This window comes from Capnocytophaga cynodegmi, from assembly GCF_002302475.1.
Classification (GTDB): Bacteria; Bacteroidota; Bacteroidia; order Flavobacteriales; family Flavobacteriaceae; genus Capnocytophaga; species Capnocytophaga cynodegmi.
Window position 1 is genome coordinate 2,483,700 of record NZ_CP022378.1, and the last position, 115,343, is coordinate 2,599,042.

At 33.4% G+C, this 115,343-nt stretch carries 103 protein-coding genes, 3 tRNA genes, 2 pseudogenes and 1 CRISPR repeat array (2 of these 109 cut by a window edge); of the genes and pseudogenes, 72 read left to right on the forward strand and 36 right to left on the reverse strand.

The annotated features are described in order from the left end of the window. Positions 1–691: direct repeats of the CRISPR family, unit length 47 nt; unit sequence GTTGTAACTAATCACAAAGTTACGGAAAATTGAAAGCAATTTACAAC (it extends 1,205 nt beyond the left edge of the window). A 28-nt stretch (positions 692–719) separates the two neighbouring features. After that, positions 720–1,001: a hypothetical protein gene (locus tag CGC48_RS10955; protein ID WP_098029597.1), complete on the reverse strand. Its 282-nt coding sequence runs from the start codon at positions 999–1,001 to the stop codon at positions 720–722. 107 nt (positions 1,002–1,108) lie between these two features. On the opposite strand from CGC48_RS10955, the gene recO reads away from it, so the two are divergent. From recO to CGC48_RS11000, 9 genes are all read left to right on the forward strand, one after another. Beyond that, on the forward strand, positions 1,109–1,912 hold the full coding sequence (recO, locus tag CGC48_RS10960; RefSeq protein ID WP_232780506.1) for a DNA repair protein RecO: 804 nt from the start codon (positions 1,109–1,111) through the stop codon (positions 1,910–1,912). A gap of 202 nt (positions 1,913–2,114) precedes the next feature. Then, a complete protein-coding gene (locus CGC48_RS10965; RefSeq protein ID WP_098029598.1) occupies positions 2,115–3,365 on the forward strand; it encodes a dihydroorotase in 1,251 nt (416 codons plus the stop codon). 65 nt (positions 3,366–3,430) lie between these two features. Continuing rightward, positions 3,431–4,090, forward strand: a complete 660-nt coding sequence (locus tag CGC48_RS10970; protein WP_098029599.1) for an alpha/beta hydrolase — start codon at positions 3,431–3,433, stop codon at positions 4,088–4,090. Positions 4,091–4,131: 41 nt separating this feature from the next. Beyond that, positions 4,132–5,025: an ion transporter gene (locus tag CGC48_RS10975; protein WP_098029600.1), complete on the forward strand. Its 894-nt coding sequence runs from the start codon at positions 4,132–4,134 to the stop codon at positions 5,023–5,025. Further along, positions 5,009–5,929, forward strand: coding sequence for a tRNA (adenosine(37)-N6)-dimethylallyltransferase MiaA (miaA, locus tag CGC48_RS10980; protein ID WP_098029601.1), 921 nt, complete (start codon positions 5,009–5,011; stop codon positions 5,927–5,929). Before CGC48_RS10975 ends, miaA begins: the two co-directional genes overlap by 17 nt. A 145-nt stretch (positions 5,930–6,074) precedes the next feature. Continuing rightward, positions 6,075–6,449 carry a large conductance mechanosensitive channel protein MscL gene (mscL, locus tag CGC48_RS10985; RefSeq protein ID WP_018278567.1) on the forward strand — a complete coding sequence of 125 codons (375 nt, stop codon included), beginning with the start codon at positions 6,075–6,077 and terminating at the stop codon, positions 6,447–6,449. A 120-nt stretch (positions 6,450–6,569) separates the two neighbouring features. Beyond that, positions 6,570–7,454 carry a DnaJ C-terminal domain-containing protein gene (locus tag CGC48_RS10990; protein WP_098029602.1) on the forward strand — a complete coding sequence of 295 codons (885 nt, stop codon included), beginning with the start codon at positions 6,570–6,572 and terminating at the stop codon, positions 7,452–7,454. Positions 7,455–7,457: 3 nt separating this feature from the next. Further along, positions 7,458–7,727 carry a chaperone modulator CbpM gene (locus tag CGC48_RS10995; protein WP_018278569.1) on the forward strand — a complete coding sequence of 90 codons (270 nt, stop codon included), beginning with the start codon at positions 7,458–7,460 and terminating at the stop codon, positions 7,725–7,727. A 35-nt stretch (positions 7,728–7,762) separates the two neighbouring features. Next, on the forward strand, positions 7,763–8,365 hold the full coding sequence (locus CGC48_RS11000) for a thioredoxin family protein (protein ID WP_041992540.1): 603 nt from the start codon (positions 7,763–7,765) through the stop codon (positions 8,363–8,365). An 18-nt stretch (positions 8,366–8,383) separates the two neighbouring features. Here the strand turns inward: CGC48_RS11000 and lpxB are convergent, their stop codons facing one another. From lpxB to CGC48_RS11030, 6 genes are all read right to left on the reverse strand, one after another. Further along, positions 8,384–9,502, reverse strand: coding sequence for a lipid-A-disaccharide synthase (lpxB, locus tag CGC48_RS11005; RefSeq protein ID WP_041992543.1), 1,119 nt, complete (start codon positions 9,500–9,502; stop codon positions 8,384–8,386). 17 nt (positions 9,503–9,519) lie between these two features. Next, complete coding sequence (locus CGC48_RS11010; protein WP_098029603.1) at positions 9,520–10,959, reverse strand: LptF/LptG family permease; 1,440 nt, start codon at positions 10,957–10,959, stop codon at positions 9,520–9,522. A gap of 90 nt (positions 10,960–11,049) precedes the next feature. After that, on the reverse strand, positions 11,050–11,694 hold the full coding sequence (locus tag CGC48_RS11015; protein WP_098029604.1) for a LolA family protein: 645 nt from the start codon (positions 11,692–11,694) through the stop codon (positions 11,050–11,052). A gap of 83 nt (positions 11,695–11,777) precedes the next feature. Beyond that, a complete protein-coding gene (locus tag CGC48_RS11020; protein WP_098029605.1) occupies positions 11,778–14,171 on the reverse strand; it encodes an FtsK/SpoIIIE family DNA translocase in 2,394 nt (797 codons plus the stop codon). A gap of 82 nt (positions 14,172–14,253) precedes the next feature. After that, positions 14,254–14,751 (reverse strand): thiol peroxidase, encoded by a 498-nt coding sequence (gene tpx, locus CGC48_RS11025; protein ID WP_098029606.1) that lies wholly within the window; start codon positions 14,749–14,751, stop codon positions 14,254–14,256. A gap of 140 nt (positions 14,752–14,891) precedes the next feature. After that, a complete protein-coding gene (locus CGC48_RS11030) occupies positions 14,892–15,797 on the reverse strand; it encodes a YitT family protein (RefSeq protein WP_026193758.1) in 906 nt (301 codons plus the stop codon). A gap of 198 nt (positions 15,798–15,995) precedes the next feature. Here CGC48_RS11030 and nusB point away from each other — a divergent pair, with 198 nt between their 5' ends. From nusB to CGC48_RS11110, 16 genes are all read left to right on the forward strand, one after another. Further along, a complete protein-coding gene (gene nusB / locus CGC48_RS11035; protein WP_098029841.1) occupies positions 15,996–16,940 on the forward strand; it encodes a transcription antitermination factor NusB in 945 nt (314 codons plus the stop codon). Between the two features lie 49 nt (positions 16,941–16,989). Continuing rightward, positions 16,990–17,277 carry a preprotein translocase subunit YajC gene (gene yajC, locus CGC48_RS11040; RefSeq protein ID WP_098029607.1) on the forward strand — a complete coding sequence of 96 codons (288 nt, stop codon included), beginning with the start codon at positions 16,990–16,992 and terminating at the stop codon, positions 17,275–17,277. Between the two features lie 114 nt (positions 17,278–17,391). Then, positions 17,392–17,751, forward strand: a complete 360-nt coding sequence (locus CGC48_RS11045) for a YraN family protein (protein WP_098029608.1) — start codon at positions 17,392–17,394, stop codon at positions 17,749–17,751. 93 nt (positions 17,752–17,844) lie between these two features. Continuing rightward, positions 17,845–18,507 carry an aspartate kinase gene (locus CGC48_RS11050; RefSeq protein WP_098029609.1) on the forward strand — a complete coding sequence of 221 codons (663 nt, stop codon included), beginning with the start codon at positions 17,845–17,847 and terminating at the stop codon, positions 18,505–18,507. Positions 18,508–18,555: 48 nt separating this feature from the next. After that, positions 18,556–20,058, forward strand: coding sequence for a glutamate--tRNA ligase (gltX, locus tag CGC48_RS11055; RefSeq protein WP_098029610.1), 1,503 nt, complete (start codon positions 18,556–18,558; stop codon positions 20,056–20,058). Positions 20,059–20,075: 17 nt separating this feature from the next. Continuing rightward, on the forward strand, positions 20,076–21,008 hold the full coding sequence (lgt, locus tag CGC48_RS11060) for a prolipoprotein diacylglyceryl transferase (RefSeq protein ID WP_098029611.1): 933 nt from the start codon (positions 20,076–20,078) through the stop codon (positions 21,006–21,008). Between the two features lie 5 nt (positions 21,009–21,013). Beyond that, on the forward strand, positions 21,014–21,538 hold the full coding sequence (locus CGC48_RS11065; RefSeq protein ID WP_098029612.1) for a DUF192 domain-containing protein: 525 nt from the start codon (positions 21,014–21,016) through the stop codon (positions 21,536–21,538). A 20-nt stretch (positions 21,539–21,558) separates the two neighbouring features. Then, positions 21,559–22,092: an isopentenyl-diphosphate Delta-isomerase gene (gene idi, locus CGC48_RS11070; RefSeq protein ID WP_098029613.1), complete on the forward strand. Its 534-nt coding sequence runs from the start codon at positions 21,559–21,561 to the stop codon at positions 22,090–22,092. Between the two features lie 80 nt (positions 22,093–22,172). After that, the gene (dnaX, locus tag CGC48_RS11075; RefSeq protein WP_098029614.1) at positions 22,173–23,264 is read left to right on the forward strand and encodes a DNA polymerase III subunit gamma/tau; all 1,092 of its coding nucleotides are present in this window, start codon (positions 22,173–22,175) and stop codon (positions 23,262–23,264) included. Positions 23,265–23,296: 32 nt separating this feature from the next. Beyond that, positions 23,297–23,875 carry a DNA polymerase III subunit gamma/tau gene (locus CGC48_RS11875; RefSeq protein ID WP_232780507.1) on the forward strand — a complete coding sequence of 193 codons (579 nt, stop codon included), beginning with the start codon at positions 23,297–23,299 and terminating at the stop codon, positions 23,873–23,875. Positions 23,876–23,975: 100 nt separating this feature from the next. Further along, complete coding sequence (lepB, locus tag CGC48_RS11085) at positions 23,976–25,535, forward strand: signal peptidase I (RefSeq protein ID WP_098029615.1); 1,560 nt, start codon at positions 23,976–23,978, stop codon at positions 25,533–25,535. A gap of 42 nt (positions 25,536–25,577) precedes the next feature. Continuing rightward, a complete protein-coding gene (locus CGC48_RS11090; RefSeq protein WP_098029616.1) occupies positions 25,578–26,213 on the forward strand; it encodes a WbqC family protein in 636 nt (211 codons plus the stop codon). A 43-nt stretch (positions 26,214–26,256) separates the two neighbouring features. After that, positions 26,257–27,168 carry a UDP-3-O-(3-hydroxymyristoyl)glucosamine N-acyltransferase gene (locus CGC48_RS11095; protein ID WP_098029617.1) on the forward strand — a complete coding sequence of 304 codons (912 nt, stop codon included), beginning with the start codon at positions 26,257–26,259 and terminating at the stop codon, positions 27,166–27,168. Positions 27,169–27,217: 49 nt separating this feature from the next. Beyond that, complete coding sequence (locus CGC48_RS11100) at positions 27,218–27,907, forward strand: cell division ATP-binding protein FtsE (RefSeq protein WP_018278590.1); 690 nt, start codon at positions 27,218–27,220, stop codon at positions 27,905–27,907. A 226-nt stretch (positions 27,908–28,133) separates the two neighbouring features. After that, positions 28,134–29,810, forward strand: coding sequence for a M23 family metallopeptidase (locus CGC48_RS11105; protein WP_232780509.1), 1,677 nt, complete (start codon positions 28,134–28,136; stop codon positions 29,808–29,810). Between the two features lie 48 nt (positions 29,811–29,858). Continuing rightward, positions 29,859–30,236 carry a RidA family protein gene (locus CGC48_RS11110; RefSeq protein WP_018278593.1) on the forward strand — a complete coding sequence of 126 codons (378 nt, stop codon included), beginning with the start codon at positions 29,859–29,861 and terminating at the stop codon, positions 30,234–30,236. A 65-nt stretch (positions 30,237–30,301) separates the two neighbouring features. Here CGC48_RS11110 and hemW read toward each other — a convergent pair whose 3' ends face one another. From hemW to CGC48_RS11125, 3 genes are read right to left on the reverse strand one after another with little or no spacing between them, the layout of a single operon-like run. Then, a complete protein-coding gene (gene hemW / locus CGC48_RS11115; protein WP_098029619.1) occupies positions 30,302–31,447 on the reverse strand; it encodes a radical SAM family heme chaperone HemW in 1,146 nt (381 codons plus the stop codon). A gap of 12 nt (positions 31,448–31,459) precedes the next feature. Beyond that, positions 31,460–32,005 carry a crossover junction endodeoxyribonuclease RuvC gene (ruvC, locus tag CGC48_RS11120; RefSeq protein WP_018278595.1) on the reverse strand — a complete coding sequence of 182 codons (546 nt, stop codon included), beginning with the start codon at positions 32,003–32,005 and terminating at the stop codon, positions 31,460–31,462. A gap of 2 nt (positions 32,006–32,007) precedes the next feature. Further along, complete coding sequence (locus CGC48_RS11125) at positions 32,008–32,541, reverse strand: hypothetical protein (protein ID WP_098029620.1); 534 nt, start codon at positions 32,539–32,541, stop codon at positions 32,008–32,010. Between the two features lie 222 nt (positions 32,542–32,763). On the opposite strand from CGC48_RS11125, the gene pyrH reads away from it, so the two are divergent. The 3 genes from pyrH to nhaA all read left to right on the forward strand — a co-directional run bounded on the left by pyrH (position 32,764) and on the right by nhaA (position 35,637). Further along, on the forward strand, positions 32,764–33,471 hold the full coding sequence (gene pyrH / locus CGC48_RS11130; protein WP_098029621.1) for a UMP kinase: 708 nt from the start codon (positions 32,764–32,766) through the stop codon (positions 33,469–33,471). A 44-nt stretch (positions 33,472–33,515) separates the two neighbouring features. Then, a complete protein-coding gene (gene frr / locus CGC48_RS11135) occupies positions 33,516–34,070 on the forward strand; it encodes a ribosome recycling factor (protein WP_098029622.1) in 555 nt (184 codons plus the stop codon). A gap of 208 nt (positions 34,071–34,278) precedes the next feature. Further along, complete coding sequence (nhaA, locus tag CGC48_RS11140) at positions 34,279–35,637, forward strand: Na+/H+ antiporter NhaA (RefSeq protein ID WP_018278599.1); 1,359 nt, start codon at positions 34,279–34,281, stop codon at positions 35,635–35,637. 135 nt (positions 35,638–35,772) lie between these two features. Here the strand turns inward: nhaA and CGC48_RS11145 are convergent, their stop codons facing one another. After that, positions 35,773–37,092 carry an alginate export family protein gene (locus tag CGC48_RS11145; RefSeq protein WP_098029623.1) on the reverse strand — a complete coding sequence of 440 codons (1,320 nt, stop codon included), beginning with the start codon at positions 37,090–37,092 and terminating at the stop codon, positions 35,773–35,775. A 191-nt stretch (positions 37,093–37,283) separates the two neighbouring features. Between CGC48_RS11145 and nrfH the strand changes: the two genes are divergently transcribed. From nrfH to CGC48_RS11175, 6 genes are all read left to right on the forward strand, one after another. Continuing rightward, positions 37,284–37,889: a cytochrome c nitrite reductase small subunit gene (gene nrfH / locus CGC48_RS11150; RefSeq protein WP_098029624.1), complete on the forward strand. Its 606-nt coding sequence runs from the start codon at positions 37,284–37,286 to the stop codon at positions 37,887–37,889. 51 nt (positions 37,890–37,940) lie between these two features. Beyond that, on the forward strand, positions 37,941–39,407 hold the full coding sequence (gene nrfA, locus CGC48_RS11155; RefSeq protein WP_098029625.1) for an ammonia-forming cytochrome c nitrite reductase: 1,467 nt from the start codon (positions 37,941–37,943) through the stop codon (positions 39,405–39,407). A gap of 98 nt (positions 39,408–39,505) precedes the next feature. Beyond that, complete coding sequence (locus CGC48_RS11160; RefSeq protein WP_098029626.1) at positions 39,506–40,732, forward strand: cytochrome c biogenesis protein ResB; 1,227 nt, start codon at positions 39,506–39,508, stop codon at positions 40,730–40,732. 2 nt (positions 40,733–40,734) lie between these two features. Further along, the gene (ccsA, locus tag CGC48_RS11165) at positions 40,735–41,529 is read left to right on the forward strand and encodes a cytochrome c biogenesis protein CcsA (RefSeq protein WP_098029627.1); all 795 of its coding nucleotides are present in this window, start codon (positions 40,735–40,737) and stop codon (positions 41,527–41,529) included. A gap of 134 nt (positions 41,530–41,663) precedes the next feature. Next, positions 41,664–42,530 (forward strand): helix-hairpin-helix domain-containing protein, encoded by an 867-nt coding sequence (locus CGC48_RS11170; RefSeq protein ID WP_098029628.1) that lies wholly within the window; start codon positions 41,664–41,666, stop codon positions 42,528–42,530. A gap of 86 nt (positions 42,531–42,616) precedes the next feature. Then, entirely contained in the window at positions 42,617–43,759 is a 1,143-nt protein-coding gene (locus CGC48_RS11175) for an acyl-CoA dehydrogenase family protein (RefSeq protein WP_098029629.1), read from the forward strand. Between the two features lie 80 nt (positions 43,760–43,839). Here CGC48_RS11175 and purE read toward each other — a convergent pair whose 3' ends face one another. Together purE and CGC48_RS11185 are read right to left on the reverse strand one after the other, a co-directional pair. Next, complete coding sequence (gene purE / locus CGC48_RS11180) at positions 43,840–44,319, reverse strand: 5-(carboxyamino)imidazole ribonucleotide mutase (RefSeq protein WP_098029630.1); 480 nt, start codon at positions 44,317–44,319, stop codon at positions 43,840–43,842. A gap of 37 nt (positions 44,320–44,356) precedes the next feature. Next, positions 44,357–46,540: a beta-N-acetylglucosaminidase gene (locus CGC48_RS11185; protein ID WP_098029631.1), complete on the reverse strand. Its 2,184-nt coding sequence runs from the start codon at positions 46,538–46,540 to the stop codon at positions 44,357–44,359. Positions 46,541–46,815: 275 nt separating this feature from the next. On the opposite strand from CGC48_RS11185, the gene CGC48_RS11190 reads away from it, so the two are divergent. The 3 genes from CGC48_RS11190 to CGC48_RS11200 all read left to right on the forward strand — a co-directional run bounded on the left by CGC48_RS11190 (position 46,816) and on the right by CGC48_RS11200 (position 50,041). Next, positions 46,816–48,756: a DUF349 domain-containing protein gene (locus CGC48_RS11190; protein ID WP_232780510.1), complete on the forward strand. Its 1,941-nt coding sequence runs from the start codon at positions 46,816–46,818 to the stop codon at positions 48,754–48,756. An 86-nt stretch (positions 48,757–48,842) separates the two neighbouring features. After that, positions 48,843–49,421, forward strand: a complete 579-nt coding sequence (locus CGC48_RS11195) for a non-canonical purine NTP diphosphatase (protein WP_098029632.1) — start codon at positions 48,843–48,845, stop codon at positions 49,419–49,421. Between the two features lie 5 nt (positions 49,422–49,426). Continuing rightward, positions 49,427–50,041, forward strand: coding sequence for a 3'-5' exonuclease (locus tag CGC48_RS11200; RefSeq protein ID WP_098029633.1), 615 nt, complete (start codon positions 49,427–49,429; stop codon positions 50,039–50,041). 8 nt (positions 50,042–50,049) lie between these two features. On the opposite strand, the gene CGC48_RS11205 is transcribed toward CGC48_RS11200, so the two are convergent. The 6 genes from CGC48_RS11205 to tgt all read right to left on the reverse strand — a co-directional run bounded on the left by CGC48_RS11205 (position 50,050) and on the right by tgt (position 56,720). After that, a complete protein-coding gene (locus CGC48_RS11205; protein ID WP_098029634.1) occupies positions 50,050–52,383 on the reverse strand; it encodes an ATP-dependent helicase in 2,334 nt (777 codons plus the stop codon). 143 nt (positions 52,384–52,526) lie between these two features. After that, positions 52,527–53,213 (reverse strand): PAS domain-containing protein, encoded by a 687-nt coding sequence (locus CGC48_RS11210; RefSeq protein WP_098029635.1) that lies wholly within the window; start codon positions 53,211–53,213, stop codon positions 52,527–52,529. Between the two features lie 252 nt (positions 53,214–53,465). Then, the gene (locus CGC48_RS11215) at positions 53,466–53,945 is read right to left on the reverse strand and encodes a Dps family protein (protein ID WP_018278614.1); all 480 of its coding nucleotides are present in this window, start codon (positions 53,943–53,945) and stop codon (positions 53,466–53,468) included. Between the two features lie 124 nt (positions 53,946–54,069). Further along, positions 54,070–55,149, reverse strand: a complete 1,080-nt coding sequence (locus tag CGC48_RS11220) for an LptF/LptG family permease (RefSeq protein ID WP_098029636.1) — start codon at positions 55,147–55,149, stop codon at positions 54,070–54,072. Then, positions 55,146–55,565, reverse strand: coding sequence for a DUF6678 family protein (locus CGC48_RS11225; protein ID WP_098029637.1), 420 nt, complete (start codon positions 55,563–55,565; stop codon positions 55,146–55,148). The genes CGC48_RS11220 and CGC48_RS11225 overlap by 4 nt, the downstream gene beginning before the upstream one ends. Before the next feature lie 24 nt (positions 55,566–55,589). Further along, positions 55,590–56,720 carry a tRNA guanosine(34) transglycosylase Tgt gene (gene tgt, locus CGC48_RS11230; RefSeq protein WP_098029638.1) on the reverse strand — a complete coding sequence of 377 codons (1,131 nt, stop codon included), beginning with the start codon at positions 56,718–56,720 and terminating at the stop codon, positions 55,590–55,592. 202 nt (positions 56,721–56,922) lie between these two features. On the opposite strand from tgt, the gene CGC48_RS11235 reads away from it, so the two are divergent. The 8 genes from CGC48_RS11235 to CGC48_RS11755 all read left to right on the forward strand — a co-directional run bounded on the left by CGC48_RS11235 (position 56,923) and on the right by CGC48_RS11755 (position 64,883). Next, on the forward strand, positions 56,923–58,329 hold the full coding sequence (locus tag CGC48_RS11235) for an SPOR domain-containing protein (protein WP_098029639.1): 1,407 nt from the start codon (positions 56,923–56,925) through the stop codon (positions 58,327–58,329). 39 nt (positions 58,330–58,368) lie between these two features. Next, the gene (locus CGC48_RS11240; RefSeq protein ID WP_098029640.1) at positions 58,369–59,001 is read left to right on the forward strand and encodes a 7-carboxy-7-deazaguanine synthase QueE; all 633 of its coding nucleotides are present in this window, start codon (positions 58,369–58,371) and stop codon (positions 58,999–59,001) included. 154 nt (positions 59,002–59,155) lie between these two features. Further along, a complete protein-coding gene (locus CGC48_RS11245) occupies positions 59,156–61,921 on the forward strand; it encodes a sodium-translocating pyrophosphatase (protein WP_098029641.1) in 2,766 nt (921 codons plus the stop codon). A gap of 306 nt (positions 61,922–62,227) precedes the next feature. Continuing rightward, positions 62,228–62,311 (forward strand) — tRNA-Ser (locus CGC48_RS11250). 19 nt (positions 62,312–62,330) lie between these two features. Next, positions 62,331–62,405: transfer RNA gene (locus tag CGC48_RS11255), tRNA-Pro, on the forward strand. A 70-nt stretch (positions 62,406–62,475) separates the two neighbouring features. Continuing rightward, positions 62,476–62,549: transfer RNA gene (locus CGC48_RS11260), tRNA-Arg, on the forward strand. 129 nt (positions 62,550–62,678) lie between these two features. Further along, a complete protein-coding gene (locus tag CGC48_RS11265; protein WP_098029642.1) occupies positions 62,679–64,505 on the forward strand; it encodes an alpha-1,3-galactosidase-related protein in 1,827 nt (608 codons plus the stop codon). Positions 64,506–64,721: 216 nt separating this feature from the next. Beyond that, the gene (locus CGC48_RS11755; protein ID WP_157909906.1) at positions 64,722–64,883 is read left to right on the forward strand and encodes a hypothetical protein; all 162 of its coding nucleotides are present in this window, start codon (positions 64,722–64,724) and stop codon (positions 64,881–64,883) included. Between the two features lie 240 nt (positions 64,884–65,123). On the opposite strand, the gene CGC48_RS11270 is transcribed toward CGC48_RS11755, so the two are convergent. Both CGC48_RS11270 and CGC48_RS11275 read right to left on the reverse strand, forming a co-directional pair. Beyond that, positions 65,124–66,167 carry an isochorismate synthase gene (locus tag CGC48_RS11270; protein ID WP_098029643.1) on the reverse strand — a complete coding sequence of 348 codons (1,044 nt, stop codon included), beginning with the start codon at positions 66,165–66,167 and terminating at the stop codon, positions 65,124–65,126. 48 nt (positions 66,168–66,215) lie between these two features. Then, entirely contained in the window at positions 66,216–66,641 is a 426-nt protein-coding gene (locus CGC48_RS11275; protein ID WP_018278623.1) for a PaaI family thioesterase, read from the reverse strand. Positions 66,642–66,735: 94 nt separating this feature from the next. Between CGC48_RS11275 and porD the strand changes: the two genes are divergently transcribed. Then, positions 66,736–67,617, forward strand: a complete 882-nt coding sequence (gene porD / locus CGC48_RS11280) for a type IX secretion system protein PorD (protein WP_098029644.1) — start codon at positions 66,736–66,738, stop codon at positions 67,615–67,617. A 66-nt stretch (positions 67,618–67,683) separates the two neighbouring features. Further along, positions 67,684–69,342, forward strand: a complete 1,659-nt coding sequence (recN, locus tag CGC48_RS11285) for a DNA repair protein RecN (RefSeq protein WP_098029645.1) — start codon at positions 67,684–67,686, stop codon at positions 69,340–69,342. Between the two features lie 55 nt (positions 69,343–69,397). Here the strand turns inward: recN and CGC48_RS11290 are convergent, their stop codons facing one another. From CGC48_RS11290 to CGC48_RS11300, 3 genes are all read right to left on the reverse strand, one after another. Beyond that, positions 69,398–69,832 (reverse strand): PepSY-like domain-containing protein, encoded by a 435-nt coding sequence (locus CGC48_RS11290; protein ID WP_018278626.1) that lies wholly within the window; start codon positions 69,830–69,832, stop codon positions 69,398–69,400. Between the two features lie 73 nt (positions 69,833–69,905). Then, entirely contained in the window at positions 69,906–71,189 is a 1,284-nt protein-coding gene (locus tag CGC48_RS11295; RefSeq protein WP_098029646.1) for a sensor histidine kinase, read from the reverse strand. Continuing rightward, complete coding sequence (locus tag CGC48_RS11300; RefSeq protein WP_041993513.1) at positions 71,186–71,857, reverse strand: response regulator transcription factor; 672 nt, start codon at positions 71,855–71,857, stop codon at positions 71,186–71,188. The genes CGC48_RS11295 and CGC48_RS11300 overlap by 4 nt, the downstream gene beginning before the upstream one ends. Positions 71,858–72,036: 179 nt before the next feature. Between CGC48_RS11300 and CGC48_RS11305 the strand changes: the two genes are divergently transcribed. Continuing rightward, positions 72,037–73,587, forward strand: coding sequence for a sulfatase family protein (locus tag CGC48_RS11305; protein WP_098029647.1), 1,551 nt, complete (start codon positions 72,037–72,039; stop codon positions 73,585–73,587). Positions 73,588–73,650: 63 nt separating this feature from the next. Here CGC48_RS11305 and CGC48_RS11310 read toward each other — a convergent pair whose 3' ends face one another. Further along, complete coding sequence (locus tag CGC48_RS11310) at positions 73,651–74,064, reverse strand: DUF4293 domain-containing protein (protein WP_098029648.1); 414 nt, start codon at positions 74,062–74,064, stop codon at positions 73,651–73,653. 167 nt (positions 74,065–74,231) lie between these two features. Between CGC48_RS11310 and CGC48_RS11315 the strand changes: the two genes are divergently transcribed. Beyond that, positions 74,232–75,404 (forward strand): AIR synthase related protein, encoded by a 1,173-nt coding sequence (locus CGC48_RS11315; RefSeq protein ID WP_373871259.1) that lies wholly within the window; start codon positions 74,232–74,234, stop codon positions 75,402–75,404. Positions 75,405–75,498: 94 nt separating this feature from the next. Here CGC48_RS11315 and CGC48_RS11320 read toward each other — a convergent pair whose 3' ends face one another. After that, positions 75,499–76,209, reverse strand: coding sequence for a DUF6261 family protein (locus CGC48_RS11320; RefSeq protein WP_018278633.1), 711 nt, complete (start codon positions 76,207–76,209; stop codon positions 75,499–75,501). Positions 76,210–76,967: 758 nt separating this feature from the next. Between CGC48_RS11320 and CGC48_RS11330 the strand changes: the two genes are divergently transcribed. Both CGC48_RS11330 and CGC48_RS11335 read left to right on the forward strand, forming a co-directional pair. After that, entirely contained in the window at positions 76,968–78,155 is a 1,188-nt protein-coding gene (locus tag CGC48_RS11330) for a hypothetical protein (RefSeq protein WP_098029650.1), read from the forward strand. Between the two features lie 56 nt (positions 78,156–78,211). After that, positions 78,212–79,471, forward strand: a complete 1,260-nt coding sequence (locus CGC48_RS11335) for a porin (protein ID WP_098029651.1) — start codon at positions 78,212–78,214, stop codon at positions 79,469–79,471. 4 nt (positions 79,472–79,475) lie between these two features. Here CGC48_RS11335 and bcp read toward each other — a convergent pair whose 3' ends face one another. After that, positions 79,476–79,943, reverse strand: a complete 468-nt coding sequence (gene bcp, locus CGC48_RS11340) for a thioredoxin-dependent thiol peroxidase (protein WP_098029652.1) — start codon at positions 79,941–79,943, stop codon at positions 79,476–79,478. 33 nt (positions 79,944–79,976) lie between these two features. Next, positions 79,977–81,833, reverse strand: a complete 1,857-nt coding sequence (locus CGC48_RS11345) for an SLC13 family permease (RefSeq protein WP_018278638.1) — start codon at positions 81,831–81,833, stop codon at positions 79,977–79,979. Positions 81,834–82,006: 173 nt separating this feature from the next. Here CGC48_RS11345 and CGC48_RS11350 point away from each other — a divergent pair, with 173 nt between their 5' ends. The 8 genes from CGC48_RS11350 (at position 82,007) to ribB (ending at position 90,165) form a co-directional block, all read left to right on the forward strand. Next, positions 82,007–82,498 (forward strand): phosphoribosyltransferase family protein, encoded by a 492-nt coding sequence (locus tag CGC48_RS11350; RefSeq protein ID WP_198537138.1) that lies wholly within the window; start codon positions 82,007–82,009, stop codon positions 82,496–82,498. Positions 82,499–82,610: 112 nt separating this feature from the next. Further along, positions 82,611–83,159: a nucleotide exchange factor GrpE gene (locus CGC48_RS11355; protein WP_098029654.1), complete on the forward strand. Its 549-nt coding sequence runs from the start codon at positions 82,611–82,613 to the stop codon at positions 83,157–83,159. A gap of 14 nt (positions 83,160–83,173) precedes the next feature. Then, positions 83,174–84,289 carry a molecular chaperone DnaJ gene (gene dnaJ / locus CGC48_RS11360; RefSeq protein WP_098029655.1) on the forward strand — a complete coding sequence of 372 codons (1,116 nt, stop codon included), beginning with the start codon at positions 83,174–83,176 and terminating at the stop codon, positions 84,287–84,289. Positions 84,290–84,421: 132 nt separating this feature from the next. After that, positions 84,422–85,225: a M48 family metallopeptidase gene (locus tag CGC48_RS11365; RefSeq protein WP_098029656.1), complete on the forward strand. Its 804-nt coding sequence runs from the start codon at positions 84,422–84,424 to the stop codon at positions 85,223–85,225. A gap of 125 nt (positions 85,226–85,350) precedes the next feature. Then, positions 85,351–85,992 carry an endonuclease III domain-containing protein gene (locus CGC48_RS11370; RefSeq protein WP_098029657.1) on the forward strand — a complete coding sequence of 214 codons (642 nt, stop codon included), beginning with the start codon at positions 85,351–85,353 and terminating at the stop codon, positions 85,990–85,992. A gap of 471 nt (positions 85,993–86,463) precedes the next feature. Beyond that, positions 86,464–87,747, forward strand: a complete 1,284-nt coding sequence (gene bioA, locus CGC48_RS11375; protein WP_098029658.1) for an adenosylmethionine--8-amino-7-oxononanoate transaminase — start codon at positions 86,464–86,466, stop codon at positions 87,745–87,747. Between the two features lie 7 nt (positions 87,748–87,754). After that, on the forward strand, positions 87,755–88,966 hold the full coding sequence (locus tag CGC48_RS11380; protein WP_098029659.1) for a Gfo/Idh/MocA family protein: 1,212 nt from the start codon (positions 87,755–87,757) through the stop codon (positions 88,964–88,966). A 77-nt stretch (positions 88,967–89,043) separates the two neighbouring features. After that, positions 89,044–90,165 carry a 3,4-dihydroxy-2-butanone-4-phosphate synthase gene (ribB, locus tag CGC48_RS11385; protein WP_098029660.1) on the forward strand — a complete coding sequence of 374 codons (1,122 nt, stop codon included), beginning with the start codon at positions 89,044–89,046 and terminating at the stop codon, positions 90,163–90,165. A 58-nt stretch (positions 90,166–90,223) separates the two neighbouring features. On the opposite strand, the gene CGC48_RS11390 is transcribed toward ribB, so the two are convergent. Beyond that, the gene (locus tag CGC48_RS11390) at positions 90,224–91,261 is read right to left on the reverse strand and encodes a hypothetical protein (RefSeq protein ID WP_098029661.1); all 1,038 of its coding nucleotides are present in this window, start codon (positions 91,259–91,261) and stop codon (positions 90,224–90,226) included. 144 nt (positions 91,262–91,405) lie between these two features. Between CGC48_RS11390 and CGC48_RS11395 the strand changes: the two genes are divergently transcribed. Further along, positions 91,406–91,792 carry a helix-turn-helix transcriptional regulator gene (locus CGC48_RS11395; protein ID WP_098029662.1) on the forward strand — a complete coding sequence of 129 codons (387 nt, stop codon included), beginning with the start codon at positions 91,406–91,408 and terminating at the stop codon, positions 91,790–91,792. Between the two features lie 68 nt (positions 91,793–91,860). Here the strand turns inward: CGC48_RS11395 and CGC48_RS11400 are convergent, their stop codons facing one another. The 5 genes from CGC48_RS11400 to CGC48_RS11420 all read right to left on the reverse strand — a co-directional run bounded on the left by CGC48_RS11400 (position 91,861) and on the right by CGC48_RS11420 (position 97,911). Then, positions 91,861–93,135, reverse strand: a complete 1,275-nt coding sequence (locus CGC48_RS11400; RefSeq protein ID WP_098029663.1) for an NAD(P)/FAD-dependent oxidoreductase — start codon at positions 93,133–93,135, stop codon at positions 91,861–91,863. A gap of 82 nt (positions 93,136–93,217) precedes the next feature. After that, positions 93,218–94,456 carry a DUF445 domain-containing protein gene (locus CGC48_RS11405; RefSeq protein ID WP_098029664.1) on the reverse strand — a complete coding sequence of 413 codons (1,239 nt, stop codon included), beginning with the start codon at positions 94,454–94,456 and terminating at the stop codon, positions 93,218–93,220. A 78-nt stretch (positions 94,457–94,534) separates the two neighbouring features. Further along, the gene (gene glmS, locus CGC48_RS11410; protein WP_098029665.1) at positions 94,535–96,376 is read right to left on the reverse strand and encodes a glutamine--fructose-6-phosphate transaminase (isomerizing); all 1,842 of its coding nucleotides are present in this window, start codon (positions 96,374–96,376) and stop codon (positions 94,535–94,537) included. Positions 96,377–96,469: 93 nt separating this feature from the next. Then, entirely contained in the window at positions 96,470–96,928 is a 459-nt protein-coding gene (gene coaD / locus CGC48_RS11415) for a pantetheine-phosphate adenylyltransferase (protein ID WP_098029666.1), read from the reverse strand. A gap of 2 nt (positions 96,929–96,930) precedes the next feature. Further along, entirely contained in the window at positions 96,931–97,911 is a 981-nt protein-coding gene (locus CGC48_RS11420; protein WP_098029667.1) for a D-alanine--D-alanine ligase, read from the reverse strand. A 194-nt stretch (positions 97,912–98,105) separates the two neighbouring features. Between CGC48_RS11420 and aroC the strand changes: the two genes are divergently transcribed. The 3 genes from aroC (at position 98,106) to CGC48_RS11435 (ending at position 102,405) form a co-directional block, all read left to right on the forward strand. Further along, positions 98,106–99,170: a chorismate synthase gene (gene aroC, locus CGC48_RS11425; protein ID WP_098029668.1), complete on the forward strand. Its 1,065-nt coding sequence runs from the start codon at positions 98,106–98,108 to the stop codon at positions 99,168–99,170. Between the two features lie 11 nt (positions 99,171–99,181). Next, on the forward strand, positions 99,182–101,113 hold the full coding sequence (locus CGC48_RS11430; RefSeq protein WP_098029669.1) for an LTA synthase family protein: 1,932 nt from the start codon (positions 99,182–99,184) through the stop codon (positions 101,111–101,113). Between the two features lie 671 nt (positions 101,114–101,784). Then, positions 101,785–102,405, forward strand: a complete 621-nt coding sequence (locus CGC48_RS11435) for an L-threonylcarbamoyladenylate synthase (protein ID WP_098029670.1) — start codon at positions 101,785–101,787, stop codon at positions 102,403–102,405. Positions 102,406–102,517: 112 nt separating this feature from the next. Here the strand turns inward: CGC48_RS11435 and pepE are convergent, their stop codons facing one another. Continuing rightward, positions 102,518–103,210 (reverse strand): dipeptidase PepE, encoded by a 693-nt coding sequence (gene pepE, locus CGC48_RS11440; protein WP_098029671.1) that lies wholly within the window; start codon positions 103,208–103,210, stop codon positions 102,518–102,520. A 47-nt stretch (positions 103,211–103,257) separates the two neighbouring features. After that, a complete protein-coding gene (locus CGC48_RS11445) occupies positions 103,258–105,525 on the reverse strand; it encodes a M1 family metallopeptidase (protein ID WP_098029672.1) in 2,268 nt (755 codons plus the stop codon). 183 nt (positions 105,526–105,708) lie between these two features. Here CGC48_RS11445 and CGC48_RS11450 point away from each other — a divergent pair, with 183 nt between their 5' ends. The 9 genes and pseudogenes from CGC48_RS11450 to CGC48_RS11495 form a co-directional block, all read left to right on the forward strand. Next, positions 105,709–107,298: a peptide chain release factor 3 gene (locus CGC48_RS11450; protein ID WP_013997101.1), complete on the forward strand. Its 1,590-nt coding sequence runs from the start codon at positions 105,709–105,711 to the stop codon at positions 107,296–107,298. A 70-nt stretch (positions 107,299–107,368) separates the two neighbouring features. Further along, on the forward strand, positions 107,369–108,136 hold the full coding sequence (locus CGC48_RS11455) for a DeoR/GlpR family DNA-binding transcription regulator (RefSeq protein ID WP_018279774.1): 768 nt from the start codon (positions 107,369–107,371) through the stop codon (positions 108,134–108,136). 639 nt (positions 108,137–108,775) lie between these two features. After that, entirely contained in the window at positions 108,776–110,170 is a 1,395-nt protein-coding gene (mnmE, locus tag CGC48_RS11460) for a tRNA uridine-5-carboxymethylaminomethyl(34) synthesis GTPase MnmE (protein ID WP_098029673.1), read from the forward strand. Between the two features lie 443 nt (positions 110,171–110,613). After that, positions 110,614–111,801: pseudogene (locus CGC48_RS11885) on the forward strand (phage integrase SAM-like domain-containing protein); the annotation flags it as partial. Positions 111,802–111,902: 101 nt separating this feature from the next. Then, positions 111,903–112,202, forward strand: coding sequence for a helix-turn-helix transcriptional regulator (locus CGC48_RS11470; protein ID WP_098029674.1), 300 nt, complete (start codon positions 111,903–111,905; stop codon positions 112,200–112,202). Next, positions 112,192–113,421 (forward strand): annotated as a pseudogene (locus CGC48_RS11475) (primase-helicase family protein). The gene CGC48_RS11470 and the pseudogene CGC48_RS11475 overlap by 11 nt, the downstream one beginning before the upstream one ends. Positions 113,422–113,905: 484 nt before the next feature. Beyond that, entirely contained in the window at positions 113,906–114,355 is a 450-nt protein-coding gene (locus tag CGC48_RS11485; protein ID WP_098029676.1) for a plasmid mobilization protein, read from the forward strand. Further along, entirely contained in the window at positions 114,348–115,160 is an 813-nt protein-coding gene (locus tag CGC48_RS11490) for a relaxase/mobilization nuclease domain-containing protein (RefSeq protein WP_098029677.1), read from the forward strand. Before CGC48_RS11485 ends, CGC48_RS11490 begins: the two co-directional genes overlap by 8 nt. A gap of 2 nt (positions 115,161–115,162) precedes the next feature. After that, positions 115,163–115,343 carry the beginning of a hypothetical protein gene (locus tag CGC48_RS11495; RefSeq protein WP_098029678.1) on the forward strand. Its footprint extends 476 nt past the window's final position, so the window shows 181 of its 657 coding nt (coding positions 1–181); the start codon lies at positions 115,163–115,165; the stop codon falls past the right edge of the window.

Below are 115,343 nucleotides of genomic sequence, written 5' to 3' on the forward strand. Positions count from 1 at the left end.
TACAAAGTTAGAGATGTAGCAACAACAAGTTGTAACTAATCACAAAGTTACGGAAAATTGAAAGCAATTTACAACGAGGGTGCTGAGGGTAACACTGGAGCGTACGTTGTAACTAATCACAAAGTTACGGAAAATTGAAAGCAATTTACAACCAGTTGTTAGGACTATGAAGCCTCGACCTTGTTGTAACTAATCACAAAGTTACGGAAAATTGAAAGCAATTTACAACATACTTTAATTATGTGTTTGAGAAAAAATTGTTGTAACTAATCACAAAGTTACGGAAAATTGAAAGCAATTTACAACCTTCAAACTACCGCAGGAAATAGAATTACAGTTGTAACTAATCACAAAGTTACGGAAAATTGAAAGCAATTTACAACCAGTTGTTAGGACTATGAAGCCTCGACCTTGTTGTAACTAATCACAAAGTTACGGAAAATTGAAAGCAATTTACAACCTAATTTCTTACCAGTTGGCATTGCTCCGTGTTGTAACTAATCACAAAGTTACGGAAAATTGAAAGCAATTTACAACATACTTTAATTATGTGTTTGAGAAAAAATTGTTGTAACTAATCACAAAGTTACGGAAAATTGAAAGCAATTTACAACATAATATTGCCCAATACCAAAATGCATTATGTTGTAACTAATCACAAAGTTACGGAAAATCGAAAGCAATTTACAACCTGAACGTATTTTGTATCTGCTGACCATTTATAATAAGTACTCCTTTTGTGGTAATGGTATTTTGTGAAAGGACAGAAAAAACGAGTTAATGAATATCCTTTTTTTGTCAAGAAGTTTTTGACGTTCTTTATTGAATTTTCTGTGGTTACGAACTTCAAATTTTATAATTATGTAAGTAATCCACAACACAACAGCCCCTACGATAATGTACCAATATTGAAATAGATACCATACAATACCTGTGAGCAGGGCAACAAAAACAACAATTACGCCCCAAACAAAACTTCCTAAACTATTAGAATTTTTCATAACTCAACTTTTTACATTATAAACTTACTATCTTTTTTATATAGAACCCAACGATAACCTTAGGAAATCAGTTTTTCAGTTGTAACCAGCCACAAAGTTACCAAAATTTGAAAGCTTATCACAACTATTTTTGTGAAATTATAAATACTTCATATCTTCGCATTGCTTTCGATGAAAATAATAATAGGATAAGAATGTACTCAGCAACTAAGGCAATTGTAATTTCAGTTTTGAAGTATGGAGATAATAGTTTGATAGTTAAATGTTTTACTGAGCAATTTGGTGTTCGCTTTTATCTATTGCAAGGAGTTTTATCTTCAAAAAAAACTACCTTGAAACCAGCTCTTTTTCAGTCTTTTATGCAGTTGGAGTTGGTAGTAAGTAACAGAAATACAGGTACTTTGGAACGTATTAAGGAAGCCAAAGTTGCTAAAATATATCAGTCCGCACATACAGATATTTATAAAAGTTCTGTCGTAATGTTTTTATCCGAAATTTGTTCCTTTGTTTGTGTGAATGAATATGCCGAACCCGAGTTATACCAGTTTTTGGAAGAAAAGCTTTCTTTTTTAGATGAAAATGAATTTTTTCCAAATTTTCATTTGAAATTTTTAATTGATTTAACTCGATTTTTAGGATTTTATCCAGATATTTCCAATGAAGATAATTCATTCTTCAGTTTAGAGGAAGGAATTTTTAGTAATTCTGATGAAACAAAACATTCGATTTCAGGCAAGGAACTTATCTTTTTTAAAGATATTATTTCTTCAGAATATTCTGATTTGCATAAAGTTAAATCTTCAAAGAATGAAAGAAATATTCTTCTAAGCCATATTTTAAAATATTATCAGTGGCATTTTCCAGGCTTCAGAAAACCGAAATCTTTAGAGGTTTTACAAGTTTTATTCTGACTTCAATTTTTTGAAAGGTTCTTCCTTTTTGTGGATAAATTTAAAAGTTCCATTATTAAAAATAGCTTAAAATTTTATATAGTTCATTTTTTAATCTTAACTTTGCCAATTGAGAGGTGAAATTTTAAAATATTGATTTCTCAATAACTTTTAATGGTTTTATAATTTTCCTTTTTACAGATCTTTAGACACAAACTTAATTATGAATATATTAATCAAATCTGCGCAAATTTTAGATAAACGAAGTACTTTTCATAAAACTACTAAAGATATTTTAATTTCTAATGGAATTATTGTAAAAATTTCAGAAGCTATATCAACCGAAAATGTGGATAAAGTAATTGAAAATGTGTACGTTTCACAAGGTTGGGCGGATAGTAGTGTTTGTTTTGGAGAGCCAGGATTTGAAGAAAGAGAAACTCTGGAAAATGGAATGAAAACAGCTGAGAAAAGTGGTTTTACACACGTGCTAGTCAATCCATTAACCAATCCAGTGACAGACACAAAAGCTTCTGTTTTGTACATCAAAAATCAAACGAAAGGCTTTGTGGCAACAACACACCCTATTGGAGCTTTAACAGAACAGAGCAAAGGGGAGGCTTTAGCTGAATTATTTGATATGAAAAGTGGGGGAGCAGTGGCTTTTGGTGATTACAAAAAAGCTATAGCAAACAATAATTTACTAAAAATAGCATTGCAATATGTTCAAAATTTTGGAGGAATAGTGATTTCTTTTCCAAATGATTCAAAAATAATGGGAAAAGGTGTTGTTAATGAACATATTTCTGCAACTAAATTAGGATTAAAAGGAATTCCTGCGTTGGCTGAAGAACTTTGTGTGACTCGTGATTTGGCGGTACTGGAATACACAGGTGGAAAGCTACACATTCCTACTATCTCAACGGCGAAGTCTGTGGAGCTGATTCGCGAGGCTAAGAATAAAGGACTTGATGTAACTTGCAGTGTAGCAATTCATAATATTCATTTTACAGATGAAGTTTTAGAAGGATTTGACACCAACTTTAAGGTATTACCGCCATTGCGTGATAAAGAAAATGTTGAAGCTTTGCGTGAAGCTTTAAAAGATGGAACTATTGATTTTGTAACATCTGACCATAATCCGTTAGATATTGAGTTGAAATTCAAGGAATTTGATTATGCATCGTTTGGTATAATTGGTTTAGAAAGTGCTTTTGGAATTGTAAATCAGTATGTTGATTTGGAAACGGCGGTGGAATTGCTTACTTCGGCTCGTTATCGATTTGGAATAAAAACAGAACCTATATCTGAAAATATTGAAGCAGATTTGACATTATTCACTCCAGAAGGAAGCTACATTTTTGAAAAAGAAAATATTCTATCAACTTCAAAAAATTCAGCTTTTTTGGGAGAGACGTTGAAAGGAAAAGTTATAGGCGTTATAGCTAATAACCAATTTGTTATAAATGATTAATTTTTAGAATACAGAAAATTAATGATTTGTAAATCAAGAAAATAATTAAAATAGAAAACTAAAATATGGAAACAAACAATTCTTTACCCTTAAAGTATATTATGCGTGAGCCTTTAGTAAAAATCAAGCGTCCCCCTGTTATTTTTATGCTTCACGGTTATGGAAGTAACGAAGAGGATTTATTTTCTTTTGCAGAAGAATTGCCAAAAGAATATACAATTATTTCATTAAGAGCTCCTTACAGGCTTCCTGAATTTGGATATGCTTGGTATTCAATAAATTTTGATGAAGAGCAAGGAAAGTGGAGCAATAATGAACAGGCTGTAAAGTCACGTGATTTAGTGGTCAATTTTATTGATGAAGCTTGTAAATTATTTAATTTAGATACAAAGAATATCACTTTGTTAGGGTTTAGCCAAGGAAGCATTCTCAGTATGGCTCTTGCTATTTCGTATCCTCGTAAAATTCGCAATGTGATAGCTTTAAGTGGATATTTGAATTTGGAAATTTTAAAAGAAGGTTATGCCAATGAAAATCATTCTGCTTTACACTTTTATGTTTCACACGGCACCAGCGATCAGGTAATTCCAATTGAGTGGGCAAGAAAAACACCTGAGTTTTTAGAAAACTTAGGAATTGAGTATGTGTATGAGGAATTCCCTGTAGGACACGGAGTTGCTCCACAAAATTTTTATTCTTTTAGAAATTGGCTTTCAGGTGATTAACTAAAAATTTGATGAAGTATTCAGTGTAAAATCCTTAAATTATGCGAGGTGTAATAAAATCAAAATACGATATTTTAAAACAACAGGCGTACGTTATTATTTATGGTACCAATACGCCTTTGGGTAAGCTTTTTGATATTGTTTTGTTGATACTTATCTTCCTCAGTGTGATTATGGTAATGTTAGAAACTGTGAAGGATATTGATCATCAAGCTCACGGAACTTTAGTGTTTTTGGAATGGTTTATCACGGTTTTTTTTACACTTGAATACATCTTGCGAATTATTTCCAATAGAAAACCTTTGCAGTACATATTCAGTTTTTATGGAATAATTGATTTGATTTCTATTTTGCCTATGTACTTATCATTTTTTATCCCTGGTTCGAAAGCCCTTTCTGTGGTTCGAGCCTTACGTTTGTTGCGTGTTTTCCGTATTTTGGAACTTGCAAATTTTATGAATCAGGGAGAAGAACTGAAAATGGCATTGCGAACCAGTCGAACCAAAATAATGGTTTTTATTTATTTTGTTTTAGTAATATGTATTCTTTTGGGTTCATTGATGTATGTTATAGAAAGTGAGGAAAGTGGATTTACCAGTATTCCTCGTAGTATTTATTGGTGTATAGTAACTTTAACCACAGTAGGTTACGGAGATATTGCTCCAGCAACAACACTCGGGCAAATGGTAGCTTCCTTTGTAATGGTTTTGGGATATGGCATAATTGCCGTTCCAACAGGAATTGTTACAGCGGAATATTCACGAGTAAAAACAAAAAAAATTGGTATAAAAGAAGACGAGGAATACCAAAAAGAGCAAGATATAGATGCGATTATATGTCCGAATTGTAGCAACAAAAATCATCAACAAGGAGCTAAATTTTGTTGCAAATGTGGGGTATTGCTAGGAAGAGAAAAAGATGATGAAAGAATGTGATAATTTGTTGATAACCATTGTCGGACCCACTGCTATTGGTAAAACATCTTTAGCAATAGAATTAGCAAAACAATTTGATACAGAGATTATTTCGTGTGATTCTCGTCAGTTTTTTAAAGAAATGAAAATTGGTACAGCTGTTCCAGAATTGACTGAATTGGACGCTGTAAAACATCATTTCATTCAACATAAAAGTATTTTCGAGCCTTATTCTGTAGGAGATTTTGAGCGTGATGCTATCAGACTTCTTGATGAACTCTTTGAAAATAAGAGAGTTGTGATAATGGTGGGAGGAAGTGGGCTTTATGCCGATGCAGTTATAAAAGGACTTGATGAATTTCCTGAGGTTCCAGAGGAAGTCCGAGAGGAATTAAAACAGAAATATCTTCAAAATGGAATAGAATTTTTGCAACAAAAATTAAAAAAATTAGATTTTGAGCAATATTCCCGAATGGACACACAAAATCCGCAACGATTAATTCGGGCTTTGGAAGTCTGTTTGGTAAGTGGGAAACCATACTCTTCTTTTCTGAATAAAAAACAAGTAATAAGAAATTTTTCAAATATAGAAATTGGGCTTACTGCTGATAGGAATATTGTTTATCAGCGAATTAATATGCGAGTTGAACAAATGTTGGAGAAAGGCTTACTCCGTGAAGTTCAACAACTAATTCCTTATAAAAATTTAAATGCTTTACAAACAGTTGGTTATAAAGAGCTATTCGATTTTTTTGAAGGAAAATATTCGTTGGATTTTGCAATAGAGGAAATCAAGAAAAATACTCGGCGTTTTGCCAAACGACAATATACTTGGTTTGGTAAAAATCAAAATATTAAATGGTTTGATTATCAGTGTGATGTGTTGGACGTTTTAAAGGAAATAAACTTTTACAAAGGAAATTAGATTTAATATTATTTATCTATTCATACTTCAAAATTATTAAAGTTTTATTAAAAATTGCAATTTTGTTTTTTTTATATTTGTTTTCTAATTACATTTGTCCCGAAGATTAAATTAAAATAATTTTAAAACAAAAAATCAAGTAGTTATGGGATTTTTAAAAGAATTTAAAGAATTTGCAGTAAGAGGAAATGTTATTGACTTGGCTGTCGGTGTTATCATCGGAGGAGCTTTTGGTGCAATCGTTAATTCATTGGTATCAGATGTGATTACACCATTGTTACTAACTCCAGCTTTGGAAGCCGCAGGAGCAAATAAATTAGAAGAACTCGTTTGGAATGGAGTATCTTATGGTAAGTTTTTAGCAGCTGTTATTAACTTTATTTTCATTGCTTTCATATTGTTTGTGATGATTAAAGGAATTAATAAAATGAAGAAAAAAGAGGAAGCAGCTCCGGCAGCTCCAGCAGGACCTACACAAGAGGAATTACTTGCAGAAATCAGAGATTTATTGAAAAAATAATAGAGTTTGGCATATACCGCAACTTTTGTTTAAGGCTATCTTTTTTTAAGATAGCCTTAATTTTTTGTCTTTCTGTTTTTATTGTTTTATATTTGTGGCGACACTGCTAATTTTTTTTATATGGTATATGTAGACTACTATAAAGTTTTGGGAGTTGAAAGAACAGCAACTTCTGAAGAAATAAAAAAGGCGTATAGAAAACTAGCCAGAAAATTTCACCCAGATATGAATCCTGGTGATAAAGTTTCAGAACAAAAATTTAAAGAAATTAACGAAGCTAACGAGGTTCTCAGCAATCCAGAAAGTCGGGCAAAGTACGACAAATATGGGGAGAATTGGAAACACGGAGAAGAGTACGAAAGTGCGAAACGTCATTATTCAAGAACTGGTTTTGACGAATCGGATTATGAAAATGCATCTGATTATTCCGACTTCTTCAGAGATATGTTTGGAGGGGCAGGTTTCGGAGAAAGTTCCTATAGCCGTGCTTCGGGTAAATTTAAAGGGCAAGATGTTTATGCTGAAATGTCGCTTTCTTTCAGGGAGGCAGCGAAAAAACAACAAAAGATGTTTTCTGTCAACGGGAGAAATATTCGTATAACCATACCAGCTGGGGTTTACGATGGTCAGCAAATAAAGTTGAAAGGTTATGGTAGTAAGGGATTCAATGGAGGACCTAGTGGAGATTTGTACATAACATTTAATATTCAGCCTGATACTCAATTTGAACGTGTAAATAATGATTTGAAAACCAAAGTTTTGATAGATTTGTATACCGCAATATTAGGCGGAGAAATTGAGGTGGAAACTTTGGAAGGAAAAGTAAAACTAAAAGTACAACCCGAAACTCAGAATGGAGCAACTGTGCGTTTGAAAGGAAAAGGTTATCCTATTTATAAGAAAGAAGGAGAGTTTGGAGATTTGTTTATCACATATGAAGTTCAGCTACCTAAAAACTTGACAGATAAGCAAAAAGATTTATTTGAACAACTTAAAAATTCGTAAATTATGGAAGGGAGAATTTCAAGAGAAGAAATTATTAGGATATACAACATTGAAGTTACTTTTTTCGATGAATTGGAAGCTTGTGGATTAATTCAAACTGAAATGATTGATGAGGTTATTTATCTAAACTATGAACAATTGCCTAATTTTGAACGATTTACTAATTGGTATTACGATTTGGAAGTGAATATGCCAGGTCTGGAAATTATAAACAGATTATTAAATCAAATTCAGTCATTACAACAAGAAAATAGAAAATTATTAAATAGATAGAATATTTCTTACCTTTGCTAAAAAATTAATTTCATATGGAGAAAAAGCAAATTATTCAAAAAAGTTTGTTGAATAGCATATCTTACACCACTTATCGGAATATGATTGATAAGATGGTAGAAGAGGGCAAAACCAGTGGTCCAGAACAAACGCAAGCACTCATCGACTACACAGCACTTAATGAGAAACGCTATAAAAGATTGGATAAAACTATAAAAATATCAGAAGAAAAGGCTGATTTTTTTAAGAATTATTCAAAAAGTGTTACTTTTCTTATAATTACAGAAACTTGGTGTGGAGATGCCGCTCAGATAGTTCCTGTTATTAACAAAATAGCAGAATTGAATCCTAAAATTACGGTAAAATTAGTTTTCAGAGATGAAAATGAGGAACTTATGAATTTATTTCTCACTAATGGAGGAAAAGCAATTCCAATTGTTGTAATTTTAGATTTGGAGGATAATGTGTTAGCTTCGTGGGGTTCCCGTCCGTCAATTGCTACTAAAATGGTAGAAGATTACAAAGCTGAACACGGAAAATTATCTACAGAATTTAAAGAAGAATTACAAAAATGGTACAACCAAGATAAAGGAAACAATATAATTGATGATTTTATTAAAATATTGAGTGAGAAATAATTAATTTTTTCGAAAAAGTTATTTGTAACTAACAGAATTAATAATTAACTCGGCGGTACGGTCACTAGCACCTGAACCTCCGAGTTTTTTTCGTAATTCACTATAATCTTTCAGCATTCTCTCTCTGTTATTTTTATCCAAAATTTTATTCAATTCAATTTTTAAATTAGCTTTATTGAATTCATTTTGAATTAGTTCTGTAACAACTGGCTTATCCATTATTAGATTTACTAATGATATGTATTTCAGATTAATAATGCGTTTAGCGATTTGATAAGATAGCCAATTTCCTTTGTAACAAACCACTTCAGGAACGTTAAAAAGAGCAGTTTCCAACGTTGCCGTGCCACTGGTTACTATTGCGGCGGTTGATATAGATAGTAATTCATAGGTTTTTCCACTTACAAAACGGACATTTTCCTTATCAAGGAATTGTTTGTAAATTGATAATTCCTGAGAAGGTGCTCCAGCTATTACAAACTGATATTTATTATAACTTTCTGTAATAGAAGTCATAATGGAAAGCATTTTTGAAATTTCTTGTTTTCGACTACCTGGTAAAAGAGCGATGACAGGGCGACTGTCTAATCCATTTTCTTGCTTGAAAGTGATTTCATCTACCTTTTCATATTGTGTGATAGCATCGAGCAAGGGGTGCCCCACAAAATGCACAGGAAACTGATGTTTCTTTTCGTAAAAATCCTTTTCAAAAGGTAAAATAACGTACATATTATCAATATCATGTTTTATTGCTTTGATGCGATTTTCTTTCCAAGCCCAAATTTGTGGTGAAATATAGTAGTCTGTTTGGATTTTCTGCTGTTTAGCCCACTTTGCAATTCGCATATTAAAACCAGGATAATCAATGAAAATTAATACATCTGGTTGATAGTCAGTAATGTCTTTTTTGCAGAAATGAATATTGTTCAAAATGGTTTTTAGATTGGTAACAACTTCCCAAAACCCCATAAAGGCCAAATCACGATAGTGTTTAACAATCTTTCCGCCGACTTGTTGCATTTTGTCACCACCCCAGAAACGAAACTCTGCTTTTGGGTCTTTTTTTATGATGGATTTCATCAAACTGGCTCCGTGTAAATCACCAGAAGCTTCACCTGCAATAATGTAATATTTCATTTGTTTTTGGGAAAAGTTTATTTTTTCTTTTTCAATTTGTTAAATAAACGACTAATTCGTTCAAATTGGAAAATAGGCTTATCTGTTGCCACGCGTGAAGTTAGGTAAAATCCTAAAGGTAACATAGCCAAAGTAGAAATCCACGGGGCAAGTACAGGGCTTATGGTATTGTTTTCTGCAATATTCTTGATGAACATACCGATAAAATGATATGACAGAAAGAGAAACATTGCCACAACCAAAGGCAAACCAATTCCTCCTTTACGAATCAAAGCACCCAAAGGAGCTGCCACAAAAAATAGTACAAAACAAGCTACAGTAAGAGCAAATTTATCATTAAGAATAATAATGTGCAGATTCATAAGCTTGTAACGATATTCCACTTCGCTTTGTCGAAATTCGAGGTTATCAAACTGACTTTTATTGTTACTAATAGCAACATCCCATACTTGAATTTTTTTGTAATCATCAAGGAGATTAGTTAAATCATCAATTGATTTTACATCAAGTTTTTCTTTGTTTTCAGAGTTTTTGTTTTCTGCTGTTGTACTCAGATTTAAAATTCCAGTACGGCGGAACATACTATTTCCTTGATCAGTTAAATTTTGTTTGAAGTCTGTTTTTAAAGAATCAATCGCATAGTTTAACTGACCTACATTCATCATTTTATAGGTTGTTATATCTGATTTTTCGTTAAAATCTACATTATTCAGATGAGAAAGGTCAAGGTTGATAATATATTTTTTGAAGTGAACTTTAGCAAACGGAAATCTTTCTTGTTGTGCATAATTTCTTGCTTTGATATCCTCATAATAGGTACCATCTTCAAGAATTAATTGAAGAAAATCATTATTGTTTCCGCTTTTTAATTCTCCTTTTTCTGCATTGATAACCACTCTGTTAACTTTATCTGGAGTCTTTTTATGTATGATAACTTTTTCAAGGAATTCGTCATTCTCGCCGTGTTTATTGTTAACTTTTATGCTTATATCATCACCAATATTTGAGAAAATTCCTTCGGGAATAGCCATAGCAGGTTTTACTTTGGCAATGTTTCTTCGTAATGTGTACGCTTCTCGATAAGCCACAGGAATAACGTTATTTACCAAGAAAAAAGTAATCCCACTTAAAATTACCATCAGAATGATTAAAGGACGCATTATCCTCATCAATGAAATTCCAGAGGCCTTCATTGCTGCAAACTCGTAATGCTCAGCAAAAGCACCGAAGGTCATTATCGAGGAAACAACAACGGCCAACGGCAAAATAATGGGAATCAATTGTGGAATGAAAAGCAGTAAGAACTTACCAATCACCCATAATTCCAAACCACGCCCGGCAAGTTCATCAATGTAGGTCCAGATAGTTTGGAAAATAAAAATAAGAATTAAAATGGAAAGAGTTCCCAAAAAATTTTTTAGGAACTGCATCAATATATATCTATCTAAAATTTTCAAAGTTTGCGTTTTACAATTCTCAAATTCGATATTTATTCAATGTTTTACTGAAAAGCACTTTCAATTTGAATTTTCAGAAAGCCAAGAATTCTACAATTCTGAAATATAATACCCTTCCTTTTTATATTTTTCTTTGTCAAATTTGAAAAGATTAGCAGGAACAGGCTGATTGGTTTTAAAACTTGTTACGGTAATGGTTGTTTTTGTTCCATTTTTTCCAATTTCAATCAGGTTATAGATGTGTTTTGTTTGTACATCAATTCCTAATAAGATTTGTTTTATTTCAGAATTTGTTTTTTGAGGTTTTAACTCAATGTATTGAATTTTTCTTCCACGTACATTTTGCTCAATATCCCATTTGTAATTATATCCTTTTTTATAAAAAGTCAGCATTTTTGAAGGCGTGATAGCAGCATCATCTTCATTAGATGTTGTTTCTATAACAACTTCTTCATTTTCAGGAACTATTGTGTACGTTTTGTTTCCGTCATATATTCTTGTGGAGCCCAAATAGTTTAAAACATATTTGTTTTTGGCCAAAGTGACATTTCCCTTTGTTTCTTGACTAATGTTTTCAGCCATATTGTCCAAATTATACTTAAAATCAATGTAAATATTTTCGTAACTTGTGATTTTGCTATAAACTTCGTCTAACATTTTTTTGGCTCTATCGCTATTTTGTCCGTTTGCAAAAAATCCACATAATGCGATAAATACTAAAAATATTTTTTTCATTTCAATTTATTTTTTTGATGTTGTATTTGTTATATCAATAATTGTTCCAAAAAACTTAATTTATTAATTTACAATTAAAAAGACTACATTCCTTCCAAAAGTCTGTCTAAGGATGTGATATCTTGTATTAAAACTTGTCTTGCTTTACTTCCTTCAAACGGACCTACAATTCCTGCGTGTTCTAATTGGTCAATGAGTCGTCCTGCACGATTGTATCCCAGTTTTAATTTACGTTGCAGAAGTGAAGCAGAACCTTGTTGTGCATTGATGATGATCTCGGCTGCTTCCCTAAAGAGTGGGTCTCTGTCTGATGGATCAAAATCTAAATCAGAAACTTCGCTCTCGCCTCCAACATATTCAGGCAATAAATAAGCATCTGCATACGCTTTCTGAGCTCCAATATATTCCGTTATATGATTTATTTCAGGAGTATCAACAAAGGCACATTGAATACGAATAGGCTCGTTACCTTGTGTGTAAAGCATATCACCTCTACCTATAAGTTGTTCTGCACCAGAACCATCTAAAATAGTTTTAGAATCAATTTTTGAGGTTACACGAAAAGCAATCCTTGCGGGGAAGTTTGCCTTGATAATACCCGTAATAACGTTTACGGACGGACGTTGAGTAGCTATAATTAAGTGAATACCAATGGCTCGGGCTAATTGGGCTAAACGGGCAATGGGTAGTTCAACTTCTTTTCCAGCAGTCATAATAAGGTCAGCAAATTCATCGACAACCAGTACAATGTATGGCAAGAAACGATGCCCTTCATTCGGGTTTAATTGTCGAGCTTTGAATTTGGCATTGTATTCTTTGATATTACGAACCATTGCATTTTTCAGAAGTTCATATCGGTTATCCATTTCGATACAAAGAGAATTCAACGTATTGACTACTTTTTTATTGTCAGTAATTATAGCATCTTCACTATCGGGTAATTTTGCTAAAAAATGACGTTCGATTTTGTTGAAAAGTGTAAGTTCTACTTTTTTAGGGTCAACAAGTACAAACTTTACTTCGGCTGGGTGTTTTTTATAGAGTAATGATGTAAGTACCACGTTCAAACCAACTGATTTTCCTTGTCCAGTAGCACCAGCCATCAAAAGGTGTGGCATTTTGGTTAAATCGGCAACAAAAGTTTCATTACTGATTGTTTTTCCGAAAGCCACAGGAAGCTCCATCTCAGCGTGTTGAAACTTTGGAGAAGTAATCATCGAACGCATAAAAACCGTCGTAGGTTTTTTGTTAGGAACTTCAATACCAATAGTTCCCTTTCCTGGAATGGGAGCAATGATACGAATTCCTAATGCAGCTAATGAAAGAGCGATATCATCTTCCAAATTTTTGATTTTTGAAATACGGATACCTGCAGCGGGAACAATTTCATAAAGCGTAACGGTAGGACCAATGGTAGCTTTTATTTGTGAAATTTCAATTTTATAATCCTTAAGTGTTTGAACGATAGTGTTTTTATTCTCCTCTAATTCTTCTTGATTGATGATGATTCCGTTATCTTTTGGCTCAATTAATAATTCAATTGAAGGGAATTTATATTCACTTAAGTCCAAACGAGGGTCATATTCTCCATAATTTTCTACTAATTTTTGAGCTAACAATTCTGGATCAATTTCCTCTGTTTTTGGTTTTTCTACCTCAAAATCAGGTTCTTTTATATTTGTGATGAAGAAATCATTTTCAATTTCAAGCTCTTGTGGTTTTTCATTTTCGATATTATCAAGAAAAGGAATTTCCTTTTTATGAGTGAAAACATCTAATTTTTCAGCTTCTTTTTCTTTTGTGAGAATACTATTTTTATTGATTTCGTTATCTTCTTTATTATCAGTATTTTTGATTGAATTTTCTACATCGTGTGTTATTTTATCTCTTTTAAATTTTGAAAATATATCAGAAAAAATAGCACTAACTTTTTCTGGTGTAAGGTTAGCTTTGAAAACAATGTATAAAGTTAAAAATAATAGTAGAAGTAATATCGTGCCAAAACGTCCCAAATAATCTTGAAGAAAATGATTGATTTCAAATCCTGAAACACCTCCAAGAATACTTGCTTTTCCTGAAAAGAAACCTAAAAACGTAGCGATAAAAATAGTCCATAGAGCTCCCCAAAACCATCGGTTCAGCATAGGGATTTTTAAGTTGAAAGTGATTTTTAGTCCTGAAAGAAACAGTAAACTTATAGGAATAAGCGTAGCCAGACCAAAACCTTTATAGATGAAAATATACCCTAAATAAGCACCTATTTTGCTGGTAAGATTGTTTGCTTTCTCCTGCCGATTGCCAACTTCAGACCAAATACTCTGGTCGGTTTGCCAAGTAAAAAAATAGGACACAAATGTGATGATTAAGAAAAGGGAAATACCGATCAGAACAATTCCAAAAATTAATTTTCGTTGTTTTGATTTATCAGACTGATTTTTAGGTTTTTTATCCGTTTGCTTTTGCTTTTTTTGTCCCATTTATATGAAATTGAAAATAGAAATGAAAAAATTGAGAATGAATTTTCTTTCACCCTCAATTTATTGATTTTAAAATATTGTATTATTTCAGTTTTGCTAATGCAGCCTCATAGTCAGGTTCGTTAGCTGTTTCACTTACTTGTTCAGTATAAGTAACATTTCCTTCTTCATCTAAAACGATTATGGAGCGAGAAAGTAGGCCTTTTAAAGGTCCGTCAATAATTGTAACACCATAATTATTTCCAAAATCTCCTCTGAAATCAGAAAGCATTACTAAGTTATCAATACCTTCTGCACCACAAAAGCGGTTTAATGCAAAAGGCAAATCCTTTGAAATACAAAGTATTTTTACATTTTTTAGGTTACTTAGTTCTTTGTGGAATCTGCGAACAGAGGCAGCACAAACTCCCGTGTCGATGCTTGGAAAAATATTCAAAACAACTCTTTCTCCTTTAAAATTGTTTAAAGAGACTTCTGCTAATTCTGTTGAAACAGCTGTAAAATTAGGTGATACATTACCTACCTTTGGTAGCTCTCCTTCCGTATGGATAGTGTCACCTTTTAATGTGATTGTTGCCATAAAATTTTGAGTTCTAAAAATTAATGAATACGGGCAAAGGTAATATAAAAAAATGGAAAAGCGAAGAGCAAAAATAAAAAAGTCCGTAGCTTAGAATATTTGTAAAAAACTACGGACAAAAAACACTGTTTATATTTCAATTAATTAAGCTTGTCAAATCCTTTTCCGTAAACGCCCATCACAGTCGCTTTGGTTACAAAAGCTTCAGGGTCAATGCTTCCTACTAATCGAAAAATGGAAGTAGCTTCGGTTCGTCGTGCAATTACAATTACCACTTTCTGAGGCGTTTGAGAATACCAACCAAGACCATCAATTACTGTGCAACCACGTTTTATTTCCGTGTTAATGTGGGTGGCAATTTCGTCATAATGTTTTGAGAAAATGAATAACTGAACCGATTGACGAGCTCCATTTATAACAATTTCAACCATTTGCCACATCAAAGGCAAGAGAATTAATCCATAAATAGTTCTTTCTAAAGTTTCTTTATCACCATCTAAAATGAAATATGATGATACAACTATCAGAACATCAACGATTAATAAAATACGAGCAAGACTAATGCGATAATACTTTGTTACTAAAGCACCTATGATGTCGGTTCCTCCCGTACTTCCATTTACCGAGAAGACCAATCCCAGACCTGTACCGCAAAAAAGTCCTCCTACAATTGCAGAAAGAAATCCATCTCTAACTGGTGGGTTTTCAGAGAAATATGGTTGTAAGTAAGATTCCCCGAAACTCAGCATCAGTGATAATAAACCTATTCCCAATAGTGTTCGAATAACGTATTGGCGGTTCACAGCACGGAAAGCGATTGCTAATAAAACGATATTTACCACCAAACTTGTTTTCCATATTTCAATGTCAGTTACATATTTAACAATAATGGAAACTCCTGAAAGTCCGCCAGTTACAATTCTGTTTGGAAGGATAAATCCAGTTAATCCAATAGTAAAAAGGGCTAATCCTAAAATGATTGTTAAATAATCCTTGATGTAAAAAGACTTCAGGTATTTAATACTACGACTTTTATTTTTTTCCATACTTTTCCGAGATGTATTCATTTGTTATTTTTTGGTGCAAAAATATCAATATATTTCAATTGTAAAGCGTTTTTGTGGTCTTTTTTTTTCATATTCTCAAAATCAACTTAGAGTTTGTTTTTTTGTTTTATTTTTCTACTTTTGCACCAGAAAAATAATACTGATAATCAAAACCATATTTTCATAGTTCTTAAGTTTATGTTAACACGAAGACATATCAGAGTGAAGGTGATGCAGTCCATTTATGCAATGACACAAAGTCAAAGTCAGAGCTTGGACAAAGAATTAAAATTTTTACAAAATAGCACAAGCGATACATTCAAACTTTACTTGTTAACCTTTTCTCTTCTGAAAGAGCTTCACAATATGGCTGTTACGCAATTCGAAGTTGCACAGAAGAAATATTTAGCAACAACACAAGATAAGAATCTGAATAAAAAAATAGTTGATAATCAGGTTTTTAATCTCATTTCAAAAAATGAAATGTTGCAAGATGCAATTAACAACGCTCAAATGAATTGCTGGGATTTGGATAGCGAGTATGTTAAAATTATTTATAAAAAAATTATAGATAGTGATATATACAAAAGATATGCATCTGAAAAGAAATCTGATTTTGACATAGATAAGGATTTTGTTGTTGATATTTTTAAGGGAATAATCGCTCCTGACGATAAGATTTACGATTATATAGAAGGATTTAACTTAACTTGGATAGATGATTTTTCAATAGTTAATACATTTATTTTAAAATTATTGAAGAATTTGAGATCAGATAGTAACGAAAAGTACTTTGTGCCAAAACTTTTCAAAAATGATGATGATAAACTATTTGCAACTGACCTTCTGAAAAAGGTAACATTAAATGACGAAAAGTTACAAAGCTACGTAAACGAAAAAACACTTAATTGGGATAAAGATCGTATAGCTGTGTTAGATAATATAATCATAAAAATGGCTATTTGTGAGTTTTTGAAATTCCCAACAATTCCTGTAAAAGTAACTCTAAATGAGTATCTTGAGATAGCCAAGGAGTATTCAACAGAAAAAAGTAGTATTTTTATTAATGGAATTCTTGATAATTTATCTAAGGAATTTCAAGAAAAGAAAGAACTTAATAAAATAGGTAGAGGACTACTCTAAAAAATTTCAAAAAAATAGATATAAAAATAATTTTAAATTAATAACAACAATGGCAATACTTAATCAATTCGGACCGATTATATTGATGTTTGCGGTAATTTATTTTCTTATGATTCGTCCGCAGATGAAACGACAAAAGCAAGAAAAAAACTTCGTTCAAGAAATGAAAAAAGGAGATAATGTAATAACTAAGAGTGGTATGCACGGACGTATAGTTGAGCTTACAGATGATAGTTGCGTTATAGAAACTCTTGCTGGTAAAATAAAATTTGAGCGTTCTGCTATTTCTATGGAAATGTCAAGAAAATTGAATGCACCTAAAGAGGTAAAAAAGTAATTGGATAGAAAATTTTAATTATAATTTTGAAAGAAATCCGTGAGTGTTTTGTCATTTCACGGATTTTAAGTTTTTATTTGATAGTGTTTTAAGAAGTTATAAAATCGTATAACTATGGCAATTCATAATGAATTTGGTAAAGAAGCCGAACAAATTGCGGCAAATTTTTTGGTAGAGAACGGGCATCAAATTTTGGAACGTAATTTTATATTCGGACACGCCGAAATTGATATCATTTCGCAAAAAGGCAATATCTTGCATATAACTGAAGTAAAAGCCCGAACTTCAACAGCTTATGGAGAGCCAGAAAGTTTTGTTAACAAACAAAAAATTGACCTGATAGTAAGGGCTGCAAATCATTATGTTGAAAAAAAAGATTTGAACTTAGAAGTTCAGTTTGATATTATTTCAATTGTTAAAAATAGTTTTGAATTTACTATCAATTACATAGAAGATGCTTTTTATTCTTTTTGAAAGTTAAAGAAAATAAAAAAATAAAATTATTGTTACAAAATTATTTTTTATTGTACTTTTGTAACAAAAATAATCTTTTTAGAAAATAATCTGATGAAAACAGTATCGTCTGCCGTTGAAAATTATATTAAATCAAAGCCCTTTTTGCAAACAGCACTCTCACAGGGGATTATAAATTTGACTTCTCTTGCACGTATCATTCGTAAAGAAATTCAAAATGATACAACAAACCGAGAGGTGCGTAATGGAGCAATTGTAATGGCTTTGAAACGTTTGTCTACCGATATGGAGTTTCGTTCAACTCATCGTATTGTCAAGGTTTTGAAAAATATCGGAGAGATTATAGTTCGTTCTAATTTAACGGATTATACTTTTCTGGTGTCCGAAACAATTTTAAATAGCCAAGCTGAACTACTGAAAAAAATTCAAAATTCTAAGGATATCTTTTATACAACATCAAGAGGAGTAAATGAAACCAGTTTGATTGTTAGTAACTCCATAGAGGCAACTGTTGAAGAAGTTTTCAGGAATGAAAAGTGTCTGCATAAATTCACAAATTTGGGTTCAATAAGTGTAAAGCTTCCTGAGGAAAATGTCTCTGTACCAGGTATTTATTATTTTATATTTCAGAGATTGGCTTGGGAGGGGGTTTCAATGAATGAAGTGATTTCCACTGCGAATGAGTTTACTATTATTGTTCCTGAATATCAAGTAGATGTAGCATTCAAAGTAATTAAGGATTTGAAATCATTGTAATTAAACTGAAGATTGTAAAGATAATTACTAACCACTAAGATACAAATTATGGTAAGAGTTCGATTTGCTCCAAGCCCAACAGGAGCATTACATATAGGCGGAGTGCGTACCGCTTTATTCAACTATTTATTCGCTAAAAAACACGGAGGGGAGTTTTTACTTCGTATAGAAGATACTGACCAAAATCGGTATGTGGAAGGTGCTGAAAAATACATCATTGATTCACTAAATTGGTGTGGAATTCCGTATGATGAAGGTGTTGGAAAAGAGGGAAAACACGCTCCGTATCGCCAAAGTGAACGTAAAGAAATCTACAAAAAATATGCCGATGAACTTCTTGAAAAAGGTTGGGCATACTATGCGTTTGATACAGCAGAGGAGCTTGATGATTACAGAAAAAAGTATGAAGCAGAAGATAAAACATTCATTTATAATTGGAGTAATCGACAGCAATTAAAAAATTCGTTAGCCCTCACCAAAGAGGAAGTTCAGAAGCGAATCGAAAGGGGAGAGGAGTTCGTAATTCGATTTAAAATGCCCCACGATGAAGTGTTGAAAATGAATGACTTGATTCGTGGTGAAGTAACTGTTGATACCAAAACGTTAGATGATAAGGTTTTATTCAAAAGTGATGGAATGCCAACGTATCACTTAGCCAATATTGTTGATGATCACTTGATGGAAATCTCACACGTAATTCGCGGTGAAGAATGGTTGCCATCAATGCCGTTGCACGTTTTGTTATATCGTGCTTTTGGATGGGAAGCTCCACAGTTTGCACATTTGCCATTGATTTTGAAGCCTGTAGGAAATGGAAAGTTGAGTAAACGTGACGGAATAAAATTAGGCTTTCCCGTTTTTCCAATGGATTGGCAGGAAGAGAATGGAATGCTAAAGGGATTTAGAGGAGAAGGATATTTTCCAGAAGCTTTGGTTAACTTTTTAGCACTTTTAGGTTGGAATCCTGGTAATGATGAAGAAATTTTTTCATTGCAACAACTTACTGAATTATTTGATTTAGAGCGGGTTCATAAAGCAGGTGCGAGATTTAATATCGAAAAAGCTCAGTGGTTTAATCATCAATATTTGCAGAAAAAATCAAATATTGAGTTAGCTTGTGAATTTGAAAAAATTCTTTCTGAAAAGAATATTTCAAGATCAATCGAAATAATAGAAAAAGTAGTTGCATTAATTAAAGAAAGGGCAACTTTTGTTTCTGATTTTTGGGAATTAGGGAATTATTTTTTCCAAAAACCCGAAAAATATGATGAAAAGGCCTTGAAAAAACAATGGAAAGAGGATACAAATGTAATTCTTTCCGAAGTAGCTGAAATCATAAATCATACAACGGACTTTTCTTCTTCAGTTTTAGAAGAAAATGTCAAAAAATACATCTCTGAAAAGGGTTACGGATTTGGACAGGTGATGCCTCCACTTCGTTTAGCTTTGGTGGGTGAGATGAAAGGTGTACACATATTTGATATTATGGAAGTTATTGGCAAGGAAGAAACCCTCAGTCGATTATCAGCCATTTTGAAAGAAAACAAATAATTAAAACGTTAAATTTGATGATACTTTTGAATTTTATCTGGAATCCAGATGAGGCTTTATTTACAATTCCTGTTGTTAACATAAGTCTACGTTATTATAGCTTGATGTTTGTTGTGGCTTTTGGTTTGGGTTGGTATTTGATGAAGAAAATTTATCTCAATGAAGGGAAAACGTTACAACAGCTAGATACACTATTCATTTACACGGCTTTAGCTACACTGATAGGAGCTCGTCTTGGGCATTGTTTCTTTTACGATTGGGATTATTTTAAGCATCATCTCTTAGAGATATTTTTGCCTGTTCGGTTTGAGCCTGAATTTCAACTTACTGGGTTTTCAGGTTTGGCGAGTCACGGAGCTGCAGTGGGAATTATTATTGCGATGATTTTGTATGTCAGAAAATACAAAGACATCTCCCTTTCGTGGATTTTGGATAGGGTAGTGATTCCTATTTCTATCGGGGGAATGTTTGTGCGATTTGGAAACTTCTTCAATTCTGAAATTAACGGAAAAATAGTGAACGAAAGTTTTCCTTTAGGAGTAAAATTTGTTCAAGGAGGAGCGATTTCTTCTCGTGAGGCAATGAAGATCACAGGAACGAATACGCCTAATGAGGCTTATGATTTAATTGCTTCCGATCCTCGTTTTTCTGAAGTGTTGGCAAGTATTCCATATCAACATCCAGCTCAGTTGTATGAGGCGTTTGGTTATTTTATATTGTTCTGGATTTTATGGTATTTTTATTGGAAAACCGACAAAAAACAGCAACCTTATTTCATTTTTGGTTTGTTTTTAGTTATTCTTTGGGGTATTCGTTTTGCAGTAGAATTTGTAAAGGAAAGCCAAGGTGGGTTTGAAAGTACTTTAGGATTATTTTCAACGGGGCAATGGTTAAGTTTACCTTTTATAATTGCTGGATTTTATTTATTGTTCAAGAAAAGTAAAGCATAAAAAATATGAATTTTTTTAGAAAATATTTTGTACATTTTGCGTTAGGATTTGTGGGACTTGCAATATTGGTGTACGCTCTATCAGGGCTTCTTTCTTCTGAGGAAAAGAAGATTACATTTCAAGAAAATGAGATTAAAGCTCCTGAAATTGAGTTTACTAAGGAAGCTGAATTGTCAATTTTTAAAGATGGCAATTTACTCAAGAAAATAGACGTAGAGTTTGCCAACACACCTGAAGAAACAAGTTTGGGGCTAATGTATCGTAAGGGAATGGACGAAACTCAAGGAATGTTTTTTATTTTTCCTGAAGAGGAAATGCGTTCATTTTATATGAAAAATACCCAGTTTTCGTTGGATATCATTTATTTGGATAAAGATAAAAAGGTTGTTAGCATCGCCAAAAGAGCTAAACCTTATGACGAAACTTCGCTCCCATCGGAAGGACCTGCGATGTACGTTTTAGAAATAAACGGAGGATTATCGGATAAATGGGGAATTGAAAAAGGAGATATAGTTCAAATTAATGAATAAGAATTTGTTGCACAATATCAATGGAAGAAGAAAAAGTAATATTGGTAGATGAACAAAATAATCCTATTGGCTTGATGCCTAAGCTGGAAGCACATGAAAAAGCGTTACTTCATCGGGCTTTTTCTGTTTTTATAATGAACCAAAAAGGAGAAGTAATGTTACAACAAAGAGCCTTGCATAAATATCATTCTCCTGGTTTGTGGACAAATACTTGTTGTAGCCATCAGCGTGAAAATGAAACGAATGTGGAAGCAGGAAAACGACGTTTGCAAGAAGAAATGGGATTTATAACTGAGCTGACAGATGTTATTTCTTTCATTTATAAAGCCCCTTTTGACAATGGACTTACAGAGCACGAATATGACCACGTTTTGCTTGGATATTATGAAGAAAACCCAAACATAAACCCAGAAGAGGTCGCTGATTGGAAATGGGAGCTACCAGAAAATATCAAGAAAGATATTGAACAAAATCCGCAAAAATACACCGAATGGTTTAAAATTATTTTTGAAAAATTCTATGATTATTTGTTCAGTAAGGAAATAGAAAATTAAAAATTAGGGAACTTAATCTCAGAACTTTTTTAGGAGATTAAGTTTTTGTTTTTTTGCATAAAACGTTTTACTTTTGCAGTATGAATCATTTTGTAGTATCCGCAAGAAAATATCGTCCGCAGTCATTTCGTGATGTAGTTGGGCAACAAGCAATTACCAATACCCTTATGAATGCCATTGAGAACAATCATTTGGCTCAGGCACTCCTCTTTACAGGACCTCGTGGTGTAGGGAAGACTACTTGTGCTAGGATTTTGGCAAAGAAAATTAACGAGCAAACTTCGGAGATACAAGATGATAATGACTTCGCTTTCAATGTATTTGAATTAGATGCCGCTTCTAACAATAGTGTGGACGATATCCGCAGACTTATCGACCAAGTGAGGATTCCGCCTCAGGTAGGAAAATACAAAGTGTACATTATTGATGAGGTACATATGCTTTCAACGGCAGCCTTTAATGCTTTTCTAAAAACGTTAGAAGAACCCCCAAAACACGCAATTTTTATTCTGGCAACAACTGAAAAGCATAAAATTATTCCAACAATTCTATCAAGATGTCAGATATTTGATTTCAAGAGAATTACAGTAAATGATGCCCGTGAATATTTAAAGTATATTGCTCAAGAACAAGGTATTGAAGCAGAAGATGAAGCACTTCAAATTATTGCTCAAAAGGCAGACGGAGCGATGCGTGATGCTCTTTCTATCTTTGATAGAGTAGTTAGTTTCTCAGGGAATAAAATTACGCGTCAGGCTACTTCTGAGATATTGAATGTACTTGATTATGAGACGTATTTTACTATTACAGACCTTATTTTAGAAAATAAACTTCCTGAGTTATTAAAATCTTTTAATGATATTATTTCACAAGGATTTGATGGTCATCATTTTATATCTGGTTTGGCAAGTCATTTCAGAGATTTGATGGTTTGTAAAAATCCTACCACGATTTCACTTATGGAAGTAAGTGAGGAGACTCAAAAAAAGTATCTGCAACAAACTCAAAAGGCTTCTGTACCTTTTTTGATGGAAGCCATCACCATTGCTAACGATTGTGATTTGAAGTATAGAACCAGTAAAAATCCGCGATTATTGGTTGAAATTGCATTGATGCAACTTGCTTCTCTGACCTTTGAAGGTGATAAAAAAAAAATGATGGACGCTTCATAATTCCAGCATACATATTTAATAATCAACCATATTTGAAGGAAGAAAAACGCCCTGACTTGCCTACTAGCGAGGACAAATTAAATGCACAAACAGCAACTTCCAGAATTCAGGATAATATTCCAAAAATAACAAAACAAGAACGAAATCAGGTAGTTTCAAGTTTTTCAATACGTAGTATTCAATTAAAAACTGAAGTAAAGAAGAATTTGAAGGAGGATATTATCGACCCAGATTCTTTGCCACGAGAGGAGTTTTCCGAAGCCGATTTTTTTCGTTTTTGGAATGCTTACATTGAAAGTTTATTAGCAAAAGGAGAACGAATTCAGGCTTCCTATTTTCAGATGAGTGTTCCCGAACTTAAAGATAAAGTTATTCATTTAGAGGTTTCTAATAGTACTGCTTATACAGAAATTTCTAATAATGAAGCAAGATTACTTGATTTTTTACGAAAATCATTACGAAATTATGATATTTCGTTAAAACTTATTAAAAATGAGGAATTAACCAAAAAAATCTTAGTTACTCCCGATGATAAATATGAAAAATTACTCGAAATTAATCCTTTACTAAAAGAATTTCGAGAAGCATTTAATTTGAATTTAGGATTTTAGCAGTTATAAATTTTCTAACTTTCGGACTTGAAAAATACTAAAATAGAGTTTATATGAAATAAATTTCTATATTTGTGAGGTTTAACTTAAAAAACAGATTATGTTATATATTTATATTCTTATTACAGCTCAGATAATCAATGGATTATATTTTTGGAAAGGCTATGAAAAAGCAGGTTATAAGGCTTGGCAGGCTTTTGTACCTTTTTATAATAATATTATATTTTTAAGAATTATAGAGCGTCCGTGGTGGTGGCTTTTTCTGATGTATTTGCCTGTAATTGGGAATATTATGCTTATCGTAATGAATTACGAATGGTTACACGTTTTCGGTTATCGAAAAAAGCGATATACTTTAATTTCTGTTCTTACTTTAGGAATTTTTACAGCTTATGTAACTTATTTACCTACAACTAAATATATAGGAAAAGATAATGAAGTAATTAAGAAGAATGTATCTTCGTGGATAAGTGCTATATTATTTGCTGTGGTTGCAGCTTCGGCAATTCATACGTATTTTATTCAACCCTATATGATTCCAACTTCGTCGTTGGAAAAAACTTTATTAGTTGGTGATTTTCTGTTTGTTAGTAAGTTTCATTACGGAGTACGGGTGCCAATGACGCCACTTTCATTGCCAATGGTTCACGATTCAATTCCGTTAGTGGGTACCAAATCATATTTGAAGGTTCCTCAATTGCCTTATTTGCGTTTACCTGCATTGCAAAAAATTGAGCGTAATGATATTACGGTTTTTAACTGGCCTACTGACACGGTGCGTTTCTTTCGTGATAACTCCAATATTCACGTAGATAAGCCTATTGATAAAAAATCCAATTATGTAAAACGAACCGTAGCCGTACCTGGCGATAAGTTTGAAATCAAAGATGGAGATGTTTACATCAACGGGAAGAAAGAGGTTTATTCTGTGAGAACAAAGTTGCAAACTTCTTATGTGGTTGAAACAAAGCCTAATATTGGTCAGTTAACTCCAGCTTTTATGTATCAGCAGTTTGATGTGACTGACTATTTTACACAAATTCAGCCAAATATATATGTGTTTTCATCATTAACGGAAGAAGTTGCCGAAGCTCTGAGAAAAAGCCCTAACGTAGTTTCTGTTAAAAGGCGAATAGAAGAGGCTGGGAAGTATAATCAGGCTGTATTTCCGCATTCTGAGAAATTCCCTTGGAACGAAGACCAATACGGACCTATAACAATTCCTGCTGAGGGACAAACAGTTACGCTTTCTGTTGAAAATTTACTACTTTACAAAAGAATTATAGAAGTTTACGAGAATAATTCTTTGGAAATCAAAGGTAATGATATTTTAATTAATGGAGAACGGACAAATTCTTATACTTTCAAACAGAATTATTATTGGATGATGGGAGATAATCGCCATAATTCGGAAGATAGCCGCTATTGGGGATTTGTTCCTGAAGATCACGTACTAGGAAAACCTGTTCTGATTTGGATGAGTACAGACAAAAATGCTTCAGGCTTGAATAAAATCCGTTGGAACAGATTGTTTACAACTGTTAATGGAGAAGGAGAACCTGTTTCTTACAGATATTACGCCCTTGTTATCATAGTTTTGGTTTGGGGAGGATATGAATTTTATTCCAGAAAAAGAAAGAAAGCAAAGGAGAATAAATAATTTCTTATTTTTCAAAAATTTTAAAAATCAATTAATTAGAATATGATAACGCATAGTGTATTAATTCACCCAACATATTTCCCGAGTATTGCTCAATTTCATTTGATACTCAAACATCCTTGTGTTTTGGAAGTATCAGATAACTATCAAAAACAAACCCTCCGAAATCGAGCTTATATTTACGGAGCTAACGGCAAACAAGCGTTAAATTTGCCCATTAAGCACGTTGGTGGGGAAACGGGGCGACAACTTTTCAAAGATGTTCGAGTGGAAAATCATTTTCCTTGGCAGCGATTGCATTGGAAGAGCCTTGAAACGGCTTATCGAACCTCACCTTTTTTCGAGTACTATGAAGATGATTTATTGCCACTTTTTGAGAAGAAATATACCTTTCTGTTGGACGTAAATATGGATACAATTCAAACCTTGTTGGCTTGTTTGCAAACTGATATCAACTTTGATAAAACAAAGAGTTATGAGGCAGAACCCAAACAGGTTAAAGATTTCCGTTTCTTAACTTCAGCCAAAAAGGAATTTCCTTTACAGATGGAAGAATATCATCAAATTTTTTCGGATAAGCACGGATTTTTGCCTAATCTGAGTATATTGGATTTACTTTTCCACGAAGGTCCTAATACAGAGGATTATTTGATGAACAAAATACAATTATTAACATAAGAACCAATCCGAAAATAGCGTTTTTCAAAAACAAAGAAGTAAAATGAAATTTCCACAACCCTATACACTCAAACAAATTGCAACCATCATCAAGAGTTCTTTCGTAGGTGATGAAAATTTTCCTGTACTTGGTATGAATGAAATCCACGTAGTGGAGGAGGGAGACATCGTTTTTGTCGATCATCCAAAGTACTATGACAAAGCCTTGCAATCCAGAGCTACAATCATCTTGATTAACAAAGAAGTAGAATGCCCTGAAGGAAAAGCACTTCTCATTTCTGACGACCCATTCAGGGATTTTAATAAACTAACAGATTTTTTCAAACCTTTTCAGAAATCCACAGCGTTGATTGCTCCATCGGCTCAAATTGGGGAAAATACCATCATACAACACGGAACATTCATAGGAAATAATGTGAAAATCGGGAAAAATTGCACAATTCATTCTAACGTAAGTATTTACGATGATTGCATTATTGGTGATAACGTTACCATTCACGCAGGAAGTGTGCTGGGAGCTGATGCGTTTTATTATAAAAAGCGTCCAGAAGGATTCGATAAGCTAAAATCGGGTGGGAGAGTAGTTATTGAAGATGATGTGGATTTGGGAGCTTTGTGTACTATCGACCGAGGCGTTACAGGCGATACGACAATCAAACGAGGAACGAAGATAGACAATCAAGTTCACGTAGGGCACGACACAATTATTGGTGAAAAATGCTTAATTGCTTCGCAAACTGGTATCGCAGGTTGTGTAGTTATTGAAAATGAAGTAACTATCTGGGGACAAGTAGGAATGACCAGCGGAATTACTATAGGAGCAAAAGCAATTATTCTGGCACAAAGTGGGATTTCAAAATCTTTGGAAGGTGGGCAAACGTACTTTGGTTATCCGGCAGAGGAAGCCCGTAAAAAATACAAAGAAATGAGTGCCTTACGAAGATTAATCAAATAAAATAAAGCTCCTTCGCAATTAAAAACAACAAAATTCATTACAAACAACGATGGAAAAACCTGTATTAGACCTAAAAGACACCTCAATATACCAACGTTCGAGCCTAATCCTGACAGAAATTAACCTGACAATCAACAAAGGGGAATTAGTGTACCTCATCGGAAAGACGGGAACAGGAAAAAGTAGTCTGATAAAGCTCCTCTATGGTGATTTGCCTCTGAAAAAGGGTGAGGGAAGTGTCGTTGGGTTTGACCTGAAGAACCTCAAAGAGAGTGAGATTCCGCTACTTCGAAGAAAGCTGGGAGTTGTCTTTCAGGACTTTAAATTACTTTCGGACAGAAGTGTTTTTAACAATTTATCCTTTGTGCTGAAGGCAACAGGGTGGCAGGATAAAGAAAAAATAAAACAACGTATAGAAACGGTTCTTGCTAAAGTAAAAATGGAAGATAAAGCGAAAAAATTTCCGCACGAACTATCCGGAGGGGAGCAACAACGTGTCGCAATTGCACGTGCTTTGCTTAACGACCCTGAACTTATTTTAGCAGATGAGCCTACGGGGAATTTAGACCCCGAAACCAGTGTTGAAATTATGCAAGTTCTTAAGGAAATCAATGCATCGGGGCGTACTATTTTGATGGCAACTCACGATTATGCACTTATTCTGAAGTTTCCGTCCAAAACGCTCAAATGTGATGATAAAAGAGTGTTCGAAGTGGTGCAGAAACGACCTACTATATAGGAAAATCATACTTAAATACTACATAAATAATCAGCAAAAAATAGTTGTCAGGCTGAGCGAAGTCGAAGTCTTTTACAATAAAAATTTTTGACAGAAGTACTTATTTTTGTAATTTCCGTCAGTATTATAAGTAGAATAGCTATTTTGATAGATACAATCATTCAAAATAAATTAAAAAACATATAAAAAGAAACACATTTTATAAAAAAATATTGAATTACACGATATGAAATTATCACTAACGGCTATATGGTCGCTACTATTATGCTCATTTTCATTTGCACAAACGGATTTTGCTTCTCCTCTGGATATTCCATTGCTATTATCGGGTAATTTTGGAGAATTACGTCCTAATCATTTCCACGCGGGGGTTGATTTTAAAACACAGGGGCGTGAGGGGCTTAACATATACGCTATAAAAGAAGGTTACGTATCGCGAATTAAAGTGGGTGCATATGGATATGGCAAAGCTCTGTACATAACGCATCCCAATGGATATACGAGCGTGTATGCACATTTGCAAAAATTTGCTCCAGCTATTGAAACCTATATCAAGAAGCGACAATACAACCGAAAATCGTTTGAAATAGATGCCTATCCGAAAGAAAATGAGTTAGTGATAAAGAAAGGACAAGTTGTAGGGCTTGGAGGTAATACAGGAAGTAGTGCAGGTCCGCATCTTCATTTTGAAATCCGTGATGCTAACTCCAATGCTCTCAATCCGCTACTATATGGATATGAAATAAAGGACAATATCCCGCCCGATGTGTATCAGGTGATGGTGTATCCGCTCGGAAAAGAAGCTCAGATAAATCAATCGCAGTTTCCGCAAGTTGTAAAACTTACAAAACAAGCTGATGGTTCGTATCTCGCTGATAAAATTGTTGCCAGTGGAGCAATAGGATTTGGATTGCAGTCCATAGATAAGCAAAATGATACGCATCATCAGAATGGCGTGTACAAAGTGAGCTTAGCGGTGAATGGAGAAACGCATTTTCAGTATGTATTTGATAAACTTAGCTTTAATGAAGCTCGTTATATCAATACATTTATTGATTATCAAACGTATGTTGAAAAAAAGTCGCGTATGCAATTGCTTTATCGTACCAAAGGCAACAGAATTTCTACCATTTATACAGAAAATAAGAATGAAGGACAGCTTGATGTTCAGCAAAATACAGAATATCTTGTTACAATTGTTGCGGAGGATATTAAGGGGAACATCTCCAAAATTAGTATTCCTGTGGAAGGGAAGAATTTGGACATCAAAGAGCCTCGACCAGTGGTCAGAGGAGAAGTTGTAATTGCAGGACGTGACCAATATTTCACGTTCGATGGAGGAAATGTCTATTTTCCTGAAAGAACTTTCTATGAGGATTTTTTAATTCAGATAGAAAGTAAGAATGATACATTAACGTTACATAATCCTGCAACAGCGGTGCATAAATTCTTTAATTTGTCGTTCAATAATAAGAAATTTAGTGAAAAAGAAGCTCAAAAGGTGTTTATAGCTCGGCTAAATGAGAAAAATAAACCTTCAGCCGAACGAACTATTTATAAAAACGGATTATTTACAACTCGAACACGTAATTTAGGAAAGTTTACGCTAATGAAAGATACCATAGCTCCGACTTTACGTCCGTTAAACTTTAAAAATAATGCAACAGTTACTGCATCAACCCTAAAAGTGGAGATAAAAGATGATTTAAGTGGTGTAGAAAGTTATTCGGCAACTTTAAATGGACAATGGATTTTGTTCGAATATGAACCAAAAACACAAACTCTCACATTCGACTTTTCGGACATTGATACGAAGAAAACAGATACCTATAGGTTGGAAATGATTGCCAAAGATGGGGTCGGAAATGTACAAAAGCTCGATATATCTTTCAAAAAGAAATAAGAATTAACACATCAATAGATAAGTAAATAATTAAAAACAAGTAAATATATGAAACGTATTATTTTTACAGAAAACGCTCCTGCCCCAATTGGTCCTTATAATCAAGCAACTTTGGCAGGTAACACTTTGTATGTGTCAGGGCAAATTCCTGTTGACCCAAAAACCAATGAGGTTGTAAAAGGAATTGAAGCTGCTACAGTTCAGGTAATGGAAAACTTAAAAGCAGTGCTTGAAGCTGCTGGAGCTAATTTTGAAAATGTGGTAAAAACAACCATATTTTTGGCAGATATGAATCAATTTGCTGAGGTAAATGCTGTTTATGGTAGATATTTTGATGAAAAAACAGCTCCTGCCCGTGAAACGGTTCAAGTAGCGAACTTACCTAAGTTTGTTGAGGTTGAAATTTCGTGTATTGCGGTGTTATAAATCTTAAGTCTATACAAAAAATCCGAAGAATTTTACGAGTTCTTCGGATTTTTTTTATATTTTTATCAATCAACGATGAATAAATCGGCGGCAATGCCATCGGATAGGAACTTTCCTTTGGTAGTTGTAACAAGATGTTTGTTATTTATGGTGAGTAATCCGTTTGTGATATGTTTTTTAGCTTGTAAAAGCAGATAATCGGCGTGTTTTTTTCCGAAAATCGTTTCAACTTCTTCAACGGAAATGCCAATCATCGTTCGGATTCGTGTAATAATGAGTTCGTTGTATCGGTCGTTTTGTGAAAGTATTTCTTTTTCTGCAGGAATTATGCCTTTTTGTATCTGTTCGATGTATTTTATATTATTAGCGATGTTCCAGCTACGTTCAGTTCCGTTAAAACTATGAGCCGAAGGACCAATTCCCATATATTTTTTTCCAAACCAATAAGCAGTGTTGTTACGGCTGAAATATCCTTCCTTTCCGAAGTTGGAAAACTCATAATGAATAAATCCCTCTTTCTCCAAAATAGAAATCATTGACACAAAATGCGAATGAGCCTGTTGTTCATTAACGTTAGGAACTTTTCCCAGAGCAATAAACTTGTGTAGGGCAGTTTTAGGTTCAATAGTTAATGCATACGCTGATATATGAGGGACACCAAATGAGAGTGCTTTACGGACATTGGATCGCCAACGCTCATCAGTCATATTAGGAATGCCGTAAATCAAATCAATGGTAATATTATCAAAGAATTTTGGAGCTTGCAGAAGGAGTAATTCTACTTGAGTAGCGTTATGAGCTCGATTCATAAGGCGTAAATCTTCTCCGTAGAAAGATTGCACACCAATACTCAATCGATTTATGCCCAATTGTTTTAAATTTGAAAGTAATTTGGTAGGAGAGGAGCTATCTCTGAAAAAATCATCAGGGTTTGCCTCTAAAGTGACTTCAGCATTGGGGCTAATATTGTAATTTTCGTAAATAGTTTGTAGAATGGTTTTCAGTTCTTCAAAAGAGAGTATGCTGGGAGTTCCTCCTCCAAAATAAATGGTTTGTAATTGACTGTTAGAGGCTTCTTGTTTTCTTAAAATCAATTCTTTACAGATAGAACTGACCATTTCACTTTTTCGTTTTAAGGTTGTTGAAAAGTGAAAATCACAATAGTGACAGGCTTGTTTGCAAAAAGGAATATGAATATAAAGACTATGCAATTTTTTGAGATATTAACGCACCCGATTTTCGTTCTGTTTTACGAAAGCTTCCCAATTATTGTATGATTTTTGTGAAGAAACTCGTCCACTATTGAAAAAGTGACATACAGCAACAGCCAATCCATCAGTGGAGTCAAAGTATTTTGGTAATTCTTTAAGGTTTAGTAATTGCTGAAGCATCTTCGCGACTTGTTCTTTGGAGGCATTTCCATTACCAGTGATAGCCATTTTAACTTTCTTAGGCTCATATTCAGTAATTGGAATTTGGCGAGAAAGTCCGGCAGCCATCGCTACCCCTTGAGCTCTCCCAAGTTTAAGCATTGATTGTACATTCTTGCCAAAAAAGGGAGCTTCGATTGCCAATTCATCAGGGTGATATGTGTCGATAAGCTCCAAAGTACGTTCAAAAATGATACGTAGTTTTAGATAATGGTCGGAATATTTTTTTAGTTGTAATTCATTGAGTTGTAACAACTCCATCTGTTGTTTTTCAACTTTGATAAGCCCAAAACCCATCACGGTAGTTCCAGGGTCAACTCCTAAAATTATTTTCTCCAAAACTATTTTACATTAATCACAATAGGAATTGTAAATTGTGTACTTACTTCCAATCCTTGTTTTGTAGCAGGAATTACAGGATTTTCTTTTGAAATATTGTTTAGTTGTGTGGCTAAGATTTCTTCAAAAGATTGATTGGTTGTTGCCAAAGTTTTGATGATTTCATCAGTAGCTTCCAACCCAACAAGAGCAACATTTCCTGAATTATCAACTTTAATGTTTACTAATATCTTTTCGTTGATTGTCTCCAAAGCCTCAAGTTTTTCTTTCTGAAGTTTCTCTGTGAGTAATTTTACGAAAGAGTTTTCAAAGCATTTCTTTTGTTCTTCCTTCGGTAGTGTGTCGGAACAGAGACCTTTGAATATAGGGAAAGTATCCACTTCATCTTTATTTATTTCATTGAGTTTTACCTCAACGATAGAGTCAAGTTTAGCTTGTTTTATTTTTTCTTTTTCTTGGTCTGTTAAGTTTGAATTATTTCCATTACACGAAATAAACACAAAGGGCAAGCATAAGAACCAAAAATAATATTTCATAAATAGATGTTTTAGAAATTAGGTTCCAAAAATAGTATAAAAAATGATACAAAAAAAATAAAACTGATTTTTTTATTATTTATAAAATTTTATATCTTTGTGAGCTGTACAGAGTAACGTTTCTGAAATTATAAATTTTTAGGAGTTTAGTGCTTGATATTTCTAAATAAAAGTGGATTTATAAATCTCTGTCAATCAGATTGTATAATATAAACAAAAGGTATGAAATATAAAAGAATTTTGTTGAAATTGAGCGGTGAAGCTTTGATGGGAGGACGTCAATATGGCATAGATCCAGCTCGTTTAAAAGAATACGCAACTGAGATTAAACAAGTTGTAGAAAAAGGAGTTGAGGTAGCAATCGTTATTGGAGGAGGAAATATCTTTCGTGGCGTTGCAGGGGCAAGTAACGGAATGGACAGAGTGCAAGGCGATTATATGGGAATGTTAGCGACAGTTATAAATTCACTCGCTTTACAAAGTGCTTTGGAAGAAGAAGGTATTTTTACACGTTTACAAACTGCCATTACTATGGAAGCGATAGCAGAGCCTTTTATTCGTCGCAGAGCGGTACGTCACTTGGAGAAAGGACGTGTGGTAATTTTTGGTGCAGGAACTGGAAATCCTTATTTTACAACTGATTCGGCTGCAGTTTTGAGAGCTATTGAAATTAACGCTGATGTGATATTAAAAGGAACTCGCGTAGATGGAATTTATACAGCTGACCCAGAGAAAGATAAAAACGCGGTAAAATTTGATAATATCACATTCGATGAGGTAATGAATAAAGGTTTGAAAGTTATGGATATGACAGCCTTTACGTTAAGCCAAGAAAATGAACTACCAATAATTGTTTTTGATATGAACAAAAAAGGAAATTTGTTGAAGGTAGTTTCAGGTGATAATGTAGGAACTACCGTGAATTTATAAAAAATGTCATTGAAAATAAAACTTTGTAAAGAAAATCAATTTATATGAATGAAGAAATAGATATTATTTTGGATAGCACAGAAGAGGCAATGCAGGGAGCTTTGACGCATTTGGATAAGGCTTTGGGTAACATTCGTGCAGGAAAGGCAAGTCCACAAATGTTAGGAAGCGTTTTTGTGAATTATTATGGGTCGCAAACTCCATTGAGCCAAGTAGCAAACGTAAGTGCACCAGATTCACGTACAATTACGATTCAGCCTTGGGAGAAAAAAATGATTCAACCTATCGAAAAAGCTATTATGTTAGCTAATTTAGGGTTCAACCCGATGAACAATGGTGATGTTGTGATTATTAGTGTACCGCCTTTGACTGAAGAACGACGTAAAGAACTTGTTAAACAAGCTAAGGGAGAAGGAGAAGATGCGAAAATAAGCATACGAAATGCTCGTCAGGAAGCAAATAAAGAAATTAAAAAAACGGAAGCTTCCGAAGATGTAAAAAAAGGTGCGGAAGAAAGTGTACAGAAACTTACCGACAAATATATTAAGAAAGTAGAGGAAGTTTTAGCAGTTAAGGAAGCTGAGATTTTAAAAGTATAAACTTTTGTACTAAGTGTTATTGAAAAAGAACAATGGAGCATATTTCATTGTTCTTTTTTTATAAAGAAAAGTTAAGAAAAATGTAATTGCAAATAATTATAATAGAAATCAATACGTTTATTTTATTATGAATAATTTTGTTTTTTCTGAAATTTTCTTGATTTTTTATTGAAAAAATATTAATTTTACCACGATAAAACTATAATATATGGAGAAACATCTGATAGACCGGTTAACCTCTCCAATTCACAGATTTACCAAACAGGCAAAATCGGGGGGGATTGTTTTAGGAATTAATGTTATCATTGCTTTGGTGTTGGCAAATTCACCTTGGTCAGAGCATTATTTCCATTTTTTTGAACATCATTTAGGATTTACATTTGATGGAAAAACATATTTAGATATGCCATTACACCATTGGATTAACGATGGATTGATGGCATTGTTTTTTTTCGTCGTAGGACTTGAATTAAAACGAGAAATTGTAGCAGGGGAATTATCTAATCCTCGGAAGGCGTTATTGCCAATTGGGGCGGCTATAGGCGGAATGCTTGTGCCCGCAATTATATATATATCATTAAACCCTACAGGAGAAGCTCACGGAGGTTGGGGAATTCCTATGGCTACAGATATAGCTTTTTCATTGGGGGTGTTATATTTATTAGGAAATAAAGTACCAATATCATTAAAAGTATTTTTGACGGCATTGGCAATTGTTGATGATCTTGGAGCAGTATTGGTAATCGCTTTCTTTTACACTTCTGAAATTTCATTAGCGAATTTAGGAATTGGGCTGGGAATGTTATTTATTCTTTACTTAGGAAAGCGAATTGGGATACGTCACGTATTATTTTACGCACTGATAGGAGCCGTTATTTGGTGTGCTTTTTTGCTTTCGGGAGTTCACGCTACAATTGCGGCAGTATTGATTGCGTTTATGATTCCTACTGATGTGCAAATGAAAGAAAATGAATACGTACATAATATTCAAAGTTATTTGAAGAAATTCAAACGATTAGATCCTAATAATAAAATTCCAACACTTACTGAGAAACAGTTGCATTTGTTGGAAAAAATAAATGTAGATACACGTAGGTCAATTCCTCCATTACAACGTTTGGAACACGCAATGCATCCTTTTGTTACTTTTATTGTAATACCAATTTTTGCTTTGGCAAATGCTGGAGTTTCCTTATCGATAGATGTAGAGCAGTTATTTAGTACTAATATTGCCTTGGGAGTTGCCCTTGGTTTATTTTTTGGAAAAGTGATTGGCGTAGCAGGTTTCACAGTATTTATGGTAAAAGTTCTTAAATTGTCACCTTATCCAAGAGGAATGAATTTCCGTAATCTTGTCGGGTTAGGACTTCTGGCTGCGATTGGTTTTACGATGTCATTATTTGTGACCACTTTAGCTTTCAAAAATCCACTTTATATGGATCAAGCCAAAATAGGTATTTTTGCAGCATCAATTTTAGGTGGAACTTTAGGATATATGGTCTTAAATGGCAAGGGAAACAAAACGAATAAAAATGAAAAAGTAGAAGTCAGCGAATCAGAAGAATAAAACAAAGTGACTAAATTTTTTGAAGGAGTGGAAGTTTTTATTATTTTCACTCCTTTTTCCATTAAAAGAAAACCTTCTCAGAAATTTAAATCTCTGAGAAGGTTTTTTATAAAAAAAATTAGTTATTATTAATTGTTAAAATTTAGCCGAAAAAATCTTAGGATTGATATTTAGGCTACACCAAAACCAATCTTGATAACCTCTAGCATTAGGCGTTTTTTTAAGTGTTTTCAAAGCATCGGTTGTAAAATAGGTAGAATATCCCATTTGTAGCCCGATATAAGGTTGTACTTTAAGTGTATAGACCAAATCGATTTCGTTACCTAAACCACGTTTTTTATTGCCTTTACTATCATAAACTGTTCCTGCAGATGAAAAATTGTGCCAAGTTGCAGAAAGGTTACTTTTTTCACCAGTACGGAAATTAGCGGTTAAGTACGGATTGATAAGTCCAGAAGGATTTACCGCTGGAACGTAATAATAGTCCATAAATCCGTAAAATTTATGATTTGTTCCTGAGAAAGGATTGAAAGCCTTATCCTTACCCGAAGTATCATCAGCATTTCTTCCACTTAAATAGTCAATTCCTCCCGATAGGCTAAATATATCTGAAAACTTGTATCCCGCATTCAGAGCAAACATATAAGCACTTTTAGTGGCTCCTGCCGCATTTTTACCCGTTTGGAAGTATGAGGTTAGTCCGTATTTCCAATCGTTTGTAGCTCCTACGTAATGAAATCCAAAAGTTTGCATATTGTGAACTTTATCGGAAGTGTTATCGTTTTTGAAGCCTAAATTGCTCAATAAGAAAGAAATACGATTACTTTGTGAGATGTTGTACAATCCGTAGAAAGTTTCCATATGCTGATAAGGTTGTGCATTAGTCGGGCTAAAATGCTGAACAGCAGGACTATTGATATTCATTGTTTTATCGGCATAATTTTGGTTGAAAGCAAAGAAAGTACGAAGCAAGAATTTGTCAGAAGCTTTCCAATTTAAGTTCACAGCATCGTGGCTACGCCCTGCAGGATGCCAATCCAACGAACCAAAAATTCGGTCATCGTCCAGAACAATCATTTGTCGTCCAATTTTAGCATTCCATTTTGGAGCAATTGGGAAAGAAGCGTATGCTTCAAAAATAGAAGCTCCTCCCGTTTTGTCATTTACTTGAATTTGAGGTGCTTGTCCCCAAATATTTACATTCTGTAAAGAAACGTACAAATGTAACTTATCTTCATTTTTGTAATCAAAGTTCAATCGTGTACGATTGTTTACTAAAATTGCAGGGGATTCACCCTCTTGTAAAGGACGATAAGCTCCGTTTCGGTACTCAAAACGCGGACGTATTTGAGCCGAAAGTGAAAATTCATTGTTTGTTTCTTGGGCATTTGCCAAAGACGTGCAAAGAGTTGTAAAAACTCCACACGCGATCACTGAAAATAAATGTGTTCTCATATCTTAGTTAATTTTAAGTTCCAAAGATGTTCTATACCCTAAATTTAATACGTTATGTTGTACATAATAAACTCTTATTTAGAATGACAATAAAATACGATTAATCTTCAAAAGTACAGCATTTTGTATTGCAAATGTAGCTAAAAGTTTATAGATTTGCAACAATAAGATACAAATATCTTTTTTTAGCGATGGCAACAACAAATAAAGAAACAAAACAGGTAAAAAAGAATAAGTATTTCAGATACTTAATTCCTTCTTTGGTAGGAGTATTACTTGGGCTTAGTGGATACATTTTTTATGTATCCAAAGCGTATTCCTATCTGTCTGATGATCCTAAAGCTTGTGTGAATTGCCATATTATGGCACCAGAGTATTCCACGTGGTTTCACTCTTCGCACGGGCGAAACACCGTGTGTAACGATTGTCACGTTCCGCACGATAATTTCTTTAGGAAGTACTATTTTAAGGCAAGTGATGGTTTAAGACACGCAACGATGTTTACCTTCCGTATGGAGCCACAGGTAATCACAATGCACAAACCAGGGCAAATGGTGGTACAAGAGAATTGTATCCGTTGTCACGACCAGCTAAATAGTGTTGTGGGAACAGGAAATGTTACAGCTCAGATGGCACACACTGACCAAGGAAAACTCTGTTGGGAATGCCATACCGATGTGCCTCACGGAAATGTTCGTGGACTGAATTCAGCTCCGAATGCCAGAGTGCCTCTCGCTTCAGAACCTGTGCCTGAGTGGCTTCAGAATATGGTTAAAAACCAGCAGAAAGGCAAATAATTATAAAGAAACGAAATATAAAATATTGACTGACAATTAATACACTTAGCGATGAAAAAGAAAAATTGGTTAATCGTAGGAATTTTGGCTGTTGTAACGTTCCTTTTAGGAATGCTTGCTAATTCCATTATGGGAAGAAAAGCCGAAGCACAAATCATTTCAAGAGCAAATACTGATATCAAGGATTTTGAAGCTCGAAATGAAATCTGGGGAGAGTATTATCAACGTGAGTACCAATCTTGGCTACAAACTGCCGATACTACTTTCAGAGCCAAATATATGAGTAGTGACAATGATGACTTGTTGGCTGAACGTCCTGAAATGGTGATTTTGTGGGCGGGATATGCGTTCTCAAAAGATTATACAGCTCCCCGTGGACATATGCACGCCGTTGCCGATGTTACTCATACACTTCGTACGGGTTCTCCAACCGATTCAACACATTCACCACAGCCTAGCACTTGTTGGACTTGTAAAAGCCCTGATGTCCCTCGAATGATGAACAAAATTGGTATTGAAAATTATTATAAAGGACCTTGGGACGAATTAGGAAGTGAAATCGTGAATCCTATAGGTTGTGCTAACTGTCACGACCCGAAAACAATGAATTTGACTATCACGCAACCAGCTCTTGTTGAGGCTTTTAATCGTCAAGGAAAAGATATTACCAAAGCTACTCATCAGGAAATGCGTTCACTGGTATGTGCTCAGTGTCACGTGGAGTATTACTTCAAAAAAGAAAGTAATTATTTGACATTCCCTTGGGATCACGGAAAAAAAGTTGAGGATGTTGAGAAATTCTATGATAATGTAGGTTGGACAGACTTTGTTCATAAAGTGAGCCGTACGCCAATTCTTAAGGCACAACACCCTGACTATGAAATCTTCCAATTAGGAATTCACGCTCAACGTGGTGTTTCTTGTTCGGATTGTCATATGCCTTACAAAACAGAAGGAGGTGTGAAATACACCGACCACCATATTAGCAGTCCGCTTAGAAACGTAAATGCAAGTTGCCAAGTTTGTCACAGACAACCTGAGGAAGAATTGATTAAAAACGTTTACGAGCGTCAAGACTATGTATTCACACTCCGAAATCGTTTGGAAAAACAATTAGCAAAAGTACACTTCCAAGCTAAATTCTTGTGGGACAATGGAGCCACTGAGGAGCAAATGAAACCAATTTTAGACCTTATCCGTAAATCACAATGGCGTTGGGATTTCATTACAGCATCGCACGGAGCAGCGTTCCACGCTCCTATTGAGTCTCAAAAAGTATTGGGTGATGGTATGTTCTACGCTATGCAAGCCGAATCGGATATGAACGGGCTAACAGACAAACTTAAAATTGCTGCTAAATTTGAAATGCCAGATATCAGTACGAAAGCCAAAGCACAGGCAATCATTGGTTTGGATATGGAAAAAGAAGAAGCAAACAAAAAACAATTTATGAAAACCATCGTTCCGAAATGGATAAAAGAAGCCAAAGAAAAAGGAAACTTGGTTACTCAAAAATAGTATTTTCGTAAGAAAACAATAACAACCGTTGCAGGGTTTTTAGTTTACAAAAAATAATTCTGCAGCGGTTTTTTTATAGATGTAAACGAAGAAAATATATGAACTTAGATAAAGAATTTCACAAAAGCAATCAGTATCGCTACTCGGTAGTAATTGCCTTGTTATCACTGTTGTTGGGATTTATTTTGCAGTATTTTTTAGGAAGTATCCCGAAGAGTTGGTTTAGTTTTCCACAAAATATCATAGGCGGATTAGCATTTGTTTTTCTAAATACAGCTATCTTCTTTATTTTCAAGAAGAAAAACTTTATCAATCTGCATTCAAGTACTCCTTTTGCTATTGTTACAGTGATAACACTTGGTGTGCTAACTATCGGGCTAGGAAGCATCAGCGTTGGACAGGAGCATCACACAAATTCTTTTTGGCTAAATTTGGGCTTGGACGATATTACCAAAACGTGGTATTTTGCTCTTATTTATTTAATGGCTCTGACCAATTTATGGTTAGCAATCCTCAAGCGTTCAATGGTTTATCAGAAGAAAAATATTACTTTTTTGTTGAATCATTTTGGACTTTGGCTCATAATGTTTGCGGGGGTTTTGGGACAAGGCGATTTGGTTCGTCTTAAAATGGATTTGTACAAAGATAAAGTGGAATGGCGTGCTACTGATGACAACGGAAATGTTATTGAACTGCCTATTGCAATGGAACTAAAATCCTTTGACATAGATATTTATCCTAATAAATTATTTGTTATTGATTCCACAGGAAATGCACTTCCGAAGAGTAAGCCAATGGGGTTTATGCTTGAAAAAGATGGCTCGCAAGGAGAAATTCTCAATTGGAAAATTACACAACATCAGTATTTTGAAAAGGCTGTTCCTGAGACAGATAGCACTTATGTTAATCACGGAATGTGGGGGGCAACAAATGCAGCTTTTGTTACGGTTGAAAATCTGAAAACAGGAGAAAAAAAACAGGAATGGATTTCGGCAGGAAATTTTCAGCTACCACCACGAACCATTCAACTTGATGCCGAACATACATTGGTGATGGCTCCTGCCGAAGCACGTAAGTTTCAGTCGGAAGTATCTATTTATCAAAAAGATACGGAAGAGGTTCGCAACGAAAAAATTGAAGTCAATCACCCAATAAAAGTTGATGGTTGGAAAGTGTATCAGGTGAGTTATGATGAGCGTATGGGGCGTTGGTCGGAACTTAGTGTTGTTGAACTTATTTTAGACCCTTGGTTACCTGTAGTTTACACTGGAATTTTTATTTTGATGGCAGGAGGAATAGCGTTTTTATTTGTAAATAGAAGATAATTATGTGGCAGTATTTTAATTATATAACATTAGCGATTTTGATTTTATGGATAGCTTCAGGAATTTTTATCTATTCCAAAAATCAGATGTACAGAAAGTTAAGCTTATCGCTTCATCTTTTAGCAACTCTAATTATTGGAGTTTTTATAGCAAAGTTATGGATAGAACTTGATCGTCCGCCATTGAGAACTTTGGCTGAAACACGTATTTGGTATGCCTTTTTTATGGGGCTGATTGGTTTTTCAATTTATTTGTTATATCGCCAAAAATGGATGTTGAATTACTCGGCTTTGATGGGTATTGTGTTTATGCTGGTAACGTTTTTCCGTCCGGATACGATGAACAAAACCTTGATGCCGGCATTGCAAAGTGTTTGGTTTATTCCGCACGTAATTGTGTATATTTTTGCTTATGCGATGCTGGGAATGGCTTCGCTTACTGCGGTTTATGGAATTTATCTTTGTAAAAAACAAAGAGATACCCAAAATGCTATTGCAGTAACTGACCAATTGATAAAAATTGGTTATGTTTTTCTGACCTTTGGTTTGCTTTTTGGGGCTTTGTGGGCAAAAGAAGCTTGGGGGCATTATTGGACGTGGGACCCAAAAGAAACGTGGGCTTTCATTACCTGGCTCGCTTATTTGGTGTACATTCACTACAAATACAAACATAAAGAAAAACAGCCTTTTAACAGTTTTCTGATTGTAATAATTGCATTTTTGTTATTGTTAGTCTGTTGGTTTGGAATCAATTACTTGCCTACCGCCCAAATGAGTGTGCATACGTACTCGGGGTAATATTAATAATCAAAAAATAAAAAAGCAGGTTTTTCTACGGATAAGCACTGCTTTTTTTTATGGAATAATGAAATTAATTTTTCATTCTTTGTTGAAAATGATATATTTGTATCGGAATATTAATTTTCAGGGTTATGAAACGCTTTTCTACATTTAACCGAAACCAACAGATAGGGATTATTTTTCTGATTGTTATTATTTTTATCCTGCAAATTATGTATTTCGTTGTTGATTTTTCGGAAGATAAAACTGATGTTCAACAAGAGCAATTAACGGAATTAAATAAAGAGCTGGATTCATTAAGGAAGATTGCACTACAGCCAAAAAAAGATACTATTTATCCTTTCAACCCTAATTTTATAACTGATTATAAGGGATTTACTTTAGGAATGAAACCTGAGGAAATTGATAGGTTGTTGGCTTTTCGTAAGCAAAATAAGTTTGTAAATTCGGCGAAAGAATTTCAGGAAGTCACCAAGATTTCGGATAGTCTACTTTTAAAAATTTCTCCTTATTTTAAATTTCCTGATTGGGTAAACAAATCAAAATTAGTTGAAAATAAGAGTGCTAAACAAGAAATTGTACGCCAGAAAGTAAATATCAAAAAAGATGTGAACCTAGCCTCTAAGGAAGATTTTATGAAAATATATGGCATTGGAGATGTTCTTTCCGATCGAATTCTAAAATACAGAAAAAAATTACAAGGATTTAGTGAAATTACGCAAGTTTCCGAAGTATATGGATTAGATACTGAAGTTTTCAATCGTGTTGCAGAACAATTTGAGGTAAAGACCTTACCAAATATTCATAAAAAGAACCTTAACGAGTTAAATATGTATGAATTAGCTAAAATTCCATACATTAAGTTTGATGAAGCTAAAAAGATTGTTACTCTTCGTCTGGAATTAGTAAAAATTAAAAATTTTGATGAACTTTTGAAAATAAATGAATTTAATCAGGAAAAAATAAGAAAAATACAAATGTATTTGTATATTGATTAATCATAATTTATTTTGTAAAATCAAATATTTTTCGTAAAATTGCAAACTTTTTGCGTAGAGATTTTATAACTAAAGTAGGATTAGAAATGGATTTTAGCTATTCTGAAACACAAAAAATGATAGCCGAGGTGGCGAGAGATTTCTCTGAAAAATATATTCGTCCTAATATTATGAAATGGGATGAAAGTCAGGAATTTCCAATAGAAGTATTCAAAAAAGCAGGTGAAATGGGCTTTATGGGAGTTTTGGTGCCTGAAGTTTACGGAGGATTAGGTTTAAATTATCACGATTACATAACTATTATTGAAGAAATTTCAAAAGTAGATCCTTCTATAGGATTGTCAATTGCAGCACATAATTCATTGTGTACCAATCATATTTTTGAATTTGGAAATGAAGAACAAAAGAAAAAATGGTTGCCAAAATTGGCTTCAGGTCAATGGATAGGTGCTTGGGCAATTACCGAACATAACACTGGGTCAGATTCAGGTGGAATGGCAACAACCGCTGTGAAAGATGGAGATTTTTGGATTTTGAATGGAGCAAAAAACTTCACAACACACGGAAAATCAGGAGATATCGCAGTGGTTATAGCCCGAACGGGGGAGAAAGGCGACAAACACGGAATTTCAGCTTTTGCTGTTGAGCGAGGTACAGAAGGCTTCACCAGTGGAAAAAAAGAAAATAAATTAGGAATGAGAGCCAGTGAAACAGCTGAAATGATTTTTCAGAATTGCCGAATTCCTGCTGAAAACCTATTAGGCGAAGTAGGAGAAGGCTTCATTCAGGCGATGAAAATATTAGATGGCGGTAGAATTTCTATTGGTGCATTAGCTTTAGGCATAGCAAAAGGTGCTTATGAGGCATCGGTTAAGTACGCAAAGGAACGTACGCAATTTGAAAAAAGATTGATTGATTTTCAGTCAATTGCCTTTAAATTGGCAGATATGGCAACTGAAATAGAAGCCTCAGAACTTCTACTCCATAAGGCAGCGTATTTGAAAAATAATAAAGAGAAAGTGACTCAAGCAGGAGCGATGGCAAAAATGTATGCCTCAGAAGTTTGTGTAAAGGTTGCTACGGAAGCTATTCAGATTCATGGTGGATACGGATATACAAAAGATTTCCCAGTTGAAAAATTCTTCCGAGATTCAAAACTTTGTACTATTGGAGAAGGAACTACTGAAATTCAGAAATTGGTTATCAGTAGACATATCGATAAAGGATAGATTTTTAGTCGATTATATTACAAAAGGAAGTTTTAAATTAAATGTTTAAAACTTCCTTTTATAGTTTTACAAGAATTTTACTACTTCAACGTTTCTGCTGATTTTAGCACAGCTTGTTTTAATTCTTCTTTATAAGCTATGATTTTTTCTAAAACGTTAGGTTGTTGTACAGCAATGATTTGTGCAGCTAAGATACCTGCATTTTTTCCTCCATTTAAAGCAACTGTAGCTACAGGAACGCCTCCTGGCATTTGCAAAATCGAAAGTACTGAGTCCCAGCCATCTATTGAATTGCTGCTTTTAACAGGAACGCCAATTACAGGCAAGGGCGACATCGAAGCCACCATTCCAGGTAAATGAGCTGCTCCACCCGCTCCAGCAATAATCACAGAAATCCCTCTTTTATGTGCGTTGGTACTGAAATCCATTAGTTTTTCGGGAGTACGATGTGCAGAAACGATGTCTACAAATACTTCAATATCAAATGATTCTAAAATGGTAATGGCTTCTTGCATTACAGGTAGGTCGCTTTTGCTTCCCATCACAACGGCTACTTTCATTGGTCTTTTTCGTTTTATTGTATTGATTTTTAATTTGTTATTCTTCTGTTACTTCAAATTGTTTCAGTTGAATGTCATACGTTTGTTTGGAATCGTTGATGAAACGTACAAATTTTACATTTTCAAGAGTTTGAGAACTTTCCCAACGTGATTTTTTGAATGTTCCATTTACGGATTTCCATTGATTTCCATCTGCTGAAATTTGAATTTTACCTTTACTAATTCTTGTTTCTTCTCCAAAATCAATGATAATAGACTTTAAGGTAACTATTTTTTCAAATTCAATACCTAAAAAGTCATTGGCCTTCAATGAGATATATTCCAAAGCGGGAGATATTCGTAAAACGTTTCCTTTTTGCCCAAGTGGTTGATTTTCCAATTGTTTTATGTTGGTAATCAATGTATTCGGATTGAAATTAAGAGAAAGTTTCAAATTTTCTCCTGTTTCCGCATTGAATTTAGTGATATTATATTTAAGTAATTGATTTAAAAGAGGTTCTATTACTAAAGTTGCTGTTTTTACACCAGGTTGATACGGATTTTGGTTGTAATTTTGGTCAGTTTCAAACATTTGTTTTTGTAAATTTTGAACATTTGTATAAGCTGACTTAAATTGCTGGTAATCTTTGTTTTTCAATGAATTATACATTTTCATCACGGAAACCCCCGTTTTTCCTACTAATTGAAATTGTAATAACCAAGGATGTAATTCTTCAGTAAGATACTTATTTTCAGAAGTTTTTAAAAGCTGCTCGGAAGCCCAAATCATTTTTTTAAATTCCTCGGAAACGGATTTGGCTTCAGGATTGTATAATACTTCCAAATTTTTTAAGAAATTTTCTGCAATAGGCTTAAATTCAACGGATTCCTCTCTTCTATAACGATGTCCATTAGCTCCCAAATCCGAATTGTGTTTTGCGAAAGTGAGTAACGCTTCCTTGTTTTCAGGCATCATTTCGGCAATGGCATTTTTCCAAGCCGTGTCTGAATTGTATTTTTCCAGATTCCAAGTATAGTCAGCAACTCCATAAATAGCTATTTTTGAGGCTTCTGGGTGTTCCATAGGATTGGAAACGAAGCCTGACATATCGTTCTTGATATCAGACGTATTTCCGTAAGCAGGTCCTAAAAGCATATAATTTCGCACGTAGTCCGATACAGGGAAATTCCACCAAATGTAAGCTTTTCGTTTGATTTTGGCGTTAATCCATTGCATTGTAGGCTTGTCAATATCTGCGACAACGGTGTTTCCTGTCCACATAATTTCGATGGAAGGGTGGAGGGTTTCGCCCAATGTTTCCAGATAGCGTTTTTCAGGATTTGACCAAGCTTTGTTGTATTCTGTCGGACACATAATCAGCGGATTAACATCTTTTTTCTGAGCAACAAACTCATTGTGAAGAAAGTTTAGTAATTCGGCTTGTTTTTGCGGATTGGTGCCTTCGCCCGAAATATCATCAAAGAAAACGGCAAATGCTCGAACGCCTAAAGCGTACATTTTTTCAAATTTTTTGAGTAAATTTTGTCGGTCTTCTTCATTCCAGCGAATGTCTTTTCCTGGGTGAATTGCCCAAACAAAATCCACATAATTTTCATTGGATTTTTGTACTAATTCTTTGATTTGTAAAGCTTCTTTTTCAGGATAAGGCAATCGCCAATTTGGAGAGCTATGATAAGGGTCATCTTTAGGACCATAGATATAGGTGTTGAGTTTGTGTTTTCCGTAGAATTCAATTTGTCGAATGCGTTTTTCGTGACTCCAAGGGGTGCCGTAAAAGCCTTCCACTACGCCTCGATTGGGTAAATCGGGATAGTCAATGATTTCTCCCAGAGGAAGTTCAGGTTTTGAAAGAAGTTGTTCCAACGTCCGAAGTCCGTAGTATGTTCCTCTGGAGTCGCTGCCTATTACGTAAATGTTGTTTTTTTCGATTCGTAGATAATATCCTTCTTTTTTATTAGGAATTTTTGAGGCGAATTTCTTTGCCGATTTTGAATTTTTATCAGTAATGTAAACATTCATTACGTGTTTTTTGCCTTTTCTCTCTGAAAGAATTTCTTTTAATAAAGAAGTTTGTGAGAAAATATTCTTAGTTTTCAATTCAAAATGAGTAGGGGTAACAAAATGACCTTCAGTGATAAATTGCTGAGGAGTAGGACTAATTGTTTGTCCTTTTACGTTAATAGATACAGCAAATAGCAGAATTAAAAATAAATTTTTCATTTGAAAATGGATTAAAGTTTGACCCACAAAAGTATGACTTTTAGTGTGAAGTTCAAAGAAATAAAAATTTTAAAGATTAATGGGAAAAATTTTTTTAATATAGGCTTATGAATACAAGTGTTTATTAATCAATATTTTGTGTTTTTATACTTAAAAAAATATTAAAAAAGTTAAATAAATAAATAAAAAAAATTAGGAGATTAAATATTTTGTTGTATCTTTAGGTCGTGTTTTACTTGAAGTTAAGTACAAAATAACCATAAATCATTAAACTTATGTCAGAACTAAAGAAGGATAATCTGCAACCAACAGAAAAAGGTGAAATTTTTTACGAGAAAGAAAATCTTGAAGAAAATGTTAATTCAACTACAGGAGGTACTGAGTATTTAGACGAAATCCATCAGGAAAACGCTGAAGATGCTGAGGATTTCGAAAATTCAAAACGCCACGAAATTCCATTGTTGAATTACGAAGCTATGTCATTAGAGGCTCTTTCAAAAGAATTCAAGAGGTTACTTCATACCGAAAAGGTACAAGCAATTAAGAAACACGCTGAGGCAATTCGGCAGGAATTTGATAAAAAATATGAAGAGCTTCTTGAAGAAAAAAAAGAAGAATACCTTGCAGATGGAGGAGAAGAATACGACTTTAAGTACGAAAGTCCTATCCATAGAACTTTTTATGTTCTGTTCAATGAATATCGTGAAAAGAGAAACAATTACCATAAAGAATTAGAGAAAATTCATAAAGAAAACTTGATAGAACGTCAGGAAATTATTGAGGAAATCAAAAATTTAATAAATGTAGAGGAAAATATCAATACTACATTTAAGACTTTCCAGCAATTACAGGAACGTTGGCGTAAGGCGGGGGCTGTTTCACGTAAGGATTATGATGTTTTGTGGGGAAATTATCATCATCACGTTGAAAATTTTTATGATTTTATTGATTTAAGTCGTGATTTGCGTGATATTGACTTCAAACGGAATTTGGAAGAAAAATTGAAAATAATTGAAAAAGCTGAAGCTCTTTGTAAGGAAGATGTAGATGCAATGAAGGCATTCCGTGAGTTACAAATTTTACATAAAATTTGGAAGGAAGATATTGGTCCTGTAGCTCGTGAGTATCGTGAAGAAGTATGGCAAAGATTTAGTGAGGCTACGAAAAACATTCATAAGAAAAGACAATATTATTTCGATAATTTAGACAAAGTTTATGAACAAAATGCAGTAAAAAGGACTGAAATTATTGAAAAAATTAAAGAAATTGCCAATAAAGATATTTCTTCCCATAATGCTTGGCAAAAAGGAATTAAGGAAATAGATGCTTTACGTGAAGAATTTTTAAGTGTGGGCAAAGTTCCAGCTCATCTTACGGACGAAGTTTGGACTAAGTTTAAAGAGTCGGTACGCTTGTTCAATCGTAAAAAGAATAACTATTACAAAAAACTGAAAAGGGAGCAACAGGAAAATCTTGAAAAGAAACTTGCATTGTTGGAGATAGCCAAAGCTAATAAAAATAGTAGAGATTGGGAAGCTGTCACTCCTGTAATGAAAAAAATTCAGGAGGAGTGGAAAGAAATAGGAAATGTTCCGAAGAAAAATGCAGACAAAATTTGGAAAGAATTTCGCAAAGCTTGTAACGAGTATTTCGATGAATTACATAAAGCCATAAAGCATAACCAAAATGAGGAATATGTAGCTCTTGACAAGAAAAAAGAATTTCTTGATAAGATAAAAGAACATAAGCTCACGAAAGATAGAGAAAATGAAATTGAGATTTTGCAAGGTTTTGTAAGTCAGTGGAATGAGTTAGGAAAGGTGTCTCAATCAAAAAGAGGAATTGACACAAAATTCAATAAGGTTATTGATGCATTTTATAAAAAGTTGGATTTTGATAAACAAGAAATTGAGCTTATTAAATACAATAACAAGTTAGAAAAATTAGCTAACGAGGATGACGAAAATTCAATAAATCAGGAGATGTTTTTTGTTCGTAGGCGAATTGATGAACTTAAGTTGGAAATTTTGCAATTGGAGAATAACTTGCAGTTTTTCAGTAATGTAGATGAGAGCAATCCGCTTTTCCGTGAAGTAATTAAAAATATCAATAATCAGAAAGAAAACCTCGAAACTTGGGCAGCGAAGTTGCGTGAATTGAAAAATTTGCAACATACACAGACTGAAGAAGTAGAGGAAGAAAATAAGGAAGGATAATTTGTTTTCATAATTTTGTTAAAAAAGAGGTATATGACTCGTAAGTATACCTCTTTTTCTTGTGTAATAATAAAAAGAAGAATAAAATGCGTGAATTTGTATTTGCTACCCATAACCATAATAAGATGAGGGAGATACAGTCTCTTATGCCTGATGATATAAAACTTTTGAGTTTAGATGATATCAAATGTTTTGAGAATATTGAGGAAACGGAAGCAACCATTGAAGGAAATGCAATTTTAAAAGCGAATTATATTAAGGAAAAATATGGTTACAATGTTTTTGCTGATGATACGGGATTGGAAGTGAAAGCATTAGGTGGTCAGCCTGGAGTTTATTCAGCACGATATGCAGGAAATCATAAAAGTGATACTGATAATGTGCAATTACTTTTACGAAATATGGAAGGTAAAACAAACAGAGAAGCACAATTTAAAACCGTGATAGCATTGTGTTTAGACGATGCTACTTATGTGTTTGAAGGAATTGTAAGGGGAATAATTACAAATACTCCAGTAGGTACTAATGGTTTTGGTTATGATCCTGTTTTTCAGCCTAATGGTTTTTCTCAGACTTTCGCACAACTTCCTCTTGCTACTAAAAATGAAATAGGTCATCGAGGAAAGGCTTTTAAAAAATTACTTGACTTTTTAGAAAATTATTAAAGTATATGTCGTTTTTTAATATATTTCGGAATAAATCAAAAAAAAATGAAGTTCCTCTGGAAAACGTTCGTTTTGTAGTTTTTGATACAGAAACCACTGGATTTAAGTTCTCTACAGATAGGATATTATCCATAGGAGCTGTAATCATTTTAAATAATCGTATTGATTTAAAGAATAGTATTGAATTTTTTTTGGAGCAGGAAAAATCAAATCCTGAAAGTATTCCTATTCACGGAATTATAAAAAATCATAAGTATCAAAAATTGGCTGAAAGAGAGGCTCTTGTCCAATTTTTGGAATATATTGAAGATGCTATTCTGGTAGGGCATCACGTAGGATACGATGTGAAGATGATAAATGCTGCATTACAACGAAATGAGCTTTCTCCCCTAAAAAACAAGTATTTAGATACTAATTATCTGTTTAAGAAAACCAAAGTCATTAATTATCTTTTGAAAAATGATAAGAATTATAGTTTAGATGAAATTTGTCAAGAGTTAAACATAACAACTCACGACAGACATAATGCAGCAGGTGATGCTTTTTTAACAGCAATTGCTTTTCTTAAAATTATAAATAAATTGAAAATTACTACATTAGGAGCTTTGCTGAAATTGTAAATAAATGCTTAGATTATTGTTAATTTAGCAAATTTCAATAAAATTTTTTTGATACCACCTACTTCAAAGTTGATTTCAGCTTTTTTGTCATTTCCAGCTCCTTCCAGTGATAATACTTTTCCACGTCCAAAACGTTCGTGCTCTACCAACATTCCTATTTCTAATTGTAAACCAGTATTTGAGCCTATTGCGGACGAATTCCCATTCATCGGTTTTAGCTTTCTCAATCGCTGTAAGGCTTCTCCTGTGGGGGCGTTTGTTGATGGAGGAGTTGAACTTATAGGTTTTTGTAAACGTAATTTACTTTTATCTACTTCTCCAAAAATATCTCTGTTAATCAATGGTTTATATCGATAATTTGGATTACTGATGGGGGGAGTTAAGTACTGTACATATTTTGAATCAATCTCATCAATGAAGCGACTTGGCTCACTATCAACTATTTTTCCCCAACGATAGCGATTTTCAGCATAGGTAAGATATGCTTGTTTTTCGGCTCTTGTCAGTGCAACGTAAAAAAGTCGGCGTTCTTCTTCCAGTTCTGAGCGTGAATGCACACTCATTCCAGAAGGAAATAAATCTTCTTCCATTCCAACGATATATACATAAGGAAATTCCAATCCTTTTGCGAGATGAATTGTCATCAAAGCCACTCGGTCATCATCTTCAATTTCTTTGTCCATATCGGTAGCTAAGGAAACATCTTCCAGATATTCGGAAAGACTTGAAGTACTATCAGCAACATCTTGCTGTCCTTCCACAAAATCTTTAATCCCGTTAAGCATTTCCTCAATGTTTTCCATTTTAGCAATACCTTCAGGCGTTCCATCTTTTTTGAATTCTTGTAGTAATCCTGTTTTTCGAGCCACTTGTTCAGCTATGTCGAAAGCATTAGCTTGTTTGCTGAATTCCTGAAAGTTACGAATCATTACTACAAATTCCGTCAAACGTTGCTTGATTCCAGCTCCAATATTTAATCCCTCAATTCGATTGATATTGTACATTACCTCAAAAATAGATTTTTTGTAATGATTTGCTGTCAAAGTTAGTTTTTCAATGGTTGAGTTACCTATTCCTCTTGCTGGAAAGTTGATAATTCGAATAAGAGCTTCTTCATCATTTGGGTTGACAATCAGTCGCAAATAAGCTAACATATCTTTGATTTCCTTACGTTGATAGAACGATAATCCTCCATAAATTCTATATGGAATATCACGTTTTCGTAAGGCATCTTCAATGGCACGGGACTGAGAGTTAGTTCGGTAGAGTACAGCAAATTGCCCATTTTGCATTTGATGTAACATTTTATTTTCAAAAATAGAACTTGCTACAAATCGCCCCTCATCGGAATCGGTTGCACTTCGATGTATTTTTACGGGTTCACCCAATTCATTGGCTGTCCAAACAACTTTTTCCAAACGAGTTTTGTTATGTTCAATAACTGAATTAGCTGCCTCTACGATATTTTTGGTAGAACGATAATTTTGTTCCAATCGATATACTTGGACATTTTGGTAATCCCGTTGAAAATTCAGAATGTTATTGATATTGGCTCCTCGAAAAGCATAAATACTTTGAGCATCATCACCTACCACGCAAATATTCTGGAAACGGTCAGCTAAAGCCTTTACAATCAAGTATTGAGAATGATTTGTGTCTTGATACTCGTCAACTAAAATATATCGAAAACGATTTTGATATTTAGCCAAAACATCAGGATGCATATTTAGTAGTTCGTTGGTTTTCAGTAGTAAATCGTCAAAGTCCATCGCTCCAGCTTTGAAACAACGTTCTACATAGTTTTGGTAAATTTCTCCCATTCGCGGACGTTTTGCCATTGCGTCAGCTTCCATTAATTCAGGGTTGTTAAAATATGCTCGAACGGTTATCAAGCTGTTTTTGAAAGATGAAATGCGAGATTGAATTTGTTTGTATTTATAAATGTCTTTATCGAGTTCCATCTCTCGTATGATAGCACTTATCAAACGTTGAGAATCTTGAGTGTCATAAATAGTGAAATTTTGCGGATATCCCAATTTATCAGCTTCGATACGTAATATTTTTGCAAAAACAGAGTGAAATGTTCCCATCCACAGGTTTTTAGCTTCACTGTTTCCCACAATTTCCGCAATACGTTTTTTCATTTCATTGGCGGCTTTGTTGGTAAAGGTAAGTGCTAAAATATTGAAAGCATCAACACCCAAATGCATCAAATTAGCTATACGATAGGTCAAAACCCTCGTTTTTCCAGAACCTGCACCAGCAATAACCATTAGAGGTCCATCTTTCTGAAGAACAGGGGCTTTTTGAGCGTCATTGAGTAGTGATAGATATCGTTCCATAATCAATTTTTTGAAGGGGCAAAAATAGAAAAAATAATTGAAAATTGGCAACGAGTTTAGAAGGGAGAAGCTCATATAAAAAATATTGCTGACTCGAAAAAATCAGCAATATCCTCATTTTGATTATGAAAAAGTATGATTTACTAGTTTATAGAAAACAATCGAGTGAAAAAGTTTTTACGTCGTGTGTCTTCACTCTTTTCTTCGTTAAAGATATCATCAGAAATCTCTTTGAGAGGCATAATTTCGTCTTCAGGCTTTCTTTCATCAGTAACAATTTGTGTAATGTTTGCTGTTGTATCTTCACCTACGATGTCCATTATATACTCAACATACGATTTTCCTTGTTTGTCAAGAAATCCTTTGAAATAGCGATTACTTAGGTCTGTTCCGCCAATCTTTTCCAGTTTCAGAAGTGTTTCATAAAGAGGCATAATATGCTCATTGATAACATTTTCTGCCACAGACCTTCTTCTTGCTGTAAATGATACAATTTCTCCTTCGGTATTTCTATTTACTTCAAAATCAGTGATTACCCAGTAATATTTTCCCGATTTTGAAATATTTTTAAGAATAACGTGAAAATTTCTTCCTGCGAGAATATTCTCCCAAAGAATCTTGAAAAGAATCTGCGGAGAGTCAGGATGCCGAATGATATTATGCGGCTGTCCTAGTACTTCTTCAATTGAATATCCACAAACATCCAAAAATGTTTGATTGACATCAATAATTGTCCCAAATTTGTCAGTAGTAGAAACAATAGTTTTTGTTTTATCCCAAACAACTTCCTGATTAATGGGAACTGGCTTACAGATAGATTGCTTTACCATATAGCAGTAATATTATGTATTCGGGGCAAAAGTAATAAAAAAATGTAAAAATAAAAATAGAAAATGTTAAAAATTTTTACATTTAAATTTATTGTAGATATATGTTTTTGAATATTTTTATTTTAATTTATTGGTTATAAAACTTTTATGTTTTTGTGTGGAAAAAATAAAAAAAGTTAATAAAAATATAATTTTATAAACTAAAAACTGCTTTATGAATAGAAAAGATTCATAAAGCAGTTTCTAAATAGCTTATATTGTTTCGTTCAAATATGCTTTTAACATCCAAATATTTTTCTCTTGGTCTGCGATCAGCTCTCCAACTAAGGCAATAGTTCCTTCGTCATTTGCTTCATCGGCTGTGTTTAGCAAGTTACGTTCTATTTTAAGAAGTTCTGAAATGCTATCCATAATCAAACGTACAGTTGCATCATCATTGAATACGTTGTGTCCTACAGGCACTTTTGAATTTTTTACGTAGTCTTCAAACGTATGAAACGGAGTAAACCCTAATGTTAAAATACGTTCCGCTATTTCATCAACGTGAACTTGAGCTGCGTTGTAAAGTTCCTCAAATTTTACGTGAAGCTCAAAGAAGCGTTTTCCTTTGATATTCCAATGTACACCTCTCAAATTTTGATAATATGTTTGAAAGTTTGCTAAAAGTACATTTAATTCATTTGCTACATTTTCTACTTTTGACTTTTCAAGTCCTAATGCATTATAACTCATAATATTAATATTTTTGATTTGTTAGATGCAAAGGTAGGAAAATTAAATAAGCATAAGAGAGTTTTCGGATTGATTTTTCTTATAGTATTATTTTATTTTTCTTATAAATTGATTTACAAACGATTTATCTTTTTGTTGCCCTTAGTAGATATATGGCTAAAATCGAAAATATAACGTTTGGAATCGCCACAGCCATCAGAGGAGATAAGCCTGAAGTTTCTGCAAGAGTTCCAAAAATACGGTCAAAAAATACAAAAACAAAACCTATGACAATCCCAAAAGCTAAGTTTATTCCCATTCCTCCTCGTCGTTTTACGGAAGAAACAGCAACTCCTATGATAGTTAAAATAAAGGCAGTTACCATCAATCCCCAGCGGCGATATTTTACTAAAAGATAGAGGTTTAGATTAGGAGAGCCTTTCATTTTTTCGCGTTCAATAAACTTATTTAATTCAAAAATATTTTTGCTTTCAGCGGCGTATTCTACAGGCATTAAATCATCAACCTCAAAGGTGAAAAGTGTGTCAAGTACTTGTTTCTTTTCGATAATATCGTCATTCTCACCGATCGTTCTTTTTACATAATCTGTTAGCCGATAAGTTTTTATACTATCATTTTCAATCCATTTTATAGATTGAGCCATTATCTTCTCCTTTAGATGAATTCCATCAAAATGCTCAACAGAAAAATTGTATCCCGTTTTATCTTCGTAATTGAAAGAGCTAACATATAAGTAATCATTCTCCGAGAATTGGTTGTACAAATCGCTTACACTTGTTACTGAATTACTTTGTAAATATTTGTTATAGAATTCATTATAATATTTACTTGCTGCTGGAACTATGAACATTCCCATAAAGAATACTACTACAGAAACAATAGAAGCTCCAATGAAAAAGGGGCGCAAGAAGCGGTTAAACGAAATTCCTGAACTTAAAGTAGCGATGATTTCTGTGTTATTAGCCAATTTGGAGGTAAACCATATAATGGACAAAAACAACAGAATTGGAAATAGAATATTTGCAAAATATATTGAAAAAGCTCCGTAGTACATTAATACTTCATCGATAGGAGCTTTTCTGTCAATCATTTTATCAACTTTTTCTGACAAATCCACAACAATTCCAATAGGTACGAAAAGCAATATTAACATTAAAAATGTCATCAAATATCTTTTTAATATGTACCAGTCTAATATTTTCATTTGTATCCGTAGATTTTTAGTCCGTTTTCATCTTTTTCATAACAAAATTGTGCCAAATTGCTCATTGCTTCCTCAATTTTATCAATTGGATTTTCTTTGTATCGAGAACTTAGCTTTTCCGTTCTGTTAAATCTTTCTATTTCATATTTTTGAGGAATAAAAATCCATTCAATTTCCTTAAAAGAAAACACTCCAAAAATAGTATCCATATAATTTTCTCCAATATATCCGATACTAAAATCATAAATTTTATCCTCTAATAAAAATTTGATTTTACTTTCGTTTATCGAAAGGTTATTAATTGAAAATTCTTCAAAAAATTTGTACCACTTGCTATCGTTCATAAAAGACGCCCGATGAGAAATTTCTTTATCAAGTTTCTTTTGATAGATATCGTAAGGCAGTTGTGTTTTCATTGTTATGAACTTTAATTTTTTGATTTATAGTCGCTGCCCCAATTGTTTTACCATTTTTTCTTTCCAGAAAGCAAAATCCCCAGCTAAGATGTGTTTCCGAGCCTCGCGAACTAACCACAAATAAAAACCTAAATTATGAATAGACGCGATTTGTTTGCCTAAAAATTCATTTGCTGCAAATAAATGACGTAAATAAGCCTTTGTGTAATAGGTATCTACGTATGTATGTCCGTCGGGGTCAATGGGCGAAAAATCATCTTCCCATTTTTTATTTTTGATATTGATAATCCCTTGGGAAGTAAAAAGCATTCCGTTACGTGCGTTGCGTGTAGGCATCACACAATCAAACATATCTACTCCTAAGGCTATGTTTTCCAATATATTAACAGGTGTCCCGACTCCCATTAAATAACGAGGTTTGTTTTTAGGCAAGATATCGCAAACTAAGTCAGTCATTTCGTACATATCTTCAGCAGGTTCTCCTACCGAAAGCCCTCCAATGGCATTTCCGTCAGCTCCTTTTGAGGCAATGTATTCTGCCGATTGCTCACGTAAATCTTTATACACCGAACCTTGAACGATAGGGAAAAGCGATTGCGAATATCCGTATTTTGGTGGTACTTTTTCCAAATGCGAGATACATCGGTCAAGCCAACGATGCGTCATTTGCATTGATTTTTTAGCATATTGATAATCACAAGGATATGGGGTACATTCGTCAAAAGCCATTATAATATCCGCTCCGATACTTCGTTGTGTTTCCATCACATTTTCAGGCGAAAAGAAATGATACGAACCATCAATATGACTTTTAAATTTCACACCTTCTTCCTTAATTTTTCGAGTATCGGAAAGTGAATATACTTGATAACCACCACTATCGGTAAGGATATTTCTATCCCAGTTCATAAACTTGTGAAGCCCACCTGCTTTTTCTAAAATAGAAGTAGTTGGGCGTAAATACAAATGATAGGTGTTTCCTAAAATAATATCTGGATTGATATCTTCTTTGAGTTCGCGTTGGTGTACTCCTTTAACCGATGCGACCGTTCCGACAGGCATAAATATCGGAGTTTCAATGATTCCGTGGTCTGTTGTGATTTTCCCGGCACGAGCTTTAGTGTGCTGGTCTGTTTTTAATAATTCAAATTGCATTGATATTCTTCGTATAATTTATGTTTTGCAAAAAGCAATAATCTGCAAAAGTACAAATAAAATTCAATAATTCTTCAAAAAAGAATTTCAAGCATTTATTTTAGGTCTATTCATAGTATTTGTTTGATTCTTTACGTGTGTCGTTTTTTTTATTTCTTGAAGAAAATATTTTTATCTTTGCAGAGTTTAATAAAATCAGAAGATGAAACACTTACTACTTATAACTTCAATTTGTGCAATGGTTTCGGTTTCCTCATATGGCCAAGCTCCATCTAAAGAATTTACTATTCGTTACGAAGCCTCTTTAAAAGGAGAAATGAAAATAATAGGAAACAATATTGTTAATAGAAAAGACAGAAAAAACACTGCAAATGTTCCTTTTAACGACCGTTCTAATAAGGTAAAAATGAATGATGAATTGGATATGCAATATATTGATATTGATGATAATCCAAATACATTTTCTTCAAGCAGTGCAAGTTTTTCTTTTGATGGAAAGGAAGGTTCAAAAGTTGTTTATGCAGGATTGTATTGGACAGCAACCTATCCGTATGATTTTGGGGTACTTAAAGGCAAGAATTACAAAATTAAGAAATTGGATAGGCAAATTGCTGATAATGTGATGATTAAAATTCCTGCTAAAGAAGAGTATCTATCAGTAAAAGGAGAGCTTATCTTTGACGGAATTGAGGAAACTTCACTAAAAGGAGTAGCTCCATATGTTTATTATGCTGATGTATCTCATTTATTTACAGATTCTTCAGTAGTAGAAGGAGAATATACCATTGCGAATGTGAAAGCTGCAAATGGTTACATAGCAGGTGGGGTGGCAGCAGGTTGGGCTTTGGTGTTTGTTTATGAAAGTCAGATTAGTAGTGAGAAAAAAATCATAACATACGATGGCTTTTCTGTTATTAATAATTATCCTAAATCATTCAATTTCAGTGGATTTTTAACTCCAAAGGAAAACGTATTCCATACAAAAGTTATGGGAACTGTGCTAGAAGGTGATTTTAGTATAGCTGGAGATAAAGTGTTTATTTCCAACCCTGTAACTGGAATTTCTTTAGACTTAGAAACTGAAACTCGCTCTTCAAGAAATTTTTTCAATAGTGGAATTACTGATAATAATACTTTTGTAACAAGTAGAAATCCAGCGAGTCAAAATACATTAGGTTTTGATATTTTTAGTCTTGATGTCCCCGACAATCAATTACTTATTCCAAATGGAGCAAGTTCTTTGAAAGTGACTTTTTCAAGAAGTGCAGATCAATATTATTTATTTCTGACTGCATTACAAATAGAAAATGTTGTTAAAGAACTGAAAGAGGAGCAATTTTTAGAGCCTATTGTTGAAAATTCTAATTTTAAGTATTACGTAATTGTGGGAGTCTACCTAAATCAACGCAATATGTTAAAACAAATAGAAAAACTTAAAAAATTAGGATATAAAACAAATACAATCTATAACAAAGAGCGAAATCTTAACTACATATATGTAGAAAAATATGATACCTATAAAGAAGCATCTTTGAAAGCAGAAGAAATTAAAATTATAGCCAATATTTCTGATGCTTGGGTTTTAAAGGTAGAAGACTTACCAGAATAGAAATTATTATTGTATTTTTGCACCGCAATAATTGTTAAGATGTTAGATAAAGAAACTCAAAAAGCTGTGGATAAAGGAGAAATGCTTCCATTAATGGAGGCATTTTATACGATTCAAGGAGAGGGATATTATAAAGGTTCGGCTGCTTACTTCATTCGTGTAGGAGGTTGTGACGTGGGATGCCATTGGTGCGATGTAAAAGAAAGTTGGGATGCAGAGAAACATCCTCCCACGCACATAGATATAATTGTGAATGAAGCTGTTAAATACTCTGATACAATCGTAATTACAGGAGGAGAGCCTCTTATGTGGAATATGTTTCCTTTAACGCAAAAATTGAAAGATAATGGTGTGAAAACACATATAGAAACCTCAGGTTCTCATACACTTACGGGTGTTTGGGATTGGATTTGTTTGTCTCCCAAAAAGATGAAATTACCAACTCCAGAAATTTTCGAAGAAGCTGATGAGTTAAAGATAATTGTTTACAATAATCACGATTTTATTTTTGCTGAAGAAATGGCTTCAAAAGTATCAGAAAAGTGTATTTTATACTTGCAGCCAGAGTGGAGCAGACGCGAAAAAGTAATTCCTGAAATTGTGGATTTTGTGATGAAAAATCCGAAATGGAAAGTTTCTCTTCAAACACATAAATATTTGAATATTCCTTAAAATTAGGCAATTGTTGGTTGTTCATTTTTCATAAAATGAAATTTTAAAAGCTTTTCAATTGTTAAATTTTAAGATTTTTTTTGATACTACTTTTAATAGTGTTACTTTTACGGCTTTATTTTACATTAATATAAATTTAAGTTAATATGTCATTATGGAGAAATTTGTACTTTATCTTCCATTAGTCCTTGCAATTTGCGGACTTATTTTTATGATTACCAAAGCTATATGGATTAATAAACAAGCAACAGGTAATGAAAAAATGCAAAGTATTTCTGAAAAAATTCAGGAAGGAGCTTTGGCTTTTTTGAATGCGGAATATCGCATTTTAGCTATCTTTGTGGTGATTGCATCGATAGCTCTTTTTGTGGTTTCCCGAATGGTTGAAACCTCACATTGGCTTATTGTAGTGGCTTTTGTTTTCGGAGCATTATTTTCTGCATTGGCTGGAAACATTGGTATGCGAATTGCTACTAAATCAAACGTTCGTACTACAGAAGCAGCTCGTACCAGTCTTCCAAAGGCTTTGAAAGTTTCTTTCGGAGGAGGAACCGTTATGGGATTGGGAGTCGCTGGGTTGGCTGTACTTGGTTTGAGTTTATTTTTCATTATTTTTATTAACGTTTTCTTACAAGGCAATAAGAGTTTTTATGATGAAATGACTATTGTTTTGGAAGCCTTAGCAGGATTTTCGCTTGGTGCCGAGTCTATTGCACTTTTTGCTCGTGTTGGTGGCGGTATCTATACCAAAGCGGCTGACGTTGGTGCAGATTTAGTAGGAAAGGTAGAAGCTGGAATTCCAGAAGATGATCCTCGTAATCCAGCTACAATTGCTGATAACGTTGGAGATAACGTTGGAGATGTGGCAGGTATGGGAGCTGATTTGTTTGGTTCGTATGTGGCTACCGTATTGGCTTCAATGGTATTAGGAAATTATATTATCAAGGATATTACTGAGGCTACGGGAGTAGCTTATTCCGATAGTTTTGATGGTTTGGGACCTATTTTACTTCCTCTTGTGATTGCTGGTGTGGGAGTTATAGCTTCTATTGTAGGAACTTTCTTCGTAAGTATTAAAAACAATGAAGCTAAGGAGAAGCAAGTACAACAATCACTAAATATGGGGAATTACGTGGCATTGGCTCTGACACTTATTTCTTGTTGGTTTTTGATTGATATGATGCTTCCTGAAACTATCCAAATGAGATTCTTTGGTGAAGGTATCAAAGATATTCCAAGCAGTAATGTATTCTTTGCAACAGTTGTTGGATTAGCCGTAGGGCTTTTGATTTCTGCTTTTACAGAATATTTTACAGCTTTGGGTAAAAAACCAGTATTGAATATTGTTCAAAATTCATCAACAGGAGCTGCGACTAACATAATTGCAGGTTTGGCAACAGGAATGAAATCAACATTTTCGTCTGTTTTGCTTTTTGCTGTGGCAATTTGGGGTTCTTACGAATTAGCTGGTTTTTACGGAGTTGCAATTGCGGCTTCGGCTATGATGGCTACGACGGCTATGCAATTAGCAATTGATGCTTTCGGACCGATTGCCGACAATGCAGGAGGTATTGCTGAAATGAGCGAACTACCGAAAGAGGTTCGTGGACGTACAGATATATTGGATTCAGTAGGAAATACCACTGCTGCTGTTGGTAAAGGATTTGCCATCGCATCAGCAGCTTTAACAGCATTGGCTTTATTTGCTGCTTATGTTACTTTCACTGGAATTGACGGAATTAACATTTTCAAGGCAGATGTATTGGCCGCATTATTTATTGGGGGAATGATTCCAGTTGTTTTTTCAGCTTTGGCAATGCAATCGGTAGGAAAGGCAGCGATGGATATGGTTAATGAAGTTCGTCGTCAGTTCCGTGAAATTCCAGGTATTATGGAAGGTAAAGGTACTCCTGAATATGGAAAATGTGTTGATATTTCAACAAAAGCAGCACTTCGCGAAATGATGCTTCCAGGAGCTATTACTATCATTACACCTATTATTATTGGTTTTGTGATGGGAGCTGAGGCTTTAGGAGCTTATATGGCAGGTGTGGCTGTATCGGGCGTTCTTTGGGCTATTTTCCAAAATAATGCTGGTGGAGCTTGGGATAATGCGAAAAAATCTTTTGAAGCGGGAGTTGAAATTAATGGACAAATGACCTACAAAGGTTCTGATGCTCACAAAGCTGCTGTAACAGGTGACACGGTAGGTGACCCTTTCAAAGATACATCAGGTCCTTCAATGAATATTTTGATAAAACTCACTTGTTTAGTAGGTTTGGTAATTGCTCCAATTTTAGGTGGACATACATCAACTGCAAATGATTTACCTTTATCTAAAGTTGAACTAAATCAAGAAAATGTTTCTGATGTTGTTCAAAAAGAAGAGGTTAGTGAAAATTCAGATAAAGAGTTATTAGATGCTTATGGGAATTATAAATATGATGTAGGAGAGGTTTCTATGTTGAATTTACCAGATAATAATGGGCTTCAAGTTGGATTAAACTCCTCTGAAAGAAAGATTGTTAATCTATTGTTAGATGAAAATTTTGATATAGAAAGAGACGCAAAACAAAATTGGATTACTCTTGATAGAACTTATTTTAAATCAGGAAGTGATGAATTAACATCTGATTCTGATGCACAGTTAATGAATATAGTTACAATTTTAAAGGCTTTTCCAAAAGCTGGACTTCGTGTTGGTGGATATACGGATAATTCAGGAGACGCTCAGAAAAATATCGAATTATCAAAAAGACGTGCCGAATCTGTAAAAATGAAATTGGTAGCTTTGGGAGCAAGTGAATCTCAATTAAGTGCAGAGGGTTATGGAGATAGACATCCTGTATGTCCTGAAAATGACACGCCTGAGTGTAGAGCAAAAAACAGACGTGTTGATGTTAGATTGTTCGCTAAATAATTAAGAAAAAATTATGCAAAAGAAAAGTACAAAGTTCTAATTACTTTGTACTTTTTCTTTTTTCAGAAGTAGTGAATTTTTAAGAAACAGCTCATTATTTTATGAGGAGGTTTATAATTTTTTTAAGATATAAAAATTTTTACAAAGAAAAGAATAAATTTATGTAATGTAAAATATTGAGGATAAGTGTGATGAAAAAAAATGTGAAAAAATAACTAAAAAAACTTCAAATTTATTTGCATAGAAAAAAATAACATTCTATATTTGCACTCGCAAAACGGAAACAAAGACGTTCATAATAATAAAGGAGAGGTGCCGGAGTGGTAACGGAGCAGATTGCTAATCTGTCATCGGGTAACCGATGCCTGGGTTCGAGTCCCAGTCTCTCCGCATCAAAACAAAAGTTTTTCGGGGCGTAGCGTAGTCCGGTCATCGCGCCTGGTTTGGGACCAGGAGGTCGCAGGTTCGAATCCTGCCGCCCCGACTGAAAAGTAAAATATATTTCACAAATGTTTCAATATTGCATTTTGGGAATATATTTTTTTGGTTAAAGGGGTCACGTAGCTCAGCTGGATAGAGCATCTGCCTTCTAAGCAGACGGTCGCAGGTTCGAATCCTGCCGTGATCACGAGAATTTGTTTCATTTTGTATTAAAATTTATGTTCAGAGTAACGCGGAACGAGAGTTCCGCGTTATTTTTTTGCCTTTTTTCTTTACTATTGTTATCTTTGCTCAACTAATTTCAAAAAATAGATTGATGAAAACGTACATTTTTCTTCTGGCCCTTGCTTTAGGAGTTTTCCTAAGTTGTGCCGTTAAAAAGACAGAAACAATTCAGGAAGTTGAACACAAAGAAAACTATTCTCCTGTGATAAAAAAACAGATAGAAGAGATTAAAACAAAGAACAATACACAAAGAAATATTGTTCTGGAAAAGGGTATTTATCATTTTTATCCTGAAGGAAGTTTTGAAAAAGAACTCTACATTTCCAATCACGATCAAGACAATCCTAAAAAGGTTGCATTCTATTTAGAAAACCTCGAAAATGTAGTTATTGATGCAAAAGGAAGTCAATTTATATTTCACGGAACAATGATTCCTTTCGTTTTGAAGAATTGCAAAAATGTTGTCCTAAAGAATTTTTCAATAGATTTTCAATATCCGCATTTGAGACAGCTGGAAATCCTGGAAGTTGATAAGGAAAACAATATCACTATAGCTGAAATATATCCTAAGCAAAATTACCGAATAGAAAATGAAAAATTGATAGTCTTTGGGGAAGATTACGCCGTAAGTCCGATAGTTGCAATGGCATTTCGGGAAGATAAAAAATTAGCTTACAAACGTGCTGATGTCAATTTTACTCCTGAAAAAGTAACTGAACTACGTGATAATGTGCTAAAAATAGAAGGCTGGGAGCAAAATCAATTTACAGAAAGGGGAGAGCGATTTGCCCTACGAACATATCATCGTCCTACACCAGGAATTGTAATTGATTATTCAAAAAATACACGTGTTGAAAACGTAAAAGTACATTACGCTTACGGAATGGGACTATTAGCACAGCTTTCGGAAAATATAACACTTGATAAGTTTGCTGTCTGCTTAAAAGAGAATGATTCCCGATACTTTACTACACAAGCCGATGCAACTCATTTTTCTGCCTGTAAAGGAATTATTCGTTCTGAAAACGGTTTGTATGAAGGAATGGCTGATGATGCTATTAATGTACACGGAACTTATCTTAAAATAATTGAGCGGACAAATGATCATACTATTAAGGCACGTTATATGCACGATCAGGCTTGGGGATTTTTATGGGGAGAAGTAGGCGATGAAGTTCAGTTTATTTCCTCAAATACAATGGACTTAGTCGATAATAAAATCTATAAAATAAAAAGTATCAAAGCTGTTGATAAACCTTCGGAATTTGGTGCTAAGGTTTTCGAAATTGCTTTTACAGAGAATATCCCTCAGGAAATTGAGCCAAGTAAACCTTTCGGAATTGAAAACCTAACGTGGACACCCGAAGTCATCTTTAATAATAATCTGATAAGGAATAACAGAGCCAGGGGAGCATTGTTCAGCACTCCCAAAAAGGTGGTTTGTGAAAATAATGTGTTTGACCACACGCACGGAACAGCCATTTTGCTTTGCGGAGACTGCAACGGATGGTATGAAACGGGTGCTTGTAGAAATGTCATCATTAAAAATAACAAATTCATCAATGCTTTAACGGCAAGATATCAATTTACGAATGCTGTCATTTCCATTTATCCTGAAATCCCGAATTTAAAAGACCAAAAACAGTATTTCCATTCAGGAATCGTGATTGAAAACAATGTTTTCGAGATGTTCGATGAACCTATCCTATATGCTAAATCAGTAGATAATCTTGTTTTTAAGGATAATAAAGTTATTAAGAATGATAGTTTTAAACCTTTTCACTGGAATACACATAAATTTTTGTTCGAACACGTGAAAAATGTAACCATAGAGAACAATCATTTTGAAAAACCACTTTCCGAAGAGGATATCAAAGTAAATTTGTCTAATAAAGAGGAAATAAATTGGAAGAAATAGATTTCTTTATATAAGGGAAACATTACCCATATTAAAACTTTGCTGTAAAATGGTAAGATATACATTTGCAGCAAAGTTTTTTAGTTTTACTAAATCATAATTAATCTCACTTTATAATAGTTCTACTTAAAATTATAATAATTTCATATTGATTTTATCAAAGTACATCTGGATTTTGTTTAAGTACATCTTGATTTTGTTTAAGTACATCTTGATTTGATTGAAGTATATCTTGATTTAGTTGAAGTACATCTTGATTTGGTTAAAGTACATCTTGATTTAGTTGAAGTATATCTGGATTTTGTTAAAGTACATCTTGATTTGATTAAAGTACATCTTGATTTAGTTGAAGTACATCTATTTTTTCTATTTGGATAAAAGAAAAATCCTTCAAACAATGAAGATATAAAGCATATCTACATCGATGAAGGATATTTATAAATGAATAAGAACAAATTTCTGTAGGAATTACTTTCTATCATTCATTCTGAACTTCTTTACAATCTGATCTTTGTTTAGAATGATATTACTTGTATCAGTTTGAATGTAACCCAATAAGTATTGTTTCAGTAATTTTTAAATTTTAACTAGTATCAAGACTAAAAATAGAATGCTTTATCAAAGAATTGCAAACATTGTTTGTGCTTTATTCTGTGTTTCTTCCCATTCCGCTTGTGGATTGGATTCTTTTAGAATGCCTCCGCCTACATAAATGAAAACTTGGTCATTTTCTATCTGCATACATCGTAAATTGACATAAAAATCAATAGAATGTTCCTTGCTATCAACAATTCCGCAGTATCCTGAATAATAGGAACGATTATAATGCTCATTTTCCAGAATGAATTGCTTTGCTTCATTGTAAGGAAAACCACAAACAGCAGGGGTTGGGTGTAATTTATCAACGATAATGAAAGGATTTTCATTACTTTTTAATTTAGCCACAATATCTGTGCAAAGATGTACAACGTTTGCTGCTCTGATGGTTTTTACTTGCGAAACATCAAGATTATTTACGTGTGGAGCTATCTTGTGAACAATTACATTGGTTACGATTTGTTGTTCATCTTTCTCTTTTTCTTTCCAAATATGCTTTCCTGTTTCGTTGTAAGGTTGTGTTCCCGCAAGAGCCATTGTATAAAAATGATTTTTGTTTATGCTAAGCAGTTTTTCGGGCGTTGCGGCAATCCAAGTGCCTATTTTTGGGTGTGAAAATAGATAACAAAATTCTGAAGAATAGTGTTTTGTTATTTTTTCAAAGACATTTACAGGATTTGCTTTATGATTTATAGTTATTTTTCGAGAAAGAACAACTTTTTCAAAGTTTCCTTCCTGCATTTGTACAATAGTTTTTTCTATTAGCTTGATATGTTGTTCTTTTTCAAGATTACTGAAAGGGATTTCTTTCTTTATAGGGGCATTAATATGATTGCTTTTTAGTTCTTCTTGATACTTTTTGTCTGCTTTGATAATGATTGAAGAATTATCATCATTATGAAAAGGAGCTAACACAAATCCATCAGCGGAAAATGAATTATCAAAGCGATAAACTACATCATCTGATTGTTCAAATACTTCTATAATGTTTGAATTAGGCTTTTTGAAAGTAACAAAAGGAATACCAGAATTATATAATTCAATGATTTTATTAAAAATGGTCATACTAAGTTATTTAGCAATGATGATTAGAAAGAGAGAAAGCTATTTTTGCTATTGTTCTTTTATCTTTATGGTTGTAAACTTACAGAATGAAATTAGTTTATGTTCTTGGTTTGTAATTTCTATCTCCCAAAGTTGTAAAGTACGACCAGCATTGATGCAAGTGGCTTTAGCGAATACCATTTCGCCTATTTTTGCAGACCTAACGTGATTGCCACTCAATTCGATGCCTCGTATGCTTTCTCCTTCCTTACGATAAAGAATCCAAGCAGCAATGCTTCCTGCACTTTCTGCCAATGCGAGAGTTGCTCCTCCGTGTAAAACGCCATCAATTTGAGTAACTTTTTCTGTGACAGGCATCTTCAAGATAATATAATCCTGACCCAATTCCACGAAATCAACTTCCCAGAATTTCATCAGATTGTCACTTGAAGTTTCTTTCCATTTTTTTAGTAAAGTTTGTTTATTTTCTTCCATAAATATTATTTAAAGCGTAAAGATATAAAATTTTTCAATTCTTTTTCTATTCCATAAAAATAAATTATATTTGCGTGAAATATAGACGAAAATTATGAAAAAAAATTTATGTATTTTAGTTTTAATTCTTGGTTGGAATTTGCATTCACAAGAATTAAATGCTTTGGTTTCTATCAATACACAAAAAATAAGTGTTACTAATAAGTCTGTGTTCAGAACTCTTGAGAAATCATTACAAGAATTTATCAATAAAACACAATGGACAAACCAAAAGGTACGAGAAAATGAGCGTATTCAATGTAGTTTTACACTTGTAATTAATAAATATGAAGGAAATCGATTTGAAGCAAGTTTGCTGGTACAATCATCTCGCCCTGTTTTTAATACATCGTATCAAACACCTGTTTTAAATTTGCAGGATAAAGATGTTTTTTTTAATTATCAAGAATACGAACCTCTTTCTTTTAACGAAAATACATTTGAATCGAATTTAACTTCAGTTGTGGCGTATTATGTATATCTGATTTTAGGTTTTGATGCTAATACTTTTTCTGAATCAGGAAGTCATCATTATTTTACACAAGCTCAGAATGTTGTAATTTCAGCTCAGAGTAGTGGATTTGGAGGTTGGACAGATGATGGAAGCAATAATCGTTGGTTATTGGTGAATGAGTTACTTTCCGAGAATTATCAGAATTATCATAAAACTTGGTATCAATATCACCGATTAGGGTTAGATGTAATGAGTGGCAATGAGAAACAAGGAAAGGAAGAAATTCAAAAAGCGATTTTGCTTCTTGAGAAAATCCCAAGCCTTAGGTTAAATTCCTATGCGATGAATTTATTTTTCAATGCTAAAACTGATGAAATTGTGTCAATTTTTTCAGGAGGAAGCATCTTTAATACAACTTCATTAAAGGAAATGTTAAGCAGAATAGCTCCTTCGCAAATAGTAAAATGGAATCAGATTAAGTGATAATTTCTTAATCGGAAAATAAAATATCATTTGTAATTTTATATAATATCTATTAAATATAAAAAAATGCTAAAAGCACTTTCAATAAAAAATTTTGCACTAATTGATGATTTGCAGATTGATTTTCCAGAAGGTTTTATTATCATTACAGGAGAAACAGGAGCTGGAAAATCTATTTTGTTAGATGCGTTGTCTTTAGTCCTTGGGAAACGGGCAGATATGTCAGTTTTGCGAAATACTGATGAAAAATGCGTCATTGAGGTAGAATTTGATTTGAATAAATATCAATTTAAATCTCTTTTTGATGAATTAGAGATTGATTATGATACAAATACGATTATCCGAAGGGAAATACTCCCAACAGGAAAATCACGTGCTTTTATCAATGATTCACCTGTAACTTTAGATGTTCTTAATAAATTAGGACAAGTATTAGTTGATATTCATTCACAACATCAAACTATTTTGTTAGGCAATTTGGGGTTTCAGTTTGAAATCATTGATGCGATGGCAGGTAATAAGGATTTAAGAGAGGAATATAAATCTTTATGGTCATCGTTGAAGAAATCACAAAAAAAGTTGCAAGAACTTATTGATTTTCAGAAAAATGCAGCCAAAGAATACGATTATAATTTACACTTACTCAAGGAATTAAAATCGGCTCCCTTGCAAGAAGGCATACAAGAACAATTGGAAGAAACCTATGAAGAAGCTTCGAACATAGAAGAGATAAAGGAACGAATTTCCGAGAGTTTGTATTTGCTCAGTGATGAAAATACGGGGATTGTTAATCAACTTCGAGAATTAAAACGAACTTTTTCGAGCCTAACGGATTATAAACAGCAATACAGAGATATATTTGAACGTATTGAATCTGCATTTCTTGAGTTGGAAGATTTACAAAGTGAAGTTTTTGACATTGATGAAAATATAGAAGCAAATCCTGAAATATTAGCAGATATTTCTCAGCAATTAAATTTAATTTATACGCTTCAGAAGAAACATAAAGTATTAACAGTTAATGAATTAATAAAAATTCAAGAGAATTTAGAAAAATCAGTTTCGCAAACTGAAAACATTGAGGATTCTATCACAGAACAGCAACAAATTGTTGAAAACAAAAAGGCAGAAACGTATCAAAAAGCACTTCAAATTCATAAAACTCGAGAGGAAATAATACCGAAATTGGTAAAAAAACTCACTGATTTTACACACGAATTAGGAATGCCAAATGCTCGTTTTTCCGTTGAAGTAACCCCTACAGGAACGTTTTTCAGTAATGGAATTGATGAGCTTTCATTTTTGTTTTCAGCCAATAAGGGAGGGAATTTTGGTCAGCTCAAAAAGGTAGCTTCAGGAGGAGAACTGTCACGCATAATGTTGTCAGTCAAGGCAATAATGGCAGAACACATTGCGCTTCCTACCATTATGTTTGATGAAATTGATACAGGAGTTTCAGGAGAAATTTCTCAAAAAATGGGCGATATTATGAAAAAGATGAGTACAAATCGCCAAGTTTTTGCCATTACTCACTTGCCACAAATTGCAGCTAAAGGAGATTATCACTTTAAGGTTTTCAAAGAAGATATTAATGGTAAAACTACAACTCATTTAAAACATCTTTCTGAAGATGACAGAATTACTGAAATTTCTGAAATGCTTGGAGGTAAAAATAGTAGTAAATCGGCAAGAGATCACGCTATAGAATTGTTAAAAAAAGGATAGTAAAATAGTTGCTAATTATAAATAACCCCACAAAAACTTTGTGGGGTTATTTAATTTAATCATCAACTCGTTTAAAGTTACCTTTAGAATCAAATTCAAGCTCCAATCCATTGGATAATTTTACTTCCTGAGTGCCAAAGAAGCCTTTTTCAATTTTTACAATCCTTGTATTTGCAAATTTTGCTTTTACGTACGAGGTGATGTTTTTTGAAATGAATTCAGTGGGGATTTCAGTGTAATTTCCATCAATTTCCGTCCATTCTCCCTTTTCATTGAATTCAATTTTAAGTCCTTCCGAAAATCGTACTGTGTAATCATCTGAGGAAAAATACTCTTTATCAAGGATTATGTAATCCAAAGTGTATTGCGAAAAGTGTTTTTTTATAAAACTTTGAGCCTCTTGAGGCAGTTCATTTTGAGTTACAACAGATTCTTGAGCATTGATTGTCATTCCTACAAATAAAAATAACATTGTAGCTAATTTTTTCATATGTGATATAAGTTTAAATTTGTGATGCAAAATTGAGCAATGATTTGGGAATAAAATGGGAAAAGTGAAAAAATTATATTTTTTTTACTTCAAAAGTGTGTAAATCATTTTCAAATTGATAGTTAATTTTCAAATTTTGTGTATTATCAATGATTGTTTTTACAATAGAAAGTCCTAATCCTGTTGATGTTGTATCTTGATTGGATTTATAAAACCTATTGAAAATGAGTTCTTTATTAAGTGGTTTGGAATCAAGAGATGAATTTTGAATATTGAAACCATTTTCATAGAAATTGATGCAAATAATTCCTGAGTTTTTGTTGTATTTGATAGCATTACGCATAAGATTTGAAACTAAAATGTAGGCTAAATCAGGATTTATCATTGATTTGAAAGTATTATTTTCATTCAGTTTTAGTTCAATTTCTTTAAAATCAATCATATCGGAAAAGTCTTCAACAATTTTTTTGGTTACATCATTAAAGTTAACTTCTTCTTGTGGACTAAATTGATTATTTTCAATACGTGAAAGCATCAGAAGGGATTTATTCATTTTTACCAGCTTCAGTAAAGTTTCACGCGTATTGCTAAGCTCAATGAGATTTTCTTCGCTCAGAGTTTCATCTTCTAAAAGTATTTCTATTTTGTTAATTGCAATAGCCAGAGGAGTTTGCAATTCGTGTGAAGCATTTTCGATAAATTGTTTTTGGTGTTTGAACATTCGTTCATTTCGGTCAATCATTTTTTGAATTTGGCTATTCAAAAGATTAAATTCCCGAACATTTGTTGGTTTTTCTTTTTTGTCATCACTTCCTTTTCCTAATTGATAATTTCCTAATTTTTCAAGTATTTTATAGAAAGGTTTCCAGGTTTTTCGTAGAATTATATTATTTATCATAATAATGCTCGTTACAATTACAATGTAAAGAGCAATTAAAGCTATGAATAGATTTTGTCCAAATTCATCTTCCTCCACAATTGAGGTGCGAATTTCAAGGCGTTTGGGTTGTCCTTCTTTATCTCTGAAATAAGTCTCCAAAACACGATAAGGCTCAACATCGTCTTCATATTCCATATAAAACGACTCAGTTCTGAAGTAATTACCTTCTCTGTATTCATCAAATTCGATGGGGGTAATTCGAAATTGATTGAAATCAAAATCATTGATAGCTAGTATTTTATCATTTACATATGCTTCACGAATGATCTGAATTTTTAAGTTCTTCAGTCCGTCATCAATGTTATCATAAACCTCTTCAATCAGGAAAGTATAAAAAAGGGTCGCCCAAACAGCAATGATAATGAAGAGTGCTGAGGCAAGATATTTTAACGTATAACTTTTTAACGAAACACTCATACTAATTTGTATCCAATTCCGTAAACTGCTTGAAAATCAATTTCTGCATTATATTCTTTGAGTTTTTTTCGCAAATTTTTTATTTGTGAATAGATGAAGTCCAAACTATCGGCTTGGTCAATATTATCACCCCAAACCGATTCCGCCAGAGATGTTTTTTGTAGTGTTTTTTCGGGGCGAATCATAAAATAATAAAGCAAATCAAATTCTTTGCGATTCAAAGTCATTTCTTGCTCATTTACCAAAACTTTTCTGTCTTCAGGAAAGAGTTTTACATTTTTGAAAGAAATAAAATTTTCACCATTTTGGTTTCTTCTTCGTATGGCCGATTTTATTCTTGAATGCAACTCTAACAAATTGAATGGTTTAGCTAAATAATCATCAGCTCCTAAATCCAATCCTAAAACCTTATCTTCAACAGAATCTTTTGCAGAAATAATAATCACAGCATCTTTTTTGTTCAGGCGTTTAATTTCTTTCAGGATTTCAATTCCACTTCCTTTGGGTAACATAATATCGAGTAAAATACAATCGTAATCGTACGCTCCAATTTTATCAACGCCTGAAATATAATCAGTTGCTGTTTCAACAATGTATTTTTCTGTTTTGAGAAATTGTTGTATTGTTTCCAGCAGAGCAGGTTCGTCCTCGATGATTAAAATTTTCATACCTTTTTCAAAATTTTCAGACGCAAATTTATAAAATCATTTGGGAATAAACTTGGAAAAGTCTCTATTTTGCATAAAATAGTTCTTTAGCATATTTTTTAACAGATGAAAATTTCACACTAAAAATTATTTCCTAAATTTGTCGTTGTCATTTTATTGAAAATCCAAATAATTGTTTTATGAAAATTAAAATTATCAACTTATTGTTTTTACTACTTATTTTTTCTTGTGGGGTTAGAACAAAAAAAGAAGATGATAAAGTACAGCAAAAACCAAATGTGATACTGATTGTTGCCGATGATTTAGGCTATGGCGATTTGAGTTGCTATGGGGCAGAACATATTCAAACACCTCACGTAGACAAACTTGCTGATGGAGGAATTTTGTTTACTAACGCACACACAACTGCGGCAACTTGCACACCCTCACGTTATTCATTATTTACAGGTGAGTATAACTGGAGAAAAAAGAATACAGGAATTGCAGATGGCGATGCAGGAATGATAATTCGTCCTGAGCAAACTACTATTGCAGATGTTTTCAAATCAGCGGGTTATACAACGGGAGCCGTAGGAAAGTGGCATTTGGGACTAGGAGATACGCAAGGTTCTCAGAATTGGAATGGTTTTATATCGCCAGGTCCTTCTGATATAGGGTTTGATTATTCTTTTTTGATGGCTGCTACGGGAGATAGAGTTCCTTGTGTTTGGGTTGAAAATCAGAAGGTAGCTAATTACGATGCCAATGCACCAATAGAAGTAAGTTATAAAGAACCTTTTGAAGGAGAACCTCTGGGGAAAACACATCCTGAATTGTTAACAAAATTAAAACCTTCTTTAAATCACGGGCATAATCAAGCCATTGTAAACGGAATTTCTCGTATAGGTTATATGAAAGGTGGAGGAAAAGCCTTGTGGGAAGATGAAAACATTGCAGATTCGATTGCTTCAAAAGCAGTACAATTTATTGACAAACATACTAAATCGCCATTTTTTTTGTATGTAGGAACAAATGACATACACGTACCAAGATATCCACACGCTCGTTTTGCAGGTAAAAGTGGAATGGGATACAGAGGAGATGCTATTTTGCAGTTTGATTGGACTATCGGACAGATAGTTGAAGTTCTTAAAAGAAAAGGATTGTTTGAGAACACACTAATTATTGTTACCAGTGATAATGGTCCTGTGATTGATGATGGTTATCAAGACCAAGCTGAAGAACTTTTGGGAAGTCACAATCCGTGGGGAAAATTTCACCATCGTGGTGGGAAATATAGCAATTTTGAAGCAGGTACTTGTGTGCCTTTCATAGTAAGTTTTCCAAAAACAATTAAATCTGGTACGTCTGATGCCTTATTTTCTCAGGTAGATTTATTTGCAACGTTAACAACTCTTATAAATAAAAATATTCCAGAAGGAGCAGCAAAAGATAGTCAAAATCAACTAAGAACATTGTTAGGAAAAGAAACGAAAGGGCGTTCCTACATCATAACTTCAGCAAATTCATTATCAATTAACGATGGGAAATGGAAATACATTGAACCTAATAATAGAAATGCTTATCAAAAGTTGACACGTACTTTTTTAGGAAACTCACCTGAGGAACAATTATATCATATTGAAAAAGATATTTCTGAAAAAGAAAATGTAGCCGATAAGTTTCCTCAAAAAGTAAAGGAATTAAAAGAAATTCTTGAACAAGAAAAACAAAAGGGATATTTGAAATAATAAAAAAACCTAAGCAATTTGCTTAGGTTTTTTTAACGCACTAACACTACTAAGATTATAGGTCTATCGTAATCTATCTGCTGATTTTACAAGATTTTCGTCCCGTCGGATAGCTTGGTTAGCTAAAAATAAAAAAACGATAGAAAGAACGGGTAAGAAAATCCCAACACCCTTCTCAGAAATTAAACTTTCTCCGGATGAGGTTAGCACTCGATATACAAACATTCCTAGTAAAGTAAGATTTATAAGAATATTCAGCCTGTTAAGAACAAACTGAGTTTGTCTTGTCTTGAATTTTAAAATACTATAAATCGCTAAAAGAGCCGATACAGCGAACAGAATTCCGCTTATTGTGTCATTTTTGTAAGCGAATATGGTTACGTCATTTGCTTGTTTGTACAATGAAAACAACCAAGGTAGCACCCCTCCAATAATCACTACTGCTAACATATAAACGCTCTGTATTCTCTGAATCATAGCCTAAAATTTTTCATCGTGCAAACATACATAAAATTGCTATATCTGCAAAATTTGAATCACATTTTTTGTTATGAAAAAGCAAAAGGCGACCAATAAAAATCAATAGGATTTATTAAAAAAAAATTGTAGCTTTGCCACTCATTTTAAGAAATAGACTGATATTTATGGAAGTAAGTAAACGATACGCCGAGCGTGGTGTTTCTGCCTCGAAAGGAGATGTCCACAGTGCAATTAAGAATATCAATAAAGGGCTTTTTCCGAAAGCTTTTTGTAAAATAGTTCCCGATTACTTAACAAATGACCAAGAATATTGTTTGGTAATGCACGCTGACGGAGCTGGTACAAAATCTTCTTTGGCTTATGTCTATTGGAAAGAAACAGGCGATTTATCTGTTTGGAAAGGCATTGCCCAAGATGCTCTTATTATGAATGTTGATGACTTACTTTGCGTAGGTGCGGTTAATGATATTATGCTATCTTCTACCATAGGAAGAAATAAAAATCTAATTCCTGCTGAGGTGATTTCGGCAATCATTAACGGAACAGAAGAACTTATTTCCGAATTGAAAGAATTTGGCGTGAATATTCATTCCACAGGTGGAGAAACAGCAGATGTAGGTGATTTGGTACGCACCATTATTGTAGATTCAACAGTGGTTGCACGTATGAAACGTAGCGAGGTAATCGATAACTCGAATATTAAAGAAGGCGATGTAATTGTAGGATTGGCTTCTTTCGGACAGGCGAAATATGAAAAAGAATACAACGGGGGAATGGGTAGCAACGGACTGACTTCTGCTCGGCACGATGTTTTTGCTAATTACTTGGCGAAAGAATATCCTGAAAGTTTCGATAGTTTAGTTCCTAAAGATTTGGTTTATTCTGGAACAAAAAGAATAAATGATTCGGTGGAAAACAGCCCGTTAGATGCAGGAAAACTAGTGCTTTCACCTACGCGAACCTATGCTCCGATAATTAAAAAAATTCTTGAAAAATATACTTCCAAACAAATTCACGGAATGATACATTGCAGCGGGGGAGCTCAAACAAAAATTTTACATTTTGTGGATAACTTGCATATTATTAAGGACAATATGTTCAAAATACCTCCTTTGTTTCAATTAATTCAGCAAGAATCAGGAACGGATTGGAAAGAAATGTATCAGGTTTTTAACTGCGGACATCGTATGGAAATTTACGTCCCTGAAGAAATCGCAAATGATATTGTTGCAATTTCTGAGAGCTTTGGCGTTGAAGCTCAAATAATAGGTAGGGTAGAGAAGTCCGATACCAAACGACTGACAATCAAAAGTGAATATGGTACTTTCGAGTACTAATAACAAAAACGGATAATTTCAATTATCCGTTTTTTATTGGCTTTAAGTTGTTATATTTTTTGCAATTCCATTCTTTTAGTAACTTCAGAAACGATTAGCTTTGAGGTTTTTCAGGTTCATTGCTCTTCTTTTCGGAAATATTAGGCTTTACCGACTTTACCAATTCATTAATTTCGTTGTAGAGAGGTTTCCATTCGGGGCTTTTCTGCATTACTTTTATGAAAGTAAAATATGCACGTAAATATTCTTCCAATTCGGTTCGCACTTTAGATGCTGAAGGAATATTACGGAGTTCAGAATTACTGGCTATTTGCTCAGCGTAAATAACATCAAAATCATCTTGGGCTTGTTTCAATAACTCCAAAACAGCCTTTACACCCAAATCTTCCAATAGCAACAGATTTTCTGGTAGATTCATTTCTTCAAGGAACTTTCGTAGTTGAGCGGTTTGTTCAACATATTTTAATTTTGAAAGTCCCGTTCCATATTTTTTAAATACAGCGTAAATAGTTTTAGCTTTGGCATTGTGGGGGAGAGGTTCTAAACCTGCATATCCCTTTATATAATCGCGTAAGCCGTTATAAAGTTTGTCGCGATTTTTGTCCGCTTCGGCTACTGATTTGCCTTTTCCGCTGAAAGTTGATTTTGTATAGACAATCCTATACACATTAAAAATTTCTTCTACTTGTTTGAGAAGTTCATTACTTTCTACAAATGTGTACTTTCCACTTTTGGAAATAGAAATCGTGGTTTCAGTTAATGTAGCTAACTCTTTGGTGTTAAGTTTTGATAAAGTGATTTTCATAATAACTCAGTTTAAATTTAAAAAATAAGTATTTTACTGCGACTAAGGTACTTAAAATTATTAAAAAGACAATATTTTTTCTTGATAATTTTTTTCAAAATGAATAAAATATGTTTTATGAATAATGATGTCAGTGTATTTTACTTTATTTAAAAATAATTTACGCTTCGACTCCGCTCAGCTTGATGTTGTGTTTGTCAGTCTGAGCGAAGTCAAAGACATTATTTTAATGAAAATTTTTCAGAAGATAATTTCTGCTTAGGCAAACTCTTCGGAATTTTCTGGAAAGTAATTTCTGCTTGGGCGAACTCTTCAGAATTTTTTGGAAAGTAATTTCTGCTTGGGCAAACTCTTCGGAATTTTTTGGAAAATAATTTCTGATTGGGTGAACTCTTCTGAAATTTTTGGAAAGTAATTTCTGATTGGGTAAACTCTTCGGAAAAAATTGTATAGTATATTTCAGGAATAAAATAAATAAAAATAAAAAATATAAGATAAAATAGCAAGAAATATATAGTACCTATTTTTATGTTATCATTTACTAATTAAAAATTGATTTTTATGAAGTTACGTTGAAAATAATACGTTGTATTTTTTATTTATTGAGTAAAATAATTATTTTTGTAGGTGAATGAAAAACTTAACTTTATAATCTGATTTGCTATTGATAAATTGATTTTTATTTCTTTTTTCAGCAAAGAGATTAGAATTTGAGTTTACTATTCATATAAAAGAAGTTTATTAATAGTATATTAAAAATGAAAATTAATATAATAACTGATATTCGTTATGCACTCTTCTATTTTTTTGTAGTAGTTTGTTTGGGTATTTTTTTGCGTTTTGCATTTGTTTTGCCAATTCCTTTTGAATACAACTATCGGTATGTACTTCACGCACATTCGCATACTGCTTTTTTAGGTTGGATGTACGTTTTGTTATCATCACTTATTAGTAGAGAATTTGTTAGTATTGTTTACGAAAAACAATACAGAAGATTGTTTTATGCAACACAATTTTCGGTAATAGGAATGTTATTTAGCTTTTTATTTCAAGGTTATGGTGCAATTTCTATTACATTTTCATCTTTGTTTGTAATTCTTTCGTATTGTTTTGCATATTTATTCCTAAAGAAATGGAAAAATGACAATGCTAAAAATTCTATTTCTTATCTTTTTATAAAAATGGGTGTGATTTATCTCGTGCTTTCGAGTTTAGGCATTTGGGCAATACCATTTTCAATTATAAAATTTGGGAAAGATTCTTCTATTTATAACGCTTCAATAGCCTTCTTTTTGCATTTTCAGTACAATGGGTGGATTTTTTCTACCCTCATAGGATTATTCATACATAAATTCAAGTGGGAAAAATATTTTTCTAAATTAATAAAAAAAGTTTTTTATCTTTTTCAAATAGCTGTAGTGGGTACTTTAGTAGTATCGTGGTTAGGTATTTATAATTATATTCCTTACTATATTATAGGTGGTTTATCATCTTTTCTTTGGTTGATAGCTATCGGGATTATAAGTTATTTGTATTTCTTCAGAAATAATCAAAAAATGTACTTAGCAACTTTATTTTTAGTATTTTTTATTTTAAAAATATGTGTGATGATTATTGGTATTGCGTTAGGTTATTCAAATCCAATTTTTTCAAATCCTGATTTGCTGATTGCATATTTACATCTTAATTTTTTAGGAGTTATCAGTATAGGACTATTATATTTTTTGAAAGTTGATAATTTACTGAAGATACACAAATTTTCGGTTTTTGTGTATCTATTTGCCTTTCTGTCAACAGAACTACTGATAGTTTACAAAGGAATTTCGGTTTGGCTGAATTTACCTTTTTTTGATAGTTATTTCCAGCTTTTAGCCATTGGCAGTACGTTGTTTCTTTTTCCTGTTTTTTCGTGGCTGATGATTAGTTTAAAAATGAAAAAAGGATAATTATATATTTTATTTTTGAAAAAATCTTAATATTTTTGCGGTAAAAATAGGATATAATGAAAAGAATAGTTTTTTTGCTCTTAGGTGCTTTGTTTTCAGTGAATTCTCATTCGCAGTTGTTAAAATACAAATTCGATGAACAAGGAGATACGTACATTCAAGGTTCGTTCCGTGGGCAATTCTGGATGAGATACATTGATACAAATCCTGGCACAAGCATTAACGGAGAAACCGTAAATCAAACCTTAGATTTTTCGATAAGAAGATACCGAATTGGTTTTCAAGCACAGATTAATAAAAAATTATTCTTTTTTGTTTTGATGGGTAATAATAACGTTAACCAGAAAACACTTCGTTCAAGCGACATTCGTTTACTTGATTTTTTAGCTCAATATACATTTAGTGATAAATTTACCTTAGGGGTAGGAAAAATTATTTTTGGAGGTGCGGGAAGATTTGTTGCGTTCTCTAATGGTTCAATGCTGAATTTAGACCCCGCCGTACATCAATTATTTACCTTAAATCATTATGATGATGTAGGCAGAAATTTAGGAATATATGCAAAAGGGCAATTAGGTAAATTCGATTATAATATTTCCTTACAAAGCCCAACATCACCAACCGAAAATCAGGTAAAAGAATTTGGATATTCTCGTAATATTGCCCGATTTTATACATCTTCGTACATAAAATATGAATTTCTGGACAACGAAAGTAATAAAACTCCTTACAGCGGAGGGGTGGGTACTTACATCGGCACAAAAAGAATACTAAATTTAGGTATAGGATATGCGTATCAACCTAAAATGCTTCAGAAGCAAAGTAATAATTCTGTAGTATATGATAATTATCGAAATTTGGGAATAGATTTATTCTTGGATATGCCTATCTCTGAAAGAAATGCTGCTATCACCGGATATTTAGGATATAACAACATAAATTTGGGAGATGATTACGTCAGAAATATAGGTACAAATAGTATTTTTGATACCTCAGGAAGTTCTTTCAACGGAGGAGGAAGTGCTTTTCCAGTAGTAGGAACAGGAAATTCAATTTTTCTGCAATTGGGATATTTACTCCCTAAGTCAGAAAAACACAAAGTACGTTTTCAGCCTAATATCGGTTGGAAATGTGCTAACTTTGACGGACTTAACCAAAGCGTAAACTCTTATGCTCTCGGATTTAATACGTATTTTAACGGACATAAGAGTAAACTATCCTTCGGTTATCACAATCGTCCTATTTTTGATAAAGTAGATAAAAAAGTGAGCAGTCGTAAAGGAATGTACGTTCTTCAATATCAAATAGAATTGTAGAATATTATTCGCTTTCGTTTTCTATTACCTGCATAATTTGTTGAGCGTGGCTTTTAGTTTTTACCTTTTCAATTATGTGGGTAAGTATTTGACTTTCGTTTACTATAAACGTTTTGCGAAGAATGCCATCAAATGTTCTTCCCATAAATTTCTTTTCTCCCCAAACTCCAAATTGCTTGATGATTTTTTTGTCCTCATCGGCAATTAATGGAAAAGGTAGATTATTTTTGGTTGCAAAATTCATTTGTTTACTTACCGAATCAGCACTAACTCCTAAAAGCTCATATCCTTTTTCTTTCAAAACGGAATATTCATCACGCAAACTACAAGCCTCTGCCGTACAGCCAGGGGTACTTGCTTTTGGATAGAAGAAAATAATTAACTTCCGTCCTTTATAATCAGAAAGTTCAATTGTGTTTCCGTTTTGGTCTATTCCTTTGAAATTTTCTATTGTTTTGCCTATTTTTACCATCGTTTTTGTAATTTATTTTAAGTTGTAGATTTTCTAAAAGGGAAATAGCAAAGGTAGTACAAAAATCATTACAATTCCCATAATAATTTGCAAAGGAAGCCCTATTTTTACATAATCCATAAAGGTATATCTTCCAGCAGACATTACTAACGCATTAGGAGGTGTGGAAAAAGGCGAAGCAAAACACATACTCGCACCCACCGCTACGGCAAACAAAAATGCTTGAGGATTTAGCCCCAGCGAAACCGCCGATTGAAAAGCAATAGGAGCTAAAAGCACAGCGGTTGCGGTATTGCTGATAAACATTGTCATCAGCGAAGTTGTGAAGTAAATCCCCGCTAAAAGCACGTAAGGGCTGTAATTACCCAGACTTCCTACTAAAGTTTTTGAAACTAAGTCTGAAACGCCTGTTTTTTCCAAAGCCAGAGCCATTGGTAACATTCCTGCAATCAGAACAACACTTTCCCAGTTGATGGTTTTATAAGCCGCTTCAGTATTGCGTAACGCTCCAGAGATAACCATTAAAAGCGATGCGATTAGAACTGCAGTGACGGGAGCTATAGGTATGAAATCGAACATCATAGCACAAATCATAGCAATCATAATAATTCCCGCAATGGGAGCTTTATGAGTTAGCGTTACTTTGGAAGCCTCTGCCATTGGTTGTCCTAAAACTACTAACTGACTGCGTTCCGCATCGAGTTGGGCGATGTGTTCCCAAGTTCCTTGTACAAGCAGAATGTCACCAGAATGCATTTTTTCATCTTTAAGATGCTGCAAAATGTAAGTGTTTTTGCGTTGTATTCCCAAAATATTCAAACCGAAATGTTCTCGTAACTTGGAATCTTTTATAGGAAGATTTACCAATTTTGATGCTGGCATAATTAATACTTCTGCAATTCCTACTTCGTGAAAATCAAGAACATCTGTTTTCTTTTCTTCCGTTTGGTGTGTATCTAAAAGAAGTAAATTATTTTCAGAAACCATCGTTTGCACATTTTCAAATTCACCTCTTAGATAAAGTATATCACCCTCATAAACAATTGTTTCAGCTCCGACCAATTCTTGATTACTGGTTTTAAAAAACGGATTGTTAGATGTTGATTTTCTTCGTATTTCTAATACAGAAATGTGGTATTTTTTGTGAATATCAATTTCTTTGATTGATTTTCCATCGAAAGGAGAGTTTTTATGCACCTGAACTCGGTACAGATTTTTTGAAAGTTGATATTCTCCTACCAAATCGTGTAGTGTTTTTCCGTTTTTTTTATTCTCATTGCTGGAATTCTCTTTTTTGGACGACAGAAGTTTGCTAAAGGGAATCAAAAAAAGTGTTCCCACCGCTAAACAAGTAATTCCTACGGGAGTGAATGAAAAAAAGGTAAGTTTCGGAAAGCCTTCCTTTACAAGTACTTCGTCAATAACTAAGTTGGGTGGCGTACCAATGAGTGTCATCATTCCTCCCATACTACTTGCAAAAGCCATAGGCATAAGTAATCGGCTTGTGTTAATATTGGAACTCATCGCCATACTAACTACAATAGGGAGCATCAGAGCGACCGTTCCAGTATTGCTTACAAAAGCTCCAATGAACGAAGTAACAAGCATTATTAATATCAATAGCTTTATTTCGCTGTTTCCTGCCAATCGGAGAATTTTGCTACTAATCATTTTTGCAAGTCCTGTTTGGAATATAGCTCCTCCCACAACAAACAGACCTATCATCATAATAACCACCGAATTGGAAAATCCAGAAAGGGCTTCTTCAGGGGTGAGAATGCCAAAAACAACCAACAAAACCAAAGAACAGAGAGCCACCAAGTCCGAACGAACCTTTCCACTCATAAAAAAAATGGCTGAAACTAAAAGAATAGCTATTGTGATGTACATAGGAAAAATATTAAATGAAGAAAATATATTTGTTATAAATATAAAAATTGCTTATCATCAACACGCAAAATGTTTATTTGCCCAAAAATATAGAAAAAAAGTAATATATCATAATTTTTTGAGCTTATTTCTACTCATTTTCATATCTTTGAGCCGAAATAATTGATATGAATATGATACCAATATTAAATCACAATGATATTCAACATAAAATCAGACGAATAGCATATCAAATTTACGAAACAAATTTGAATGAAAAGCAGATTATTTTGGCAGGTATTCAGGGAAATGGCTATATTTTCGCTGAAAAGTTGAAAGTTGTATTGTCTGAAATAAGTCCCATTGAAGTAATTTTGTGTAAAGTTACTATGAATAAGAAAAATCCTTTGGAGGGGATTACAACATCTATTAAATCAGATGATTATCAAAATAAAGTAGTTGTTTTGGTAGATGATGTTTTGAATTCAGGATTGACGTTAATTTACGGGGTAAAACACTTTTTGGAAGTTCCTCTAAAAAAATTGACGACGGCAGTTTTAGTAAATCGAAATCATAAAAATTATCCAATTAAAGCTGATTTTAAAGGAATTTCATTGTCTACTTCTTTGCAAGAACACGTATCAGTTGATTTTAGCGAAGGGAATTATATGGCATACTTGCAATAGAGTTTGATAAATATTTTTTATTTGAGATAAATCTGCCATATTGACATAAACAAACAAAGTGGCATACTTTTGTCTGTAATTGTAGTGTCTTTTGTTAAAAAATTAATTTGATATGAATACGAAAAAAAATAGTAAGGAGGAACCAATGCCTAACGAAGATATTAATAAAGAAGAAGTTACTCCAGAAACAAACTCTGAAACGAATGCTGAAACAGCTCAAGTAGATTTGAATGAGGAACTTCTAAAAGAAAAAGATAAGTTTTTGCGTCTGTTTGCCGAGTTCGAAAACTATAAAAAACGCACAAATAAAGAACGTCTAGAACTATTCAAAACTGCAGGTCAAGACATATTGTCAGCAATGTTGCCAATTATAGACGATTTTGACAGAGCTTTAGTGGAGATTACAAAATCTGAAAATGATGAATTGTTCAAAGGTGTTGAGCTTATTTACAATAAGTTAATTAATACTTTGAAATCTAAAGGGTTGGAAAAGGTAGAGGTAGCTCCAAATGACACTTTTGATAGTGAAATACACGAGGCTATAACGCAAATCCCTGCTCCTTCAGAAGATTTGAAGGGGAAAATTGTTGATGTTGTAGAAAAGGGCTATAAATTAGGAGATAAAATTATTCGTTATCCAAAAGTTGTTGTAGGGCAATAATTTAGTTGAATTCAATGAAAAAAGATTATTACGAAATATTAGAAGTTTCGAAGAGTGCAACAGCTGCTGAAATAAAGAAAGCATATCGAAGACAAGCTATTAAATATCACCCTGATAAAAATCCAGGCGACAAACAAGCTGAAGAAAATTTTAAATTGGCTGCAGAGGCGTATGAGGTGCTAAGTGATGAAAATAAACGAGCTCAGTACGATCGTTTTGGTCACGCAGCTTTTGATAACGGAGGAGCTGGTTATCATTCAACAATGGATGATATATTCAGTCATTTTGGTGATATTTTTGGAGGTCGTTTTTCAGGATTTGGCGGTTTTGGTGGCTTTGGAGGAGGTACACAACAAGTTCGTCTTCGAGGAGAAAACCTTAGAGTTCGCTTAAAAGTTTCTTTAGAAGATATTGTAAAAGGTACAGAGAAGAAAATAAAAGTAAAGAGAAAAGTTCAGGCTGAGGGAGTTACTTATAAAACTTGTACTACTTGTAATGGTACGGGACAGGTAGTTCGGCAAGTAAATACAATGCTTGGAATGATGCAAACGGCAAGTACTTGTTCTTCTTGTTCTGGAAGTGGTCAAATTATTGATCATCGCCCATCAGATGCGGATAGTCAAGGATTGAAACTGGTTGAAGAGACTATTTCTGTTAAAATTCCTGCTGGAGTAATGGAAGGTGTTCAATTGAAGGTCAGTGGTAAAGGAAATGATGCTCCTGGAAAAAATGGTATTGCGGGGGATTTATTGGTTGTAATTGAAGAACAAGAGCACGAAACCCTAAAACGAGAAGGAGAGAATTTACACTATGACTTGTATATCAGTTTTTCAGAAGCCGTACTTGGAGCCTCAAAAGAGATTGAAACTGTAACAGGAAAAGTACGTATTAAATTAGAAGAAGGAATACAATCAGGAAAAATTCTTCGTCTGAAAGGAAAGGGAATACCAAGCCTAAATGGTTATGGAACAGGTGATTTAATTGTTCACGTAAATGTCTGGACTCCGAAAAATCTTTCAGAAAAACAAAAAGAATTTTTCAGAGAAATGCTAAACGACAAAGGATTTACGCCTCAACCTGAAAAGTCCGACAAATCTTTCTTTGAAAAAGTTAAGGAAATGTTTTCATAATAATAAATAATTTAAAATTTGTGTTAGAATAAAGTTGGAAGAGCAGTCCAAAAATACTGAACTTTCAGCTTTATTTTTTTGTACCTGTGCATATACAAAAATAAATTCTTAATTTTGCAAAAAAAGAAAGTTATGAGAAGAATTAGTCTGATTATTATTTTTTTAGTGGTTTTCTCTTGTAAGACAAATCCATTTACGGGAAAAAGTACTCTGAATTTTAAATCGAATAGTACGTTGTTTCCTATGGCTTTTACTCAATATTCTACTTTTCTGAAAGAAAATGAAGTTGTTATGGGAACTTCAGAAGCCGAAATGGTTAAGCGAGTAGGGCAACGAATTGCTAAAGCAGCACAGATGTGGGCAGAAGCCATTGGTAATAAGGAGTATTTGAAAGATTATAAGTGGGAATATAACTTGGTACACGACAAACAAGCCAATGCGTGGTGTATGCCTGGCGGGAAGATTGTAGTTTACACAGGAATTCTTCCCATTACCAAGAGCGAGGAAGGCTTAGCCGTTGTTATGGGACACGAAGTAGCTCACGCACTGCTCGATCACGGAGCCCAACGAATGAGTGCAAGTGACATACAGATGCTCGGAGCCATCGTAGGCAATGTAGCTCTTCACGACAGCAAATATAAAGACACATTTAACGCAGCATACGCACCAGCAACGCAAATATTAGGAATGTTGCCTTATAGTCGTTCGCACGAAACCGAAGCCGATGAAATAGGAATTCAACTTATGGCAATTGCAGGATATAATCCTGAAGAAGCACCTAAGTTATGGGAAAGAATGCAAGCAAATAGCTCAGGGCAGTCTCTCGAAATATTAAGTACACACCCTTCCAATGCTTCGAGGATAGCAAATCTTAAAAATTGGGTTCCTAAAGCAAAATCAGAAGCAGCAAAATATGGAATAACAACCTTTAAATAAGGAACATTTTATCAAAAAAATTATATTTCTGCATTCTTTAAAAAAGAAGTACAAAACAATATTGTAAGTACAAACAATTCTTTTTTAAGGAATGCAGATAAACGTTAAAGAGGAAGCATATAAATATGAAAAAATCCGAAAAAGTAGCCTTCGTAATCGATACATTGGAGGAAATATACCCCAAAGTAGATGTCCCACTCGACCATAAAGACCCATACACCTTGTTAATTGCCGTACTCCTTTCTGCACAAAGCACAGATGCTCGTGTAAATCAAATAACGCCTTTACTTTTTGCAAAAGCAGATAATCCGTACGATATGGTGAAGTTATCTGTTGAAGAAATCCGTGAAATCATCAAACCGGTAGGGCTTTCTCCAGCCAAGTCAAAAGGAATTTATGAATTGTCACATATTTTGATTGAAAAACATAATGGAGAAGTCCCTCAGAGCTTTGAATATTTAGAAGAACTTCCAGCAGTCGGACATAAAACGGCAAGTGTAGTGATGTCACAAGCCTTTGGCGTTCCTGCGTTTCCAGTAGATACACACATTCATCGATTAATGTACCGATGGGGGCTATCAAATGGAAAGAATGTGACCCAAACCGAGAAAGATGCTAAGCGTTTGTTTCCAGAGAAAAAGTGGAATAAGCTCCATATTCAGATTATTTTATACGGAAGGGAGTATAGTCCTGCTCGTGGGTGGAATATTGAAAAAGATATTATTACAAAAACTATTGGTAGAAAGTCAGTTATTAATTCTATCTAATAAAAATATTTTTTGATAAAGTAAAAGATGATATAACAACTTATAAACATTGTGTATTAATATAAAAAAATCAAAAAACAAATAGGGGCTTTAGAAGAGTAATCAATAATTATTGAAATCCTTGATAAAAAAATAAAAAAGTAACTATATTTATTTAAAATGTAATTAGGGGCTTTGTTAGAGAAAGATTAAAAGATATAAAAACAAGTATGAGCAATCAAAAAACAAGTGCTATTCATTTAGAGTGATTAATGAAAATTTAAGAATCGTGTTGTATTTTTGAGAATGTAATATATGAAAATTTAAATTCAAGAATTTATATCATAAAAACAATAGTTATAAGTTAAATTTATAGAATTAAAATATAAGTTGAATTGTGTTAAACGATATTACAATAGATATAACATTAAAAATCATACAGAAAAAATAAAAGATATTTATAAAAATATAGGTAACTAACAATCAATAATTATGAAGTTACAAGAAAGAGATGAAAAACATCTATGGCATCCTTATACGCAACATCAAACAGCTTCTAAGCCTTTAGGAATTGTCAAAGGGAAAGATGCTTTGCTTTGGGACGAGGACGGAAAGGAGTATATTGATGCCATTTCAAGCTGGTGGGTGAACCCTTTTGGGCATAGTAATCAGCGTTTGGCACAAGCGGTGTACAAACAATTAACACAACTGGAACACGTACTCTTCGGGGGATTTACGCACGAACCTGCGGTGCTCTTGGCAGAGAAACTCATCTCCATTTTACCTTCCAATCAACGAAAAATATTCTTCTCGGACAATGGTTCTACTGCAGTGGAAGTCGCAATAAAGATGGCGATACAGTATTTTTTTAATAAGGGAGACCAAAGAAATGTGATAGTGGCATTCGAAAATGCTTTTCACGGCGATACTTTTGGGGCGATGGCTGCTTCTGGGATAACATTCTTCACGGAATCGTTCAAGGGACAGCTTCTGGAAGTAGTGAGGATTCCTATTCCAGAGGAGGGGAAGGAGCATTTGTCTGAAAACAAGTTGAAAGAAGCCATAAGAGAGCATAAAGTAGCCGCTTTCATCTTTGAGCCATTGGTTCAAGGGGCTGCAGGAATGAAAATCTACTCTGAAAATGCCTTAGACAATCTGATAAATATAGCCAAAAGCGAAGGAATACTCACCATCGCTGATGAAGTGATGACCGGATTTGGTAGAACAGGGAAAACATTCGCTTGTGATTATTTAAGCGAACAACCAGATATCATCTGCCTTTCAAAAGCATTAACCGGAGGGACAATTCCGTTGGCAGTAACCTCTGCAACTCAGGAAATCTTTGATGCTTTTTATGATGAAGACGTGAATAAGGCTTTATTCCACGGGCATACTTATATGGGAAATCCTACAGGATGTGCCGTAGCCTTGGAAGCAATCCAAATCCTGCAAGCAAACGAGACCCAACAAAACATAAAACGTATTGAGGAACACCATAAGAAGTTCCTACAAAGGTTAAAAGACAATCCGAAGGTTGAAAATCCTCGCACTCTGGGCGTTATTTTAGCTTTTGAAGTTAAAACAACAGGAAATACGTCATATTATGGAAGTATACGTAATCAATTATATCAATTTTTTATCAATAAAGGTATAATCCTGCGTCCAGTTGGTAATACGATTTACATACTTCCTCCATATATCATTACAAATGCACAATTGCAACACATTTATAACGTGATTGAAGAGGCAATAGAGGAGGTTACGACACAAAAATAGTTCGAGAATGAAAAAAGTATTCGATTTAAGAGTAGTTCCAATAGAAAACCTTTGTGTGGGATTCATCGGTGTTGGTATTCGAGGGATTGAAGCCTTGAAGCGTTATATGTACTTAGATGTGCGTATCTCGGCAGTGAGTGATGTGTATGAGGAATATATAGAAAAAGCAAAGAAAATCACGGAAAAACAGCCCGTCAAACCAATTTTCTTCACGGGGAAGGAGGATTGGAAGAAGGTTTGTGAGATGGAAGAGGTCGATTTGGTGTATATATCCACGCCTTGGGAATTACATACCGAAATGGTAACGTATGCAATGCGTAAAGGAAAACACGTGGCGGTGGAAGTCCCACTGGCGATGACCGTAGCTGATTGTTGGGAAATTGTTAAAACTGCCGAGCAAACCCAACGGCATTGTATGATGTTGGAGAATGCGTGTTACGATAGCTTCGAGCTGATGACCATTGAAATGGTAAAACGAGGGGATTTTGGAGAAATTGTTCACGGAGAAGGAGCTTATATTCACGATTTGAGACGTTTGAATTTCCAACAAAATGATAGAGATACATTGCGAGGTGAATGGCGAATGAAATACAGCCAGACGCATAACGGAAACCCATATCCAACGCACGGGATAGCTCCTATCTGTCAGGCAATGAATATACTAAGAGGAGATAATTTAGTGAAATTAGTGTCAATGTCGTCACTTTCAATAGGAATGAAGCGTTATGCAGAAGCCACCTTTGGAAAGGAATCTCCACAAGCAAAAGCACAATATACAGGCGATATTAATTTGACATTAATTCAAACTGAAAAAGGCAAAACAATTTTACTACAACACGATGATACCAGTCCACGACCATATTCACGAATATTTTTGATAAGTGGAACAGATGGATTCATTCAGAAATATCCAACGCCTCAAATTTATTTTGACAAACGAGAAACACCTCAACTAACTTCAGAAGAAGTAGCAGCTTATTTGGAAAGAAATCAACATCATTATGTATTGGAAACTGCTCATTTGAGAGAAAAGCTTCCAGAGCAAAAACCGATGGACATTATTATGGATTATCGATTAGTACATTGTCTCAAACACGGACTTCCGTTAGACCAAAACGTGTATGATGGTGCATTGTGGTCTTGTATTACCGAACTTTCACAAATTTCTGTAGAAAAAGGAAGTATTCCTGTTGATATACCTAATTTTTTGGAAGGATAGTTCAAGCAACAAAATTGAATTTCTTTTATTAATTATTATTTTAAATGAGTTATATTTGCCCAAAATTTTGAGTTAAAATGAAAAAAATAGAGCTGAATACCATTGAAGAAGCCATCGAAGACATAAAAAAAGGAAAAGTAGTTATTGTTGTAGATGACGAAAATCGTGAGAATGAGGGAGATTTTATAACAGCTGCAGAAAAGGCTACTCCCGAAATGATTAATTTTATGATTACACACGGTCGTGGACTGGTTTGTGCCCCACTAACTGAAAAGCGTTGTGCCGAGCTGGAATTACCAATGATGGTGCAAAATAACACGGTGTTACATCAAACTCAATTCACAGTTTCTGTTGATTTGATAGGGCAGGGGTGTACTACTGGAATATCAACCCACGATAGAGCAAAAACGATTTTGTCATTGGTTAATCCTCAAACAAAACCATCGGATTTGGGACGTCCAGGGCATATTTTTCCGCTTAGGGCGAAAGAAGGAGGCGTACTTCGCAGGACAGGACATACCGAAGCAGCTATTGATTTGGCTCGACTTGCAGGGTTTCAACCAGCAGGAATTTTGGTAGAAATACTCAATGAAGATGGTACGATGGCCCGACTTCCACAACTTACAGAAATTGCTAAAAAATTTGATTTGAAATTAATTTCAATAGAAGATTTGGTGGCTTATAGAATGCGAAAAGATACTCTAATTATCAAAAAAGAAGATTTTTATTTGCAAACACCTTACGGAGAGTTTCGACTACGTGCCTATGAGCAAACTACTAATAAACAAATACATTTAGCATTTACGAAAGGCACTTGGGAGCCTGATGAGGCTGTGCTTACAAGAGTTCACGCATCATTTATTAGTAATGATATATTGGAGATTTTGGCAAATGATAAGGATAATCCTCTTGAGCGAATATTCAAAAAAATCAATGAGGAGGGCAAAGGAGCCGTAGTTGTTATCAATAAAGAAGGATATTCACAAGATTTGCTGAAACGTATCACAGAAATTAAGGAAAAACAAAACGGAAATTGTATAGCACAATCTTCGGCAGATACAAAAGATATTGGAATGGGATCGCAGATACTCCACGACCTAAATATACGTAAAATACGATTGCTAACAAATTCAAAACAATCACATTACGTAGGAATGTCGGGTTATGGACTCGAAATTATGGAAGAAATTGGATACTAAGATAAAAAGAAAGCTCAAAAGTTCTAAACTTTTGAGCTTTTTCTGTTTTCTGAATTATTTATTCCGCTACTACCTCAACAGGGAAGTGTTTTGTGAATATATTATTTATTTCCATTCGTTTTATTAGGTATTCAGCTTCTTCTTTGATTCTTGTACCATCGGACTTGTCATAGTCATTTTGTATCAACTTTTCAGCCATTTCAATAGCTTTTTTAGGCATATCAAAAATTAGATACAATCTTCCTAGGTTATAGTAAGAATAGTAACGCATTTTCCGATGTGCTTTTTTAGAATCAGTGTACTTTGGAAGTATATCTAAAAAGTGCTTTTCTACCTCACTAAATTGACTTTTCAACTCTTCACTGATTGGTTCGTTTGCCTTTATATTTTCTATCATTTCTTTGATTTTATTTATTATTTCTTGGCAGTTCTTATATTCTGGGTTTTTCTTTGAGCCAAGTATCCAAAAAAGAATATTATCTTTATAGGTAGGATAGCCATATAATCTATTTCCATAGTATTGAACTTCACTTGGTACTGAAGCAACAAATTTATTTTGAAAATCTTGAGTCAATATTTCATAGTTGTTTTTTAGGTAATTTTGTGCTGAACCATAACTATTGTGGGAATTTCCTGTATACTTTTGAGAACTTCCAAGTCGTTGATTAAATGATTCTCCACTATTATTGGTAAATGAAGCTGAACCTCTAGTAACATAATTCATATAAGGGTAGTACGTGTATTTAGTTTCGATTACATTACCTTTATCATCCTTTTTTTCACTTTTTTCAGTTCGTATATCCATCTCTTCTACTTTGAGACGTTCAATTCTAACATCAATTTTTATAGTTGCATCTTGGTCTTCCTCTCTTTTTTTGAATCCAACGAGATTAATGTTATCTAAAATTTTAGATTTGTCATACATATCAGCATTCGTTGTAACTGAGAAGTGTCTTAATGTAGGATCACTAATGGGGTTAGTAGGTAGGTTAACATACCGATAAGATATGTTAAATCTGTCTAAGTCAGCGTTTTGTGCATAAGAAACAAAAGCAGTTCCTAAAGCAAGCATTGCGATTTTTGTTTTTAATTTCATGATAAATTAATGTGTTAAATTGTTGTTATTATTTTATTGTTTTTTAACTAAAATTAATTTATGCAAAAATATGCTAAAATAATTTGTATGATTATTCAAAAAATAAATATTTTTATTCTATTTTTGCATAAAAATATATAGATTATGAATGTTCAGGTAGGAAAAAAAATGAGATTACTACGTAAGCAAAAGGGGTTTTCACAGGAGCAAGTTGCTGATTACATACATATAACACAGTCTACGTATGCACGTATAGAGAATGGTATTGGTAATTCTTGGGCTAATTATGTGCTACCATTGTGTGCATTATTTGGTGTAGAACTTGAGGAGTTTTTTAAGCTAGAATTTACAGATTTAGACAAAATCAAGAAAAGTACTAAACAATCCAATGAGCCAAATATCATTAATGGTTTGTTAGATAGACTTATAGATCAATATGAGAAACGTATTTTAGAAAGGGATATTTGTATTACTGAGTTGAAATTAGAGATTGAAAGGTTAAAAAAATTATTATCAATAAAAACAAAATAATTGTTAAAGTTAATGTTTGTAACTTTAAAATTAACATTTTATTTAATGTTTTACTATTATGTAAATCATTAGTTCTTGTCTTTATCACTCGGTTTTAGTACCATTCGATAAGATTGGTCTTTGCTTATGTAATATCCTAACCAATTGTAAAAGGCTCGTAATCTATTTCGGAATGTTACAAGTGACATAATGTGTACAAAAACCCAGATAAACCAAGCGAAAAATCCTTTCAGAAATATTTTTTTAGGAATATCCGCAACCGCTTTATTACGCCCGATGATAGCCATAGAACCTTTGTCGGTATATGAAAAAGGTGTTGGATTTATAAAATTATTAGTCAGGTTCTTACCCAAATTTCGTGCTTGTTGTATAGCAACTTGAGCCAATTGCGGATGACCTTCTGGAAAGTTAGAATCAGCAGTCATAATACAAGAATCACCTATAGCATAAATGTTGTCAAACTCTTCCATTTTGTTAAAGGCGTCTGTTTTCATTCTCTTTCCTCTGCCTAAAAAATATTCATTGTCAATGCCTTTGAATGATTTAGCGGAAACTCCTGCTGCCCAAATGAGATTTCTTGCATCTAAAATTGTTCCGTCAGACAAATGCACTTCATCGTTTACGAAATCTTTTACAAAAACGTTGAGTTTGAGTTTTACTCCCATTTTTAGTAAAGATTTTTCAGTATATTTTTGAGATTTTTCTGACATTGGGGCAAGTACTGTTTTTTGTCCGTCAATTAAGAAAATATCTCCTAAATCCTCTTTTGCAAGTTCTGGATAGTCCTTTTCCAAAATGTAGTGTTTCATTTCTGCAAAAATCCCCGAAAGTTCAACTCCTGTTGGTCCAGCACCTGCGATGGCAAAAGAAAGCAATTTTTTTCGTTGTTCTTTATCCTCAGTGCGAGTAGCTCTTTCAAGCCTTGTGTACACCAAATTTCGCAACATCAAAGCATCACTAATTGTTTTCATTGGCATTGCTTTTTGTGCTACATTTTGATTTCCAAAGAAATTGGTTTCGGCTCCTGTCGCCATTACCAAAATATCGTAAAACATTTCTCCATTACTGAGTATCAGTTTGTTTTCAGACGGAATGACTTCCTTTAGCTCTCCCATTCTGAAATTTGTATTTCTATATGAACGGAGAATTTTTCGAAAGGGATACGAAATAGCAGAAGGCTCCATAAAACCTGCCGCAACCTGATAAAGTAAAGGTGGAAAAAAATTGTAATTATTCATATCCACCAAAGTAACACGAAATTCATCAGAATGATTTAATTCTTTAATAAGTTGCAATCCAGCAAAACCACCTCCAACAATAACAATATGTTTCTTATGTTTCATTTGAGCTTTTCAAGTTTTTTAAAAAATTGCTGCAAAAATAAAATGATTTTTTGAAATTGAAAGAAGAAATTTAATGCTAAAATCAGAAAAATTGAGTGATGATGTAGATGATAAGCCCAACTAAACCACCAACTAATGTTCCGTTAATACGAATAAATTGCAAATCTTTACCTACTTCAAGTTCTAATTTTTCGCTTAATTCTCGTCCTTTCCAATTTCCAACAGTCTGACTTATAAGTAATCCTGCTTCATTTCTATTTTTTAAAATAAACTGGTAGATTGTTTTTTGGCTCCATCCATCTAGGCGATTTTGAAGTTGTTTATCGGTTTGAAGTTGACTTGTAAAATTTAGAATTGATTTTTTTAAATAACTTTTTAAAATAGAATCATTTAATGGTTTTGATAGGTCTTCTTTCAGGAAGTTTTTAATGTATACCCAAATACTTTCAGCGTATTTTTCAATATTTTCAGATTGTAATAAATTATCTTTTAGCTTTTCTAATTTTTGTTTCCAGTGAGGCTCATTTTTTAAGTCTTCTTTAAGTAAAAGTAGTTGATTTTCTATTTCTTTTCGAATAGAATGTTCTTCATTTTCAGCTGCTTCTCCCATATAATTTGCTAATCCCGCAGTAATTTTGTCAGCTAAAATCTTGTCGATAAAATCGGGAATAAAAAAAGCACTTTCTTGTGAAATTTTTTTGTGAATTAAGTTCTTATTTTCTAAAATGTAAGATTGTATTTTCAGAAAAATAAAATCAAGTATTTTTTGATGTTCTTTTTCTTTTAGTAAATATTCTAATGCGTTACTTATTAATGTGTTTAACTCTATTTCTTGAAGTAATAGTTTAGATTTTTCTGTAATAAAATTTGTAATTTTTTTATCATTCGTATTTTCTATTATTTCTTCAAGTTTTACTTTAATTTCATTTATTAATATATTGATATTCTTTTCTTTATTTAAGTATTTAACAATGAAAGAAGAAACATTGATGCTCTCCACATATGGTCGGATATTTTCTGCTTTTAAAAAATTTTCTACCACAAAATTTCCCAAATTATCCCCAATATCTTTTTTTCTATTTTCAATCAAATTTGTGTGTGAAATTGGAAGTCCCAAAGGTTTGTGAAAAAGGGCAGTAACAGCAAACCAATCTGCCAAAGCACCAACCATAGCTGCTTCAGAAAAAGCCTTGATATAACCTACAAAAGACCATTCGGGAGCCTTTTTTTGCAGAATTACCATTGCAATATACATTAAAGTCATAAATAGAAATAATGCAGTGGCAATTCGCTTGTGAAAACGTAATTTTTTTTCTTTCATATGTAGTATTTATAAAAAGAAAAGAACCAACAATTAAGAAAATATCGAAATTGTTGATTCTTTGTGTTAATTTTTTGATTATTCAACGGTTACTGACTTAGCCAAATTTCTTGGTTGGTCAACATTGCAACCTCGTTTTATGGCAATATAGTACGACAGTAATTGCAATGGTACTGAAGCCAGAATTGGAGACAGAGCTTCACTTACTTCTGGAATTTCGATTACGTGGTCGGCAATCGACGCCATTTGTGTATCTCCTTCAGTTACAATTGCTATAATTTTTCCCTTTCGGGATTTGATTTCCTGAGCGTTAGAGACAATCTTATCATAATGACCTTTGAGTGGTGCTATGAAAATTACAGGCATATTTTCATCAATCAAGGCGATAGGTCCGTGTTTCATTTCTGCTGCAGGATATCCTTCTGCGTGAATGTATGAAATTTCTTTTAGTTTCAAAGCTCCTTCCAAAGCTGTAGGAAAATTAAATCCTCTACCCAAATATAAACAATTTGAAGCGTTTTTATAAATATCAGCAACTTCAATAGCTGTTTGATGCGTATTTTTGAGTGTTTTTTCAACCAGATTAGGTATGTTAGCCAAATTTTCTGCCAATTCTCTGTAAATTGCTTTGTTGATAGTTCCTTTTTTGTATCCTAAATGTAAAGCCATCAGAGTTAGTACAGTTAATTGTGTGGTAAATGCTTTTGTTGATGCAACACCAATTTCGGGACCTGCGTGTGTGTAAGTTCCTGAATCTGTGATTCGAGCGATAGATGAGCCTACCACATTGCATATTCCATAAATGAAAGCTCCTTGTTCTTTTGCTAATTTTAAGGCTGCCAGTGTGTCAGCTGTCTCTCCTGATTGTGAGATAGCTATGACAATATCATCTTTATGAATAATTGGATTACGATAACGGAATTCTGATGCATACTCTACTTCAACAGGAATTCGGGCAAATTCTTCAAATAAATATTCTCCTACAAGTCCTGCGTGCCAAGAAGTTCCACAAGCTACAATAACAATTCGTTTGGCATTTAAGAATGTATCAATATGATTATCAATACCAGACAATTTGGTTGTATAATCATCTAACAATCTGCCTCGCATTGTATCTTGTATGGATTTGGGTTGTTCGTAAATTTCTTTTAGCATAAAATGGTCATAACCACCTTTTTCAATAGCTTCCAAACTGATTTTTAGTTCTTGCATAAGTGGAGTAACACTCTCATTACTAATAATATTGCGAACATTTAATGGTTTTCCTAATCGAATAGTAGCCATTTCGCCATCTTCCAAATAAAGAGCATTTTTTGTAAATTCAATGAAAGGAGAAGCATCTGAAGCGATAAAAAATTCATCTTTACCAATACCAATCACAAGTGGACTTCCTAATCGAGCTACTACAATTTCCTCAGGACGACCTTCTTCCATAACGGCAATGGCATACGCTCCAACCACTTCATTGAGGGCGTGACGAACAGCACTTTCTAAAGATAAGTTTTCTTTTTCTTTAAAATATTCAATAAAATTTACTAATACTTCAGTGTCAGTATCCGATTGAAAGGTAAATCCTTCCTGAATTAGTTGTTGTTTGATGCTGTCATAATTTTCGATAATTCCGTTATGAACAATGGCAAGTTTTCCTGAACTTGACAAATGAGGATGTGAGTTTACATCATTTGGAACTCCGTGTGTAGCCCATCGAGTATGTCCCATACCACAACCAAATTTGGGAACTTCGTTTCCTGCTTTGGTTTCCAGATCGGAAACTTTTCCTTTGGTTTTTACATTTAAAAATTTTTCGGAGTTCAGAATGAATCCTGCACTATCATAACCGCGATATTCCAATCGCTTCAATCCGTCAATTACAACGGGAAAAGCAGCTCGGCTGCCTAAATAACCTACGATTCCGCACATAATTTTTATTTTAATTTAAGATTTTTTCTCTTTTTGAATGGTAGGTAATAGTATATTTGCATTATGTTAGCTTTTGGAAGCTAAAAAAGTATGTTATAATTCAATTTTCACACTTTCGGGAACAAGAACGGTGTAATCTCCGTTATTCCGAATTACATCACGCACGATAGATGATGAAATGAATGATGTACTTGCAGCAGTAAGCAAGAAAACGGTCTCTATTTTCGATAATGTTCTGTTAGTGTGGGCAATTGCTTTTTCAAATTCAAAATCAGCTGGATTTCGAAGACCTCTCAAAATAAATTGAGCATTGATTTCTTTGCAAAAATCCACTGTAAGTCCTTGATAAGTTGTTACTTTAACTTTGGGTTCATCAGCAAAAGCTTTTTCTATAAAGTTTTTGCGTTGTTCCACCGAAAACATATAATTTTTGTCGTTATTTACTCCAATGGCAACTACTATTTCATCGAATAAATCCAATGCTCTGTGAATGATATCGTAATGACCAAGTGTAATTGGGTCAAATGAACCAGGAAATAATGCTCTTTTCATTTTTAAAATTCATTTATAGCCTCTTCGATAGCGTTTTCAAATAAATCTGAAAGTGAAATTCCTGCTACTTTAGCTTGTTGAGGCAATAAACTAGCTTCAGAAAGTCCTGGTGTAGTATTCATTTCTAGCAAATAAGGAGTTTCTCCAACAATAATGAATTCACTTCGGCTAAATCCTTTCATTTTTAGTATTCGATATATTTTTTCTGCCAGAATATTGATTTTCTCAGTCATTTCATCAGAAATTCTTGCGGGAGTAATTTCTTCGGATTGCCCCAAATATTTCGCTTCATAATCAAAGAAATCATTATGTGATACAATTTCCGTCATTGGCAGGACTTTTATTTTTCCTTTGTAAGTAATTACACCAACAGAAACTTCAGTTCCTTCCAGAAAACTTTCAATCAAAATTTCATCATCTACTTCAAAGGCTTTTTCGATAGCTTCCGATAGTTTCTGCTTTTCGTACACTTTGTAAACACCAAAGCTACTGCCTGACTTATTGGCTTTTACAAAACAAGGAAGCCCTACTTTTTTAATAATTTCAGAAACTGAAAAATCTTCTCCTTTATTGAGATAAAACGAAGGAGCAGATAGTATCCCGTAAGGTTTTAAAACCGAAAGCATATCCCTTTTATTAAAAGTTAAAGCCGAAGCATACATACTGCAACCAGTTAAAGGTAAATTTATTAGTTTGAAATATGCCTGTAAATAACCATTTTCGCCAGGTGAACCGTGTATTGCATTAAAAACAGCGTCAAAAATTATTTTTTTGCCTTTTATCTCAACCGAAAAATCATTTTTATTAATCGGAATTTCTTGATTTTGCTCATCAACAAAAAACCATTTTTCTTTGTAAATATGGATAGGAAAAACGTCGTACTTTTCTTTGTTAAGGTGTTGTACAACAACATTTCCACTTTTTATAGATACTTCTGCTTCAGCAGAATATCCTCCCATAATAACAGCTATTTTTTTTCTCATTCTTTTTTCAAAAATCTCTGTAAATAAATTTTATGAACGTGCCAAAAATAGTGTTTATTATTTTAAGAAAAAGTTAAAACCCATTTTTTTTATTATTTAAGCAGATTTAGAAAGAAATAACTTGATAGATTATTGTTAATTATGTGTTATTTTTTACTTTTGCTTCAAGAAGAATACTTTCACACAGCAAAACTATGGCAGGAAATACATTCGGAACGATATTTAGGCTAACTACTTTTGGCGAATCGCACGGGGAGGCCCTTGGCGGAATTATTGATGGCTGTCCAGCAGGGATAAACATTGATTTTGAAGCAATTCAAAAAGAATTAGATCGGCGAAAACCTGGGCAATCGGCTATCGTTACTCAACGCAAAGAATCTGACGAAGTAGGTTTCCTTTCAGGGATTTTTGAGGGAAAAACAACAGGAACTTCCATAGGTTTCATTATCGAAAATACAAATCAAAAGTCACACGATTATAGCCATATAAAAGAAGTATATCGACCAAGTCACGCCGATTATGTTTATCAACAAAAGTATGGGCATCGTGATTATCGTGGAGGCGGACGAAGTTCAGCTCGTGAAACGGCTTGTCGTGTGGTGGCGGGAGCTATCGCCAAACAAGTTTTGAAAGACATTCGGTTTTCGGCTTATGTTTCTTCCGTAGGAGAACTTTCTGTAAATAAAGATTATACAGAATTGGATTTGTCTCTAACAGAAACCAATCCTGTTCGTTGTCCTGATTTGCAAATGGCTTCAAAAATGGAAAATTATATAAAAGAAATCCGAAAGGCAGGAGATACAATAGGCGGAACGATAAGTTGTGTTATCCAGAATGTTCCTGTGGGGCTGGGTGAACCTGTTTTTGACCGACTTCACGCACAGTTAGGTAAAGCAATGCTTTCTATCAACGCTGTGAAAGGTTTTGAATACGGCAGTGGTTTTGAAGGGACTAAACAACGTGGAAGCCAACATAATGATCTTTTCAATCCTGACGGAAGTACGCAAACCAATCGTTCTGGCGGAATTCAAGGAGGCATTAGTAACGGAATGGATATTTATTTTAAAGTGGCTTTCAAACCTGTGGCAACCCTTATGCAAATGCAACCTGCTTTGGATTCAGAAGGAAACATCGTGCAAATGCAAGGAAAAGGACGCCACGACCCTTGTGTAGTACCACGTGCAGTCCCCATTGTGGAGGCAATGGCTGCAATGGTCATTCTAGATTTTTATTTGATGAATAAAACAATAACAATTTAATCAATCACTTTATGAAAAACATTCGGTTTGGAGAATATAAAGTTTTGTTTTACAGACTTTTTTTAGTTTATCTGTTTTATTTCTTTGCTAGAACTTTGTTTTATGTTTTTAACAAAGATGTAATTTCAGTAGAAAGTATTTCTGAATTTTTCAGACTGGCTTTTTATGGTTTGTTATTTGATTCATCAGCAATTATTTACGTAAATCTACTTTTTATTTTAGTTAGTTTGTTGCCGCTTTGGATAAATACTTTCAGTGGTTATCAAAAAGTAGTTTTTTGGATATATTTTCTGACCAATATTCCTGCGTATTTACTCAATTTCATAGATATTGTTTTCTTTGAATATAATCGTTCTCGTCTTACGTTAAGTGCTTGGAATTTGGCTGCGAATGAAGAAAATAAGTTCACACTTCTTTTCGGATTTTTAACAAGGCATTGGCTGGTATTTGTAGCTTTTATTCTATTAGTAGTATTTTGGATTTTTCTGTACAGAAAGGTAAAAATCAATATATTTCAGGTTAAAAACAAGTTGATTTATTTTGGGCTTTCTGTAGTTGTTATGGCACTTTTAACACCTTTATTCTTGCTGGGAATACGAGGAATGCCTTTCAAAAAGGGAACTATTCCGATAACAATTACCGATGCAAACAGATACGCCAACGACCTTTCACAAGTTAATTTGATACTAAACACGCCTTTTTGTTTGCTCAGAACATTGGGCAAAAATGATACTTTCCGAAAATACAATTTTGTTTCAGAAGATTATATTGAAAAAAATATCCAACCTATCAAACAATATAGCAGAAAGGTAGAAAACAAACCTAATGTGGTGTTATTTATTTTGGAGGGAATGGGAGCCGAGTATTTTAATACATTTAACAAAAATAGAAATATTCCAGACTTTAAATCATACACCCCTTTTTTGGATTCTTTGGCACAAAACGGCTTTTATTTTTCCAATGTATATGCTAATGCAAGTCGTTCTATGGAAGGTATTTCGGCAGTTACAGCAGGAATTCCTACTTTTGAGATTGCTCTGGCTTTCTCGCCATATTCTCAACAAGAAATTGCTTCAATTGCTAATATATACAGCGAGTTAGGATATAAAACCGCTTTTTTTCACGGAGCTACTAATGGTTCAATGGGTTTTGACGGATTTACCAAACAAATCGGGTTTGAAAGTTATTTTGGGCGAACAGAATTTAACGATGATAGCCAACATAATGGAAGCTGGGGAATACACGATGAGCCTTTTTTGCAATTCAGTCAAAAGGAAATAAGCAAAATGCAATCTCCTTTTTTGGCAACAATATTCACACTTTCCTCGCACGAACCTTATACTTTTCCGAAAGTGTACGAAACTCGGTTTAATAAAGGAGATATTCCGATGCATAACGCTGTTGCCTACGCAGATTATTCCATAAAGAAATTTTTTGAAAGTGCTAAGAAAGAAAAATGGTTTGCAAACACAATCTTTGCTTTCGTAGCTGACCACCCCGCAACAGCTTTTTACGATTATTACAAACAGAAAATTGCCTATTACAACATTCCGATTATTTTTTATAGCCCGAATCCAAACTTAATTCCGCAAGGAAATTCAGATGAATTAGCACAACAGATAGATATTTTTCCTACACTAGTAGACTTAATTGGCTATGAAAAACCATTTCGTTCGTGGGGAAGAAGCTTGTTTTCAGATAAAAATGAACCTCATCGGGCGTATGTTACTAACCGAAATTTTTATCAATTAATGCAAGGAAATTATATTTACGTTTCTGACATAAAAGGAAATATCATCGGAGTTTATGATAAAACTGATTTAGACCTGAAAAACAACTTGCAAAAAACAACAAATAATCAGGAAATTGAAAAAGGCATTACCGACCTTAAAGCCTTTATGCAAGATTTTATGAATCGCGTTCTTGATAAAAAACTCAAATAAAATAATTGTTTTATTCGTATCTTTATGTATGGGAAGGTTTGTTCTGATTGAGCAAACCTTTCAATTTTTTTATAAGAATGAAAACTAATTATATTAAACTGAATAGATTTGATGATTTATTAAAACACTTAATAAAAATTTTTTTTGATTTTTGATTTTGGTTCTTTCTGCCAGATTAAAGTTTCTACCACTTGGAATTTTTCTTTTTCTACCAGATTAAAGTTTCTACCACTTGGAATTTTTCTTTTTCTACCAGATTAAAGCTTCTACCATTTAGAATTTTTCTTTTTCTGCCAGATTAAAGCTTCTACCACATAGAATTTTTCTTTTTCTACCAGATTAAAGCTTCTACCACTTGGAATTTTTCTTTTTCTACCAGATTAAAGTTTCTACCACTTGGAATTTTTCTTTTTCTACCAGATTAAAGTTTCTACCACTTGGAATTTTTCTTTTTCTATCAGAATTAAACTTTCCCCTTTTTGTATGAGAATAAAAACATTCTTTGTCAGGCTGAGCGAAGTCGAAGCCTTATAAAAAAATGCTTATTATATCTCAAAATTTCAAAAGAAATTAAACTCTAAATTGTAAAACAAATAACTTTTTTAGTACTTTTGGCTTCTGGTAAAAGCTAACTTAAATACAAAGTAAAAAACAACAAAAACAACGGAATTATGGCAGATTTTATAAAAATTTATAATGAAAATCCCAACGAAAGAGAAATTGCAAAAGTAGTGCAGGTGCTTCGTAGTGGTGGTTTAGTGATTTATCCGACAGATACAGTGTACGGCTTGGGTTGTGATATTACCAATACAAAGGCTTTGGAAAGGATAGCGAAAATAAAAGGAATTAAATTGGAAAAAGCTAATTTTTCGTTTATTTGTCCTGATTTGAGTAACCTTTCAGATTATGTCAAACAGATTGATACAAGTACATTTAAGATTTTAAAAAGAGCCTTACCAGGTCCTTATACATTCATTCTGCCGGGAAATAACAATCTGCCTTCGGCTTTTAAAAAGAAAAAAACGGTAGGCATCCGTATTCCAGATAATAATATCGCCCGTATTATTGTTGAACGATTGGGTAACCCGATAGTATCTACCTCCATACGTGATGAAGATGACGTGATTGAATACACTACCGACCCCGAACTTATATTTGAAAAGTGGCAAAATAAGGTTGATATTGTAATTGATGGAGGATATGGCGACAATATGGCTTCAACTGTGATTGACCTTTCGGGTAGCGAACCTGTGATAGTACGTGAAGGGAAGGGAAGTACTGATATTTTTTAAGAAGATATTACAAATCGTGAAAAAGGGATTTTGATTGAAAGAAAAAGCTCAATAAATTGAATTTTTATTCTTTTTATTGAGCTTTTTATATTTTCAAAACTGATGTATAAATTTAAAAATCCAGTTCGGTAACTTCTTTAGGTTCTTGATTTTTTAAGAATATTCGTGCAGTTAAGTTACCTTTCAAAATTATTTTATTATTTTCAACACAAATCCAGCTTCCTTCCCGAAGTCCTACGACCGGAATATCGTTGAGTTTATGAAATTCTTTAATACGAGTTTCGCGGGTTTCGCCTTTATGTTTACTATTTGGGTCAGGGTCAAGATAATGTGGATTTAGATTGAAAGGCACAAGCCCAAGTGTTTTAAAGCTGGGAGGATAAATAATAGGCATATCATTGGTGGTTTGCATCGTTTGTCCTGCAATGTTACTTCCTGCACTTGTTCCCATATAGGGCGTTCCGTTTTCAACTACCTCACGAAGTGTATTCATTAGGTTTAGCTCATAAAGTTTTGTTACAAGTAAGAAAGTATTTCCACCTCCTGTGAATATGGCTTTTGCCTCTCTAAGAGCTTTTTCCGGATTTTCAAATGAATGTAAACCTATGATTTTTTTCCCTACGGAAGAAAAACCTTTCTGAGCAATTTCAGTGTATTCATCGTGCGAAATTCCACTTGGTCTAGCATACGGAATAAATATAATTTCATCAATTCCTTCAAAAAAACGAGCTAATTCTTCTTGTAAATAAGAAAGATAAGTTCCGCCATAAATGGTTGAGGTACTTGCTAAAAGTATTTTTTTCATTTTCTGAATGTTTTTATTTGGAATAGTAATGATTGTTTGTTGTTATATTAGTCTTTGATAATGAAAGTATTGTTTTCTTTATTGATGTCCGCTGTAGCCTTTTGAGGGTCAATCGTGAAAGATTTTATAGGCTCATTGGAAGTTATCACGTATGTGAATTCTTTATTATTTAATCGCCAAACTTGTACAGGGAATTTCATCATTTCAGAGGTATTATCCTGATAGTTTATTTCTAACAGAATTGGCATTGGTACTCCACCGAGCTTTTCAAAGGTAACTTCGTAGAAATAGTTAGGTTGTGGTGATACGGCTTGTTCTTCCAGACTGCGGTTATCGGCAATATAATCACTCAATGGTGTAGATAATTCAATTACACTTTTTTCTGAATTTTCTGTCTTATAAGCCGAGTCTTCTTTTGAAACCATATGCACCAAGGGAATTAAATTACTGACTTTTATATTTTTTTCTTTCAGCATTTCTTTAACCGCTTCACTTGGCTGTTCTGATACTTGGTATTGTTTCACAGATTTAATTCCTAAATCTACATAATCAGTTGTATAGAACCAAGTTCTCCAAAACCAATCCAATTCTATTCCTGATGCATCGCTCATCGTTCTGAAAAAATCTTCTGGAGTAGGATGTTTAAATTTCCAACGTTGAACATATGTTTTGAAAGCAAAATCAAAAAGTTCTTCTCCCATAATAGTTTCCCTCAAAATAGATAACCCAGCCGAAGGTTTGCTGTATGCGTTTTCTCCTAACTGAGTGATTTCTTCAGGATTAGACATAATAGGCTCTAAATAAGTAGGGGCGCCTGACATATAGTTTGTAATTTGTTCAGGAAAACCTCTTTCGGAAGGAAAAGCTTTGTAAGGAGCAATATCTTGCGGGTATAACTTTCCGTATTCTTGTTCTGTTAAATATTGCAGAAAGGTATTAAATCCTTCGTCGAGCCACCCCCACTGACGTTCATCTGAATTGACAATCATCGGAAAGAAATTGTGTCCCACTTCGTGAATAATTACGCTTATCATTCCAAATTTCACGTCCATTGGCGTAAATCCGTTTAGACTGGGACGTCCGTGATTCCAACAAATCATCGGGTATTCCATTCCTTGGTCTTCCGCACTGATTGAAACGGCTTTAGGATACGGAAAATCCAAAGTGTATTTTGAATATGTTCTTAGAGTATGTGCAACAACTTTTGTAGAAAATTCTTCCCACAGAGGATTGCTTTCTTTTGGATATAATGAAATAGCCATCACATTTTTAGTGCCGATTTTTACAGCCATGGCATCATAGATGAATTTTCGAGAAGAAGAAAAAGCAAAATCACGCACATTTTGAGCTTTGAAACGCCACGTTTTCTTTGTTTTAGCTTTGCTTTTTTCTCTGGTTTCAGCTTCTTGTTGTGTGGCAATAATTACAGGTTTGTCAAAAGATTTTTCTGCTAAAACGTATCGTTTTAACATTTCTGGTGTAAAAACTTCTTTTCGATTTTGTAATTCACCAGTAGCTTCTACAAGGTGGTCGGACGGAACGGTAATTGAAACATCATAATTCCCAAAAGGTAGAGCAAATTCTCCATTTCCCCAAAACTGCTGATTTTGCCAACCTTCAACATCGTTGTACATAGCCATACGAGGGAAAAATTGAGCGATAACGTACAGATAATTATCATCTTTTTCAAAATATTCATAACCTGAACGTCCGCCTAATTTCTTGTAATCGCTGATTTGATAACTCCATTCCATTGAAAAACTCATTTTTGTGTTTGGAGCCAATGGTTTTTCCAAATCCACACGCATCATTGTTTGGTTGATAGTGTAGGGAAGAGGTTTGCCATTAAAGTCTTTTACATTTTCTATTTTAAATCCACCTTCAAACGGAAGTGTCATAAAAGTATTAACAAATTCTTTGGGTTCGTATAAAGGTTTTACCAATTTGTTGTCCCTCTTTTTAGATGGAGATTCTGGAGCAAACTTATTTTGGTCTAATTGCAACCACAAATATTCTAAACTTTCAGGAGAATTGTTATGATAGGTGATGGTTTGTTTGCCGTACAATTTTTGATTTTCGTCATCAATTTCTATTTGCATTGTGTAATCGGCTTGTTGCTGATAATAAGCAGGTCCAGGAGCTCCTGAGGCTGTCCGATATTGGTTAGGAGAGGCAAATTCCTGATACATTCTGCGGAAAGGATTATGCATTCCTCGCTCTGTGTGTTTTTCAGAAATGGTATTTTCCGCGTTTTTTTCTTGAGCATAAGCACTCAAATAACATAAAAAAATGACAGATAGTATAAGTCTATTCATTGAAATAATTTTTTGAAGTTGGAACAAAGGTAAAAAATTATACCAGAACAGAAAATAGGTTTTTGGATTTTATTTTTTGTTTTGATGTTTCTGAAAATAGGATTAAAATGTCTTCGTTCTTGTGTAAATAAATCAAATACGTTACTTTTGCGTTCAGAATGATTTAAAAAGAAAATTTTGTAAATGTCAATACTTCAGGAAATACAAAAGCGCAGAACTTTTGGCGTAATTGCCCACCCCGATGCGGGAAAAACTACCCTTACGGAAAAATTACTACTTTTCGGTGGAGCTATTCAGGAGGCAGGAGCTGTTAAAAGCAATAAAATTAAAAAAGGTGCGACTTCTGACTTTATGGAAATTGAGCGTCAGCGTGGTATTTCGGTGGCAACGTCGGTTTTGGCTTTCAATTATAAAGATTACAAAGTCAATATATTAGACACTCCCGGTCACAAGGATTTTGCTGAAGATACTTTCCGAACCTTAACTGCTGTGGATAGCGTAATTGTGGTGATTGACGTTGCCAAAGGGGTAGAAGAGCAAACCGAAAAACTTGTGGAAGTTTGTCGTATGCGAAATATCCCGATGATAGTGTTTATCAATAAGTTAGATAGAGAAGGAAAAGATGCTTTCGACCTTTTGGACGAGGTAGAACAAAAATTGGGGCTTTCTGTCACACCATTGAGTTTTCCCATCGGAATGGGATATGATTTCAAAGGAATTTATAATATCTGGGAGAAAAATATCAACTTATTTTCAGGCGATAGCCGAAGAAATATTGAAGAAACCATTGCTTTTGACAATGTAAATGACCCTGAATTGGATAAAATCATCGGTGAGAAATCGGCTGAGAACTTACGTAGCGAATTGGAATTGGTGTATGAAGTATATCCTCCATTTGACCGAGAAGCCTACCTCAACGGAACGCAACAGCCTGTTTTTTTCGGTTCGGCATTGAATAATTTTGGCGTTCGTGAGCTTTTGGATTGCTTTGTGGAAATTGCTCCGTCACCCCGAGCCAAAGCCAGTGACAAACGTGTGGTAAACCCAGATGAAAATACGTTTAGCGGATTTGTTTTCAAAATTCACGCTAATATGGACCCGAACCACCGCAATCGCTTGGCGTTTGTTAAAATCGTTTCAGGAACTTTTGAGCGAAACAAACCGTATTTGCACGTTCGACACGGAAAAAAACTTAAATTTTCAAGTCCGAATGCTTTTTTTGCAGAGAAAAAAGAAGTAGTTGATATTTCGTATGCGGGTGATATTGTGGGACTTCACGATACTGGGAATTTCAAAATTGGAGATACACTTACAGAAGGCGAAACCTTGCAATTTAAAGGAATTCCGAGCTTTTCTCCTGAACATTTCCGCTACATCAACAATGCCGACCCACTAAAATCCAAGCAATTGGAAAAAGGTATTGACCAACTAATGGACGAAGGTGTGGCACAGCTTTTCAAATTGGATTTCAACGGACGAAAAGTTATCGGAACTGTGGGAGCATTGCAATACGAAGTTATTCAATATCGATTGGAACACGAATACGGAGCGAAATGCAGTTATGAGAGCTTTCCGATACATAAGGCTTGTTGGGTAGAAGAACCTGAAAATCCGAAAGATGCCGAGTTTCAGGATTTCCTTCGTGTGAAACAGAAATATATGGCTCGTGATAAGCACGGACAGCGTGTTTTCTTAGCAGATTCGGCATTTTCTATCGAAATGGTAAAACAAAAATATCCAAACGTGAAGCTGCATTTTACGTCGGAGTTTTAACAATTTTCTTGTATAAAGACGGATTTATTTTTTAGTAATAAAATTTTTTAATCTTTTAATAATAGAAGTTATGAAAGTCCTTAATGAACGTCAAATTAGAATAGTAGAAGCTTTAGAAACTACTAAGTACATTAGTGTGAATGAACTAAGTGAGAGGTTAAATGTATCTTTGGTAACGATTCGTAAGGATTTAACACTCTTGGAACAAGAAGGTTATCTTCATCGTACACACGGAGGAGCTAGTAAACAAATGCGATATGTTTTTGACCAAACCGTTTCAGAAAAAGAAATGCTTAATGTGGAGCAAAAGCAAAAAATCGCAACGAAGGCATTGAGTTACGTTAAAGAAGGAGATTTTATTATTCTTTCTTCAGGCACTACGATTCATTTGTTAGCACAAAGACTTCCTGATAACAAAAATATTACGGTTCTTACACCATCACTTCGGGTTGCTTTAGATGTTTGTAAGAAACATAATATCAATACAATACATTTAGGAGGAGAAGTCCGTAAAAATTCTACTGCTACAATAGGAGCTTTAGCTGAAGAGACATTGAGTAACTTTTCCTGCACAACTCTCTTTTTAGGAATTGAAGGAATTGATCTTGATTTTGGTATAAGTACAACAAACGCAGGAGAAGCTCATCTAAATAAAAAAATGTTGGAAAGAGTTGACAAGGTAATTGTACTTGCTGATGCTTCAAAAGTACACCGACGTGGATTTGGATTTATCTGTTACGTAGAAAAAATAGATATGTTAATTACAGATGCTTCTATCGACCCAGAATTCGTTGAGGAATTGGAAAAAAGAGGTGTTGAGGTTGTGATTGCTACTTAAAAATAGTCGTTTTTTTATATTCTTATCTTCTAAATAATTAAAACATTATTGAAATTGATTTTAAAAAGAGACAAAGTATTTAATTCTTTTTTTGAAATTGATTAATATGCTTTATAAGATATATAATAAATTAAATTTTTTGATATTAGTATAAAAAAATAATTTATTTCATTCAGTGTAATAAATTTAAAATAGCAGAATAACTATGTTTTAATCAATGTGATAAATCGAAATCATATAAATAAATTTGTTTTACTCAATGCAATAAGTTTATATCAATAATTTAAACTTATTGCATTGAGTATTTTAATTTAAAATTGATAGTATAATCTAAAGTATAGAGTGAAATAAGTTTAATTTGATGAAATATATTTGTTTCAATAAATGAATTTATTTAATTTGATAGATTAAAATAATTTCAATTTTATAATTTGTTTAATAATATGTATGAACATCTAATGTAAACAATGAATTATTATCTATTTAATTGAATGAAATAAAAATTATTTAAAGATAATTTATTTGATTGTAGTAATATTTAAATTCTATGAAAATATTAATATTTATATTTATTATAAAGTATAATATTTGATGAATTTAAACTGAAATAAACCCATAAATATAAAAAAATAAAAAGAAATGAATGAAACTATCATAGCATTAGCAACAGCTTCGGGGAGTGGAGCTATTGCTATCATCAGAATATCAGGAAAAGATGCCATTTCAATTGCTGATAGTGTATTTAAAGCACATCACGGAAGAAGTTTAGCTAATTCTGATTCGCATACTGTACATTTAGGCTATTTTTTTGATGATAAGACGATAATAGATGAATGTCTTGCAACGATTTTTAAAGGAAATAAGTCATATACGGGTGAACCTACTGTAGAATTTTCTTGTCACGGAAGTAGTTATATCATTCAGCAAGTGATAAAAGTTTGTCTTTCCAAAGGATGTCGATTAGCAAAGGCAGGGGAATTTACTTTGAGGGCATTTCTAAATGGAAAAATGGATTTGTCACAAGCTGAAGCTGTCGCTGACCTTATTGCTTCCGACAGCGAAGCTGCTCACACCATCGCTATGAAACAAATGCGAGGCGGTTTTACTTCTGAAATTGAGGAACTACGTACTGAACTACTGAATTTTGCTTCTTTGATTGAATTAGAACTTGATTTTTCGGAAGAAGATGTAGAATTTGCTGACAGAAACCAATTTCGTTCACTACTTTCAAGAATTCAGACTACAATTAAACAATTGATGGACTCATTTGCAACGGGAAATGTCATCAAAAATGGAGTTCCAGTGGCGATTGTAGGCAAACCCAATGCTGGGAAATCAACGCTTTTGAATGTTCTTTTGAATGAAGAACGAGCTATCGTTTCGGACATTGCGGGAACAACACGTGATACCATCGAGGAAGTGTTACACATCGGCGGAACAGCTTTCCGATTCATCGATACAGCAGGAATTCGTGAAACTTCTGATAAAATAGAGGAGATTGGTGTTAAAAAAGCGAAAGAAAAGATTACACAAGCCAATGTTTTATTATACCTCTATGATGAATTGGATAATCAACCTGAGGAAGTTATTGATTTTGTGAAAGAAGTATATCGAGACGACTTAAAGATAATTCTTTTGCATAACAAAGTAGATGTATCTGGTGGTGAATTTGGCGATTTCGACCGAAAATTGAAGTTGGAACTTGTCCCTAAATATACAGATATCATTTTGGGAATTTCCGCTAAGGAGAATATAAATATTGACATATTGAAGTCAGAACTTGCAACGTACGCTGAAAGTTTTACGTCCTTTGCGAATAATATAATTATTAGTAATTCACGTCATTACGAAGCGCTTTCTAATGCCCTTGCCGAGATTATAAAAGTCCAGGAAGGTTTGGAAATGAATCTTTCGGGCGACCTCCTTGCTATTGACATTCGTGAGGCTCTCTATCACCTTGGTACCATCTCCGGCGAAGTGACTAATGACGAAGTACTCGGAAATATATTTGCGAATTTCTGTATCGGGAAATAAATTTGTTTTTCTTTTGTTTCTTGTGTTTTATTTTATTTGATTTACAGAAAATTATGTTGAATTTATTTTCGTATATATGACTTTGTTTGTACATTTGTTGCACCTGATGTATACCTCAAATTCAAAAGTAGTACAAAAGGTGTACAATTGTACAACTTCAATATAATAGTAAGAGAATTCATCTTTGGGATTTTGAGTATCTCAAATTGTATTTACTATCCAATCCAAAAGATAAAATTGAGAAACAGAAAAATAAGGAAACTCTTGAGCTTGCCAAAAATATATTATCCATCCGTAAAGTAGAATATTTATAAGGCAAGTATGATATCAAAAATACAGCCAAAGCCAAGAGAACTTTCCTCAACTATTTTTCGGAACTTGCAGAAGAAAAACAGAAAAAGAATTCTCTTAATAATTACAATTGTTGATATTCCACATTTCAACATTTGAAGAAAATAGTTCCAGTTAATTTCACTTTTGATGAAATTGATGAAAATTTCGTGAAGAAAGTACGGAATTATTTTGATAATAAAGCCATTACGAAAAGTAATCTTCCTCTTTCTCAAAATTCTAAATATTCATATTTTAATAAATTCAAGGCAAGTATAAGAAAAGCTTTTGAAGAGGGTTATCTTTCAATCAATTATGCTTCAAAAGTCAAATCATTTGCTCAAGCAGAAAGCCAAAGAGAATATTTAACTTTTGATGAATTACAAAGATTGGCAAAAACGAATTGTAAATACGAAGTTTTGAAAAGAGCATTTTTATTTTCTTGTTTATCGGGGCTTCGGTTGTCAGATATTAATACATTAGTTTGGTCAGAGGTTCGAGACGTTTACATTTTACTACCCATTTTAGTACTATCAGGAGTTTCAACCTATTTAATCTTTTTGGTTTTGGAAGAATATAGAAAAGCAACATTTTGGGCATTTGCAACAATTATTATGTTCTATATCCTATTCCCATTTTTAGTAACGAATGGAAAATGGATTTTATATTATTTTTTTTGTTTAAATAATGATTGGTGGGACAAAAAGGTACAAAGACCCAGAATTTTTTTCTATATTGTGTATTTTATCTTTCTTTTCTTAGTGCTATTTAATTTTAGAATTGAAATAAAACACATTCTAAATATAATAAATTGTTATATGATAATGGGTTACTTATTCTCTGGAATGCACATTCTTGGAAATAGGATTTGGAAGAAAGAGTTTGAATTATCTTTGTTACCAAGTATTAAGAATTTAATTTCAGATGAAATCAGATTCAAAAAACTTTCAAAAGAAGAAATTAACAAAATCTTTGAAATGAATAAATCTAATATCCTTGAGCATTCTTTTGACGATTTAAAAAAAATGTTATCAGAAAGTTTTGCAGATGAAATAAGTAATAAAATCAACTGGATAGGCACTTCAGGAAAAGGAGTTGTTACTTACACAGGAATATTTTCTTTAGTCCATTTGATTATTGAGGATGGAGAAGAAAAACTTGTCAAAAAGAGAAGAAAAATGTTGATGGATTGGATTGCAAGTCATTTTGCAAAGTTTGAAAATGGGCAAATTATAGATATTTCGGCTGAAAATTTGAACAGTGCATACACTAATTTCGTCCTAAATAGTCAAAAAAAATAGTCTAAAAACCTTTTAGAGTTAATTAACAGAGTAATTAGAGTATTTTTTTTTCATTTTCCATTGTTTTCCTTTGCATCAGAAAAGCAAAAAAAATAAAAACAATGGAAAATGAAATCATCATTAATAAACTCAATCGAATAGAGAAATATATATTCGGACTGAAAGAAATTCTTACAGTAGAGGAACTCGCAGAATATACTGGATTCAGACAGTCGTACATTTATAAGTTAGTACATACTGGAAGTATTCCGTATTCTAAACCTAATGGCAAAAAATTATTTTTCTCAAGGAAAGAAATAGATGAGTGGCTACTTAGAAATAAGCATAAATCATTAGAAGATATAGAGACAGAGGCGATTGAATATTCATCCAAAAGTAAAAATATTCGGTATGAAAAATAGTAACTTCCCCTACATCCGCGTCGGCACCACATATTATAAGTTAATAGAACGCCCTCAGATTTCTGGAGATAAGGTAGCTACACTGAGCAAGTGGAGCAGAGAAACCATTATCCAAGACCACGGCAGAAAATTCATTTACGATATTCCTAAATACGATGGCTTTTGTTGTATTCCGAATCATTTGAAATATCAAAAGACGATTGATAATTTCTACAATATTTATAATGAGATTCCACATCAGCCCAGTGTTTCTAGAGTTTCGGTGGATGAAATTCCGTTTTCTATTTCTTTTCTGCAACATATTTTCGGTAGTCAAGTAGATTTAGGGCTTGATTATCTGAAAATTTTACTGGAACAACCTACCCAAATTCTTCCTATTTTGTGTCTTGTTAGTAAAGAAAGAGCCACAGGAAAAACCACTTTTCTCAAATGGCTCAAAGAAATTTTTGGGTTAAATATGACTTACATCAAAGGCGATGCTTTTGGTAGTCAGTTTAATTCCGATTGGGCTTCAATGCTTTTGATTGCGATTGATGAAGTTTTTTTTGACCGAAAAGAAATCACCGAACGGCTCAAATATCTTTCTACTACGAATAAAGATAAATTAGAGAACAAAGGCAAAGACCGAGAGGAAATTGATTTTTTCGGCAAGTTTATTTTGTGTTCTAATAATGAAGAAAATTTCATTCAAATTGATGAAAATGAAATCCGATTTTGGGTACTGAAAATCAATTCAATACGATATGAAAATATCGATTTTTTAGAAAACCTAAAAAGTGAAATACCTTCTTTTCTTAAATATTTGATTGATAGAAAATTTCACTCTGAAAAGAAAAGCCGAATGTGATTTACCCCTGAAGATTTGAAAACCAAAGCCCTACAAAAATTGGTCTTCAAAAACTCAAACAAGCTGGAGGCAAAAATGGTCGAACTCTTTTATGAATTTTTTGAAGCCAATGAAGTGCAGGAAATCAGCGTAGTTCCGCAAGATATTTTGAATATGCTTACGAAAATGTTTCGGCAACTGAATTTTTCTCGCAATGATGTACGAACCATTTTGAAGGAAAAATGGAAATTGGAACCGCAGAAAAACGGGCTGGCTTACATTCGTCACGATATTGACTATTCAGGTGATTTTATGCAGAGTAGTTCAGTTGGAAGATATTTTAACATTCCCAGAGATTTTATTCTTCAAAAATATGTTGATTTGTTGAATTGATGCTTTAATTAAATAAAAATCAAATAAATACAAAATCAACAAAGTTCTCAACAAACTTTTAAAACTTTAATTTTGTTGAGCATTTGTTGAATAAAAAAAATCCATTTTGTTGAATTGTTGAAGATATGTTGAGCGTTTAAAAAACACTCAACAAGATAGTTACGTTCTTTTCTCAACAATTCAACAAAAAACAAAGACGATAAAACTCGGAAAATAAGCGAGTAAAATCTAACATTCCATTTAACAATTTTAAAGAGTAAAAAATATTGAATAATGAGAGGTGAAAATTGCGGATGATGAGCTGAAAACGAGTTAATCCTTTTCTTTCTGCAACCTATGCAGAAAAGTTTTGCTTGTTTTTGAGTGCAAAAAGTACCCATTGTTTACAAAAAGCGTGGGCTTTAATGTAGAGGATGGGTCTTTTTGGTTTTTCTCCTATCGTCGAAAACACATTGTAAGTAACTAGAATCTAATAATTAGCGATATGAAACAGGATTTTTTAAAAGAATTTGTCACCCAAATTTTCGAGCATCAAGAGCAAAAAAATGCAGAAGAAAAAAGGAAAAATCATTTTCGGGATATTGGTAGAAAAGGAGGACTGGCAAGGAAAAATACACCTCTTTTTTCAAAATTGATTTCTGTAAGGCTCACCCCAGAGGAATATCAAAAGGTAAACGAAAACGCCCAAAGGCTGAATCTGAAATTATCAAAATACGTCCGATTGATTCTTACCGAAAAAGAATTAAAAATCAATGAATTTAAAACTGATGAAGTTCTTTTATCATATGGAAATCATTTCAAGCGAATAAGCAATTTATTGCGAAATCGTGAATTTTCAAATTTGGAAAATAAGAATGAGATTTTACAGGAAATCAAAAATACTACTGATTTGATTTACAATTATCTATATCAAGATAAAATCAGAGATGAATAATTCCGCTACTACCAGAAGAATTTCCAAAATTGCTTTAGAATATAATGGTAATGACAAAGGCACAGCTCAGATGGTGTATTCTAATAATTTATTGTCTGACAATCCAGAACTTCAGTTCAGAGAAATGAAAGCCATTTCGAACCGAAACAAAAATGTAAAGAATTGGGCTTTAACAGGATATATTTCACCAGAAAGGAGTGAAGAAAATGAAATTTCTGACGAAATTTTGGTAAAACTCACCTTAAAAGCCTTGCAAAAAGTGGGCGTTACAAAGGATAATCAGATTCGGCTAGATATTCATAATTCTACCAAACATAAGCATATTCATTTTGTGGTGAATAGGGTCAATACGAAAGGTATCAATACGATAAAAGCTCATAAAATTGGAGAGAACTTTGGTAAGGCTGTGAGGGAAGTTTGTAGGGAAATGAATTTAAAAACAGATACTGAAATCAGTAAAGAGAAGAAAGAAAAAATGTTGGAAAGTTTGCAAAATTCCCTGAAAGTAGCTACAAATTTTGGGGAATTGATTGAAGAGATGGATAAAAAAGGTTATCAAATCATTCTGTCGGAAAATATAAAAGTAGGCATTTCGGGAATGCGGATTGCAAAACATTCGGATATTAACACGGAAACCAAGAGAGAATATAAATCTGGATATAAACTTTCAGAAATTACCAATAAATTAAAGATTAAAAATATAAAAGAAATTTTGGAGCAAAATAATACTGAGAAAGTTAGGGTAAATAAAGAGTCAGAAATCGAAAAGGAATTAAGAAAACATTACAGAAGAAAATTTTATTAAATATGGAAAATCAAGAAATAGATAACGGTTTAGAGTTACTTAAAAAAGTTATTAAAAGTAATGAAGAGAATATTGAGAAAAACTCAGGAATATTAATGGTTTTTGAGGATTTATTGAATTTATTGGGCGAAACTGAAAGTACATTAAGAGGAGCTTCTTATACTTTGGAAAATTCCCAAAAAG

Excerpts from the sequence above, each read along its gene's own strand:
- CGC48_RS10955 (WP_098029597.1), bottom strand. The coding sequence starts at position 1,001 with ATGAAAAATTCTAATAGTTTAGGAAGTTTTGTTTGGGGCGTAATTGTT.
- CGC48_RS10965 (WP_098029598.1), top strand. The coding sequence starts at position 2,115 with ATGAATATATTAATCAAATCTGCGCAAATTTTAGATAAACGAAGTACT.
- CGC48_RS10970 (WP_098029599.1), top strand. The coding sequence starts at position 3,431 with ATGGAAACAAACAATTCTTTACCCTTAAAGTATATTATGCGTGAGCCT.
- CGC48_RS10975 (WP_098029600.1), top strand. The coding sequence starts at position 4,132 with ATGCGAGGTGTAATAAAATCAAAATACGATATTTTAAAACAACAGGCG.
- miaA (WP_098029601.1), top strand. The coding sequence starts at position 5,009 with ATGATGAAAGAATGTGATAATTTGTTGATAACCATTGTCGGACCCACT.
- mscL (WP_018278567.1), top strand. The coding sequence starts at position 6,075 with ATGGGATTTTTAAAAGAATTTAAAGAATTTGCAGTAAGAGGAAATGTT.
- CGC48_RS10990 (WP_098029602.1), top strand. The coding sequence starts at position 6,570 with ATGGTATATGTAGACTACTATAAAGTTTTGGGAGTTGAAAGAACAGCA.
- CGC48_RS10995 (WP_018278569.1), top strand. The coding sequence starts at position 7,458 with ATGGAAGGGAGAATTTCAAGAGAAGAAATTATTAGGATATACAACATT.
- CGC48_RS11000 (WP_041992540.1), top strand. The coding sequence starts at position 7,763 with ATGGAGAAAAAGCAAATTATTCAAAAAAGTTTGTTGAATAGCATATCT.
- lpxB (WP_041992543.1), bottom strand. The coding sequence starts at position 9,502 with ATGAAATATTACATTATTGCAGGTGAAGCTTCTGGTGATTTACACGGA.
- CGC48_RS11015 (WP_098029604.1), bottom strand. The coding sequence starts at position 11,694 with ATGAAAAAAATATTTTTAGTATTTATCGCATTATGTGGATTTTTTGCA.
- CGC48_RS11020 (WP_098029605.1), bottom strand. The coding sequence starts at position 14,171 with ATGGGACAAAAAAAGCAAAAGCAAACGGATAAAAAACCTAAAAATCAG.
- tpx (WP_098029606.1), bottom strand. The coding sequence starts at position 14,751 with ATGGCAACAATCACATTAAAAGGTGACACTATCCATACGGAAGGAGAG.
- CGC48_RS11030 (WP_026193758.1), bottom strand. The coding sequence starts at position 15,797 with ATGGAAAAAAATAAAAGTCGTAGTATTAAATACCTGAAGTCTTTTTAC.
- nusB (WP_098029841.1), top strand. The coding sequence starts at position 15,996 with ATGTTAACACGAAGACATATCAGAGTGAAGGTGATGCAGTCCATTTAT.
- yajC (WP_098029607.1), top strand. The coding sequence starts at position 16,990 with ATGGCAATACTTAATCAATTCGGACCGATTATATTGATGTTTGCGGTA.
- CGC48_RS11045 (WP_098029608.1), top strand. The coding sequence starts at position 17,392 with ATGGCAATTCATAATGAATTTGGTAAAGAAGCCGAACAAATTGCGGCA.
- CGC48_RS11050 (WP_098029609.1), top strand. The coding sequence starts at position 17,845 with ATGAAAACAGTATCGTCTGCCGTTGAAAATTATATTAAATCAAAGCCC.
- gltX (WP_098029610.1), top strand. The coding sequence starts at position 18,556 with ATGGTAAGAGTTCGATTTGCTCCAAGCCCAACAGGAGCATTACATATA.
- lgt (WP_098029611.1), top strand. The coding sequence starts at position 20,076 with ATGATACTTTTGAATTTTATCTGGAATCCAGATGAGGCTTTATTTACA.
- CGC48_RS11065 (WP_098029612.1), top strand. The coding sequence starts at position 21,014 with ATGAATTTTTTTAGAAAATATTTTGTACATTTTGCGTTAGGATTTGTG.
- idi (WP_098029613.1), top strand. The coding sequence starts at position 21,559 with ATGGAAGAAGAAAAAGTAATATTGGTAGATGAACAAAATAATCCTATT.
- dnaX (WP_098029614.1), top strand. The coding sequence starts at position 22,173 with ATGAATCATTTTGTAGTATCCGCAAGAAAATATCGTCCGCAGTCATTT.
- lepB (WP_098029615.1), top strand. The coding sequence starts at position 23,976 with ATGTTATATATTTATATTCTTATTACAGCTCAGATAATCAATGGATTA.
- CGC48_RS11090 (WP_098029616.1), top strand. The coding sequence starts at position 25,578 with ATGATAACGCATAGTGTATTAATTCACCCAACATATTTCCCGAGTATT.
- CGC48_RS11095 (WP_098029617.1), top strand. The coding sequence starts at position 26,257 with ATGAAATTTCCACAACCCTATACACTCAAACAAATTGCAACCATCATC.
- CGC48_RS11100 (WP_018278590.1), top strand. The coding sequence starts at position 27,218 with ATGGAAAAACCTGTATTAGACCTAAAAGACACCTCAATATACCAACGT.
- CGC48_RS11105 (WP_232780509.1), top strand. The coding sequence starts at position 28,134 with ATGAAATTATCACTAACGGCTATATGGTCGCTACTATTATGCTCATTT.
- CGC48_RS11110 (WP_018278593.1), top strand. The coding sequence starts at position 29,859 with ATGAAACGTATTATTTTTACAGAAAACGCTCCTGCCCCAATTGGTCCT.
- CGC48_RS11125 (WP_098029620.1), bottom strand. The coding sequence starts at position 32,541 with ATGAAATATTATTTTTGGTTCTTATGCTTGCCCTTTGTGTTTATTTCG.
- pyrH (WP_098029621.1), top strand. The coding sequence starts at position 32,764 with ATGAAATATAAAAGAATTTTGTTGAAATTGAGCGGTGAAGCTTTGATG.
- frr (WP_098029622.1), top strand. The coding sequence starts at position 33,516 with ATGAATGAAGAAATAGATATTATTTTGGATAGCACAGAAGAGGCAATG.
- nhaA (WP_018278599.1), top strand. The coding sequence starts at position 34,279 with ATGGAGAAACATCTGATAGACCGGTTAACCTCTCCAATTCACAGATTT.
- CGC48_RS11145 (WP_098029623.1), bottom strand. The coding sequence starts at position 37,092 with ATGAGAACACATTTATTTTCAGTGATCGCGTGTGGAGTTTTTACAACT.
- nrfH (WP_098029624.1), top strand. The coding sequence starts at position 37,284 with ATGGCAACAACAAATAAAGAAACAAAACAGGTAAAAAAGAATAAGTAT.
- nrfA (WP_098029625.1), top strand. The coding sequence starts at position 37,941 with ATGAAAAAGAAAAATTGGTTAATCGTAGGAATTTTGGCTGTTGTAACG.
- CGC48_RS11160 (WP_098029626.1), top strand. The coding sequence starts at position 39,506 with ATGAACTTAGATAAAGAATTTCACAAAAGCAATCAGTATCGCTACTCG.
- ccsA (WP_098029627.1), top strand. The coding sequence starts at position 40,735 with ATGTGGCAGTATTTTAATTATATAACATTAGCGATTTTGATTTTATGG.
- CGC48_RS11170 (WP_098029628.1), top strand. The coding sequence starts at position 41,664 with ATGAAACGCTTTTCTACATTTAACCGAAACCAACAGATAGGGATTATT.
- CGC48_RS11175 (WP_098029629.1), top strand. The coding sequence starts at position 42,617 with ATGGATTTTAGCTATTCTGAAACACAAAAAATGATAGCCGAGGTGGCG.
- purE (WP_098029630.1), bottom strand. The coding sequence starts at position 44,319 with ATGAAAGTAGCCGTTGTGATGGGAAGCAAAAGCGACCTACCTGTAATG.
- CGC48_RS11185 (WP_098029631.1), bottom strand. The coding sequence starts at position 46,540 with ATGAAAAATTTATTTTTAATTCTGCTATTTGCTGTATCTATTAACGTA.
- CGC48_RS11190 (WP_232780510.1), top strand. The coding sequence starts at position 46,816 with ATGTCAGAACTAAAGAAGGATAATCTGCAACCAACAGAAAAAGGTGAA.
- CGC48_RS11195 (WP_098029632.1), top strand. The coding sequence starts at position 48,843 with ATGCGTGAATTTGTATTTGCTACCCATAACCATAATAAGATGAGGGAG.
- CGC48_RS11200 (WP_098029633.1), top strand. The coding sequence starts at position 49,427 with ATGTCGTTTTTTAATATATTTCGGAATAAATCAAAAAAAAATGAAGTT.
- CGC48_RS11205 (WP_098029634.1), bottom strand. The coding sequence starts at position 52,383 with ATGGAACGATATCTATCACTACTCAATGACGCTCAAAAAGCCCCTGTT.
- CGC48_RS11210 (WP_098029635.1), bottom strand. The coding sequence starts at position 53,213 with ATGGTAAAGCAATCTATCTGTAAGCCAGTTCCCATTAATCAGGAAGTT.
- CGC48_RS11215 (WP_018278614.1), bottom strand. The coding sequence starts at position 53,945 with ATGAGTTATAATGCATTAGGACTTGAAAAGTCAAAAGTAGAAAATGTA.
- CGC48_RS11220 (WP_098029636.1), bottom strand. The coding sequence starts at position 55,149 with ATGAAAATATTAGACTGGTACATATTAAAAAGATATTTGATGACATTT.
- CGC48_RS11225 (WP_098029637.1), bottom strand. The coding sequence starts at position 55,565 with ATGAAAACACAACTGCCTTACGATATCTATCAAAAGAAACTTGATAAA.
- tgt (WP_098029638.1), bottom strand. The coding sequence starts at position 56,720 with ATGCAATTTGAATTATTAAAAACAGACCAGCACACTAAAGCTCGTGCC.
- CGC48_RS11235 (WP_098029639.1), top strand. The coding sequence starts at position 56,923 with ATGAAACACTTACTACTTATAACTTCAATTTGTGCAATGGTTTCGGTT.
- CGC48_RS11240 (WP_098029640.1), top strand. The coding sequence starts at position 58,369 with ATGTTAGATAAAGAAACTCAAAAAGCTGTGGATAAAGGAGAAATGCTT.
- CGC48_RS11245 (WP_098029641.1), top strand. The coding sequence starts at position 59,156 with ATGGAGAAATTTGTACTTTATCTTCCATTAGTCCTTGCAATTTGCGGA.
- CGC48_RS11265 (WP_098029642.1), top strand. The coding sequence starts at position 62,679 with ATGAAAACGTACATTTTTCTTCTGGCCCTTGCTTTAGGAGTTTTCCTA.
- CGC48_RS11270 (WP_098029643.1), bottom strand. The coding sequence starts at position 66,167 with ATGACCATTTTTAATAAAATCATTGAATTATATAATTCTGGTATTCCT.
- CGC48_RS11275 (WP_018278623.1), bottom strand. The coding sequence starts at position 66,641 with ATGGAAGAAAATAAACAAACTTTACTAAAAAAATGGAAAGAAACTTCA.
- porD (WP_098029644.1), top strand. The coding sequence starts at position 66,736 with ATGAAAAAAAATTTATGTATTTTAGTTTTAATTCTTGGTTGGAATTTG.
- recN (WP_098029645.1), top strand. The coding sequence starts at position 67,684 with ATGCTAAAAGCACTTTCAATAAAAAATTTTGCACTAATTGATGATTTG.
- CGC48_RS11290 (WP_018278626.1), bottom strand. The coding sequence starts at position 69,832 with ATGAAAAAATTAGCTACAATGTTATTTTTATTTGTAGGAATGACAATC.
- CGC48_RS11295 (WP_098029646.1), bottom strand. The coding sequence starts at position 71,189 with ATGAGTGTTTCGTTAAAAAGTTATACGTTAAAATATCTTGCCTCAGCA.
- CGC48_RS11300 (WP_041993513.1), bottom strand. The coding sequence starts at position 71,857 with ATGAAAATTTTAATCATCGAGGACGAACCTGCTCTGCTGGAAACAATA.
- CGC48_RS11305 (WP_098029647.1), top strand. The coding sequence starts at position 72,037 with ATGAAAATTAAAATTATCAACTTATTGTTTTTACTACTTATTTTTTCT.
- CGC48_RS11310 (WP_098029648.1), bottom strand. The coding sequence starts at position 74,064 with ATGATTCAGAGAATACAGAGCGTTTATATGTTAGCAGTAGTGATTATT.
- CGC48_RS11315 (WP_373871259.1), top strand. The coding sequence starts at position 74,232 with ATGGAAGTAAGTAAACGATACGCCGAGCGTGGTGTTTCTGCCTCGAAA.
- CGC48_RS11320 (WP_018278633.1), bottom strand. The coding sequence starts at position 76,209 with ATGAAAATCACTTTATCAAAACTTAACACCAAAGAGTTAGCTACATTA.
- CGC48_RS11330 (WP_098029650.1), top strand. The coding sequence starts at position 76,968 with ATGAAAATTAATATAATAACTGATATTCGTTATGCACTCTTCTATTTT.
- CGC48_RS11335 (WP_098029651.1), top strand. The coding sequence starts at position 78,212 with ATGAAAAGAATAGTTTTTTTGCTCTTAGGTGCTTTGTTTTCAGTGAAT.
- bcp (WP_098029652.1), bottom strand. The coding sequence starts at position 79,943 with ATGGTAAAAATAGGCAAAACAATAGAAAATTTCAAAGGAATAGACCAA.
- CGC48_RS11345 (WP_018278638.1), bottom strand. The coding sequence starts at position 81,833 with ATGTACATCACAATAGCTATTCTTTTAGTTTCAGCCATTTTTTTTATG.
- CGC48_RS11350 (WP_198537138.1), top strand. The coding sequence starts at position 82,007 with ATGATACCAATATTAAATCACAATGATATTCAACATAAAATCAGACGA.
- CGC48_RS11355 (WP_098029654.1), top strand. The coding sequence starts at position 82,611 with ATGAATACGAAAAAAAATAGTAAGGAGGAACCAATGCCTAACGAAGAT.
- dnaJ (WP_098029655.1), top strand. The coding sequence starts at position 83,174 with ATGAAAAAAGATTATTACGAAATATTAGAAGTTTCGAAGAGTGCAACA.
- CGC48_RS11365 (WP_098029656.1), top strand. The coding sequence starts at position 84,422 with ATGAGAAGAATTAGTCTGATTATTATTTTTTTAGTGGTTTTCTCTTGT.
- CGC48_RS11370 (WP_098029657.1), top strand. The coding sequence starts at position 85,351 with ATGAAAAAATCCGAAAAAGTAGCCTTCGTAATCGATACATTGGAGGAA.
- bioA (WP_098029658.1), top strand. The coding sequence starts at position 86,464 with ATGAAGTTACAAGAAAGAGATGAAAAACATCTATGGCATCCTTATACG.
- CGC48_RS11380 (WP_098029659.1), top strand. The coding sequence starts at position 87,755 with ATGAAAAAAGTATTCGATTTAAGAGTAGTTCCAATAGAAAACCTTTGT.
- ribB (WP_098029660.1), top strand. The coding sequence starts at position 89,044 with ATGAAAAAAATAGAGCTGAATACCATTGAAGAAGCCATCGAAGACATA.
- CGC48_RS11390 (WP_098029661.1), bottom strand. The coding sequence starts at position 91,261 with ATGAAATTAAAAACAAAAATCGCAATGCTTGCTTTAGGAACTGCTTTT.
- CGC48_RS11395 (WP_098029662.1), top strand. The coding sequence starts at position 91,406 with ATGAATGTTCAGGTAGGAAAAAAAATGAGATTACTACGTAAGCAAAAG.
- CGC48_RS11400 (WP_098029663.1), bottom strand. The coding sequence starts at position 93,135 with ATGAAACATAAGAAACATATTGTTATTGTTGGAGGTGGTTTTGCTGGA.
- CGC48_RS11405 (WP_098029664.1), bottom strand. The coding sequence starts at position 94,456 with ATGAAAGAAAAAAAATTACGTTTTCACAAGCGAATTGCCACTGCATTA.
- glmS (WP_098029665.1), bottom strand. The coding sequence starts at position 96,376 with ATGTGCGGAATCGTAGGTTATTTAGGCAGCCGAGCTGCTTTTCCCGTT.
- coaD (WP_098029666.1), bottom strand. The coding sequence starts at position 96,928 with ATGAAAAGAGCATTATTTCCTGGTTCATTTGACCCAATTACACTTGGT.
- CGC48_RS11420 (WP_098029667.1), bottom strand. The coding sequence starts at position 97,911 with ATGAGAAAAAAAATAGCTGTTATTATGGGAGGATATTCTGCTGAAGCA.
- aroC (WP_098029668.1), top strand. The coding sequence starts at position 98,106 with ATGGCAGGAAATACATTCGGAACGATATTTAGGCTAACTACTTTTGGC.
- CGC48_RS11430 (WP_098029669.1), top strand. The coding sequence starts at position 99,182 with ATGAAAAACATTCGGTTTGGAGAATATAAAGTTTTGTTTTACAGACTT.
- CGC48_RS11435 (WP_098029670.1), top strand. The coding sequence starts at position 101,785 with ATGGCAGATTTTATAAAAATTTATAATGAAAATCCCAACGAAAGAGAA.
- pepE (WP_098029671.1), bottom strand. The coding sequence starts at position 103,210 with ATGAAAAAAATACTTTTAGCAAGTACCTCAACCATTTATGGCGGAACT.
- CGC48_RS11445 (WP_098029672.1), bottom strand. The coding sequence starts at position 105,525 with ATGAATAGACTTATACTATCTGTCATTTTTTTATGTTATTTGAGTGCT.
- CGC48_RS11450 (WP_013997101.1), top strand. The coding sequence starts at position 105,709 with ATGTCAATACTTCAGGAAATACAAAAGCGCAGAACTTTTGGCGTAATT.
- CGC48_RS11455 (WP_018279774.1), top strand. The coding sequence starts at position 107,369 with ATGAAAGTCCTTAATGAACGTCAAATTAGAATAGTAGAAGCTTTAGAA.
- mnmE (WP_098029673.1), top strand. The coding sequence starts at position 108,776 with ATGAATGAAACTATCATAGCATTAGCAACAGCTTCGGGGAGTGGAGCT.
- CGC48_RS11470 (WP_098029674.1), top strand. The coding sequence starts at position 111,903 with ATGGAAAATGAAATCATCATTAATAAACTCAATCGAATAGAGAAATAT.
- CGC48_RS11485 (WP_098029676.1), top strand. The coding sequence starts at position 113,906 with ATGAAACAGGATTTTTTAAAAGAATTTGTCACCCAAATTTTCGAGCAT.
- CGC48_RS11490 (WP_098029677.1), top strand. The coding sequence starts at position 114,348 with ATGAATAATTCCGCTACTACCAGAAGAATTTCCAAAATTGCTTTAGAA.